At 46.7% G+C, this 114,697-nt stretch carries 118 protein-coding genes and 2 pseudogenes (1 of these 120 cut by a window edge); 50 read left to right on the forward strand and 70 right to left on the reverse strand.

The genetic code is table 11. The annotated features are described in order from the left end of the window. The first annotated feature begins 702 nt into the window (after window positions 1-702). Window positions 703-1,125: an RNA recognition motif domain-containing protein gene (locus tag WH43_RS03540; RefSeq protein WP_286049442.1), complete on the forward strand. Its 423-nt coding sequence runs from the start codon at window positions 703-705 to the stop codon at window positions 1,123-1,125. Between the two features lies 1 nt (window position 1,126). On the opposite strand, the gene murI is transcribed toward WH43_RS03540, so the two are convergent. Next, window positions 1,127-1,915 (reverse strand): glutamate racemase, encoded by a 789-nt coding sequence (gene murI / locus WH43_RS03545; RefSeq protein WP_053423280.1) that lies wholly within the window; start codon window positions 1,913-1,915, stop codon window positions 1,127-1,129. A 167-nt stretch (window positions 1,916-2,082) separates the two neighbouring features. Between murI and trmA the strand changes: the two genes are divergently transcribed. Beyond that, entirely contained in the window at window positions 2,083-3,177 is a 1,095-nt protein-coding gene (gene trmA, locus WH43_RS03550; protein WP_053423281.1) for a tRNA (uridine(54)-C5)-methyltransferase TrmA, read from the forward strand. Here trmA and fabR read toward each other — a convergent pair. Further along, window positions 3,167-3,775 (reverse strand): HTH-type transcriptional repressor FabR, encoded by a 609-nt coding sequence (gene fabR / locus WH43_RS03555; RefSeq protein WP_053423282.1) that lies wholly within the window; start codon window positions 3,773-3,775, stop codon window positions 3,167-3,169. The genes trmA and fabR overlap by 11 nt on opposite strands. 96 nt (window positions 3,776-3,871) lie before the next feature. Here fabR and WH43_RS03560 point away from each other — a divergent pair, with 96 nt between their 5' ends. Together WH43_RS03560 and sthA are read left to right on the forward strand one after the other, a co-directional pair. Continuing rightward, window positions 3,872-4,990 carry an acyl-CoA desaturase gene (locus WH43_RS03560; RefSeq protein WP_053423283.1) on the forward strand — a complete coding sequence of 373 codons (1,119 nt, stop codon included), beginning with the start codon at window positions 3,872-3,874 and terminating at the stop codon, window positions 4,988-4,990. Between the two features lie 108 nt (window positions 4,991-5,098). Continuing rightward, the gene (sthA, locus tag WH43_RS03565; protein ID WP_053423284.1) at window positions 5,099-6,514 is read left to right on the forward strand and encodes a Si-specific NAD(P)(+) transhydrogenase; all 1,416 of its coding nucleotides are present in this window, start codon (window positions 5,099-5,101) and stop codon (window positions 6,512-6,514) included. A gap of 62 nt (window positions 6,515-6,576) precedes the next feature. On the opposite strand, the gene hemE is transcribed toward sthA, so the two are convergent. Beyond that, the gene (hemE, locus tag WH43_RS03570; RefSeq protein ID WP_053423285.1) at window positions 6,577-7,665 is read right to left on the reverse strand and encodes a uroporphyrinogen decarboxylase; all 1,089 of its coding nucleotides are present in this window, start codon (window positions 7,663-7,665) and stop codon (window positions 6,577-6,579) included. 281 nt (window positions 7,666-7,946) lie between these two features. Next, a complete protein-coding gene (gene nudC / locus WH43_RS03575) occupies window positions 7,947-8,747 on the reverse strand; it encodes an NAD(+) diphosphatase (RefSeq protein ID WP_053423286.1) in 801 nt (266 codons plus the stop codon). A 149-nt stretch (window positions 8,748-8,896) separates the two neighbouring features. On the opposite strand from nudC, the gene WH43_RS03580 reads away from it, so the two are divergent. Next, window positions 8,897-9,382, forward strand: a complete 486-nt coding sequence (locus WH43_RS03580) for an Rsd/AlgQ family anti-sigma factor (RefSeq protein ID WP_053423287.1) — start codon at window positions 8,897-8,899, stop codon at window positions 9,380-9,382. A 59-nt stretch (window positions 9,383-9,441) separates the two neighbouring features. Here the strand turns inward: WH43_RS03580 and fkpA are convergent, their stop codons facing one another. Further along, window positions 9,442-10,203, reverse strand: a complete 762-nt coding sequence (gene fkpA, locus WH43_RS03585) for an FKBP-type peptidyl-prolyl cis-trans isomerase (RefSeq protein WP_053423288.1) — start codon at window positions 10,201-10,203, stop codon at window positions 9,442-9,444. A gap of 96 nt (window positions 10,204-10,299) precedes the next feature. Between fkpA and WH43_RS03590 the strand changes: the two genes are divergently transcribed. Both WH43_RS03590 and WH43_RS03595 read left to right on the forward strand, forming a co-directional pair. Next, window positions 10,300-11,283, forward strand: coding sequence for a WD40 repeat domain-containing protein (locus tag WH43_RS03590; protein ID WP_053423289.1), 984 nt, complete (start codon window positions 10,300-10,302; stop codon window positions 11,281-11,283). Next, on the forward strand, window positions 11,280-11,504 hold the full coding sequence (locus tag WH43_RS03595; protein WP_046519834.1) for a SlyX family protein: 225 nt from the start codon (window positions 11,280-11,282) through the stop codon (window positions 11,502-11,504). Before WH43_RS03590 ends, WH43_RS03595 begins: the two co-directional genes overlap by 4 nt. A gap of 20 nt (window positions 11,505-11,524) precedes the next feature. Here WH43_RS03595 and WH43_RS03600 read toward each other — a convergent pair whose 3' ends face one another. Continuing rightward, entirely contained in the window at window positions 11,525-11,731 is a 207-nt protein-coding gene (locus WH43_RS03600; protein WP_053423290.1) for a YheV family putative zinc ribbon protein, read from the reverse strand. Window positions 11,732-11,968: 237 nt separating this feature from the next. Here WH43_RS03600 and WH43_RS03605 point away from each other — a divergent pair, with 237 nt between their 5' ends. The 3 genes from WH43_RS03605 (at window position 11,969) to WH43_RS19760 (ending at window position 14,574) form a co-directional block, all read left to right on the forward strand. Beyond that, a complete protein-coding gene (locus WH43_RS03605) occupies window positions 11,969-13,882 on the forward strand; it encodes an ABC transporter ATP-binding protein (RefSeq protein WP_053423291.1) in 1,914 nt (637 codons plus the stop codon). Beyond that, window positions 13,854-14,363, forward strand: a complete 510-nt coding sequence (locus WH43_RS03610) for a TIGR02444 family protein (protein WP_053423292.1) — start codon at window positions 13,854-13,856, stop codon at window positions 14,361-14,363. The genes WH43_RS03605 and WH43_RS03610 overlap by 29 nt, the downstream gene beginning before the upstream one ends. An 82-nt stretch (window positions 14,364-14,445) precedes the next feature. Continuing rightward, complete coding sequence (locus WH43_RS19760; protein WP_082101828.1) at window positions 14,446-14,574, forward strand: DUF3149 domain-containing protein; 129 nt, start codon at window positions 14,446-14,448, stop codon at window positions 14,572-14,574. Between the two features lie 150 nt (window positions 14,575-14,724). Here the strand turns inward: WH43_RS19760 and WH43_RS03615 are convergent, their stop codons facing one another. The 4 genes from WH43_RS03615 to WH43_RS03630 form a co-directional block, all read right to left on the reverse strand. Continuing rightward, complete coding sequence (locus WH43_RS03615; protein ID WP_053423293.1) at window positions 14,725-14,997, reverse strand: hypothetical protein; 273 nt, start codon at window positions 14,995-14,997, stop codon at window positions 14,725-14,727. Between the two features lie 78 nt (window positions 14,998-15,075). Continuing rightward, entirely contained in the window at window positions 15,076-15,288 is a 213-nt protein-coding gene (locus WH43_RS03620) for a hypothetical protein (protein WP_053423294.1), read from the reverse strand. Window positions 15,289-15,569: 281 nt separating this feature from the next. Beyond that, window positions 15,570-17,201, reverse strand: coding sequence for a GMC family oxidoreductase (locus tag WH43_RS03625; RefSeq protein ID WP_082335671.1), 1,632 nt, complete (start codon window positions 17,199-17,201; stop codon window positions 15,570-15,572). Further along, window positions 17,143-17,640, reverse strand: a complete 498-nt coding sequence (locus tag WH43_RS03630) for a hypothetical protein (RefSeq protein ID WP_053423295.1) — start codon at window positions 17,638-17,640, stop codon at window positions 17,143-17,145. The genes WH43_RS03625 and WH43_RS03630 overlap by 59 nt, the downstream gene beginning before the upstream one ends. A gap of 72 nt (window positions 17,641-17,712) precedes the next feature. On the opposite strand from WH43_RS03630, the gene WH43_RS03635 reads away from it, so the two are divergent. Both WH43_RS03635 and WH43_RS03640 read left to right on the forward strand, forming a co-directional pair. Next, entirely contained in the window at window positions 17,713-18,705 is a 993-nt protein-coding gene (locus WH43_RS03635; RefSeq protein ID WP_053423412.1) for a hydrolase, read from the forward strand. Further along, window positions 18,705-18,962: a YheU family protein gene (locus WH43_RS03640; RefSeq protein WP_053423296.1), complete on the forward strand. Its 258-nt coding sequence runs from the start codon at window positions 18,705-18,707 to the stop codon at window positions 18,960-18,962. The genes WH43_RS03635 and WH43_RS03640 overlap by 1 nt, the downstream gene beginning before the upstream one ends. A 2-nt stretch (window positions 18,963-18,964) precedes the next feature. Here the strand turns inward: WH43_RS03640 and cysQ are convergent, their stop codons facing one another. After that, window positions 18,965-19,792: a 3'(2'),5'-bisphosphate nucleotidase CysQ gene (gene cysQ, locus WH43_RS03645; RefSeq protein ID WP_053423297.1), complete on the reverse strand. Its 828-nt coding sequence runs from the start codon at window positions 19,790-19,792 to the stop codon at window positions 18,965-18,967. Further along, window positions 19,779-20,357, reverse strand: coding sequence for an ADP compounds hydrolase NudE (nudE, locus tag WH43_RS03650; protein WP_053423298.1), 579 nt, complete (start codon window positions 20,355-20,357; stop codon window positions 19,779-19,781). Before nudE ends, cysQ begins: the two co-directional genes overlap by 14 nt. A 61-nt stretch (window positions 20,358-20,418) precedes the next feature. Here nudE and yrfG point away from each other — a divergent pair, with 61 nt between their 5' ends. Further along, window positions 20,419-21,093 carry a GMP/IMP nucleotidase gene (gene yrfG / locus WH43_RS03655; protein ID WP_053423299.1) on the forward strand — a complete coding sequence of 225 codons (675 nt, stop codon included), beginning with the start codon at window positions 20,419-20,421 and terminating at the stop codon, window positions 21,091-21,093. Window positions 21,094-21,206: 113 nt separating this feature from the next. Here yrfG and WH43_RS03660 read toward each other — a convergent pair whose 3' ends face one another. From WH43_RS03660 to gspC, 12 genes are read right to left on the reverse strand one after another with little or no spacing between them, the layout of a single operon-like run. Further along, window positions 21,207-21,965: a type II secretion system protein N gene (locus WH43_RS03660; RefSeq protein ID WP_053423300.1), complete on the reverse strand. Its 759-nt coding sequence runs from the start codon at window positions 21,963-21,965 to the stop codon at window positions 21,207-21,209. Then, window positions 21,966-22,430 (reverse strand): type II secretion system protein M, encoded by a 465-nt coding sequence (locus tag WH43_RS03665; protein ID WP_053423301.1) that lies wholly within the window; start codon window positions 22,428-22,430, stop codon window positions 21,966-21,968. Beyond that, window positions 22,427-23,617 (reverse strand): type II secretion system protein GspL, encoded by a 1,191-nt coding sequence (gene gspL / locus WH43_RS03670; RefSeq protein ID WP_053423302.1) that lies wholly within the window; start codon window positions 23,615-23,617, stop codon window positions 22,427-22,429. Before gspL ends, WH43_RS03665 begins: the two co-directional genes overlap by 4 nt. Beyond that, window positions 23,614-24,597: a type II secretion system minor pseudopilin GspK gene (gspK, locus tag WH43_RS03675; protein ID WP_286049446.1), complete on the reverse strand. Its 984-nt coding sequence runs from the start codon at window positions 24,595-24,597 to the stop codon at window positions 23,614-23,616. The genes gspL and gspK overlap by 4 nt, the downstream gene beginning before the upstream one ends. Then, the gene (gene gspJ, locus WH43_RS03680) at window positions 24,594-25,205 is read right to left on the reverse strand and encodes a type II secretion system minor pseudopilin GspJ (RefSeq protein ID WP_053423304.1); all 612 of its coding nucleotides are present in this window, start codon (window positions 25,203-25,205) and stop codon (window positions 24,594-24,596) included. The genes gspK and gspJ overlap by 4 nt, the downstream gene beginning before the upstream one ends. Next, the gene (gene gspI / locus WH43_RS03685; RefSeq protein ID WP_053423305.1) at window positions 25,192-25,563 is read right to left on the reverse strand and encodes a type II secretion system minor pseudopilin GspI; all 372 of its coding nucleotides are present in this window, start codon (window positions 25,561-25,563) and stop codon (window positions 25,192-25,194) included. Before gspI ends, gspJ begins: the two co-directional genes overlap by 14 nt. Beyond that, window positions 25,560-26,198, reverse strand: coding sequence for a type II secretion system minor pseudopilin GspH (gene gspH, locus WH43_RS03690; RefSeq protein WP_053423306.1), 639 nt, complete (start codon window positions 26,196-26,198; stop codon window positions 25,560-25,562). The genes gspI and gspH overlap by 4 nt, the downstream gene beginning before the upstream one ends. A 2-nt stretch (window positions 26,199-26,200) precedes the next feature. Then, a complete protein-coding gene (gspG, locus tag WH43_RS03695; RefSeq protein WP_053423307.1) occupies window positions 26,201-26,638 on the reverse strand; it encodes a type II secretion system major pseudopilin GspG in 438 nt (145 codons plus the stop codon). A gap of 3 nt (window positions 26,639-26,641) precedes the next feature. Next, window positions 26,642-27,862 carry a type II secretion system inner membrane protein GspF gene (gspF, locus tag WH43_RS03700; RefSeq protein ID WP_053423308.1) on the reverse strand — a complete coding sequence of 407 codons (1,221 nt, stop codon included), beginning with the start codon at window positions 27,860-27,862 and terminating at the stop codon, window positions 26,642-26,644. Next, window positions 27,862-29,370, reverse strand: a complete 1,509-nt coding sequence (gene gspE / locus WH43_RS03705) for a type II secretion system ATPase GspE (RefSeq protein ID WP_053423309.1) — start codon at window positions 29,368-29,370, stop codon at window positions 27,862-27,864. Before gspE ends, gspF begins: the two co-directional genes overlap by 1 nt. Then, on the reverse strand, window positions 29,370-31,451 hold the full coding sequence (gene gspD / locus WH43_RS03710) for a type II secretion system secretin GspD (RefSeq protein WP_053423310.1): 2,082 nt from the start codon (window positions 31,449-31,451) through the stop codon (window positions 29,370-29,372). Before gspD ends, gspE begins: the two co-directional genes overlap by 1 nt. A gap of 26 nt (window positions 31,452-31,477) precedes the next feature. Beyond that, complete coding sequence (gspC, locus tag WH43_RS03715; protein ID WP_053423311.1) at window positions 31,478-32,386, reverse strand: type II secretion system protein GspC; 909 nt, start codon at window positions 32,384-32,386, stop codon at window positions 31,478-31,480. Between the two features lie 144 nt (window positions 32,387-32,530). Here gspC and hslR point away from each other — a divergent pair, with 144 nt between their 5' ends. The 3 genes from hslR (at window position 32,531) to WH43_RS03730 (ending at window position 35,562) form a co-directional block, all read left to right on the forward strand. Then, on the forward strand, window positions 32,531-32,941 hold the full coding sequence (gene hslR / locus WH43_RS03720) for a ribosome-associated heat shock protein Hsp15 (RefSeq protein ID WP_053423312.1): 411 nt from the start codon (window positions 32,531-32,533) through the stop codon (window positions 32,939-32,941). Window positions 32,942-32,957: 16 nt separating this feature from the next. Further along, window positions 32,958-33,806, forward strand: coding sequence for an Hsp33 family molecular chaperone HslO (gene hslO / locus WH43_RS03725; RefSeq protein ID WP_053423313.1), 849 nt, complete (start codon window positions 32,958-32,960; stop codon window positions 33,804-33,806). A gap of 214 nt (window positions 33,807-34,020) precedes the next feature. Continuing rightward, a complete protein-coding gene (locus WH43_RS03730) occupies window positions 34,021-35,562 on the forward strand; it encodes a phosphoenolpyruvate carboxykinase (protein ID WP_053423314.1) in 1,542 nt (513 codons plus the stop codon). Window positions 35,563-35,616: 54 nt separating this feature from the next. On the opposite strand, the gene envZ is transcribed toward WH43_RS03730, so the two are convergent. From envZ to WH43_RS03745, 3 genes are all read right to left on the reverse strand, one after another. Continuing rightward, a complete protein-coding gene (gene envZ, locus WH43_RS03735) occupies window positions 35,617-36,927 on the reverse strand; it encodes a two-component system sensor histidine kinase EnvZ (RefSeq protein ID WP_053423315.1) in 1,311 nt (436 codons plus the stop codon). Next, the gene (gene ompR / locus WH43_RS03740) at window positions 36,928-37,653 is read right to left on the reverse strand and encodes an osmolarity response regulator transcription factor OmpR (RefSeq protein ID WP_053423316.1); all 726 of its coding nucleotides are present in this window, start codon (window positions 37,651-37,653) and stop codon (window positions 36,928-36,930) included. A 94-nt stretch (window positions 37,654-37,747) separates the two neighbouring features. Next, entirely contained in the window at window positions 37,748-37,960 is a 213-nt protein-coding gene (locus tag WH43_RS03745) for a hypothetical protein (RefSeq protein WP_053423317.1), read from the reverse strand. Between the two features lie 296 nt (window positions 37,961-38,256). Between WH43_RS03745 and greB the strand changes: the two genes are divergently transcribed. From greB to WH43_RS03760, 3 genes are all read left to right on the forward strand, one after another. Beyond that, window positions 38,257-38,742 carry a transcription elongation factor GreB gene (gene greB, locus WH43_RS03750; protein ID WP_053423318.1) on the forward strand — a complete coding sequence of 162 codons (486 nt, stop codon included), beginning with the start codon at window positions 38,257-38,259 and terminating at the stop codon, window positions 38,740-38,742. 8 nt (window positions 38,743-38,750) lie between these two features. Then, on the forward strand, window positions 38,751-40,115 hold the full coding sequence (locus WH43_RS03755) for an aldehyde dehydrogenase family protein (protein WP_053423319.1): 1,365 nt from the start codon (window positions 38,751-38,753) through the stop codon (window positions 40,113-40,115). Window positions 40,116-40,257: 142 nt separating this feature from the next. Beyond that, window positions 40,258-42,579 carry a Tex family protein gene (locus tag WH43_RS03760; protein ID WP_053423320.1) on the forward strand — a complete coding sequence of 774 codons (2,322 nt, stop codon included), beginning with the start codon at window positions 40,258-40,260 and terminating at the stop codon, window positions 42,577-42,579. 67 nt (window positions 42,580-42,646) lie between these two features. Here WH43_RS03760 and WH43_RS03765 read toward each other — a convergent pair whose 3' ends face one another. The 3 genes from WH43_RS03765 to bioH all read right to left on the reverse strand — a co-directional run bounded on the left by WH43_RS03765 (window position 42,647) and on the right by bioH (window position 44,687). Continuing rightward, window positions 42,647-43,525, reverse strand: coding sequence for a putative metalloprotease CJM1_0395 family protein (locus tag WH43_RS03765; protein WP_053423321.1), 879 nt, complete (start codon window positions 43,523-43,525; stop codon window positions 42,647-42,649). 9 nt (window positions 43,526-43,534) lie between these two features. Further along, window positions 43,535-43,807: an excinuclease ATPase subunit gene (locus WH43_RS03770; protein ID WP_286049447.1), complete on the reverse strand. Its 273-nt coding sequence runs from the start codon at window positions 43,805-43,807 to the stop codon at window positions 43,535-43,537. A 124-nt stretch (window positions 43,808-43,931) separates the two neighbouring features. After that, window positions 43,932-44,687: a pimeloyl-ACP methyl ester esterase BioH gene (gene bioH, locus WH43_RS03775; RefSeq protein WP_053423322.1), complete on the reverse strand. Its 756-nt coding sequence runs from the start codon at window positions 44,685-44,687 to the stop codon at window positions 43,932-43,934. A 54-nt stretch (window positions 44,688-44,741) separates the two neighbouring features. Here bioH and WH43_RS03780 point away from each other — a divergent pair, with 54 nt between their 5' ends. Continuing rightward, a complete protein-coding gene (locus tag WH43_RS03780; protein WP_152342777.1) occupies window positions 44,742-45,443 on the forward strand; it encodes a ComF family protein in 702 nt (233 codons plus the stop codon). Here the strand turns inward: WH43_RS03780 and WH43_RS03785 are convergent. Next, a complete protein-coding gene (locus WH43_RS03785; protein WP_053423324.1) occupies window positions 45,440-47,995 on the reverse strand; it encodes a M14 family zinc carboxypeptidase in 2,556 nt (851 codons plus the stop codon). The two genes, WH43_RS03780 and WH43_RS03785, sit on opposite strands and share 4 nt — an antisense overlap. A gap of 125 nt (window positions 47,996-48,120) precedes the next feature. On the opposite strand from WH43_RS03785, the gene nfuA reads away from it, so the two are divergent. From nfuA to WH43_RS03800, 3 genes are all read left to right on the forward strand, one after another. Next, the gene (gene nfuA, locus WH43_RS03790) at window positions 48,121-48,699 is read left to right on the forward strand and encodes a Fe-S biogenesis protein NfuA (RefSeq protein WP_053423325.1); all 579 of its coding nucleotides are present in this window, start codon (window positions 48,121-48,123) and stop codon (window positions 48,697-48,699) included. Between the two features lie 72 nt (window positions 48,700-48,771). Continuing rightward, entirely contained in the window at window positions 48,772-49,791 is a 1,020-nt protein-coding gene (locus WH43_RS03795; RefSeq protein WP_053423326.1) for a polysaccharide deacetylase family protein, read from the forward strand. Between the two features lie 261 nt (window positions 49,792-50,052). After that, window positions 50,053-50,577 (forward strand): REP-associated tyrosine transposase, encoded by a 525-nt coding sequence (locus WH43_RS03800; protein WP_053423327.1) that lies wholly within the window; start codon window positions 50,053-50,055, stop codon window positions 50,575-50,577. A 96-nt stretch (window positions 50,578-50,673) separates the two neighbouring features. Here WH43_RS03800 and WH43_RS03805 read toward each other — a convergent pair whose 3' ends face one another. The 6 genes from WH43_RS03805 to WH43_RS03830 form a co-directional block, all read right to left on the reverse strand. Next, complete coding sequence (locus WH43_RS03805; protein WP_053423328.1) at window positions 50,674-51,690, reverse strand: 5'-methylthioadenosine/S-adenosylhomocysteine nucleosidase family protein; 1,017 nt, start codon at window positions 51,688-51,690, stop codon at window positions 50,674-50,676. Between the two features lie 121 nt (window positions 51,691-51,811). Beyond that, window positions 51,812-52,450, reverse strand: a complete 639-nt coding sequence (locus WH43_RS03810) for an SCO family protein (RefSeq protein ID WP_053423329.1) — start codon at window positions 52,448-52,450, stop codon at window positions 51,812-51,814. 18 nt (window positions 52,451-52,468) lie between these two features. After that, complete coding sequence (cyoE, locus tag WH43_RS03815; RefSeq protein WP_053423330.1) at window positions 52,469-53,374, reverse strand: heme o synthase; 906 nt, start codon at window positions 53,372-53,374, stop codon at window positions 52,469-52,471. Further along, window positions 53,367-54,347 (reverse strand): COX15/CtaA family protein, encoded by a 981-nt coding sequence (locus WH43_RS03820; protein ID WP_053423331.1) that lies wholly within the window; start codon window positions 54,345-54,347, stop codon window positions 53,367-53,369. The genes cyoE and WH43_RS03820 overlap by 8 nt, the downstream gene beginning before the upstream one ends. Continuing rightward, the gene (locus tag WH43_RS03825) at window positions 54,347-54,844 is read right to left on the reverse strand and encodes a hypothetical protein (RefSeq protein ID WP_053423332.1); all 498 of its coding nucleotides are present in this window, start codon (window positions 54,842-54,844) and stop codon (window positions 54,347-54,349) included. The genes WH43_RS03820 and WH43_RS03825 overlap by 1 nt, the downstream gene beginning before the upstream one ends. Further along, entirely contained in the window at window positions 54,845-55,558 is a 714-nt protein-coding gene (locus tag WH43_RS03830) for an SURF1 family protein (protein ID WP_053423333.1), read from the reverse strand. Window positions 55,559-55,585: 27 nt separating this feature from the next. Between WH43_RS03830 and WH43_RS03835 the strand changes: the two genes are divergently transcribed. After that, window positions 55,586-55,795 carry a DUF2909 domain-containing protein gene (locus tag WH43_RS03835; protein ID WP_053423414.1) on the forward strand — a complete coding sequence of 70 codons (210 nt, stop codon included), beginning with the start codon at window positions 55,586-55,588 and terminating at the stop codon, window positions 55,793-55,795. A gap of 31 nt (window positions 55,796-55,826) precedes the next feature. Here WH43_RS03835 and WH43_RS03840 read toward each other — a convergent pair whose 3' ends face one another. From WH43_RS03840 to lexA, 5 genes and pseudogenes are all read right to left on the reverse strand, one after another. Further along, complete coding sequence (locus WH43_RS03840; protein WP_053423334.1) at window positions 55,827-56,708, reverse strand: cytochrome c oxidase subunit 3; 882 nt, start codon at window positions 56,706-56,708, stop codon at window positions 55,827-55,829. Beyond that, window positions 56,701-57,264 (reverse strand): cytochrome c oxidase assembly protein, encoded by a 564-nt coding sequence (locus WH43_RS03845; RefSeq protein WP_053423335.1) that lies wholly within the window; start codon window positions 57,262-57,264, stop codon window positions 56,701-56,703. Before WH43_RS03845 ends, WH43_RS03840 begins: the two co-directional genes overlap by 8 nt. Before the next feature lie 8 nt (window positions 57,265-57,272). Further along, window positions 57,273-58,870, reverse strand: a pseudogene (gene ctaD / locus WH43_RS03850) (cytochrome c oxidase subunit I). A gap of 9 nt (window positions 58,871-58,879) precedes the next feature. Next, the gene (gene coxB / locus WH43_RS03855) at window positions 58,880-60,013 is read right to left on the reverse strand and encodes a cytochrome c oxidase subunit II (protein ID WP_286049448.1); all 1,134 of its coding nucleotides are present in this window, start codon (window positions 60,011-60,013) and stop codon (window positions 58,880-58,882) included. A 275-nt stretch (window positions 60,014-60,288) separates the two neighbouring features. Then, window positions 60,289-60,918: a transcriptional repressor LexA gene (gene lexA, locus WH43_RS03860; protein WP_185148639.1), complete on the reverse strand. Its 630-nt coding sequence runs from the start codon at window positions 60,916-60,918 to the stop codon at window positions 60,289-60,291. Window positions 60,919-61,039: 121 nt separating this feature from the next. Here lexA and plsB point away from each other — a divergent pair, with 121 nt between their 5' ends. Then, window positions 61,040-63,475 (forward strand): glycerol-3-phosphate 1-O-acyltransferase PlsB, encoded by a 2,436-nt coding sequence (gene plsB, locus WH43_RS03865; RefSeq protein WP_053423416.1) that lies wholly within the window; start codon window positions 61,040-61,042, stop codon window positions 63,473-63,475. A gap of 63 nt (window positions 63,476-63,538) precedes the next feature. Here plsB and tesB read toward each other — a convergent pair whose 3' ends face one another. Next, a complete protein-coding gene (tesB, locus tag WH43_RS03870) occupies window positions 63,539-64,408 on the reverse strand; it encodes an acyl-CoA thioesterase II (protein ID WP_053423337.1) in 870 nt (289 codons plus the stop codon). 127 nt (window positions 64,409-64,535) lie between these two features. On the opposite strand from tesB, the gene WH43_RS03875 reads away from it, so the two are divergent. Both WH43_RS03875 and WH43_RS03880 read left to right on the forward strand, forming a co-directional pair. Then, on the forward strand, window positions 64,536-65,033 hold the full coding sequence (locus WH43_RS03875) for an EVE domain-containing protein (protein WP_053423417.1): 498 nt from the start codon (window positions 64,536-64,538) through the stop codon (window positions 65,031-65,033). Next, window positions 65,011-65,241, forward strand: coding sequence for a hypothetical protein (locus WH43_RS03880; RefSeq protein ID WP_053423338.1), 231 nt, complete (start codon window positions 65,011-65,013; stop codon window positions 65,239-65,241). Before WH43_RS03875 ends, WH43_RS03880 begins: the two co-directional genes overlap by 23 nt. A 19-nt stretch (window positions 65,242-65,260) precedes the next feature. Here WH43_RS03880 and WH43_RS03885 read toward each other — a convergent pair whose 3' ends face one another. Together WH43_RS03885 and WH43_RS03890 are read right to left on the reverse strand one after the other, a co-directional pair. Then, the gene (locus tag WH43_RS03885; RefSeq protein ID WP_053423339.1) at window positions 65,261-65,761 is read right to left on the reverse strand and encodes a hypothetical protein; all 501 of its coding nucleotides are present in this window, start codon (window positions 65,759-65,761) and stop codon (window positions 65,261-65,263) included. A 125-nt stretch (window positions 65,762-65,886) separates the two neighbouring features. Continuing rightward, window positions 65,887-67,605, reverse strand: a complete 1,719-nt coding sequence (locus WH43_RS03890; protein WP_053423340.1) for a DUF885 domain-containing protein — start codon at window positions 67,603-67,605, stop codon at window positions 65,887-65,889. 323 nt (window positions 67,606-67,928) lie between these two features. On the opposite strand from WH43_RS03890, the gene WH43_RS03895 reads away from it, so the two are divergent. The 12 genes from WH43_RS03895 (at window position 67,929) to hemB (ending at window position 77,687) form a co-directional block, all read left to right on the forward strand. Next, complete coding sequence (locus WH43_RS03895; RefSeq protein WP_053423341.1) at window positions 67,929-68,951, forward strand: GGDEF domain-containing protein; 1,023 nt, start codon at window positions 67,929-67,931, stop codon at window positions 68,949-68,951. A 3-nt stretch (window positions 68,952-68,954) separates the two neighbouring features. Beyond that, a complete protein-coding gene (locus WH43_RS03900; protein ID WP_053423342.1) occupies window positions 68,955-70,034 on the forward strand; it encodes a DNA alkylation repair protein in 1,080 nt (359 codons plus the stop codon). Between the two features lie 108 nt (window positions 70,035-70,142). After that, window positions 70,143-70,898: a bifunctional demethylmenaquinone methyltransferase/2-methoxy-6-polyprenyl-1,4-benzoquinol methylase UbiE gene (gene ubiE, locus WH43_RS03905; protein ID WP_053423343.1), complete on the forward strand. Its 756-nt coding sequence runs from the start codon at window positions 70,143-70,145 to the stop codon at window positions 70,896-70,898. Next, window positions 70,898-71,503: a ubiquinone biosynthesis accessory factor UbiJ gene (locus WH43_RS03910; protein ID WP_053423344.1), complete on the forward strand. Its 606-nt coding sequence runs from the start codon at window positions 70,898-70,900 to the stop codon at window positions 71,501-71,503. The genes ubiE and WH43_RS03910 overlap by 1 nt, the downstream gene beginning before the upstream one ends. 2 nt (window positions 71,504-71,505) lie before the next feature. Continuing rightward, window positions 71,506-73,125, forward strand: coding sequence for a ubiquinone biosynthesis regulatory protein kinase UbiB (gene ubiB / locus WH43_RS03915; protein ID WP_053423345.1), 1,620 nt, complete (start codon window positions 71,506-71,508; stop codon window positions 73,123-73,125). Between the two features lie 50 nt (window positions 73,126-73,175). Continuing rightward, on the forward strand, window positions 73,176-73,445 hold the full coding sequence (tatA, locus tag WH43_RS03920) for a twin-arginine translocase TatA/TatE family subunit (protein WP_053423346.1): 270 nt from the start codon (window positions 73,176-73,178) through the stop codon (window positions 73,443-73,445). Beyond that, complete coding sequence (gene tatB, locus WH43_RS03925; protein WP_053423347.1) at window positions 73,446-73,832, forward strand: Sec-independent protein translocase protein TatB; 387 nt, start codon at window positions 73,446-73,448, stop codon at window positions 73,830-73,832. It abuts the gene before it with no gap. After that, the gene (gene tatC, locus WH43_RS03930) at window positions 73,810-74,556 is read left to right on the forward strand and encodes a twin-arginine translocase subunit TatC (RefSeq protein ID WP_053423348.1); all 747 of its coding nucleotides are present in this window, start codon (window positions 73,810-73,812) and stop codon (window positions 74,554-74,556) included. Before tatB ends, tatC begins: the two co-directional genes overlap by 23 nt. Beyond that, window positions 74,553-75,137: a hypothetical protein gene (locus tag WH43_RS03935; RefSeq protein WP_053423349.1), complete on the forward strand. Its 585-nt coding sequence runs from the start codon at window positions 74,553-74,555 to the stop codon at window positions 75,135-75,137. The genes tatC and WH43_RS03935 overlap by 4 nt, the downstream gene beginning before the upstream one ends. Further along, window positions 75,138-75,938 (forward strand): TatD family hydrolase, encoded by an 801-nt coding sequence (locus tag WH43_RS03940; RefSeq protein WP_053423350.1) that lies wholly within the window; start codon window positions 75,138-75,140, stop codon window positions 75,936-75,938. It abuts the gene before it with no gap. After that, window positions 75,935-76,696, forward strand: coding sequence for a GGDEF domain-containing protein (locus tag WH43_RS03945; RefSeq protein WP_053423351.1), 762 nt, complete (start codon window positions 75,935-75,937; stop codon window positions 76,694-76,696). The genes WH43_RS03940 and WH43_RS03945 overlap by 4 nt, the downstream gene beginning before the upstream one ends. Next, window positions 76,683-77,687 carry a porphobilinogen synthase gene (gene hemB, locus WH43_RS03950; protein WP_053423352.1) on the forward strand — a complete coding sequence of 335 codons (1,005 nt, stop codon included), beginning with the start codon at window positions 76,683-76,685 and terminating at the stop codon, window positions 77,685-77,687. The genes WH43_RS03945 and hemB overlap by 14 nt, the downstream gene beginning before the upstream one ends. A gap of 32 nt (window positions 77,688-77,719) precedes the next feature. On the opposite strand, the gene gppA is transcribed toward hemB, so the two are convergent. Further along, the gene (gene gppA, locus WH43_RS03955; RefSeq protein WP_343898194.1) at window positions 77,720-79,264 is read right to left on the reverse strand and encodes a guanosine-5'-triphosphate,3'-diphosphate diphosphatase; all 1,545 of its coding nucleotides are present in this window, start codon (window positions 79,262-79,264) and stop codon (window positions 77,720-77,722) included. Next, the gene (gene rhlB, locus WH43_RS03960) at window positions 79,230-80,501 is read right to left on the reverse strand and encodes an ATP-dependent RNA helicase RhlB (protein ID WP_053423354.1); all 1,272 of its coding nucleotides are present in this window, start codon (window positions 80,499-80,501) and stop codon (window positions 79,230-79,232) included. The genes gppA and rhlB overlap by 35 nt, the downstream gene beginning before the upstream one ends. 104 nt (window positions 80,502-80,605) lie before the next feature. Between rhlB and trxA the strand changes: the two genes are divergently transcribed. The 3 genes from trxA (at window position 80,606) to WH43_RS03975 (ending at window position 83,740) form a co-directional block, all read left to right on the forward strand. Then, window positions 80,606-80,932 (forward strand): thioredoxin TrxA, encoded by a 327-nt coding sequence (trxA, locus tag WH43_RS03965; protein WP_046518974.1) that lies wholly within the window; start codon window positions 80,606-80,608, stop codon window positions 80,930-80,932. A 194-nt stretch (window positions 80,933-81,126) separates the two neighbouring features. Next, window positions 81,127-82,395 (forward strand): transcription termination factor Rho, encoded by a 1,269-nt coding sequence (gene rho, locus WH43_RS03970; protein WP_053423355.1) that lies wholly within the window; start codon window positions 81,127-81,129, stop codon window positions 82,393-82,395. A 49-nt stretch (window positions 82,396-82,444) separates the two neighbouring features. Further along, window positions 82,445-83,740 (forward strand): NAD(P)/FAD-dependent oxidoreductase, encoded by a 1,296-nt coding sequence (locus WH43_RS03975; protein ID WP_053423356.1) that lies wholly within the window; start codon window positions 82,445-82,447, stop codon window positions 83,738-83,740. Window positions 83,741-83,747: 7 nt separating this feature from the next. Here the strand turns inward: WH43_RS03975 and WH43_RS03980 are convergent, their stop codons facing one another. The 6 genes from WH43_RS03980 to WH43_RS04005 form a co-directional block, all read right to left on the reverse strand. After that, on the reverse strand, window positions 83,748-84,629 hold the full coding sequence (locus WH43_RS03980; protein ID WP_053423357.1) for a TIGR02285 family protein: 882 nt from the start codon (window positions 84,627-84,629) through the stop codon (window positions 83,748-83,750). A 113-nt stretch (window positions 84,630-84,742) separates the two neighbouring features. Further along, window positions 84,743-86,059, reverse strand: a complete 1,317-nt coding sequence (deoA, locus tag WH43_RS03985; protein ID WP_053423358.1) for a thymidine phosphorylase — start codon at window positions 86,057-86,059, stop codon at window positions 84,743-84,745. 14 nt (window positions 86,060-86,073) lie between these two features. Continuing rightward, on the reverse strand, window positions 86,074-86,496 hold the full coding sequence (locus WH43_RS03990; protein ID WP_053423359.1) for a cytidine deaminase: 423 nt from the start codon (window positions 86,494-86,496) through the stop codon (window positions 86,074-86,076). Window positions 86,497-86,597: 101 nt separating this feature from the next. Continuing rightward, window positions 86,598-87,779 (reverse strand): MFS transporter, encoded by a 1,182-nt coding sequence (locus tag WH43_RS03995; RefSeq protein WP_053423360.1) that lies wholly within the window; start codon window positions 87,777-87,779, stop codon window positions 86,598-86,600. A 9-nt stretch (window positions 87,780-87,788) separates the two neighbouring features. Beyond that, window positions 87,789-88,571 (reverse strand): amidohydrolase, encoded by a 783-nt coding sequence (locus WH43_RS04000; protein ID WP_053423361.1) that lies wholly within the window; start codon window positions 88,569-88,571, stop codon window positions 87,789-87,791. Beyond that, on the reverse strand, window positions 88,547-89,707 hold the full coding sequence (locus WH43_RS04005) for a methionine aminotransferase (RefSeq protein WP_053423362.1): 1,161 nt from the start codon (window positions 89,705-89,707) through the stop codon (window positions 88,547-88,549). The genes WH43_RS04000 and WH43_RS04005 overlap by 25 nt, the downstream gene beginning before the upstream one ends. A gap of 102 nt (window positions 89,708-89,809) precedes the next feature. On the opposite strand from WH43_RS04005, the gene WH43_RS04010 reads away from it, so the two are divergent. The 5 genes from WH43_RS04010 to WH43_RS04025 all read left to right on the forward strand — a co-directional run bounded on the left by WH43_RS04010 (window position 89,810) and on the right by WH43_RS04025 (window position 93,272). Beyond that, window positions 89,810-90,436 carry a class II aldolase/adducin family protein gene (locus tag WH43_RS04010; protein WP_053423363.1) on the forward strand — a complete coding sequence of 209 codons (627 nt, stop codon included), beginning with the start codon at window positions 89,810-89,812 and terminating at the stop codon, window positions 90,434-90,436. A gap of 185 nt (window positions 90,437-90,621) precedes the next feature. Beyond that, complete coding sequence (locus WH43_RS04015; protein WP_053423364.1) at window positions 90,622-91,506, forward strand: LysR family transcriptional regulator; 885 nt, start codon at window positions 90,622-90,624, stop codon at window positions 91,504-91,506. 253 nt (window positions 91,507-91,759) lie between these two features. Then, window positions 91,760-92,290, forward strand: a complete 531-nt coding sequence (locus WH43_RS04020) for a hypothetical protein (RefSeq protein ID WP_286049450.1) — start codon at window positions 91,760-91,762, stop codon at window positions 92,288-92,290. A 75-nt stretch (window positions 92,291-92,365) separates the two neighbouring features. After that, window positions 92,366-92,497, forward strand: a complete 132-nt coding sequence (locus WH43_RS20290) for a hypothetical protein (protein WP_260394386.1) — start codon at window positions 92,366-92,368, stop codon at window positions 92,495-92,497. Between the two features lie 352 nt (window positions 92,498-92,849). Beyond that, window positions 92,850-93,272 carry a DUF3010 family protein gene (locus tag WH43_RS04025; RefSeq protein ID WP_053423365.1) on the forward strand — a complete coding sequence of 141 codons (423 nt, stop codon included), beginning with the start codon at window positions 92,850-92,852 and terminating at the stop codon, window positions 93,270-93,272. 106 nt (window positions 93,273-93,378) lie between these two features. Here the strand turns inward: WH43_RS04025 and WH43_RS04030 are convergent. Continuing rightward, window positions 93,379-94,808 (reverse strand): annotated as a pseudogene (locus tag WH43_RS04030) (alanine/glycine:cation symporter family protein). Between the two features lie 171 nt (window positions 94,809-94,979). On the opposite strand from WH43_RS04030, the gene WH43_RS04035 reads away from it, so the two are divergent. Beyond that, entirely contained in the window at window positions 94,980-96,119 is a 1,140-nt protein-coding gene (locus WH43_RS04035; RefSeq protein WP_082335673.1) for an alkaline phosphatase family protein, read from the forward strand. Here WH43_RS04035 and gloA2 read toward each other — a convergent pair. From gloA2 to WH43_RS04050, 3 genes are all read right to left on the reverse strand, one after another. Continuing rightward, window positions 96,055-96,504, reverse strand: coding sequence for an SMU1112c/YaeR family gloxylase I-like metalloprotein (gloA2, locus tag WH43_RS04040; RefSeq protein WP_286049451.1), 450 nt, complete (start codon window positions 96,502-96,504; stop codon window positions 96,055-96,057). The genes WH43_RS04035 and gloA2 overlap by 65 nt on opposite strands. Window positions 96,505-96,588: 84 nt before the next feature. Continuing rightward, complete coding sequence (folE, locus tag WH43_RS04045; protein ID WP_053423366.1) at window positions 96,589-97,233, reverse strand: GTP cyclohydrolase I FolE; 645 nt, start codon at window positions 97,231-97,233, stop codon at window positions 96,589-96,591. A 330-nt stretch (window positions 97,234-97,563) separates the two neighbouring features. Continuing rightward, a complete protein-coding gene (locus tag WH43_RS04050) occupies window positions 97,564-98,451 on the reverse strand; it encodes a LysR family transcriptional regulator (RefSeq protein WP_053423367.1) in 888 nt (295 codons plus the stop codon). Between the two features lie 143 nt (window positions 98,452-98,594). On the opposite strand from WH43_RS04050, the gene WH43_RS04055 reads away from it, so the two are divergent. Further along, complete coding sequence (locus WH43_RS04055; protein WP_053423368.1) at window positions 98,595-99,200, forward strand: short chain dehydrogenase; 606 nt, start codon at window positions 98,595-98,597, stop codon at window positions 99,198-99,200. 591 nt (window positions 99,201-99,791) lie between these two features. On the opposite strand, the gene mazG is transcribed toward WH43_RS04055, so the two are convergent. The 3 genes from mazG to rlmD form a co-directional block, all read right to left on the reverse strand. Next, the gene (gene mazG / locus WH43_RS04060) at window positions 99,792-100,580 is read right to left on the reverse strand and encodes a nucleoside triphosphate pyrophosphohydrolase (RefSeq protein WP_082335674.1); all 789 of its coding nucleotides are present in this window, start codon (window positions 100,578-100,580) and stop codon (window positions 99,792-99,794) included. 71 nt (window positions 100,581-100,651) lie between these two features. Continuing rightward, window positions 100,652-102,844 (reverse strand): GTP diphosphokinase, encoded by a 2,193-nt coding sequence (relA, locus tag WH43_RS04065; protein WP_053423369.1) that lies wholly within the window; start codon window positions 102,842-102,844, stop codon window positions 100,652-100,654. Window positions 102,845-102,847: 3 nt separating this feature from the next. Next, complete coding sequence (rlmD, locus tag WH43_RS04070) at window positions 102,848-104,188, reverse strand: 23S rRNA (uracil(1939)-C(5))-methyltransferase RlmD (RefSeq protein ID WP_053423370.1); 1,341 nt, start codon at window positions 104,186-104,188, stop codon at window positions 102,848-102,850. Between the two features lie 86 nt (window positions 104,189-104,274). On the opposite strand from rlmD, the gene barA reads away from it, so the two are divergent. Beyond that, window positions 104,275-107,049, forward strand: coding sequence for a two-component sensor histidine kinase BarA (gene barA, locus WH43_RS04075; protein ID WP_053423371.1), 2,775 nt, complete (start codon window positions 104,275-104,277; stop codon window positions 107,047-107,049). On the opposite strand, the gene WH43_RS04080 is transcribed toward barA, so the two are convergent. The 10 genes from WH43_RS04080 to rnc form a co-directional block, all read right to left on the reverse strand. Beyond that, window positions 107,046-107,714, reverse strand: coding sequence for a hypothetical protein (locus WH43_RS04080; protein ID WP_053423372.1), 669 nt, complete (start codon window positions 107,712-107,714; stop codon window positions 107,046-107,048). The genes barA and WH43_RS04080 overlap by 4 nt on opposite strands. Window positions 107,715-107,808: 94 nt before the next feature. Further along, on the reverse strand, window positions 107,809-109,551 hold the full coding sequence (locus WH43_RS04085) for a GGDEF domain-containing protein (RefSeq protein ID WP_286049457.1): 1,743 nt from the start codon (window positions 109,549-109,551) through the stop codon (window positions 107,809-107,811). Window positions 109,552-109,559: 8 nt separating this feature from the next. Further along, complete coding sequence (locus tag WH43_RS04090) at window positions 109,560-109,835, reverse strand: hypothetical protein (RefSeq protein WP_053423374.1); 276 nt, start codon at window positions 109,833-109,835, stop codon at window positions 109,560-109,562. 128 nt (window positions 109,836-109,963) lie between these two features. Continuing rightward, window positions 109,964-110,500: a GNAT family N-acetyltransferase gene (locus tag WH43_RS04095; protein ID WP_053423375.1), complete on the reverse strand. Its 537-nt coding sequence runs from the start codon at window positions 110,498-110,500 to the stop codon at window positions 109,964-109,966. A gap of 1 nt (window position 110,501) precedes the next feature. Then, window positions 110,502-111,290 carry an SAM-dependent methyltransferase gene (locus WH43_RS04100; protein WP_053423376.1) on the reverse strand — a complete coding sequence of 263 codons (789 nt, stop codon included), beginning with the start codon at window positions 111,288-111,290 and terminating at the stop codon, window positions 110,502-110,504. An 88-nt stretch (window positions 111,291-111,378) separates the two neighbouring features. Beyond that, window positions 111,379-111,756 carry a holo-ACP synthase gene (acpS, locus tag WH43_RS04105; RefSeq protein WP_053423377.1) on the reverse strand — a complete coding sequence of 126 codons (378 nt, stop codon included), beginning with the start codon at window positions 111,754-111,756 and terminating at the stop codon, window positions 111,379-111,381. Continuing rightward, on the reverse strand, window positions 111,756-112,487 hold the full coding sequence (gene pdxJ / locus WH43_RS04110) for a pyridoxine 5'-phosphate synthase (RefSeq protein WP_053423378.1): 732 nt from the start codon (window positions 112,485-112,487) through the stop codon (window positions 111,756-111,758). The genes acpS and pdxJ overlap by 1 nt, the downstream gene beginning before the upstream one ends. A 2-nt stretch (window positions 112,488-112,489) precedes the next feature. Further along, window positions 112,490-113,170 carry a DNA repair protein RecO gene (recO, locus tag WH43_RS04115; protein WP_053423379.1) on the reverse strand — a complete coding sequence of 227 codons (681 nt, stop codon included), beginning with the start codon at window positions 113,168-113,170 and terminating at the stop codon, window positions 112,490-112,492. Then, window positions 113,171-114,067, reverse strand: coding sequence for a GTPase Era (gene era / locus WH43_RS04120; RefSeq protein ID WP_053423380.1), 897 nt, complete (start codon window positions 114,065-114,067; stop codon window positions 113,171-113,173). Further along, on the reverse strand, window positions 114,057-114,697 hold the 3' portion of the coding sequence (gene rnc, locus WH43_RS04125; protein ID WP_053423381.1) for a ribonuclease III. The gene runs 34 nt beyond the window's last position; only the last 641 of its 675 coding nucleotides appear in the window; its start codon lies beyond the right edge, outside the window; it ends in the stop codon at window positions 114,057-114,059. Before rnc ends, era begins: the two co-directional genes overlap by 11 nt.

The following is a 114,697-nucleotide window of genomic DNA, read 5'->3' on the forward strand; positions in this document are numbered from 1 at the left end:
GCTGCTCAGTATCACTGACTTAAAACATATTTCTATGTAAGTCACTTCACTGATAGTTATTCTTTGTGCGATTGCTCGCTGCAGAATCTAAACCGTGAGTGCCCACACAGATGATTGATTGCTTATTGTTAAAGAGCAGTGCTGAACCGGTTAAGACCTTGCTCAGCGGGAGGCGTATCTTACACTTCCCAGAATTTGTGTCAAGCCAGAGAATTTAATTTATTTATCAAACTCACCTGCTTAACTTGCTTCGCTTCACTTTTGAGCCTTTCGACTCCACCGCGTTGCGAGGCGGCCATTTTAGTGATTTTCAACTCCGTGTCAAGCGATGTTTTGCATCATTTTTCACTTCATTTCAAAACCACCCCAGAGCTGCTTTCGCATCACCCCGTTGGCATGGCGCGCATTATAGGGAGTTTTTAGCAGCGTGCAATACCAAATCTTAGTTTTTTGAGGCTTTGGCGATCGTTTGCTGGTTAAACCGTCAATATGGGCAAAATAGCTCCAAAAACAATATCAGTAACTATGCATTTAATAGTTGGCTGCTTAAGAACTAGTCGCTAATATGAAAGAGCTTTAAGTATTTATATGTATTTACTCTGACTCTTTCATCTTTATTACTTAGGAAATCTTTATGTTAGCTAATTTACAACGATCCTTACCTTTTACCCTGCGTTAGCCATCATCGTATATCTGGTTTTAATGTTAACCCCTGATATTGCTTTAAGCGCTTCTGTATTAGTGACAGTAGGTGTAGTGCTGGGTGGTGTATTGGTGCCTATTCTGGTTGAAGTAAAAGGTGCCACTCTTAGTAGCACTGGTGCCCCTGCAGCAACCAAAACAAACTACGACGGCGAAACTGCTACTTTATATGTAGGTAATTTACCTTACCGTGCCAATGAAGATGCTGTGCGTGAGTTGTTTCAAAAATTTGGTGTAGTCGTCAACGTACGTTTGATGAAAGATCGCCAGACAGGTCGTCGTCGTGGTTTTGGTTTTGTTGAAGTGGCAGCGAAAGATGCCAATAAGATGATCCAAAAGTTAAACGACTTTGCGTTTCAGGAGCGTACTTTAAAAGTGCGTGAAGCCAAAGAACGCCAAGACGGTGACGATAACGACGAATAAGTTAGTCCTGATATAAATCTGGCCAGCAGCTCTGCTGGCCAAATCCCATCTGTTTGACTCTTAACTTTTGCTGTTCTGTAAGTTCTTGTGTTGCAATAAAACAATCCTGCTTCTTCTCCTTATATGGAGAAATGATCACTGCGGCTAAATGTTGTACTCGTCTGGCTATCGCATCGGCTGTATCAAACAGCTTTGGTGCTTTCGTAAATGCCAAACGGATCTCTTGAGCTAAAAAAGGAAAATGGGTGCAGCCCAGGATAATAGCTTTAGGCGCAAACTCATTTAAGCCACTCTCTCTGATCACTTCAGCCACTTCGGCTTTCACATCAGCACCTTCCCAAACTTTTTGCTCCGCCAGCATCACCAATTCACTACTACCAACCAATTGCACCTGACTCTCGCCTGCATAATCAGCGACCAGCTGCTTTATATAGTGGCCTTTGACTGTAGCCGGAGTGGCCAGTAATGCCATTTTTTCGCCCGCGCAATATAAAGCAGCAGGTTTAATGGCCGGTACTACGCCGACAAAAGGCAAATCAAACTGCTGCCGTAACCAGTCCACCGCCTGAGTGGTAGCTGTGTTACAGGCAATCACAATCAGATCGACCTGATGAGTCAGCAAATATTCTGTCAGCTGCTTTAAGCGTTGGCGGATAAATAACTCCGACTTAGTGCCATAAGGCAGGTACCTGTTATCCATCATGTAGAAGTAATCCGCAGGCACTAAAACACGCACCGCCTCTAATATAGAAAGACCTCCCACGCCACTGTCGATAAAACCTATACGCATGCCATATCTTCTGAAAAACCGCCTTAAAAGCTCTGGCGCTATTTTGCCAGACATTCGCTCGTTAAGGCAGTTGCTCTGCTACTTTTATCTGCAGCTTGCTTTTGCTGATAGACATTCAGGCAAAAGCCCTTAGAATAGGCCGCTTTTTCGACAACAGGTGACAGGCAATGGCTTTAGGGCAAGTATTTCCGGATTTATATGAAACTCAACTGGCAGAAAAGCAAGCTGGTATAGAGCAGCTGTTTGCCTCTTATACTCTGCCAAAGTTAGAGTTGTTCCGCTCCGAACCCAGCCATTATCGTCAACGTGCTGAATTTCGGGTCTGGCATGAAGGGGACGATTTGTTCCATATTATGTTTGACTCTGAAACCAAACAAAAACAGCGTATTGATTACTTCCCTGTTGCCTGTAAACAAATAGCCGATTTTATGCCTGTACTGCTGGAAGAGCTGAAAAAGCGTCCGGCGCTGCGGAACAAGTTATACCAGATTGATTACCTGAGTGGCTTAAGTGGCGAACTGTTGGTTTCTCTTATTTATAAGAAGCCATTAAGTGACGATTGGGCCGAACAAGCTGCTTTATTAAAAGCCGACCTGGCGGAACAATGGCCGCTGGACTTTATTGGCCGTTCGCGCAAACAAAAAGTGTTGGTGCATCGCGACCATATTATTGAAATGTTGAAGGTAAAAGATCGTACTTTAAGTTACCAGCAAATTGAAAACAGCTTTACCCAGCCTAACGCCAAAGTGAATCAGCAGATGCTGGAGTGGGCTTGTGATATTTCAAGCCAACTCAAAGGTGACTTGCTGGAGCTTTATTGTGGTAACGGCAACTTCTCGCTGGCCCTGACGCCTTATTTCCGTCAGGTGGTTGCTACAGAGATTGCCCGCAGCTCGATTAAATCAGCCCAGCTGAATATTGAAATGAACCAGGTAACGAATCTGCAAGTGTTGCAGATGTCAGCTGAAGATGTCAGCGCAGCCATGGCCACAGGCAGGCAGTTAAAAACTTTGGATTTATCAAAGCTACAACTGGATACTATTTTGGTTGACCCACCAAGAGCAGGCTTAGATCCGGCCACTGAAGCTTTTGTCAGTCAGTTTAACGATATTATTTATATCTCCTGTAACCCTGTCACATTAGAGCAGAACTTACAGCAGCTGAGCAAAACTCACGAAATCAAAGCTTTTGCTTTATTCGATCAATTCCCCTATACCCACCATATTGAATCAGGTGTCTGGTTGCGCAAACTTAATCCTTAGGTTTGCGGCCATAGCTGGCAGCGCCATGAGCCATCCAGCGCAACTGCATAATAGTGCGCTGGGTGATTTGTTTACGTTGATCCGCTGTAGCATCCAGTGCATCGGCTCCGGCGTGAAAAACTAAAATCACCATGGCTTCGGCCTGCATCTGAGCAAACTCCGCAGGACAATCTGTTTCTTTACGCAGATAATCCGCCAGCTCAGCACCAAAATGATAAATCTCCCTGGCTACCGCACTACGAAAAGCCGCTGATGTGCCTGAGCGCTCGCGCAACAGCAAGCGAAATACATTGCTGTGACCAGTGACAAACTCCATAAAAGTCTCAATCGAAGTGCGGATCACACTGCCATTGGCTTCGATACGATGGCGAGCCTGACGCAATAACTGACGAAGCATCAATCCAGCCTCGTCCACCAGGGTTAAACCTAATTCATCCATATCAGTAAAATGGCGATAAAAGGACGTTGGAGCTATACCTGCTTCGCGCGTTACCTCACGTAAGCTTAAACTTGAATAACCTTTATCGGCACTCAGCTGCTGAAAAGCTGCGTCTATAATGGCGCGTCTGGTTTTTTCTTTTTGTTGGGCGCGGGTCACGGCTCACTCCTTTTTGCTTCTGACTCATTTTAACGCTTGACCCTGCCAGTTTGCACGGCTAAATTAGCTTACAGTTGTAAGCTTAAAGTTCCCAAAATGAATAAACCCCCTATTATCTGGACCAACGTCATCCTGTTTGCGTCCACTTTTCTTGTCGCTGCTATTCTGGTGCCCTGGTATGCCGTAGCAGTTGGTTTTACCTGGACAGAGATTATTGCCACTATTTTATGCTTGGGCTATTGCGGCATGTCGATCACGGCCGGTTACCATAGACTTTGGGCCCATAAAACTTATGACGCCCATCCTGCTTTGCAGTGGTTTTATGCCATAGGTGGTGCTTTTGCGCTGCAAAACAGCGCCTTACATTGGTCGTCCGATCATCGTGTTCACCATAAATTTGTCGATCAGAACGATAAAGACCCCTACTCGGCGCAGCGTGGTTTCTGGTTCAGCCATATAGGTTGGATGTTGCGTGAATACCAAAGCAATACCTATGCAGATTACAGCAATGCACGCGACTTGCAGAACAATAAAATAGTCATGTGGCAACACAAAAACTATCTGTTGCTGACTGTAGCGACCAACTTTGGTATTCCACTGTTTCTGGGTTGGTTAACTGATAGTTATATCGGTATGTTATTAAGCGTGGGAGTTTTGCGGTTAGTGCTGAGCCACCATTTTACGTTTTTTATTAACTCTTTAGCGCATATCTGGGGTAACCAACCTTATACCGATCAAAACAGTGCAAGGGATAACGGCATCTTAGCGTTTTTAACTTATGGCGAGGGTTACCACAACTTCCACCATATTTTTGAATACGATTACCGCAACGGCATCAAATGGTGGCAGTTTGATCCAACCAAATGGCTGATTAAAAGCTGTTCTTGGTTAGGACTAACCCGTAATTTAAAAGTCTGTCCTCCTGATCGTATTGAGAAAGCCAAAGTACAGATGCAACTCAAACGTGCACAAGCCAAGGTATCTCATCTGCCTGATGCTGAACTGGTGATGCAACGCCTTGAGCACGAATATGAGTTGCTGATGGAAAAAATGCATGCCTACTACGATGTGAAAAAAGCATTGTTACAACAGAAGAAACAACAGCTGATGCAACAGTACAATGAATTTGATTTGAAGCATCAACTGCTGGAAGTCAGACAAAATCTGCAACTACAGCAAAAACGCTGGCAGCAGTTAACGGCACAATTTGCCTAAGCATTTGATAAAAACTTACAAAAGGTGGCATTTGCCGCCTTTTTTATCGCCTTTCATTCAGGATTTCTGATTAAATATAATAAGTGCAGTCAGCGAAGGAATAACCCGGTGGGTAAAGCAACTCAAAGCAAAGCATACGATTTTGATGCAATTATTATAGGCACAGGACCTGGCGGCGAAGGTGCCGCGATGAATCTGGCGAAAAGTGGCAAAACTGTGGCAGTGATTGAGCGCCATCAGCAAGTTGGCGGCGGTTGCACACACTGGGGCACTATTCCTTCCAAAGCTTTACGTCATTCGGTCAGCCGTTATATTGAATACAAAGAAAACCCTTTGTTTCAAATGGATGATCAATCGTCCAACCTGACCTTCCCGCATATTTTAAAACACGCTGCAGGCGTGATTCGTAAACAGGTGCAACTGCGCAGCAGTTTTTATGAGCGAAACAGAGTCAAAGTCTTTCAGGGCAATGCCTCTTTTGTTGACGCGCACCAAATTCGCATTGAGCAGGATGGTTCCCCGGATCAAATCATCTCCGCCGAACATATCATTCTGGCCACAGGCTCTCGCCCTTATCGACCACAAAATGTCGACTTCACACACAGCCGTATTTTTGACAGCGACACTATTTTGTCTTTAAAAGACGATGTACGCCATATCATCATTTTTGGTGCTGGCGTAATTGGCTGCGAATATGCGTCGATTTTCCGCGGTTTAGGGGTACGGGTCGATTTAGTCAATACCAGGGATCGCCTGTTGTCTTTTATGGATACTGAAATCTCTGATGCTTTGAGTTATCACTTCTGGAATTCGGGTGTAACTATCCGCCATGGTGAAGAGTTTGATCGGATTGAAGGCTGCGTTGACGGCGTGATTTTACATCTGCAATCCGGCAAAAAAATGAAAGCCGACTGTATCCTGTTTGCTAATGGCCGCACCGGCAACATCGATAAGCTAAACCTGAATGCTATAGGCTTAAAGGCAGATAGCCGTGGCCAGCTCAAGGTCAATGACAACTACCAGACTGAAATCCCTAGTGTGTACGCTGTGGGCGATGTGATTGGTTACCCGAGTCTTGCCAGCGCCGCTTATGATCAGGGCCGTATCGCAGCCAACTCTATCATCCATGGCAACTGCAGCACCTATCTGATTGACGATATTCCGGTTGGTATTTACACCATACCAGAGATGAGTTCAGTCGGTAAAAACGAACAGGAGTTAACAGCAGCCCGCGTCCCTTACGAGGTAGGCCGGGCTCAGTTTAAACATCTGGCTCGCGCTCAAATCGCTAATACCAGTGTCGGTAGCCTGAAACTGCTGTTTCATCGTGACACCAAAGAGATTCTGGGCATTCACTGCTTTGGCGAAAGAGCTGCAGAAATTGTGCATATAGGACAAGCCATTATGATGCAAAAAAATGGCGGCAATACCATAGAGTATTTCGTTCACACCACCTTTAACTACCCCACTATGGCAGAAGCTTACCGGGTCGCAGCTTTAAATGGCTTAAATCGTTTGTTTTGAGCCTTGCCATAAAAAACGCCAGCTCCAGGCTGGCGTTTTTTATGGCAGATCAACGAACGAGTTTATTCTTCGTCTTCTGCGATTTCAGTATTCATATGATAAGTACGACTGAAAGACTGCACAGCATCAATAAAGACACCCGCTTTTTCCGGATCAACATCAGGAGTAATACCATGACCCAGGTTAAAGACATGACCTGATCCCATACCGTAACCATCCAGAATAGCCTGAACTTCCTGACGAATACGCTCTGGAGTACCCAACAAAATGGACGGGTCCATATTGCCCTGCAACGCAACTTTATCGCCGATACGAGCCCGAGCATGACGAATATCAATGGTCCAGTCTAAACCTACGCCGTCACATCCCGTTGCTGCGATTTCTTCCAACCATAAGCCACCATTTTTGGTGAATAAAGTCACAGGCACAGGACGTCCATCGGCAAAGCGGGTTAAACCAGAGACAATTTGCTGCATATAGCTTAATGAATATTCACGATAATCGTGTGGGGTTAATACGCCGCCCCAGGTATCGAAAATCATCACAGACTGAGCACCAGCTGCAATTTGCGCATTCAAGTACAAAATGACACTTTGCGTCAGTTTATCCAGCAGGATATGCACCACTTCAGGTTCTGTGTACATCAGCTTTTTGATTTTTGAGAAAGTTTTACTGCTACCGCCTTCAAACATATAAGTAGCAAGAGTCCAAGGGCTACCAGAAAAACCAATTAACGGTACTTCACCATTCAATTCACGGCGAATAGTGCGCACAGCGTCCATCACGTAACGCAACTCAACTTCAGGATCAGGCACAGGCAGCTGCATCACATCCATAAAGTCGGTCAGTTGTTTGGTAAAGCGTGGCCCTTCACCTTCACCGAAGTAAAGTCCCATCCCCATAGCGTCGGGGATAGTTAAAATATCGCTGAATAAGATAGCTGCATCTAAAGGATAACGTTTTAACGGCTGCAAAGTGACTTCACAGGCCAACTCAGGGTTTTTACACAACGACATAAAATCGCCGGCTATGGCTCGTGTTGCTCTGTACTCCGGAAGGTAACGACCCGCTTGACGCATCATCCAGATTGGAGTGCGATCAACAGGTTGTTTCATCAAAGCCCTTAAGTAACGATCATTTTTTAATTGCATCTATCATCTGCCATCTTTTGATTTATCACTAGTTTATCACTGATGTCTGATCAGTCACTATTTTTTACCAAAGGCAATTTTTTTACCAACTGAAAAAAGCTATTGCTCTGCAAAAATACATCTGTTATAAACTACCTGCGCTAGTAAAGAACAAGAATAAAGAAACTCGTTTTAACGAGTCTTGGTAACGTAAGTTACACCTCATTTAAGCCACGTTAGTGGCTTTTTATTTGCCTGTAATTCATTAGTGCCTTGCTTTAAATTCATCCTGCTAGCTGCCACTACCGACCGCCTCGGGCAATATACTGAATCACCTGACCTGATAAGGTTGCCACCATTGGTACTTCCGGCAGCTGATCCAAATCAAACCAGTGCGCTTCTTCAATTTCATCCGGCTGACAGACCAGCTCGCCTGACTTATAGTCCGCGATAAAAGCGGTCATCAATGAATGGGGAAAAGGCCAGGGCTGGCTCCCCATATAACGTAAATTGCAGATATCAATACCCACCTCTTCTTTGACTTCCCTTACCGCAGCTTGCTCCAGAGTTTCTGCAGACTCGACAAAACCAGCAAGTATCGAAAAGAAACCTGTTTTATGTCGGGCCGAGCGCGCTAACAGCAGCTGATTTTTGTCATTAACAACGGCGATCAACACACAAGGGTTGATACGCGGGTAACAGCGATGGCCACATTTGTGACAAAGCGCTGCCAGCTCCCAGTTCACCAAATGCATAGAACTGCCACACTGGCCACAGTAGCGGTGCGTTTGCAAAAATAAAGCCACCTGACAGGCTCTGGCGGCATGCTCAAAAATAGCGGTAGATTGCTGTAATAAAGCCCGGGCAGAATGCCACTGCTCTTCAGCTTCAGGTCTGTCGGTATAATTCAGCAAATAGCAATCAACCCCCTCGATAGCACCAAGCAAACACAAAGGCTCGGAACCATCAAGAAATTGTGGTAATTGGTCATAACGACAAAGAGGTGGTGCAGCATCAACCGAATTCAGCCAGATTTTGCCCTGGCTGACAATAAACCAGTGACCAAACAGGTCGGCTGTTGCAGTCACATTGTGCTTAATCATTTTTGTTTTACTCCACCACTTATTTGTGCGAACAGGCGTATGATAGAGCCAAAGACTGAGCTGACCAATAAAAAAGTAGTTGATCTTTATCCGAGAATTCTTTTAATTAGAGGTTCGAAGCAGTAAGTCACTTGAGTAAGGGGAAGTATATGTACACCCGTTTAGAGTCAGCACAGCAGAAATGGGGTGGCAGCCTGACAGCTATCGATAATTGGCTGGATGAGAGGCAGCGCCTGATTGTTCGCTATTGTGAGCTGGCGTCATTGCCTCCTTTTGACAAAAAAAGTGGAAACTCTTTGCCTGATTTGGCTGATATCCAGCACTTTTGCCAACTGCTGATGGATTACTTATCCGCAGGTCATTTTGAAGTCTATGAACAAATTGTATCGCAATGTGCCGTGAATGGTCAGGATAGCCGTCAGCTGGCAGATTCTTTATACCCAAAAATAGCGCATTCAACAGATATGGCCTTGGAATTTAACGATAAATACGCAGAAGCAGAAAGCAGCACTTTATCGAAGAACTTTGACCGGGATTTGTCGATGCTAGGACAGGCTTTGGTTGAACGTTTTGATTTTGAGGACGAACTGATCCAAACCTTACATAACAAACATTCTAAAGCCGTCTCGGCCTGAGTTTGATCTCTGCAGTATAAAAAAGCGACCATCAGGTCGCTTTTTTATTGGGTGAAAAATTACTTCTTCTCAGCCGCAGCTTCTTCTGCAGCAGGAGCTTCTTCGCCAATACCTAACAGTTCAACATCGAATACTAAAACGCTGTTCGCAGGGATAGTACCCATATCACGCTCACCATAAGCTAATTCAGCTGGAATAGTGAATTTGAACTTAGAACCTACGTTCATCAATTGAACGCCCTCAGTCCAGCCTTTGATCACCTGGTTTAACGGGAACTGAGCTGGACCACGTTCTTTTGAACTGTCAAATTCAGTGCCATCCACTAAAGTACCAGTGTAGTGCACACGAACTACGTCAGTCGCAGCTGGTTTTGGACCATCAGCAGCCTGGATGACTTCGTACTGTAAGCCTGACTCAGTTACTTTAACGCCTTCTTTCTTTGCGTTAGTTTCTAAATAAGCTTTACCAGCAGCAATATTTTGTTCAGCCTGCGCTTTTGCCACTTCAACTTGTTTCTCACGCGCTGTTTGTTCCAGCGCCATCATCACTTTCTGAACTTCTTCTTCAGTCAGCTGAGATTTGCCAGCTAACTGGTCTTGAATACCACGTACTATAGTGTCTGAAGCTAAAGGTAAACCTAACTTCTCATGTTCTTTGATAGTGGTATCGATAAAACGACCAGCAGATACACCTAAACTATAGGATTGTTTTGCAGCATCAGTATCTAAAACTAAAGGTTTTGGCTGCTCAGCTTCTTTGTTACAAGCAGACAAAGTTAAAACGGTAGCCGCAATCAGCGACACCTTGGTTAATAAACGCATGTATTTCTCCAATAAATAAGCAGGTTTGGCTGCAAAATTGTGTTTTAATAAGTTTAAAGGTTTTATTCAACGTCCCTATACTAACGGTTTGTGCTAATGACGTTAACCCATAGCTGTAAATATCTGACGATTTTTCTGGCATTTGGTCTCTTTGCCTGCTCAGAAGTTCAACCAAAATCTGTGCGGCAAGTGCAACACAGTGAAACGCCTTCTTATGGCGCAGCCATAAATGACCAATCAACGCGGGTTGCAGTCTCAGCTTTGGATCAGGGTGTGACCGTCTGGGACCTGAAAAACGATACTGCTTTGTATTCGCTGGGTCATCAGGAAAAAAGTGATAATCAAATTTTATCTTTGTCTTTGAGCCCAAGCGGCAGTCATTTGTTAACAGGTGACAGCAAAGACTTTGCGTTGTGGCAAATGGAAGATGGTCGCAACATAGGTTTTTGGTCGGTTAAAGACGCGACTATCCGCGACTTAGCCGTCTCAGATTTTGGCCGCCATATGCTGGTGGGCCAAAGTGACGGTAAAGTGCAGCACATTACCTTAAGTTCTGGTCGTCGTATCGAATTTCTGGGCCATACCGAAAATGTGAACTCAGTCGACCTGTCCGCTAACGGCCGTTTTGCTTTGACAGGCTCTAATGACCATTTTGCCTATCTGTGGGATACCGAAACGGCACAAATCATTTATAGTTTTCCACACCCAAACCGCGTTACTAAAGTGGCACTGGATCAGCAAGGTCGTTATGCCTTTAGTGCAGGCAGTGAATTACAGGCTTTTATCTGGGACTTAAAAACAGGCAAGCAAATCAGTCAGTTGGAGTTATCCAGAGCACAAATTATTACAGCAGCCCGCTTTAGTCCGAATGGCAAATGGCTGGTGACAGGTTCTCCATCCAGAGCCTTAATTTTATGGGATGTGACGACAGGGAAGAAATTACAGCAATGGCAAGTCAGGGCTATTCTCAATAGCAGGCCAGCCAGCGCTGTGATCCATGCGGTGGCTTTTTTGAATGACAATCAGATTATTAGTGAAAGTTCCAGTGGTGTAGCCGAAGTATGGGAGATTAAACAATGACAGAACAAGTGGTTGAGCTACAACAGCAACTTATTGATTTAGAGAGCAAACTGGCATTTCAGGAAGATGTGGTGCAAAGCCTGAACGACGAGCTGCATGAACACCAGAAAAGTATTGAAAAGCTGCAGCGCCAGGTGATGCTGCTGGCGGAAAAAATTAGTCAGGGCAACGACAGTGGCATATTACGTCTCGACGAAGAGCCGCCGCCACCGCATTATTAATACTTATTCTGTGACCCGGTTTACTCGGGTTTAAACACACCTATCACCTGTTCAGCAGCACGCGAAGCTTTTGCTACCTGCTGTTCAGGTTGTGCCATATGATGGCCACATTGCACACACTCCACTTTTTCCACATTATTTTCAATAAACAACATCAGGGTGTCGACAGCCTTACACTGTGGGCAAGTTGCACCGGCAATAAAACGCTTTTTCTTTCTGTCTGTCATATTTTTACTCTCCAAATCTGGCTTTTATCGCATCAAGCCCCAGCGAACTTGACGCTGCAGCATTGTTGGCTGCGTTTACTCACCCCATTCACGTAGTGAGCTATGTGAATGGAGGTCTTCCGCCCTTGCCGTCGCACTGCAACCCCAATTACTTTGGGTAAAAAACCGCTTGCGCTCTTGGTTTGTCGCCACTTTGCGATTAGAGTAGCAGCCAATTTTCGTCTGGGCTAAAACACCATGATCCAACTGCAAAACGTCGAGCTGCGACGCGGTATCAATTGCTTATTGCAACATGCTGATCTTACCGTATTTCCGGGGCAAAAGGTCGGAATTATTGGCGCCAACGGCTGCGGCAAATCCAGCCTTTTTGCGTTACTGCAACAAAAGCTGCAACCTGACGCTGGTTCAGTATCCATTCCATCCAGCTGGACTATTTCGACCGTAGCGCAGGAAACTCCAGCCCTTGAGATTTCGGCCATGGACTATGTGTTGCAAGGTGACGAAAAACTCTACCCATTACTACAACAGTTAAAAATTACCGATGGCAGTGTCGATTTAGCCGCTGTGCATCACCAGATTGATGCTTTAGACGGCTACAGAGCAGAAGCCAAAGCTGGTGTTTTGCTGGATGGTCTTGGCTTCAGCGGTGCGGCGCAACAACAGAGTGTGAAGTCCTTTTCCGGTGGCTGGCGTATGCGTTTAAACCTGGCCAAAGCGTTAATGCAACCTGCTGAATTGTTGTTGTTGGACGAACCAACCAACCACTTAGACTTAGATGCCGTATTGTGGCTGGAGAAATACCTGGCTTCATTTAGCGGCACTTTACTGTTGATAAGTCACGACCGTGATTTCCTCGACGCTGTGATAGACAATACGGCGCATATAGATAATCAGACTTTAACTTTATACAAAGGCAATTACAGCCAGTTCGAACGTCAGCGCGCCGAACATTTGGCACAACATCAGTCGATGTTTGAAAAACAACAACGTCAGGTGGCACATCTGCAAAAGTATATTGACCGTTTCCGTGCTCAGGCGACGAAAGCCAAACAAGCGCAAAGCAGGATCAAAGCACTGGAACGTATGACGTTGCTGGCACCGGCGCACGCGGATTCACCTTTTCAGTTTGAGTTTTTAGATCCACGCTCTTTACCTAACCCATTGTTAAAAATGGAAAACGTCAAAGCAGGTTATGGCGACACCGCTATTTTACAGCAGATTAATTTTCAGCTACTGCCAGGCAGCCGCATTGGCTTATTAGGTCGTAACGGCGCAGGTAAATCGACGCTGATTAAACTGTTATCTGGCTCTTTAACCCCACAAGCCGGTGAAATCTGGTACGCCAATGGCGTCAGTATTGGTTATTTCGCTCAGCACCAGCTGGAAACGTTAAGGCCACAGGATTCACCTTTACAGCATTTAGTCCGCCTCGCTCCGGATGCAACAGAACAGCAGCTGCGCGATTATATTGGCGGCTTCGGTTTTCATGGCGATAAAGCCTTATCTCCCTGTGCACCTTTTTCCGGTGGTGAAAAAGCCCGTTTGGTATTAGCTTTATTGGTCTATCAACGACCTAACCTATTATTATTAGACGAGCCCACCAACCACTTAGATCTGGACATGCGGGAAGCCATCGTCATGGCCTTACAAAGCTTCGAAGGTGCTATTGTAGTGGTGTCACACGACAGACATTTGCTCAGTAGCACTACAGATGAGTTTTATCTGGTGGCTCACGGCAAAGTCGCACCTTTTGATGGTGATTTGGCCGACTATTATCAGTGGTTGCAGCAAGACCAACGCGCCAGTAACCAAGCCTCAATCTCTGACGAAATAGTGACTGCACATAGTGCACAAAATCGTAAAGACCAAAAACGCTTAGAAGCAGAATTACGTACTTTACAACGACCGTTAAAGCAGAAAATTGAAAAGCTGGAACAGCAGCAAGAAAAACTACACCAGCAACAACAACAAATTGAAAGCGCTTTAGCTGATGTCGGGATTTATGATGCCGTTCGTAAAGCCGAATTAACCAAAACATTGGCAGAGCAACAAAAAGTCCAAAAGGAACTAGCTGAAGTGGAAGAACAATGGTTCGAAGCTCAGGAAGCATGGGAGCAACAAAGTGCAGAATTCTGGCAAAAAAACGCTTAACCCTGAATCATTCTGGCAGTACAGCCTGAGTCTGTACCCTGCTGTAAAGGAGCTATGTCTGCAATGGCAGGACAACTTTGGCGTCAATATTAATTTGCTGCTGTTTTTGTTGTATCTGGATAAACAGCAGCAAAGCCTCGATGAAACCCAACTGAAGCAGTTAGAAGATTTGTTAAAACATTTCAGCACTGAAGTGACCCAATCTATCCGCTCTTTGCGCCGTACTTTGCCATCGCCTTGGTTAGAATCAGAGATGCAACAAGCTCTGCGCCAGCAATTGCTGAGTACTGAACTGGCCGCTGAGAAATTGGAACAGCAGTTATTAGTGCAGCAGTTTAATCAATTAAGCCACAGTGACGATTTACTGCCTCATAGTCAGCTACTTGACCACTATTTAGTGCTAATAAAAGCACCGGCTGAACAACTTGACGCTGAAATTCTTGATCTGTATCAACAAAGCCAACAGCTAGAAGGACTCTAAAGTCCAACTTTGATCTACATCAGGCTTTGCTAAAACTAATGCTTCTACACTCAAAGCATCAGTCAATAGCGAGGATACGATCATGAATATATGGCAAGAATTTTTGAAAGATCCAGTGATCTTTATCTCTTTTACAGGCTTGGCTTTAGTGATTGGGTTGTGTTTGTTTTATGCTGGTTATTTCTTATATAAAACTTCACATGCAGAGTGATGTCACTTGGAAACACATGCTCTGTCATCAAATCACTGATACAGAGCATGTTTATAATTTGCCAACTCGATTTAGAAAATAAAACTACTTGTAGCAAAAAATATCAATCCTATATTTGTCGTAGTTACTTATTGAAGTTTGAGAAATAGCTTACATCGAGTGTCTCTCTGATAAACGTTTCCTCAATGAATGGACAAATTCCTTAGCTTCCTCAGCATCGCAACCTGTTGCGGTTTTATAAGTATTAACAGCCTTATCAACATCATCACTGCAAATCGACACCAAAAAGTCAGCGAGCGACTGCTCTCCACCCATCGTTTTAGTCTTTTGACCTAAAAGAAGTCTTTCTCGAATATCGTAAACGAGATGGAGCATATAAAGGAGATATATAACTAGAAATGTATATCCAACATTACTTTCCATACCGAGCTCCTACCCCTTAGTTAAGGGCCGTTTTAAAGGAAGAAGAGAACCTCTCAAAGGTCCTCTTCTTTCTCAGTGCTAGTGATGAAACATCCTGTAACCCGCATAAAACGCCATGCCAGACATCGCAAGAACAACAATAGGCGCCGCAGCAAAAGCAGCACCTACACTCATAGTTGCCCATCCTAAGCCAAACTTGGCAACACCCATACCACCTATAATTCCAACTGCGCCCGCACTATCTAACCCACCACTAACTTGCTCAACTTGTTCTGAAGTTAATTCACGCATGGTATCTCTCCTGGAGACTGACTAAGTTTAGCAATCTGATATCAGATTGCGACCAGCTGATACAGCCAGACATATCACTCCATGTCGCTCAGCAACTAGGTATTTTATTTGCACCGCCTAAGGAACTCACAAATAAAACACATTTTTAACAAAATAATTACAATAATGAATTAAACCAAAAATTTTGGATTTTTCTAGTTCAGAGAGGAAAAACTTAGGATAGCTGACTTTAAAATAGTACAGATTTGTGGACAGCCTGAGCACTGTCCACACTGTATGGCTTAAGTAGATAATAAGGTTCGTAATCGATCAGTAAATGCAGACACCAAGGCATAAATAGTTAACTGCGGATTCGCACCTAAACTTGTCGGCAGTATCGACCCATCAAATACCGACAAATTCTCTAATTGATGATGACGACCAGACAAATTGACAACTCCTTTCGCCGGGTCAGCACTCATATTGCAGCCCCCCATCACATGGGCAGATGCCAAAGTAGCACGATACCTTTGCAAGGGCAGAGCCTGGATCGCCTGCCGGGCGTGCTGCCAGCTGCGATATAACTCTGCATCCTGATGAATGGGTAAAACCGACTTTGCACCTGCTGCAAATTGTAGCTCAGCCATAGCCAGGTAAGCAGTTTGCACGCCCTGCCATAGATAATCGGATATAGGGTAATCCACCACGGGTTCGCCATTGTCGGATAACAATACAGTGCCCCCCTGACTGTCCGGATGAAAGCCATCCCGCAGCAATGCAATCACCACCTGTAACTGATTAAACTGCTGCATCAGCGCTGCATGAGATTGTGCCAGACCCGTCAGTTTAGTCGCCATCAACACAGGATGCAGCGGCGGCACTTCTAATTTAAACCCAGCCTTTCCATTCGAAGGCCAAACAAACTGATCAGAATAAATAGATTGAGGTGCACCACTGTGGCCAGCTATCGTCTCCTCAAATAAGGCCCCGGAAATCACACTGGGGTGCAAGTAGGTATGCTTGCCCAAACGCCCGGAAGGATTCGGTACTTTAGAACGCAGCAGTAAAGCTGGTGAGCCTATAGCACCTGCAGCCACAATGTAATGTTTGGCTTTGAAGCTGAGCTTTATTTTGAAATCAGCATGAAAATACGAGTCTACAGGCACAGCCACCAGAGACTGTACTTGTCCATCCTGCCATTTTAGTTCTCGCGCCGATACCCGGCTGATTAACATAGCGCCAGCTTGCATAGCGGCTGGAATAGTGCTGACCAGCATCGACTGCTTCGCATTGATGGGACAGCCCATACCACAATATCCAAGGTTCGCACAGCCGCTGACATTACGGTTGATCACCGTGTATTGCCAGCCTAACGCCTCGCAGCCTTGTCGCAATTTATCATTATTGCTATTTGGTGGTACCGGCCAGGGATGAATATTCAAGCGCTGCTCTGCTTGCTGAAAATAAGGGGCCAAATTCTCTGAGGTAAAATCGGAGCCAAATTCAGCACGCCAGTAATCCAGAGTTTTTTCAGGAGTACGGATAGAGGTAGTCCAATTCACTGTCGTCGAACCACCCACAGTGCGTCCCTGTAGTATGCCTATACTCTGATCAAGAGTTTTCCGGCCAGCTCCATCCTGATACAACGCAGGGTACGCCCAGCGCTCCTGCTGTTTAAAATCTTTGCCTTCGTACAAAGCACCCATTTCCAGCAATATTACTTTGAATCCGGCAAGACTTAATTGTTCAGCGGCCATTGCTCCGCCAGCACCAGAACCTACTATCACCACATCAGCTTCAAAGTGTTTGTCGGCCGTTAAAGTGGACGCATCCAGATAAGACCAGCCCGCTGAGACGCGTCGGCAATCAGATTTTTCATAGGTTAAACTCCGGGGCGCTGTACTGCAGAGACAACCAATGCTGCGGCTGGCCATAAAAAGCAGTGTAGATCAATTCACGCAAACCACTAAAGGCTTGTTGTAATAAAGAAAAATAACTGTCACGCCAGCTAAATAACAAATCCAGACGAGCTGGCAACGGCAGATCTGCCAGTTGCAACCATTGTCCCGTCAACGCCAGACGGGCCAAATCTTGCTGCAGTAGCTCAAACAGTTGCTGAAGTTGTTGCTGCTGACTGTGCGGCAAATAAGCAAGAAATTGCAGCACGTCATCCCTTGTCTGCACTAAGGATAACTGTTGTGCCGCCATATCAGCAGGTAACGCTCCCATTAAGACAGCAGGCAATAACGCATCCAATACCAGAACAGCCGCATTGTCGCTGCCTTGCAGACTTTGATGCTGGTATACTGCATAGCCTGTGCTGGCGGCTAAGGTCAGCGCAAGAGAGCGGAAAATAAACTGGCGTCTGTTCATTCTTGTAGTGGTCCGGCCAGAAAAAGTGACCTTGATTGTTAAGTAGGATTGTTGATTTTGCAAGCCCCTGAAATGGTAAAACTTCCCTCAGCTTTTAAACCGGCATGGTGGCTGCGTAACTGCCATCTGCAAACTATAGCGGCTAAGTATCTGGCTCCACGTCGTGCTTTAGCGACAGAAACAGAAATGCTGGCCTTGCCGGATGGCGATCATATCCAGCTGAACTGGACAGAAAATCCGGAGCTGGCCTCAGCTAAACCTATAGTAGTGGTGTTGCATGGTCTGGAAGGAAATATCCACAGCCACTATGCAGCTGGCATGTTGCAGGCTTTGCAACACCAGGGTTTTATAGCAGTACTGATGCATTTTCGCGGCTGTAACGGTGTCGCTAACAGGTTACCTCGAGCTTACCATTCAGGTGATACCGCCGATTTGGCTTTTTTGATAGCACAAATTCAGTTGCGTTATCCAGGTCGCTCACTGGCCGCTATTGGCTTTTCCTTGGGCGGCAATGTACTGGTGAAGTATTGTGGCGAACAAGGTGCACACTGCGTATTAAAGGCAGCTGTGGCTGTATCAGCACCTCTGGCCTTAGCTCCAAGCGCAGAGCGTATTAATCAGGGTGGCAGCAAAGTGTATCAGCAGTATCTTTTGGGGCGGCTCAAAGCCACTATGATGCGCAAGCTGGACAGACACAAAGACTTCCCTCTACCGGTCAGCAAAGCGCAAATTCTGGCGTTAAAAACGATTCGTGAATTTGATGACTTACTGACGGCGCCACTGCATGGCTTTCACAATGCTGACGATTATTATCAAAAATCCAGCGGTAAAGCTTTTTTAAAACAAGTGCGTATTCCGCTGTTATTGGTGCATGCCAAAGATGATCCATTTTTATCTCCGGCAGTGTTACCCAAAGCCGATGAAATACCGCCTTTTGTGCAGTTGATACTATCCAGTCATGGCGGTCATGTCGGTTTTGTCACAGGCAACACACCTTTTAAAGCGGAATATTGGTTAGAGCAACAGTTACCACCTTACCTTGCACAGTTTTTAGGACAAATCTGATGTTATTGATCCCCCACGAACAATTATCCTCCGACACGCTGGACGCTCTGATTGAAGCTTTTGTACTACGTGAAGGCACTGAATATGGCGAGCAGGACATTAGTCTGGGCGTGAAAGTAGCTCAGGTGAAAAGTCAGCTGGAAGCTAACCAACTGGTGATTTTATATTCTGAGTTACATGAAAGTGTCGACATCATCACCAAACAACAATGGCGACAACTGGTGAAACAAGGTGAGATTGAGAGCGACCAGTTTTGAAGTTAGTCTAAGTTTCTTGTGGCGCTGTGGGCGCGGATCAGTTCAGTCCATGGCACTTCAGAGCGGCCTATCACCATAAAATCGGGGTTCGACAAAGTTTCACGTTGGTTATAGCTTAAAGGTGCAAACTGACTATCAAGAATTTTACCACCCGCTTCTTCGACTATTACATGCACAGCAGCCGTATCCCACTCGCCGGTAGGACCCAAACGCAGGTAACAGTCGGCACCGCCTTCCGCCACCAAACAGCTTTTTAATGAGCAACTGCCAAGTGCTATAAATTCTGAGCAGGCAGGTTTGTTTAACAACTGATGAATATGCTCTATCGGCTGGCGTCGACTGACCGCAATTTTAAGTAACTCACCGGATTGGTGCTGATTCACCTGAATACGGTTGATCAAATGTTGCTGCTGCTTAAAAGCCCCGTGCCCCCGGGTGGCGTAATACCAGATTTGTTCTTTGGGCCAATAAATGACCCCAAGTACAGGCCAGCCATGCTCTACCAGAGCGATGCTGACGGCAAAATCACCACTACGGGCAATAAACTCTTGCGTGCCGTCCATAGGATCAATCAGCCAGTAACGTGGCCAGTCCTGGCGCTGGCGCAGCGGCAGCAAATGCATTTCTTCGGAAACGATAGGAATATCAGGAGCCAGCTCAGTTAACGCATGCAAAATCAGCGCATTCGCAGCCAAATCAGCACTGGTGACAGGGCTTTCATCTGCTTTGTGTTTGGCTTCATAGTCGCCACTCTGGTAGATAGACCATAAGGTATCTCCAGCGGCTCGAGCTGCTTCTTTAACAGGTTCTAATAACCTACTTAAAAACATCCTGATGCTTATCCAGATAATCTCGGGCTAAGAATAAGGCCGCTACACTGCGCGCCTCAGTGAAATCGCTTTGGTCTAACAGTTCAAATTGCTGTTGCCACTGCCATGGCACCAGTTCTAAAGGTTCAGGTTCATCCCCTGGCAAACTGGAAGCCGTTAAATCCAACGCTAATACGATATGCATTGTAGCACTAAAGTATCCCGGAGCTAAGGCCACGGTTTTTAAAGGAATTAACCGTCCTGCCTTAAAACCTATTTCTTCCTGTAATTCCCGATTTGCCGCTTCTACGACTGTTTCACCCGGATCGATTAAACCCTTGGGGAAACCCAGCTGATAATCATGAGTACCAGCGCAGTATTCTCGTATTAAGTAAAAACTACCAGGTTCAGGGCAGGCCACCACCATCACAGCTCCGCGGCTTCCCCCTTTCATTCGCTCGTAGGTGCGTTGTTCACCGTTGCTGAATTGCAAATCCAGCTGTTCAATTTTAAACAGCCGGCTTTCAGCCACTAGTTTTTGATCTAAAATTTGCGGTTTTTCTTTGTCGCGGTCGCGCTGCGCCATAAAACTGCCTCTGCTACAATGGGCCATCGCCTTACTATAAATGGATTAGCCGGAAAAACCTATGCTGGACTGGAGACAAATTGATACCGTGTTGTTGGATATGGACGGTACTTTGCTGGATTTACACTTCGACAACTATTTCTGGCTTGAGCACTTACCCAAACGTTGGGCTGAACTTAGCGGTATTAGTGTGAGTGATGCCAAACAGCAACTCGAAGCAGAATACCATGAACTGAACGGCAAAATAGAGTGGTATTGTCTGGATTACTGGACGAAAAGACTGTCATTGCCCATCACAGAACTAAAGCGTGAAGTGATGGATAAAATTCAGATGCGCGCCGATACACCGGCTTTTTTAATGGCATTAAAACAGTCTGGCCGCAAAGTTATTTTGGTCACCAATGCTCATCCGGATTCTTTGTCGTTAAAAATTGAGCGCACTACTCTGGCCAGTTACATAGATACTTTGGTATCGACTCATGAATTTGGTGTAACTAAAGAACAACAAGAGTTATGGCAAAGACTGCAACAACGTTTTGGTTTCGACCCAAAGCGTACTTTATTTGTCGACGACAGTCTGCCAATACTGCAATCAGCGCAACGTTTTGGCATAGGTCATTTATTGGCAGTCGCCAACCCGGATAGCCAAAAACCCAGCAGAGCTATCACTGAGTTTCCGGCTATAGAGGATTATTCGGTGTTACTGGCGGATATTCAGGCAACATCCTCTAATTGATTGAAGTTGCAACGAGGCGACCAGTGAATGAGTCCCCATGAACATAGGCCACTATGTGATTGGGACGAGAGAACACAGTCAACAAAGTTGCGCCTTCAAGTAAGACCGGGAGACTAGCGGCTCTGTAATTTCAGAGTAAACCGCCCCTCTGCATCAGGCTGCCCGACAAATTGCATCGCCTGATGCACTTCTTTTGGCATGCTGGCGTCTGGTTTGAGCGTGCCATTGAGCTGATAGTTACCCTGTTCGCCAATCAGCGCCGTTACATTCAACGCCAGTGGATTGCCAGGTTCAGTCACCATTTGCAGCTGGCCCTGCTCACAGCTTAAAGTCGCATCTATAGCTTTTAAATCAATCCATCCTGATGGCGCCTGAAACTTGGCGTCCAGCCAGCTGGCTTTACCTGCCAATTGCTCGCACCAGGGTTGTCCCATACTGAACTGCTGAATATTCACTAGCATAGTACCGCTGGCAGCGACCTGAAACGGCAAACGCAATTTCAGTAAAGGGATGATAGGCTCAACCGGCAAACGTAACTGGCTGCTTTCAATCGTTAATCCTGAGAAACCATAAGAAAGCTGAGCTTTGGCATAAGGCAGAGTGGTTTGGCGAATTTGGCCAATATCGAGTGACAACGCCAGTTTCCCAGTCAATAAAGCCCATGGCTTTAATTGCCAATTGACCTGCTGCAGTACATAACCATTCAGTGATACTGCTTGGATCTGACCTTGCCACAAAGTACCACTGACTGGCCCTAACTGAATTTGTGAAGGCAAAGGCACCAGCTTTAACCACCAGGCAGCAGGTGCCAGGATCACTAAAAACACCAGATACAAACCAAGAGCGACCGGGATTATTTTTTTATAGTTCATTTACGACTCGACCAATAAACGACGAACACGCACCATACCAGGCGCATCGGCTACAGCTAAATCCAGCTGCACTATGCTGACATTGTGCTGATACTGTAATTCATGCAACCAGGCCAGTAGTTGGTCAAAACTAATATCATTCAGCATCACCTGCATCTGATCATTTTGTGGCTGCATCCGGCTGACCTGAATTTTATGGGTGCGGGCACTGGAACTAATCAAATCAGTGAGACTGCCCTGAACCTTAGTCTGTGCTGAGACCGCAGGGTAACTGCGGACCTGTAATAACTGCTGACTGATCTGTTGCAACTGTTGCTGCTGGGTCTGATAACTCTGATGCAAAGGAGCCCACACCAACCAATAAAAAGCAGCTATCACTAAAGTCACACCCGCACCAAGCAGCAACTGTTGTTCACGTTTTTGCAGCGACAGCCACCAGCTGTGTAGTTGTTGTATTTGACTCATGTTTTCACCTTCATCGCTACTGTGCCCTGGACTTTGCCACCTTCGTTACTTAAAGCCCCTTGTTTCACTTCAAAGCCTTTTTGTTCCAGTCGGGTTTTTAAGTTGTCAAAGCGCTGGAAGCTGTCTGCTTCAGCCTGAAACCGCAGTTCGCTGTTTTTTTGGTCGTACTTTAAATTATCTAAACGCACATTCGTTGTTGCCGCCAGTTCCTGCTGTAAATCATTCAGCAGACTAAATAAACTGCTGTCCTGAACAGCGCCCCCGCCTTGTAATTTACGTGCCAGTTGACGGGAAATATCACGGGTCGACTCGGCTGGAAAGCGGCTTTTATACAAAGTCACTAATTCTGCCCTTTGTTGCTGCAGCATTTGCCCTTGCTGCCAGACCCCAAAGGCTAAAGTGAGCAGATACAACGCCAGACAAGATGTACCCAGCACAATAGAACTTTGCCACAATGACCAGACTTTATTCCCGGCTTTTTTGGGCGCGTACTGCCCTTGTAACAGGCTAAATTTTTGTTCCGGCAATTGTTGCGCCAGTAAAGCTAAAGGCAATTCAGGCTCTGCCGCCTGCACATTTTGCAGTAGCTCTGCTGGCCAGGGGCTGTAGCTGTGAATTAACTCAATATTCGCCAGACTTAAAAAGTCTGGCCACCAACCAGGTTCAATACTGGACGCTTGCCAAGGGCCCTGACGTAACAACCATTGCCCCGCCAGCTCTATAGCGGAAGCGCCATCCTGATGCAAAGGCAATAACAACGCATCAGGCAACAGCTGCATAGGCTGAAAACCTGCAACCACTAAAGAACCGACCCACTGTTCCAGTTGCACTTTTTTACACAGAGCCACTTGCTGCCAATATTCTTTACCACGCTGCTGGCATTGACCTAAGGCCAGATACAGCTGCTCTATATCCTCAGCATGCTCTTCTTCGAGCATGTATGGTAAGGCCTGAATAATTTGCCGGTTAGGTTTTGCAGGCAGTAAAACCTCACTTAACACCACATCAGCGGCTGGCACTAAAGCCACCACGGGACGACGGCCTAGACGCTCGGACAAAGCAGACAGCTCATCAGCGCAAGCCAGTTGCCCCGATGCGATAATCTCTTTATTGACGGCGGACCAAACCAACCAACTGATTGGCTGCTGTGGCTGACTGCCCAGTCTTATTATTAATTGTTCGTTCACCACTGGCCTCCAAACCGCCGCGCTATCACTTTTACCTTTTGTTGCTCATCAATCACCAGTACAGATGCCAGATTAAACACGGTATCCATGTAAGTCACTGTAGTTTCGAGCAAAAAATAATTCGAATTTATTGCCATCATGGCTTTGACCTCGTCCGTGACACTGATACTGGCCAACTGCGGACTGGCCCAAACTTCGTCCAAACTGGCAAATCCTTCTTCCGGTCTGCTGCCGATCAAATCCGAGGCAGCACTTTCATCCAGTTCAGGAATATAAGCCGATAACAAAGCAGCATTTTCCGCTGTCAGCGTGTTGAGATTCAGCTTGCTGCTACTGACTTTAGGGATCACACAAACCCAGGGCCGCACCAGCTCGTAATCTGCCGGCGTTAAATCCAGCATCACCCGTAATTCAGAAACCGACCCCATTAAACTATTGGCGGTATAAAACGGCATCTGCAAACCTGCATAGTCGTCCTGCTCAGCACCGCCTGCAATTTGCAATAAACTGTCTGCATCCAGCCAGTCACTGATGCGAGCTGTTAAATATTCAGCTGGCATCGACAAATCCGTCGCCTTTAATTCAAGCAATCGCTGAAAGGCTTTTTGGCTAGCCGTTTGACCCGCACCCACCTGCTGCTGATCGGCGGGTCGCTGTAAATTATTTAAGTTAAAGCAGCTTTGTAAATCAATCAGCTTGCCAGTGATAGTGCCGTTATCGACTGGAAAGGTCGCGCCAAGTTGAGCCCAGTCCTGCGATAAGTTTACTGTCTCTTTACCCGCTACCGTGCTTTTCAGCAAGCGGATACTGGCCTGCTCTGCCGCTATACCATACCAATAAGCCTGTTGCTGTTGCTGTAAATTCAGTTGTCGCTGCAACTGCAACTGCAAACGGCCACTCATGCCCACAGCGATGACGACAACTAAAGCGACAATCATCATCACCACCACTAATGCCACACCAGACTGACGGCGCATCATGTTAATCCGTTCATCAGGGTATAAAAACGCTGCATTTCGCCCAGTTGCTCATGGGTAATAGTCAAGCGCATTGCTTTGGGCAATTTCTCCTCATTCCAGGTTTCCAGCCATTCTTCGTCTTTTAAGAATTCCACTTTAAAACCTGTGACTCTGTCCAGCAAAGGCTGTACTTTGGGCTCAGTGCCTGTGACTGCATCCGGAAATAAACTAAACAGTCGTTCAATTTTGCCTTCACGAAAACGATACCCAACGGCCTGAATTTCGCTGCGCGGCAGCACCATGCCGGGGTTACGCCAGCCATTGTGCACAAAAGCAAAACCACCCTCTTCGCTTTCCAGCATCAGTTTGTCACCCAGCAAAGGAGATTTGACGGGTTCTTCGCCTTCTACCCTGATCTGCCTTGCGCTGATTTGCGCTAAATCGCGCTCTAAAATCAGGAAAAAGCGCTGTATCTGTGCCAAGCGCTCTGCCGCTTTTTGCGATGCGGCATCAGACTCTGTCACACTCGACAACACGCTGGCTGAAGCCAACCCCACCAAAGCGAAAATAGCCATTGCCAGCAACATTTCAATAAAGGTAAAACCACGCGCAGTATTAACGTTCAGCATCGGCTTTACCTACGAAGGTTTGCGACTGATACACCACTTTTTCGGGGTTATCAGCCAGACTGACCTTCACTATCACAGCACTGAAATTAGCATCTGCAGTTTTTTGAATCTCCTGTTGCCATAACCAGCTGCGGTTAGCAAATTCCACAGTTTTTTGTGTGTTCTTCAGCGGCCAGGTTTTCTCCAGAAATACTGCATTTAATTGATTTTCGGCGACATAAGCAGCAAAAGTCATATTCTCCAGATGAGAAATAGAATTCATATGCTCAGAGGCGGCTTTCATCACCGCAGCCCCCGCTGTGGCAAACACGGCCATAGCGATCAGCAACTCTATCAGGGTAAAGCCTTTGCTTTTCATGGTCTGTCATTTTCCACTGCAGATTTAACCAGCGGAATACTGTATTCACCTTTGAGCGCCTGATACCAAAAAGGGCGCTCAGTTTCATCCGCCAATACCAACTGAAAAGGACTGATGTCGCCGGAAGATAAAATATAGATGTTGGGTAACAAAGGTTTCTCACGGGCTTTTAACGGACCTTTGGCCTTGTCGTCCTGGTCAGTTTTTTTATCGTTCTCTTCAGCTGCTTCTTCTTGCTGCTCGAGCAATTCCTCCTGCAGTTTACGGAACTCTTCCTGCCCTAAAATACTGTCTTCAGCCCAGCTTAAGCCGTCCAGCTCCAGCTCTGCCCTTATGGTTTCAGGCCAGGGGTGGAATTGCATAAATTTAGGCTCAGCCACTTCCAGCCACTTTTGACCGTTGTGGACCAAAAACTGATAGCCTTTGTCGTTCAGCATCAGGCCAAAATCCTGCTGCTTTAAAATAGCGGTCTCAGACAGTACCTGCACCAATTGCTGTAACCTGTCCGTTTCTTTTTGAATACGTGAAGGTCTGGATTCACTAACAAAATTCACCACCACGTAGGATGCCATTAAGCCAAGCAACAGCATCACTAACATGATTTCCAGCAATGTAAAACCGCGGTGGTGTTTCATTTCTAGTTTTGCTGCTCTTCCGGCGCATCCAGATTCCAGTTACCTATATCGTCATCTGTGCCGGCAACACGATCTGGCCCCATTGAATACACGTCAATACGGCCCATCTCACCCGGACTGACTAACAGATAATCGTTGTCCCACGGATCTTTTTGCAGACGTTTAATAAAACCACCTTCAGGGAAAGAGCGAGGCACTGGTTCTGAAGTCGCTTGGGTGACTAAGGCCTGTAATCCTTGTTCTGTGGTTGGATAAAAACCATTGTCCAGCTTGTACAAATCCAGAGCATTCTCCAGCTGTTGAATGTCCACCACCACTTTTTGTCTGGCTGCTTTTTCCTGATTACCCATTAAGTTAGGTACGACCATACTGGCGATCACACCCAAAATAACAATAACCACCATCACTTCCAGCAGGGTAAAACCCTTTTGTTGTTGCATTTTCTAACCTCCGACTAAATTGTTTAACGCCAAAATAGGCTGCAGAATCGCCATTACAATAAATAAAACTATGCCAGCCATCACGGCAACTAAAACAGGTTCAAATACTTTCAATGAAACAGTCACCAGAGTTTCAAATTCCCTGTCCTGCGTATTAGCAGCACGCTCCAACATGCCATCGAGCTGACCACTTTTTTCGCCAGAGGCAATCATATGCAGCATCATAGGTGGGAATAATTTGGTTTGCTCCAGCGCATTTTTCAGCGAAGAGCCTTCACGTACTTTTAAGGTCGCTTCAGCTATAGACTGGCGCATGTAACTGTTATCCAGCACATCCGCACTAATACGCATAGCTTCGAGTAAAGGCACGGCACTGGCGTTCAGAATACTTAAAGTCCGGGCAAAACGGGCAGTGTTTAAACCCCGGCTGACTTTACCAATCAAGCCCAACTTTAACTGCCTTGTGTCCATCTTCAATTTAAAGGCAGGCTTTTGCATTGCCCTTTTAAAGGCCGCCACGGCCAGAAAAACGGCCAATACCACCAAAAGGCCGTAGGAACGTAAAAAGTCACTGGCTGCTATTAAAAACAAAGTAGAACCGGGCAAACTTTGTCCCATATGCTCAAACTGACCGACAATCTGCGGCACCACAGCAGCCAGCAAAATACTGATCACTGCGATGGCAAAAAAAGTCAAAATAGCCGGATACAACAAGGCCTGCATAATTTGACTGCGCATGTGCTGACGCTGTTCAGTGTAATCCGCTAGCCGGTTTAATACTGCATCCAGATGGCCTGACTTTTCGCCTGCCGCCACCATAGATGTGAACAAGTGATCAAACACATAAGGAAATTCCGCCAGACCTTCAGCCAGGCTGTAGCCTTCGACTACTTTAGAACGAACAGACATCATCATGCTGCGCAAACGGGCTTTGTCACATTGCTCAGACACCGCAAGCAGCGCGTTTTCTATGGGTAAACCAGCTTCAATCAAGGTCGACATTTGGCGGGTGATCAACGCCAGTTCACTGGCCTTGATGCCGGATTGGAACCACTTCTTACCAGACGCCAGCAGCTTTTCCTGTCGGGAAGCCAAGTCTAAACTCAGTGGCGTTAGTTTTTGCTCACGCAATAACTGACGGGCCTGACGGGCATTATCGGCCTCCAATACCCCTTTACTGCGACGCCCTTTGGCGTCCATGGCCTGGTATTCAAAAGCTGGCACTACAGATCCTCTCGGGTCACACGCAACACTTCTTCTAGTGTGGTTTCACCCGTTAACACTTTGCTGAAACCGTCCTGACGGATACTAGGGCTTTGAGTGCGAATATATTTTTCAATAGCCTGCTCACCTTTACCGTTATGGATAAGCTCACGGGTATGTTCATCCACCACCAACAGCTCATGAATACCAGTACGGCCGCGATAGCCGGTTTGATTACAATGTTCACAACCTACAGCACGGTAAATCAGGGTGCCGTCTTTTTTTGTCACACCAAGCAGAGCTCGTTCTTCTTTATCCGGTTCATGGGCTTGTTTACAGTGCGGACATAAAGTACGCACCAGACGCTGAGCCAATACACCCAATAAACTGGAAGAGAGTAAAAAAGGTTCAACCCCCATGTCTTCCAGACGAGTGATAGCACCAGCTGCGGTATTGGTGTGCAGTGTGCTCAATACCAGGTGGCCTGTTAAACTGGCCTGTACTGCAATTTGGGCAGTTTCTAAATCGCGGATTTCGCCGACCATCACCACATCAGGGTCTTGACGTAAAATAGCACGCAAACCACGGGCAAAAGTCATGTTGACCTTGGTGTTGACCTGCGTCTGGCCTATGCCTTCTAACTCATATTCAATAGGGTCTTCCACGGTCAGAATATTGCGGTCTTTGGTGTTGATTTCGGTCAGCCCCGCATACAAGGTGGTACTTTTACCTGAACCTGTAGGGCCTGTAACCAGAATAATGCCGTGTGGCTTTAAAATTTGCTGCGAAAAACTTTGCTGCACCGCAGCTGTCATGCCGAGCTTATTCAGATCCAGATGGGAGTTATTTTTATCCAGTAAACGTAATACCACCCGCTCACCGTGACTGGAGGGCATAGTAGATACACGCACGTCTACGGCACGACCGGCTATACGTAAACTGATACGGCCATCTTGCGGCACACGCTTTTCAGCAATGTCCAGCTTGGCCATCACTTTGATACGGGAGACCAGCAAGCTGGATAACTTACGGTTAGGTTTCAACACTTCCTGTAACACCCCATCGACCCGGAAACGAACCACCAGATTTTTCTCAAAAGTTTCGACGTGAATATCTGAGGCGCCTAACTTGATCGCTTCGCCAAGCATGGCGTTGATCAATTTAATAATAGGCGCATCATCTTCGTTTTCTAATAAGTCTTCGGTTTCCGGGATTTCATCGGCCAGCGAGGCTAAATCTACCTCGTTGCCGATATCCTGCATGATTTGTTGAGCTTCGGATGAGTCTCTTTGATAAGACGCTTCCAGCAAAGCGTCAAATTCAGTTTGCTGTAGCTTTTGTACTTTAAAAGGAGCAGACAATAAACGTCGTACTTCAAGTAAAGCGGTTGGAGGGGTTTGAGGATTAACAACCAACAACCAGCCGTCCGCCTGAGCCTGCAACAACACACCAAAACGTTTAGCAAAACCAAAAGGCAAACGCACCTTGGCTGCAGCAGGTTGCATCTCATTCAGATCAACAGCAGACATTAGTTATTCCCCTGCTCTACAGGTTCAACTACGGCTTTGTCCTGGGCCTGTTTTTTCTGTAAATACTCATCAAAAGTCGGCGGAATAATTAAGGTCTCATCAAATTCCGGCATAGCTGGTGTTTCAGCACCAGGCATCAGGTTAATACCTTTTTCGCCCTGAGCCAGCTGTTGCGCCCGCACATAGTTGTACTTACGCTGACTGACTTCACTGAGCAAGCCGTCATCCCGCATGATGGTTGGTTTGATAAAAATCATCAGGTTACGCTTACGTTTGCTGGATGAGGTGGAGCGAAATAAAGCACCCAGCACTGGGATATCACCTAACAGTGGTACTTTGGATTCACTTTGTTGCACATCTTCATCAATCAAACCACCCAGCACTACAGTGGCACCATTATCGGCCAGGACTGTGGTTTTTATTTCTCTTTTGGCGATGATAGGGTTGCCTTCAATATCACCATTACGGCCCGATACTTCCTGCTCTATGGTCAGTTTCACCGCATTACCTTCGTTAATCTGCGGTGTCACTTTGAGCTTAATACCAACTTCAATCCGATCTAAAGTAGTAAAAGGATTGGTGCCGCCTGAACCTGGGCTGGTGGTGGTCTTAATAGGTACCTCTTCACCAACAATAAAAGAAGACTCCTGATTATCTAATGTGGTCAAAGACGGAGTCGCCAGGATATTAGAATTACTGTCCGTGGTGACGGCCTGCAAAATAGCGCCCCAGTCGTTTTTTACGACGCCCAGCATCATACCGGTTACACCACCTAAGGCCTCTCCCAATTGGGTGTAGTCACCATTCTGATCCGGGTTTACCGTAGTGACGCCGGTCTCTTCGTTAACCACTGTAGTGCCTTTGACTTCACGCGCTGCCGCAGCACCTGCGGCAACCTGGCTGATAGGCACAACACCGTTATTAAACTGAGTTAAGCCGCCTTGAGCACTGATCCACTGCACGCCTAAATTGGCACCTGAGTTATCCGCAACTTCTACGATGATGGCTTCAACCAGTACCTGAGCACGACGAATATCTACTTGCCGGATCACATCTTCCAGTGAACGCAAAACATCTGGCTGAGCGGTAATCACTAAAGAGTTGCTTTCAGCATGAGCTTCGATACTGACATCACGGCCCTTACCGGATGTTCTGGCACTTTGCGCCTGCGTTGCCGCCCCCTGAGTTTCGGCTGCTATAGTGGCACTGACGCCTTGTAATACTTTGACCAGGTCTTCCGCTTTGGCGTACTTCAGGTAATAGACACGAGTATTGCCCTGATTTTCAAGCTCAGCATCTAAACGCTGCACTAAGGCAACCACACGCTCACGGGCCTGACGCTCACCACTGACAATCACACTGTTGGTGCGCTCATCGGCCACAATTTTCGGGATTAAAAACTCAGGTTGCTCAGACTTGCCCTGATTTTTATAGATATTCTCCAGAATACGCACCACTTCAGCCGAAGAGGCGTAACTGAGTTTGATGATTTCTAAATCCTGATCACCGGCTTTGTCGACCCGGGAAATAATATCAACCAGTCGATTTACCGTCTCGGCCTGACCCGTCATCATAATGACATTTGACGGGTCGTAGTTCACCACGCTGCCGCCGCCACTCTGATCGACAAACTGGCGCAATAAAGGAGCCAGTTCACGCACTGATACGTTTTTCACCTGAACCACGCGGGTGACCATTTCATCGCCCAAAGCGCCGGCATTATCACTGACTACGGGAATGTTAGAGGTTTTTGCATCTTTTTGCCGCACCACTTTCAGCACACCACTTTTCATTTCAACCACTGAAAAGTCATAGACTTCCAGTACGTTTAAAAAAAACTGGTAATACTGTTTTTCGTTCAGCATTTCATAGCTGCGCACGTTAATGCGCCCCCGCACTTGCGGATCAACAATGATAGTTTTGTTCAGATTTTTACCAACAATGTTGATAAATTCATTGATATCTGTGCCCTTAAAGTTCGGCTGATATTCAGTTGCAGTCGCAAAAAAACTCAGTAGCGCAATAGCACTCAAACCTAACCAACGGGAAATGTGCAGACGAGAAGATGTCACTGACTTCATTAGAGTTTAACCATCTTAATTAATTATTATTGTGACAGACTAAAGACGATGTCTCTGGTCTGGCCGTCACGTTCAACTTTAATTGAAGCCTGAGTTGCTTCACGTAATTCATTCATCACCATCATGGCTTGCTGCATATCATTCAGCGCAGTGCCGTTAATTTCAACAGCCACATCATTGGCTTTTAAGCCCATACGTTCAAATAATTCAGGATCTTTTCCAGGCATCACCCGATAACCATAGAGTTGACCATTGCGGTATTGAGGCGAAGCACGAATATAGTCAAAAAACTTCATTGGCTCCGACATCATTTCTTTACGCACATCTGCCAGTTCTTCAAGTGCTGGCTGAGGCCCTTCCATCATAGGTTCGGGTAGAGGCTGATAATCTACTTCCTGCAAGCCGCCATTTTGCGCAGCCATTTGCTGATACTCTATGCCGTCGAGCATCAAAGTTTCAAAGCGGGACGACACTCTGAGCAATACTCTGTCTTCAAACACCTGACTTAAGATGGCACTGGTGCCTTCTATTTTATCGTCCACACCATAAGTTTGTTCACTGCCCTGACTTTCTATAACGGCAGAACCTTGCTCTGGTTTACCTGACACAGACACCACACCGGTCAGTTTGACATTCAACGTTGTTTTAGGGGCTGAAGATGGCACAGCAACAGGGGGAGCATCGGCTTTTTCTGCAGCTTTACCAAATAAACTGGCTGCTAACAAGAGCTTTAAATCCGGCGCGCCCGCTGCTTGGGCGGTCACAGCTGCACTGATAGGTTCAGCTTTCGGCGCAGGCAGAAGTTGCCAACTTAATTTAGCCAATAGCCAACAAAACAGCAGCACAAGAACTCCGGTCAGCCAGAGATTCAGGCGCTGTTGTGGCAGACGGGTAAGCCATTCAACTGCAGGTCGGGTGGAAGCAAGCCAATTCATTCTTTAATAATTCTTTTACAAAACTCATTGCATCTTACCCAGTTGTTTTGTCCTCAACAAGCCTACATATCACAATTCCGATACCTCTGACTTTCGACAGAGTCAGGGACTATACTTTATGTTCACTTGCAGCGGAGAACAGGCGTGGATAAATCAGTAAACCAGCCTACCACAGTTATATTACGTTTAGATAAATGGCTGTGGGCTTGTCGCTTTTATAAAACAAGAGCGCTGGCAAAAGACATGATCGAAGGTGGAAAAGTTCATTATAATGGCCAACGTTGTAAAGCCAGCAAAACGGTCGAGCTTGGTGCCACCATTAAACTGACACAAGGCACGGACGAACGAACTGTGATAGTTCTGGCTTTGTCTGAAAAAAGACTTGCGGCCCCTCTAGCTCAGGCTCTGTATCAGGAAACGGAAGATAGCGTAAAATTGAAGCAGGAAAGAGCTGAATTACGCAAAATGAATTTGCTATTTGCACCACATCCTGAAACCAAACCGGATAAAAAAATGCGTCGCCAGTTGCTGCTGATTAAAGCTCAGCAATCTTAAGTCTTAAGGTACTGTTATGAATCAAGATCTGTTAGTTCGTTTTTTATTTAGTCAACGCGATGTACGAGGCGAAATCGCTTACGCTTCCGATAGTTTGCAACAAATGCTGCAAAACCATGACTACCCTTACCCGGTGAAGCAATTACTGGCCGAGCTGGTGGTGGCCACAAGCTTGCTGACGGCCACCTTAAAATTGGATGGCGATATTGCGGTGCAGTTACAAGGCGATGGGCCTGTGCGTTTTGCTGCAGTGAACGGCACAGCAGAACAGGAGTTTCGTGGTGTAGCCCGTCTGCAGGCGGAAATTGGCGCCACAGGTTTTCGTGATCTGATTGGTGAAGGTTATATGCTGGTCACTATTACGCCAAAACAAGGCGAACGTTATCAGGGCATTATCCCACTGACGGGCGACAGCTTGACGGAAACCTTAGAAGCATATTTTGCTCAGTCGGAACAATTGCCGACCCGTTTATATCTCTTTACCGATCTGACCGAAAATAATAGCCGCGCTGCGGGTTTATTGTTACAGGTATTGCCGGTTGACCCTGACAAAGCCAAACAGGATTTCAATGATTTAGTGATAGTGACAGATACCATTACAAGTCACGAACTGCTGAATTTACCAACTGAACAGATGCTGCACCGCTTGTATCACGACGAAGAAGTGGAGCTGTTTGCACCACAGCAAATCCGCTTTGTTTGTGGCTGCTCACGCGAAAAATGCGAAGCCGCTATTATCAGTTTGGGCAAAGCAGTGATCGAAGAACATATAGCAGAAGGTAAACTGGACATCAGTTGTGACTACTGCAACAGTACTTACCACTTTGACAGTGCTGAATTGTCCTTATTATTGAATAAGTTCTAGTCTGAACAGCTAATCGGAGCTGGGCTAGCCCTAGCTCCGAAGCCAACAAATCAAAACTGTAACCCACCTTGTAAGTTTTCATTTTTTATCTAAATTTCCAACAAAACCCGCTCTTGCAGGGTGTTTTGCACCACCTAAATGAAGTACAATCCGTCCGAACCCTATTAAAAACCATAAATTTACCGACCTACGTACCTCAAGGAGTCACCCTACAATGACCTCTACAATCACTCGCCATGTCGATTTAACAGTGGCTGATTTAGTTGAACACGCTATTCGTCGTAATGAAGGTGTATTAGCGGACAACGGCGCTTTGGTGGTTAAAACCGGTCATAGAACTGGTCGCTCACCTACCGATCGTTTTATCGTCAAAGAAGCCAGTACAGAGCAGCATATTCAATGGGGCAACGTCAACCGTCCTTTTGATCCGGTCAAATTTTCTGCACTTTGGGCTCGTGTCAGCGACTTTATAGCGACTAAAGAACATTTTGTTTCTCACCTTGAAGTAGGTGCGGACCCGGAACACTATATTCCGATGACGGTGACTACGGAAACCGCCTGGCAACATATTTTTGCCAAAAATCTTTTTATCACTCCATCACAGTGGAACAAGTCAGGCAAAGAAACCTGGCAAATTCTGAACGTGCCTTCGTTTGAATGCGATCCAGAGCGTGACGGTACCAACAGTGACGGTACTGTGATGATCAACTTTGCAGAACGCAAAGTGTTATTAGCGGGCATGCGTTATGCCGGCGAAATGAAAAAAGCCATGTTCTCAGTACAAAACTTCCTGTTGCCAGCCAAAGGTGTACTCCCTATGCACTGCTCGGCCAACGTGGGTGAAGCAGGCGACACCACCTTATTCTTTGGTTTGTCAGGCACTGGTAAAACCACTTTGTCTGCGGACCCTAAGCGTTTCCTGATTGGTGATGACGAACACGGTTGGGCGCCTAACTCAGTGTTTAACATTGAGGGTGGTTGCTACGCTAAATGTATCGACCTGTCGAAGAAAAACGAGCCTGTGATTTGGGATGCGATCCGCTTCGGTACTATTTTGGAAAACGTGGTGTTAGATGCGAACCGTACGCCAGATTACAAAGACGCCAGCCTGACGCAAAACAGCCGCGCCGCTTATCCATTAGCTCACGTCGAAAAACGTGTGCTGGAAAACCGTGCTGGTGAACCTAAAGCTGTAGTGTTCCTGACTTGTGATGTCAGTGGTGTGTTACCACCTGTTTCTATCCTGTCAGAAGAAGCAGCTGCTTATCACTTCTTAAGTGGTTATACGGCCAAAGTAGGTTCAACCGAAATTGGTTCAACTTCTGCTATTGAATCCACGTTTTCTACCTGTTTTGGTGCGCCATTTTTCCCACGCCCAGCTGGTGTGTACGCAGAATTGCTGATCAAACGTGTGCGTGAATTCGGCAGCAAAGTGTATTTAGTCAACACGGGCTGGACCGGCGGTCCACATGGTGTAGGTAAGCGTTTTGATATCCCGACGACTCGTGGCATTATCGACGCTATCGTCTCAGGTGAATTGGCGGCAGCTGAAACTGTGCACTTACCAGAGTTAAATCTGAATGTACCGTTAAAAGTGACAGGTGTGGATAGTAATCTGCTGAACCCAAGAGATACCTGGGCAGACAAAGCAGCTTATGATCAATACGCCCACAAACTGGCCGCTGAGTTTGCCAACAACTTTAAGAAATACGATGTATCTGATGCAATCCGCAACGCAGGTCCAAAAGTAGCTTAATGTTTTTTTGACCTTGATTTGATTAAAAAAGGCTCCGCATTGCGGAGCCTTTTTTTATGCCGTTTTGGTCAAAGGCAAATACACAGTCACCACTAATCCGCCATAAGCATGGTTATGCATACTGATTTGACCATGGTGCATATCGACAATCTTCTTGATAATAGCCAAACCTAAACCTGACCCCCCACTACCACGGGCTGTATCGCCCTGCGCAAAAGGTTCAAACATACGCTGCATTTCATGCTCAGGAATACCAGGGCCGTGATCACGCACTTGTACATAGACTTTACGGCTGGCGCGCTCTACACCAGTGCTGACTTCAATAGCACCATCTGAGTACTTCAGCGCATTTTCAATCAGGTTGTTCAGCACTCGTTTAATCGCAATACGGCGCAGCGGTACCAGAGGTAAAGGTTCGTACAAGCTGGCATTAATTTCGCGTTTTTGCAGTCGATCTGCGCTGATTTGCTCCTGCACCAGCAGGTTTAAATCATCTTCGTGCAGTGCTTCCTCCTTGTGGTGGCGAATGTAGTCAATAAACTGATCGATAATGGCATTCATATCTTCAATATCACTGACAATACCCTCTTTAATCCAACTGTCCTGCTCACTCACCATTTCACTGGCCAGGCGAATACGGGTTAAAGGGGTACGCAAATCATGCGACACACCGGCCATTAACAAGGCCCGGTCTTTTTCTAATTGACTGATGCCCTTAGCCATACGGTTAAAAGCCTGAGTCACCGCTACTATCTCGGTAGAACCATGCTCAGGTAAAGGCTCTGGCATTTCACCCCGCCCTACTTTAAGTGCAGCTTGCTGTAATCCCTGTAATGGCCTGTTCAGTTGACGGGCAAACAACCAGCCCCCAGCCACACTTAAAAAACCAATCACAAAGACATAAATTTTTAGCGGTGAAAAATCGGTCTCATCCAGACCCGTTAAAGGTACTTTGACCCAATACTGTGGCGCCTGAGGCGGCTTCACCCAAAAGGCATAACTACTGTTTTGCGCTATGCGCACTTCGGCCGGCCCTCCCAGCTCAATGGACATTTCGTCAGAGAAGTAAGGGTAATAGCTGGCGTCATTTAAACCATTTAGAGGCGCAGTGGCATCGGTGTAGACTTCAATGCCCGTCGCCTGCTGGAATCTTTTGGTCAGCTCTTCCGACAGCAGCACGTCGTTATGCTCTACGTCGATAAAAACGACTTTAATTTGTTTGGCAATCAGATGGTTAATTTGCTGATAGCTGGGTTTAATCACGTAATACACTACGGACAGATACGACACCAGCTGATTAATCAGCAACAAAATACCAATCAGAAAGACGGTCTGACCAAAAGCACTGCGCGGAAACAAACGCATTTAGCTGACTGCGCCGTCAGGTACAAACACATAACCCAAACCCCAGACGGTTTGAATATAACGTGGGTTAGTTGGGTCGTCCTCCAACATACGGCGCAAGCGGGACACCTGCACATCTATACTGCGCTCCATAGCCGAATAATCACGGCCACGGGCCATATTCATTAACTTATCCCGTGACAAAGGCTCACGGGCATGTGTGACCAGCACTTTAAGTACCGCAAATTCACCGCTGGTTAAAGGCATCAGCTCTTCGCCTTTACGCATTTCGCGGGTAGCAAGATTAAACACAAAAGGACCAAATTTCACCTGACTCTCTTCCACTGCAGGCGCACCAGGTAATTCTTTTGATTTACGGCGTAATACAGCACGAATGCGGGCTAATAATTCACGCGGATTAAAAGGTTTAGGCAGGTAATCGTCAGCGCCCATTTCCAGACCAATAATACGGTCCACTTCGTCGCCTTTGGCAGTCAGCATAATGATAGGAATTTCATTTTCCTGTTGGCGCAACTTGCGGCAAATGGATAAACCATCTTCGCCCGGTAACATCAGATCCAGCACCACCAAATGGAAGTTTTCACGTTCCATTAAACGCTGCATCTGCTCAAAGTTCGCAGAGGTACGGACAATATAACCTTGTTCTACCAGATAACGTTCTAATAAAGAACGTAATCTCATATCGTCATCAACGACTAAAATTTTTGTTGTTTCTTGTCCGAGCATACCAATCCCTCCACAAATGATGCCCACTATAAACGAAAAACCCGGAGCATGGAGGCATGCGCCGGGTTCAGTTGTTACAAAGTTTGTCAGTTTTTTATTCAGGTTGTTCAGGTTGCACCTTCTCTACTTTACGCAGTGGTGGGTTCATCCACACCACATGACCGGTATGAGCACTCAGTCGGGTGGAGTTTTCCTGTTTTTCTAAGGTCTTCTGATCAATCACATAAGCGTAATCTGCTGTAGAGCTGCAGCCTGTCATCACTAAAGCCATCGCAAGGACTATCAGACCTGTTAATTTTGCTTTCATTGTTGGCCTCCTTTGTTAAGCACATTTTCACTATAGTTGGCCCGAACAAAATCGCATAGCATATTTTTGTTACATCTAAATGACAGTAATGAAATAATTTAAAAATTTTTCAAAAACAGATATAACTAAATGATTAATATAAGCTTATATCTTTATCTTCCTATATCTGAAGGAACGGTGTTTGATTGATGTTTTGTATTAACTGTTGAAATTAATCCGCGTCTCTTTCCACTTGGCTGTGAAATAGTTATAAAGTCAGCCCAAAGTAGCGTCTTTTTTATCAATCACCGGACAGCATGAGTAAAACAGAGTTAGTCACTCGCGAGGGTTATGAAGCCTTGCAACAGGAATTAAACAATTTATGGCGGGAAAAACGCCCCGATACCACAGCTAAAGTAGCATGGGCGGCCAGTTTGGGCGATCGCAGCGAAAATGCTGACTATCAATACAACAAGAAGCTTTTACGTGAAATAGATAGAAGGATCAGGTACTTACGCAAGCGTTTGGAAGTCATAAAAGTTGTGGATTACTCCCCGGAGCAAAATGGTCGGGTGTTTTTTGGTGCCTGGGTTGAGATTGAAAATGACGAGGGTGAACAACTGACCTTTCGTATCGTAGGGCCTGATGAAATTTATGGTCGCAACGACTATATCTCTATTGATTCTCCTATGGCCCGGGCTTTAATCAAAAAACAGGCAGATGAGGAAGTGCAAGTGCCAACTCCCACCGGCATCAAAGAATGGTGGATCAACAAAATCTGGTATCCCCAACAACAAGGTTAAGGAGCGTCATGTATCAGCAAGTCTTGAGTCAACAACAGCAGTATTTTTCCAGCGGCATCACTAAAAATCTGAGCTGGCGTAAACAGCAATTGAAGCAACTACAACTGCTGCTGACCACACACGAAGCTGAGCTGTTACAGGCTTTACAACAAGATCTGGCAAAACCTGCTTTTGAGGCTTTACTGAGTGAAATCAATTATCTGCATACAGATATAAAGCATTGCCTGAAAAAGCTAAAGAGTTGGGCCAGACCTCGAAGAGTCAGTACCGGGCTTCGCACTTTCCCTTCTATGGCCTTTATTCAACCAGAACCATACGGTTCAGTCCTTATTATTAGCGCCTGGAACTACCCGCTGCAGTTGGCATTAGCGCCTTTAGTGGCTGTGTTATCCGCTGGTAATTGTGCAGTGGTGAAGCCCTCAGAGCTTGCACCCGCTACTTCGGCCATCATAGCCCGCTTGCTGCCTATGTATCTGGATAAAGAGGCTGTAGTGATTGTGGAAGGCGGTGTAACAGAGACCACAGAACTTTTGAAGTTGCCTTTTGATCATATTATGTACACGGGCAATGGTCAGGTTGGCAAAATTGTATTACGTGCCGCCGCAGAGCATTTAACCCCTGTCACTTTAGAGCTGGGTGGCAAAAGCCCAGTTTATGTCGACAGTAGCGCAGACTTAAAACTAACAGCCCAGCGTATTGCCTGGGGTAAGTGGCTGAATGCCGGACAAACCTGTATAGCACCAGATTATATTCTGGCGCATAAAGACATCACAGAACCTCTGTTACAGGAAATTCATGCTCAGTTGCTGCAGATGTATGGCAGCGATCCAAAACTCAGCCCTGACTATGGCCGAATCATTAACCAACGCCACCTGCAGCGTGTACAAAGTTATCTGGATGGCATTGAAGTTTATTGTGGTGGCGCGGTGGATATAGACCAGCTGTATTTCAGTCCGACCTTAGTGTTGGATCCGCCGCTTAATAGCAGTCTGATGACAGAGGAAATTTTTGGCCCTGTTTTGCCTGTACTGACAGTCAGCGGCTTTGATGCGGCGGTGCGTTTTGTGCAACAACGTGATAAGCCGCTGTCGGCCTATTTATTTAGTAATAACAGCTCACAGCAACAACAATGGGTGGAGCGGATCAGCAGTGGCAGTCAGTGTATCAACGATGTGCTGATGTTTATGGCGGTATCTGAACTTCCCTTTGGTGGTGTAGGACCCAGCGGCATGGGTCAGTATTCAGGCAAAGCAGGCTTTGAACAATTTAGCCATTTGAAGTCTGTATTAAAACGTCCGCTTTGGCCTGAACTTCCGGTGCGTTTTGCTCCCTACGCTAGTTGGAAAGCTAAAGTACTGAGCTGGCTCAGTTAGCCATTCAGTGCAGACAAAATACGCTTCGACGTTTTGCTATTGGATTTTTTAGCCTTAACAGTGGACAATTGCCGCAGTTGAAAAGAACCAGCCTGGCTCTGAATAGAATTACAGCAGCCAGCCGCTAAGGAAGCTTTAAGTTATGTCTATGATCATTAAACAAATTGCTCTGGAAATTTCAGCACGCCCAGAGCAGGTTGCAGCAGCTATACAGTTGATGGACGAAGGCGCTACTGTGCCTTTTATCGCCCGTTACCGGAAAGAAGTAACAGGTGGCCTGGACGATACCCAGTTGCGTAATTTAGATTTGCGCTTAACTTATTTGCGGGAACTGGAAGACAGACGTCAGGTCATTATCAAAACCATAGATGAGCAAGGCAAACTGACACCAGAGTTAAAGCAGGAATTATTAGCTGCTGACAATAAAACCCGTTTAGAAGATTTATATTTACCTTACAAGGCCAAACGCCGTACCAAAGGCCAGATTGCGATTGAAGCAGGTTTAGAACCCTTAGCAGACGCGTTATTTAACGACCCAACTTTAGTGCCTGAACAACAAGCTACCAGCTACTTCAATGCAGAAGCGGGTTTTGCTGACAGCAAAGCTGTACTGGATGGCGTGAAATATATTCTGATGGAGCGTTTTGCAGAAGATGCAGCTTTGCTGGCGAAATTACGTCGTCATTTAAGCCAGAACGCTGTGCTGAAAAGCTCTATGGTCACAGGCAAAGAGCAGGAAGGCGCTAAGTTCCGCGATTACTTTGAACACAAAGAAGCCTTTAAAACTGTACCGTCACACCGGGCTTTGGCGATGTTTCGTGGCCGTAACGAAGGTATTTTAAACCTGCAATTACAACCTGACGCCGACGATGCTTCAGCTCACGCCGTCTGTGAGCAGATGATCGCTAATCACTTTGACATTCGCCAACAAGGCCGCGCTGCCGACGATTTCCTCCGTACTGTGGTGCAGTGGACCTGGAAGGTGAAATTACACCTGCATTTAGAAAACGATTTATTAGGCGAACTCCGCGAACAGGCCGAAGAAGAAGCCATCAAGGTATTTGCCCGTAACTTAAAAGACTTATTAATGGCAGCGCCTGCTGGTATGCGTGCCACATTAGCGCTGGACCCTGGCCTGCGCACTGGGGTGAAAGTCACGGCTATTGATGAAACCGGCAAACTGGTGGATCAAACCACTATATTCCCGCATGCGCCACAAAATCACTGGGACAAATCCGTCCGCACTTTAGCTGCTTTAGCTAAACAACATAAAATCGAGTTGATAGCTATTGGGAACGGTACCGCATCACGCGAAACCGATAAGTTAGCCGCCGATGTGATTAAACTGCTGCCAGAGCAAAACATCAGCAAAATTATGGTGTCTGAAGCTGGAGCTTCAGTGTATTCAGCCTCTGAGCTGGCCTCACAGGAATTCCCGGATCTGGATGTATCCTTACGTGGCGCTGTATCCATAGGCCGCCGTTTACAGGACCCTCTGGCAGAGTTAGTAAAAGTGGAGCCTAAAGCTATAGGTGTGGGCCAGTACCAACATGACGTTAACCAAAGTTTGCTGGCCAAGTCACTGGACGCTGTAGTCGAAGACTGCGTAAACGCTGTAGGTGTGGATTTAAATATGGCGTCCGTGCCTTTATTGGCTCGTGTTGCGGGTTTAAACAAAACGCTGGCACAAAACATTGTGGTGTACCGTGATACTCATGGTCGTTTCCAACAGCGTAAAGACTTGCTCAAAGTCGCGCGTTTGGGCCCTAAAGCTTACGAACAGGCTGCTGGTTTCCTGCGGATTAACAAAGGCCTGGATCCGCTGGATTCGTCTTCAGTTCACCCTGAAGCCTATCCTTTAGTGGAAAAAATTCTGGCGAAATTTGGCCAACCGATAGAACAATTACTAGGCAATAGCGCCTTCTTAAAAAGCCTGAATCCAGCTGACTTTGTTGATGAGCATTTTGGTTTGCCTACGGTAGAAGACGTAATTAAAGAACTGGATAAACCGGGCCGTGACCCGCGTCCTGAGTTTAAAACAGCGGCCTTTAAAGAAGGCGTCGAAACCATGGCCGACTTAAAGCCGGGCATGTTGTTGGAAGGCGTCGTCACTAACGTCACCAACTTTGGCGCTTTTGTCGATATAGGTGTGCATCAGGACGGTTTAGTGCATATCTCGTCGCTAACCGACAAATTTGTGTCTGATCCACATCAGGTGGTCAAAGCTGGCGATATAGTCAAAGTGAAGGTACTGGAAGTAGAGCTGGATCGTAAACGTATAGCACTGACCATGCGGATGGACGAACAACCTGCGGCCAAAGGCGCTGGTAGTGCTGGAAAAGAGGCTTCGCGTTCTTCGGCTGCGGGTTCAGCGAAAGCCGCTAAACCAGTCAAAACAGCTGAAGTCCCTAATGCCGCTATGGGCAATGCCTTTGCTCAGGCTTTTGCCAAGTTTAAAAAGTAACTCTGATTTACCTAAAAACAAGGCCGGATTATTCCGGCCTTTTTTATCTGTGTCAGCGGTTTGGTTTTCAGGCCATTTGCAGCAGAGGCCGCTCTGCCGGTTGAGTTGCTTTGGCGTAAAAACCAGAAATCACCTCAGAGCGCATCGACATTAAAGGGTCGCGCTGCAACGATTGAAAATCCGCTGGAATAAAATCATTGGCTTCATTATTTACCGACGTTTCAAAAGGCTCCCATTCAGTTGCGGAGCCTCCGGCTAGCTGTTCAGAGCCTGCTCTGGCCATTTGTCCAATTTCTGCAGCTAATTCAGCCTGAGCTTCCATTAAAGTGCGACTAGCCTGAGCAGCTACGGCACGATCTGCACTGGAAGGTTCAGCAGGCGCCAAAGCAGCGGCTTTGACCTGTTGCATCTTCTGAATGGTAGCGCGTGGGTCATTTGGCACTTCAGATACATCAATCTGAACTTCCCCTCCTACAGCATACTGCTGACCATCAGGGCCTGTTTCGTATTCATAGCTTGGAGCACCAGCATACTGACCGCCAATAGCAGAGTGAGCTTGTTCGTGGACTTTGACTTCCTGATCTCGGGCCTTTAATTCAGCGATACGTTTTTGTTCAGCTTGCTCTTCTTTTTGTTGCTGAGGATCATCTTTTTCTTCGCCGGAAGAGCTTTGTTTTTCTTGCTCAGAGCCAGATTGTGGATCTTTTTCAACCACAGCCTGACGATATTCCAAACCTTTGCTTTTGACGTCTTCATAAGTGGAGGGGGTAGAGCTACTGCCGTTACGGCTTTTTTCGTCAGCCATCAGGCCTTTTTCAGCAGCCGCTCTTTCCATGGCTGCAACAGGCTCAATAACTTCACGGCGCAAGTTATCGCGCCGGGCCATATCCAGGGCCGGATTACCAGTGTGCAAAGGCACATTTGGGTAATTCGAAGTTAATAACATAAAGCGTATTTACACCCTTAAATCAATAATAGAACCTAACATCTCATCTGCAGTTTTTACTGACTTCAGATTAGCTTCTGCGTTTATTTGTTCATTGGATAACGTTACCAGACTTTGCTCTATGGATGGGCTAGTACTTGGCTCAACCGGAGTTTCCAGTGCACGTTGATTACTGCTGCGAGCAGTTTGCTGATTTATATTTACGGTCGCTTCAGTCACAGCGTCAGATGCACGCTGAAAGCCCTGAAAACCGCTCGTAAAGGCTGAACTGATTTCCATCATGACCTCGTTGACTCAGTGAACACATTTGTTGAACTGCATAATTATTAGCCATTTCTCAGCAAAACGAAAGCCTGACGGCAATTATTTGCCGTCAAAATGCAGAATTATCTAATTTAGTGAAGATTTAAGCGGATAAGTGGGGCTGTAATAGGGAAATAAACTCCTGTTGATGCGAAATAAAAGGCGCATGCGAAGACTTTTGCAGTATTTCGATCTGGATCCCAGGCTGTAACTTTTGCAATAAAGGGGCAATAGCAACAGGAACTAAAGAGTCTAAACGCCCTAAGATACTAAAAACAGGCTGAGGCAAAGCGGCAAATTCTTGCCGCAAATCAAGAGTCGCCAATAACTCCAACCCACCTTGTAACGCCAAAGCGCAAGGCAAAGGCAAACTTAACACCGCTTGCTTTAATAACTTAATATCCTGGCGGGCGGTGCTGCTGCCCATCGCTTGGATCGCCAGAAACCGCTCCACTGTTAACGCCAAATCCTGCTGCAATTGACCCGCAAATTGCAGCATCACTCTGCTTTCCATACCAGGCCAATTCTCTTTCGCCATAAAACAGGGCGAACTGGCAATTAAGCCCAGTTTTTTCACTTTGTCGGGATAACGGCTGGCTAAGGCTATCGCCAATAAACCGCCTAAAGACCACCCCACCACTGTACTTTGAGCCGGGATTTGCTCAGCCAATTGGGCCAAAACGCTATCGATATCATAAGAAGCAGGGCAAGGAGACAAACCAAAACCTGGTAAATCGGGGGTATGGATCTCCAGCTCTGTTGGTAATGCCAGCATCAGTTGTGACCAAACCTGATGATTTAATCCCCAGCCATGCAGGAACACTAGTGGGTTTTGGCTAAATTTTAGTTGTTCATTCATTCGTTCGACCATACTTGTTGTTATGTCTGGCCTTTTATCAAAGCAGGGATGCTGATGCAAGCGACTTTATGGCAGCAACTGGTGCATAGACTGGCACCCAATTGTTGTTTGTGGTGTCAGATGCAGGTGCAGCAGCCGCAAACCCAGCTTTGTGATTTTTGCCATGCGCATTTACCCAGTCTGGATTTAAGCTGGGTTGACCAGAATGCGTTGCTATTACCACAAGTCGCACAAGGTTTAAAACGCCCTAAATTTGACAGTCTTTATAGCTTAAGTTGGTACAGGCAACCTTATCGGCACTGGATCAGTCAGTGGAAGTTTCAACAGCATCATGCTGCAGGTGAGTTGTTATGCCAGTTGCTGTATCAGCGCGCTGTACTTTATCAACAGCAAGGCGGGCCATTGCCGGACTGCATCAGCTATACGCCGGTATCCAACCAAAGATTACAGGAAAGAGGCTTTAATCAGGCCAAACTACTGGCGCAGCAGCTTGCCAGGGCCTGGCACAGGCCTTGTGTCAGCTTATTTCAGAGCCCGGATTTAGTGCCTCATCAGATTGGACTCAAGCGCAAAGAGCGATTGGCGAATTTAAAAGGAAAAATTCAGCTGCAGGAACGCCCTCTGCCTGCTCATATCACATTAGTAGATGATGTGATCACCACAGGAGCCACGCTGGATTATCTGAGCGCTTTGCTCAAAGCCAAAGGAGTCCAGACCGTCAGCGTCTGGACTCTGGCCATCACCCAGGTTTTCTAATGAGCTTCGTCTTCGTTGGCGTCTTCACCTTCACCATCTGAGGATTCGGCGCTGAACATTTTGCCAAAGTACAAAGCGTTAATCAGCAAACGGCTGGAGCCCACAAAGTAACCACGAAACACCGGGTTATCTGTCATGCCAATAACACGGCCTTCGCCATGATTATGCGCAACGACTGCCGCACCTTCAGCGATACGGCTGACGTATTCAGGTGCTGTATAACCCGCCAATTGAGGTTTATCAGTGTACAAAGCCACATTGATAAAAGGCTCTTCACTGGGCGCTAATAAAAAAGTGCCGTTTTTAAACACAGGCAGGTTTTTATTCGACAGACCAAAAGTTAAAGGATGACTTAAATCCAGTTGGGTTTGATAAATAGCACCGGCAATGCGACGCTGACCAGCCAGACTTTCTTTATCGGCATAACTTAAACCTTGATCAGCAATCAGCATACTCATATCGGCTGAGTTCCAGGCTTTAGCTTTTAGCAAACCAGAGCGCACCAGAAATGCTGCGCCGCCCTTATGGCCCCATAACACGCCACCTTGTTTCGCCCATTGATTCAGCAATTGCTGCTCTTTTTGCTGCAAGCTGTTGTAACTGCCATCCGGCAAAATGATATGAGTGTAGCGGGATAAATCGACCCGACCTAAACGCTGTGGTTCGATTAAACTTGGCGATACCCCCGCCAGTTTTTCCAGATTAAACCAAACTTCGCCTGCCTCAGTGGAATTGACATCAGGGCCAGCTACCAGCAGCACATTTGGCTTAGTCACAGGCACAAAACCATTACTGCCTAAATCCTGGCCCTTGGCGGTTAAACCCGAAGTAAGGGCAGTGATAGCTAACCCTGCTTTTTGCTGAGCTTTACCTAAAAGCTCAAACCAGTTGTTGTGCTGCTGTAAACCCGCGGCAATGATGATAGCTCCGGCACTAAAAGCTTGTTCTCCATCCGCAGTCTTAGCAAAAAAAGGCTTGCTGGCCGCTCGTAATACTACCCCTTGCTCCAACAGCGCCTGCGTGAGCAAAGGCGCCTTTTGATCGGCCCAGTCAAAGGCATAAGCGTAAGCACCGGCCGATGGCATTAACACGGATTCTGGCTGCGGCAACCATTGCTCTTCTGCCACACCTGAGGGTTTACGGCCCACAGCGCTGAATTCAATATTAAAGGCATAAGGTAAAGTCCAGGCTGACACATCGTAAAAAGTATTGTCCTGAAAGTTGGTCTGAGTACTGAACGCAGCTTTTAACAGCAGATACTGGCTCTGCTGCAGCGGAATATAATAAGCCTGGCCTTTTTGATAAGTCTGGCCTTTGTGCTGCCATCGTTCATTGATGGGGTAAGCTTTGATCTGATGTTGTTTCAATAACGTCAGCAGAGCCTCTAAACGGGTTTTATCCGCAGCTTCAGCGATGACATAACCCTGAGTCGCATCATCAGCGGCGAGGCGCTCTGACTCCAACACAAAAGCTTTCTGATAACTTTGTAGCGCATTTTTTTGTGCTACTGAGCCGCGCAGAGTTGATAACGATGTAATGTACTGATTTTCCACAGTTTTACTAAAAGGTAAAGGCCCGTTAATGCTGTCTTGCAGATGACCACGGCTGCTGGCTTGCTCGAATAGAATACCCACACTGGCGTTGACATCTGGATAGGTTGAGCCTTTACCTACATAAAAATCGTCAAAACTTTCCTCGGTGTAATACAAACGGCCTTTTTTATCCAAAGCTGCGGCATGGTAATCCGCTATTTTTGCCGTTAGTTGCTGATTAGCGCTTGGTGTTAAAGGGTAAGTGCGGGTTGGAATACCAGGCTGAAAAAAGAAGGTACTGTTCGGGCCCATTTCATGAAAATCGCCCACTACAGCCGGACGCCATTTGTAAAACTGCGCGATACGGGCACGGCTTTCCGGATGCTCTAACGGCAGCCAATCGCGGTTTAAATCAAACCAATAATGGTTAGGTCGACCGTTTGGCCAGGGCTCAATATGCTCGCGACTTTGAGGATCAGCCACTGGTGATTTGCCTTTATGCATATTGGCCCAGGTGGCAAAACGCTCTAAACCATCAGGGTTTAAACTTGGTTGGATCAAAATAACAGCGTTTTTCAGCCAGTCTTGTACTTCAGCATCTGTACTGGTCAGTAAATGATGTGCAACCTGCACTGAGGCATTAGGGCCACTGGATTCATTGCCATGCACACCATATCCCAGCCAGACGATCAGTGGCAAATCATCGGCCAGTTCAGTACCAGTCGACAACTGAGTCAGATGCTGTAAGCGAATTTGTTCCAGCTTTTTTAAGTTTTCCGGAGATGAAATAATCAGCTGTAACAAAGGTTTTTGTTCATGGGTGTGGCCAATAATTTCCAGTTGGGCTTTGTCTGAACCAGCGGCCAGTTGTTGGAAATACATCTGAATTTGATCATGACGTAAATGCCATTCGCCGACCGGATAACCAAAAAATTGTTGCGGGCTTTGTGGTTCTGCCATTGAGAACTGGCTGCTAAACCCCAATACTAAGACACTGATGATAGTTGTTATTTTGTACATTGTTCTTCTCCCTTTCTGGCCGCTACCTTAGCAATAAAAAGTCCGGCCCGACAAGCGGGGCTGGCAAGGCACAGCAAGTCAGAGTATCATAGCCATTAACCTAGTAATTTAGTCAGGTACTACCGATGATCACCATTTCTGAACAGGCGCAGAGCCATTTTCGTAAGCTGCTGGAAAAACAGGCCGCCGGCACTCATATTCGTGTCTTTGTGGTCAACCCGGGCACTGTTTCTGCGGAATGTGGCGTGTCCTACTGCCCTGCCGACGCGGTAGAAAGCACAGACTTACAGCTGCCATTTGAAGGCTTTATGGCGATAGTGGACGCGGAAAGTAAACCCTTTTTAGTCGATGCTGAAATCGATTTTGTTACCGATCAGATGGGTTCTCAGCTGACGTTAAAAGCGCCAAACGCCAAAGTACGCAAGGTGAACGACGACGCGCCGCTGAAAGAAAAAGTGCAATACGTGATTGATGCCGAAATCAACCCACAGTTAGCCAACCACGGTGGTCGAGTTTCAGTGGTAGAGCTGACAGACGACGGCGTCGCTGTACTGCAATTTGGTGGTGGTTGTAATGGCTGTTCACAAGTCGATTTAACCTTAAAAGAAGGGATCGAAAAAGAACTGCTGCAACGTTTTGCCGGTGAATTAACTGCAGTGCGTGATGTGACTGATCACCAACGTGGTGAGCATTCTTATTATTGATTCAGGTTATGTACCAGATACAGAGGCCACTTGATGTGGCCTTTATTGTATTGATTTCAAAGGAGTTATGAAATGAAACTATGGTGCTGTTTATTTGCTTTGCTGAGCTTTCACATCAGCTTTCAAAGCCATGCCGCTATTATTCTGCAGTACCATCATGTCAGCACTCAAACGCCTCGCTCCACCAGCGTGACGCCGGAAGAATTCCGCACTCATTTGCAGTATTTAAAAGACAATCAGTATCAGGTCATAGGGCTGGATACTTTGCTTGATCAGCTGCAACAAGGCAAAGAACCAGCCGATAATGCAGTGGTCATCACTTTTGACGATGGTTTTGACAACATCTACCATCAGGCCCATCCGATTTTACAGCAGTTTGGCTTTCCTTATACAGTGTTTTTAAGCCCGGCTTTAATAGACCGTAAAGAAGGCCCGGTGATGAGCTGGCAACAAATCAAACTGCTGCAAAAAGACGGCGTTATTATTGCCAACCACAGCTCCTACCATGATCATCTGGCGGTGCCGAATAAAGGCGAAAGCAAAGCGGCTTGGCTGAAACGAGTGAAAACCGATATTTTGCTGGCACAAACTCAGCTGGAACAGCAATTAGGCATTAAGCATAAATGGCTGGCTTACCCTTATGGCGAATTTAGTGTCGAGTTGGAGCAGATGGTGAAAGAACTGGGTTTTATTGGCATAGGCCAACAATCCGGTGCTGTTGGCCTGAACAGCCTGATGACCCGCCTGCCACGTTATCCTTCATCCAGCCAGTATGCGGCGTTAAAACACTTCACACCTAAACTGAAAACATTAGCCTTACCGGTGAAAAACTATATAGCAGCAGACCCGGTGAAAGGCCCAAATCCACCGACTTTAACTTTGCAAATCGATAACTCAGATTTTAAAACCAGTCAGTTGAATTGTTTTAGCAATGGCGAGCCGATTAAAGTGACCTGGCTAAAACCCGATACCTTTAGCGCTCAGGCAGGCCAAAAGCTAAAAACCAGCCATAAACGCTACAACTGCACAGCGCCATCATTAACGAAAAAGGGCTATTTCTACTGGTATTCCCAGCCTTGGGTGATGGAGTAACATAAGTTGTAATGCCTTCGATTACACAACGTTGTAATGCCTTTCGATTACACAACGCTGTAATGCCTTTCGATTACACAACGTTGTAATGCCTTCGATTACACAACGTTGTAATGCCTTCGATTACACAACGTTGTAATGCCTTCGGCGATTACAACCTACAAAACGTAGGATGCATTCGCCCAACGGGCAATGCATCTTGCATCTCCTATTGTTCCAATCTAAACCTATAACTTCATCCCCCTACTTTGCTTTTGCTTTATGGACTATCGGCGTTTGTGGTGCAAAGGTGGCACGTACTTTTTCACTGTCAACCTGCAGCAAAGACAAAATAACAATCTGCTGACGGAGCATATAGATCTGTTACGTCATGCAGTGCGAAAGGTTAAGCATGCTCATCCTTTTATCATTCACGCTTGGGTAATTTTGCCGGAACATATGCATTGCATTATTGAGTTACCAGAGGGTGATACGAATTTCGCTCTGCGCTGGCGACTAATCAAGTTGATATTTTCCAGAGCTTTACCTGATATAGAGTCTCGTTGCTCCAGTAGACAAAAACGCGGAGAACGAGGTATCTGGCAACGCAGATACTGGGAACACCTGATCCGCGATCGAGCCGACTTCAACGCTCATATGGACTATGTACATTTTAATCCGGTGAAGCATGGCTGGGTAGAGCAAGTATCAGATTGGCCTTACTCAACCTTCCATTTGCTGGTTAAGCAAGGCGTATATTCTGCAGATTGGGCTGGTGGGGGAAATGATAAGTTATATCCGGATTAAAAACTCAGCATATAAAACCATAAGTAATGCATCGCGATTGCACAACGTTGTAGTGCTCCGATTGCACAACGTTGCAATGCCTTCGGCGATTGCAACCTACGGCTTCACCAACACAATTTGATCCAATAATCCCAACAGCAATTTAGTGCCTGTGCCTGAGGCTATGGCGTCAAATACATTTTCGGCATTTTTGCCCTGCTGGCCGCCGGCTAAATCACTGACGGAGCGGATCACTATCCAGTCGACTTCGTTAACAAAACAGACCTGAGCTACAGCGGCCGATTCCATTTCTGTCACCTCTGCCTGAAATACTTTTTGCAGCCATTGGCGGTACTCTGCATTGTCTAAAAATACCGAACCTGTGACGCCATTCCCACCTACTTTGATCTGGATTGGGTGGCCGGATGGCATTTTGATTGGATCTATAGTGGCAACCGCTTTTTTAGTCAGCTCAATAAGTTGTGGCGTTGCGGTGAAATAAGGCATTTGCTGCGGGCTGTCCCAGCCTTGTTTAATTACAGCCATTTCTTCAGGAAAGATATAGCCAAAGTTTTCATAAGCTGGCGAATGCGGATCCTGCTTTTTACGCTGTTGGTAGCTGGCTAATGCCTGTTCATAATAATCGGGCAGAATATACTGGCCTGGTTTTGCAGGATCAGGATTGGCATACACAGATTCATCGTGAAAGTACCAGCGCTCAGGAATGGCAATATCGCCTGGCTGGAATTGTGGATTAACAGCGCCAGCTATCCCCATCATCACGACCCGTTCAATAGGGAAATAATCCAGCGCCATTTGCATTGTCATAGCGGCGTTGGGTACGCTGACACCCGTAGTGAAAATAACGATGGATTCACCTTTATAGTGACCCAGTTGATACTTTACGCCACGGATGGTCAGTGTTTTTTCAATTTTTGCGTCTTTAAGCCCTGCAAACGCCTCGTCAATCGCCTTAATTTCCGGCTCATAGGCGGCGACTATAGCCGTCCATTTATTGGTGGTGGTAAATTGTTTTGGACCATACTGACTAAAATCTTCGGCGCTTAAATTAAAGCTAAATGCCGCAGCTAAAATCAGCAGTGGGGCCAAGGCGCTGGATAGGAGTTTTTTCATAAGGCTCTGCTTCTGTGGTGGAGTCTGTCTGATAACTGCTTGTTATGCATAGATCTCCACCATAGGGCCTTTGGCAAGAGCTTGTAAAGCCTGTAGTTATTTTTGTTTTATAGATAGCCGATTATCGGGTTGTCGCCGCTATCACCAAAGGATAATCGGCCAAGAACTGCTGGTTGTTAATCAGCGGCACAGCGCCTGGTTTCATTTCGGGTTTAAACATCGCCACTACTTCGCCCTGAGGGTTTAGCAGCGCTATGCTGGCGCTATGATCGACAGTGTAACGTTCTTCGCCGCCATCATTAATGGCATACATCAGGCCGAGTTGGCGGATAAAAGGAAACAGGTCTTTATGATCGGCAGTTCTGGCTTTGATAGGGGCTTGTTTAAAGTAGGTGATGTACTGGGCTAGTTGTTCTGGGGTATCCCGTTTTGGGTCGACCGAGACAAACCAAATCTCCAGTGGATCAGGTGTCAGTTTGACTAAGTCCTGATACATACCCGCTAATTTGGCCATCGTCATAGGGCAAATATCAGGGCAATGAGTATAACCAACAAAAACCAGGGTCCAGTGTCCTTGTAAATCCTTCAGGCCTATTTGCTGTTTTTGTTCATCCAACAAATTAAATTCGGTTAATGCCCTTGGGCTTGGATAGACCAGAGCGGCCACAGGCTCGGCGGGAGCAGATTTAAAACTGGCTGACAACCATAGACCCGCAGCCAAAGCAACTACAGCAACGACCACCCATAACCACTTCTGCATACCTTCCCCTGATTTTTATTAAAGCGCTGATATCAACCAATAATGGTCCAGCAACAACAGCAGGAATAATACCATCAGATGCCAAATCGAAAACTTAAAAGTTGCCATGGCGGTTTCAGGTTTGGCATTAAATTTTAATTGCCAGGCATACCAGATAAAACCTAAGTTCAACACCGTGCTACCGACCAGGTAAACAGCTCCTGTCATACCGACCAGATAAGGCAACAAGCAGACTAAAAACAGCACCAGGGTATAAAGGAATATGGCACTTTTGGTAAATTCAATGCCATGAGTGACGGGCAACATCGGCATATTCACTTTGGCATAATCATCACGGCGATGAATAGCCAAGGCCCAGAAATGCGGCGGTGTCCAGGTGAAGATAATCATCACCAGCAGCAGCGCATGGGCATGTACTTCGGCCGTCATCGCAGTCCAGCCAAGCAGCGGCGGCATGGCACCAGCTAAACCCCCTATCACAATATTCTGCGGCGTCGCACGCTTTAAAAACATGGTGTAGACCACGGCATAACCAAACAAACTTGCTAAGGTCAGCCAGGCGGTCAGTGGATTGACGGCCATAAATAACAGCAGAAAACCAGTCCCTGCCAACAGCAGTGAAAACTTCACCGCTTGTTGTGTGGATAAACGGCCACGGGCTACAGGCCTGTTATAAGTACGAGCCATTTGCGCATCAATACGCTGATCCACTATATGGTTCATCGCTGCCGCAGCGGCGGACAATAAGCCAATGCCTAAAGTGGCGGCTAGCATCAGGCCAAATTTAGGTAAACCGGGTTGCGCCAGCATCATACCAACCCAGGCTGTCAGCACCAGAAGCGCGACGACTTTAGGTTTGGTCAGTTGGTAATAATCACGCCACTGCTGACTATAGTGTTGGGGTAAAGCCAGAACTTTAAGCATAAGCAGACTCCTTGTTTCTGTGCAGCTGATAACCAATGACCACCAGACACATGACTAAATTGGCTGCCACAAAGTTATGCGCCACCGCATTGGCCAAAGGCAAATGCAGCACCACATTGGCAAGCCCCAAACTAAATTGCAGCACTAACAGCACCAGCACAGCGACAGCCAGGTTCCTCATCAGACCCGCACTAGTGCGCCATAGGGCTATGGCGTAAGCAGCGACCACCAGCAAGGTAATCACAGCGCCGATGCGGTGCATCACATGCACTGTAGCGCGGGCGCTTTGGCTCATCACACCGTATTCGTAATTGTCGTAGCCCATATGCAACGAAAAGGCTTCGTCAAAATTAAGCTGATTGCTCCAACCGGCCTCACAGACAGGCAACTGAATGCAGGCTAAAGCCGCATAGTTAGCCGCTGTCCAGCCACCTAAAGCGACTTGTGCAACCAACACCAACAACACAGGCCAAAACAACAGCTTCAGGCTTTGTTTTACTGCAATCAAAGGTGCAGGTTGCAATTGCCACCAATACAACGCCAATAATGACAGCAGGCTAAAGCCCCCCAGCAAATGCCCCATCACAACTACAGGATGCAGAGCTAAAGTCACAGTCCACATGCCCAAAGCGGCTTGAAAAACCACTAACCCCAACAGCAGCGAAGGTAACAGCAGTCGCTTTTGTTTCAGACTAAACAGGAAAATGGCCAGAATAAGCAAACCTAAAGTGCCAGCAAAGTAACGATGGATCATCTCATTCCAGGCTTTATGGCTTTCGAGCGGTCGCTCTGGATACAAAGCTTCTGCTTGCTCAATATGATGGGCCTGCTCTGGCACTTTTAAAAAGCCATAACAGCCAGGCCAGTCCGGGCAACCTAAACCGGCATCGGTCAAACGGGTGTAGGCACCCAATAAAATCACCAACATCGCCAATACAACAGCAGAGCTAACCAGAACTTTCAGGGCTTTCATTACAACCCCCTGTCGTATTTCAATAATTTATTTAAGTCCGTCAGAATAGCTTTGCCGGTTTGTACTATTTGAGTTTTGTCTGCGCTGACCGGATAGGTCATCAATGCCAACCCATTCAGATCCACCAGCACCAGCTTTTGCTGTAACGCATCAACACCCACAGGATTTGCCTGCCAAAGCAATTTATGCGATTGAGTACCACCGGATTGCCATAACTCTAAATGTTGTTGTTTGCGACCCAGGGCCGTATACACCTGTTGCATACCATAATGGGCATTTTGACAAAGAGTGTCACAATCGGCTTTATCGCTGACATAGACCAGCCGCCAATGCACATCACCAGCGGCTTTGGGTAATAACAAAATTTCTTCGCTCAGCCACTGACCTTTATTCGTAGTGGCGCCACCAAACCAGCCCAAAGATAAAAATGCCTGAGCAAAAGCCAGCGGTAATAGAGAACACAACAAAAACAGCAGCAAAAATTTCTTCTTCGCCATTTAAAGCTCCTTCTTTGACATAAACCAGCCGATCACTACTACAGCCACAGCCAACAATAACCATTGCAACGCATAAGCCCGGTGTTTTTCCGGCGGCATCACCACAGCTTTATAGTGGTACAGATAAGGGGATTGTTGTTGATACAGCAGAACCGGAGCCAATTCCTGCCCTAGTACCTTTGCCAATTCAGCAGGTTCGACTTGCTGCATTCGTTGTGGCCACAGTCCTGTGTCTTCTAAATTCTGGCCAAGCCGAAAGCCTTTCAGTTCAGTCCGTAGCAATGCCTTTAATTCAAATGATTCAGGAATACTAAGTTCGGGCAGTTGATCACGGCTTTGCGGTGCGGCAACCCAACCTAAATTGACTAAGACTGCAGGACCTTGATTCGACACCAGCACAGGGATCACCACGTCGTAGCCTGCTTTGCCTTGAATAAGCTGATTATCCAGCAACCAGACCGCAGGCTTTAGCCAGACGGCTTTACCTTGCAGCATCAGGCCATCTTGTTGCTCAGCCGGCACTGAGGCTAAATCTAGCCAATGCACAGGCCCTTGTTGCTCTGCAGTATGCAACTGATCCAATTGAGTTTGCTTTTGTTCGGCGCGTTGCCATTGCCAGTAACTTAACTTGATCAAAAGCACAAAAGCGACCAGAGTGAATACAGCCAACAGCCAGTTGCGACTTAAATGAGTAACAAAGGGCCTGGCAGTCATACGGTGACCAGCCCTAAGCGAGGTTTTATGTGGATTAAACTTTTACTCATTGCACTACTGCTCTTTATTGTTTTTAACTTATTTCGTGCTTTGTTTCTGATGCTGAAAAACGATGAAAATCAGCCCAGCATGTCGAAGTTTTTAGGCCGCCGTGTCTGGTGGTCGGCCATAGTCTTATTGTTTGTGATCCTAGCCTTACAATTTGGTTTGATCACACCGCACCACAGGCCCTACTAAATAAGGCGGGTCGGTCAGACCCGCCGCTGCTTTACAGCACGTAAACAAAAATAAATAAACATAACCAAACCACATCAACGAAATGCCAATACCAGGCCGCAGCCTGAAAAGCAAAATGCTTATGAGCGGTAAAATGGTTTTTCAGTACAATACGTAAAAACATCACCAGTAAAAATATGGCCCCTAAGGTCACATGTAAACCATGAAATCCTGTCAGTAAAAAGAAGGTATTGCCGTAAATACCGGAGTCTAGTTTTAAACCTAAATCCTGATAAGCATGCACATATTCAACACCTTGCAAATAGAGAAATGAAGCCCCCAATAAGATAGTAAGTCCTAACATCAGCTTCAGTTGGCCTCTTTTATTTTGCTCCAGCCCCATATGGGCAAAATGTAAAGTCACAGAAGAAACCAATAAGATGACAGTGTTATATAAAGGTAAACCTTGCCATGGCATAGCCTGAGTTTCAGTGCCTCCCGGAGTTTTCAACAAAGGCCAGGCTGCCTCAAAGGCCGGCCACAATACGGCTGCTGTACTGGCATTATTACTGGCACCATCCAGCCACGGAATTGCGATCATCCGGGCGTAGAATAAAGCGCCAAAAAAGGCAGCAAAAAACATCACTTCAGAGAAAATAAACCAGCTCATACCCTGACGAAATGATCGGTCGAGTTGCCTGCTGTACAAGCCGTTCATAGACTCATCTATGACATTACGAAACCAACCCACCAGCATAAAAATTAAAGTGGCAACACCAGCCAGGAGTAAGTAGCCGCCATAACCCGGCTGATCTTTGGTGACTTCATTCACATAATTGCCAGCGCCAAAAGCAATCATAAACAAGGCGACTGCGCCCACTATGGGCCACGGGCTTTGCTCTGGTACGTAATAATGTTCGTATTTTTCACTCATTGTTATCCCCTGTTGCTGTCTGTGCAGTGACCGGGGTGACAGCGTCTACCTCATACAAGGTGTAAGACAAAGTGATAGTGCTGAACTGTTCCGGTAGTGCGGGATCGACATAAAATTGCAACGGCATGAGTAACTGCTGACCTGCCGTCAGATGTTGTTGGGTAAAACAGAAACATTCCATTTTATTAAAATATAAAGCGGCTTGCCCCGGCGATACCGAAGGTACAGCCTGAGCTGTCATAGCCCGGCCTGTGACATTGTGCGCCAGATAATCAATACGGTGTATTTCGCCCGGATGCACCCGAAGTTTGTGTACCACAGGCTCAAATACCCAGGGCATGTTGTTATTCGGACGGGCAATAAACTCCACCAGCACTTCGCGTTTTTTATCCGGTATAGCAGCTTCTGCCGTCGCTGCCATAGTCGAGGTTTTACCATTCAGGCCTGTTAAATCACAAAACACGTCGTACAAAGGCACTAAAGCATAACCAAAACCAAACATGGCTGCGGTCAGCAAACACAATTTAACCACTATAGGTTGATGCTTCAGTGCCATAACGCCCCCTACTTAATTTCGGGTGGTGTAGTAAAGCTGTGATAAGGCGCAGGAGATGCGATAGTCCACTCCAGTCCTTCAGCGCCCTCCCACACCTGAGCTGTGGCTTTTTTGCCGCCTTTAATACACTTCACCACCAGAGCGACAAACAGCAACTGGGATAAACCAAAGGCAAAACCACCAATACTAATAAGTGCATTAAAGTCAGCAAATTGCAGTGCGTAATCCGGGATCCGTCGTGGCATACCGGCTAAGCCAACAAAATGCATAGGGAAAAACAGTACATTGACGGAAATCAACGAACACCAGAAATGCCACTGCCCCAAGGTTTCGTCGTACATATGGCCTGTCCATTTCGGCAGCCAGTAATAGGCAGCCGCCATAATGGAGAAGATAGCGCCTGTAACTAACACATAATGGAAATGCGCTACCACAAAATAGGTATCGTGATACTGAAAGTCAGCAGGCGTAATGGCCAGCATCAGGCCAGAGAAGCCTCCTATGGTAAAAAGTACAATAAAGGCCAGGGCAAACATCATAGGCACTTCAAAGGTCATGGCGCCCCGCCACATAGTGGCCACCCAATTAAAGACTTTCACCCCAGTCGGCACTGCAATCAGCATGGTGCAGTACATAAAAAACAGCTCAGCAAACACCGGCATGCCGGTGGTGAACATATGATGCGCCCAAACTAAGAAGGACAATAAGGCGATACTGGCAGTGGCGTACACCATAGAGGCGTAACCAAACAAAGGCTTACGGGCAAAGGTTGGCACTATGGCTGAAATGATGCCAAAAGCAGGTAATATCATGATATACACTTCGGGGTGACCGAAGAACCAGAAAATATGCTGGAACAATACAGGATCGCCCCCCCCTGGCCCGCGTCAAAGAAGCTGGTGCCAAAATACTTATCAGTCAGCACCATAGTCACGGCGCCAGCCAGTACAGGCATCACAGCAATCAGCAGATAAGCCGTAATAAACCAGGTCCAGACAAACAATGGCATTTTCATATAAGTCATGCCTGGAGCGCGCAGATTCATAATGGTCACTATCACGTTGATAGCGCCCATAATGGATGAAATACCCATGATATGAACTGAGAACACAAAAAGTGCAGTGCTGTCATTGCTATAGGTGGTGGATAGCGGTGCATAAAAAGTCCAGCCAAAACTGGGGCCGCCACCTTCCATAAATAAAGACAACAGCAGGATGCTAAATGCAAAAGGTAAAATCCAGAAGCTCCAGTTATTCATCCGCGGCAACGCCATATCAGGCGCACCTATCATCATAGGAATGAGCCAGTTGGCAAGGCCAGTAAAGGCAGGCATCACAGCACCAAACACCATAATCAGACCATGCACTGTGGTCATCTGATTAAAAAAGTTCGGCTCAACAATTTGCAGTCCTGGCTGAAATAATTCGGCCCGGATCACCATAGCCATAGCTCCGCCGATAAAAAACATCGTCAGTGCAAACAGCAGGTACAAAGTGCCTATATCTTTATGGTTGGTGGTATAAAGCCAGCGTTTTAAGCCTTTGGCTGGTCCGTGATGATGTTCATGCTCAGCATGAGCATGTGGATCTGTAGTAACAGTACTCATCTGCGCCCCCTATGGTTTTTGTGCTTTGGCGATGTCGGCAGCTTGCACCAGATCGCCTGTATTGTTGTCCCAGGCATTGCGCTCATAGGTAACCACTGCTGCAATTTCACTTAAACTCAGCTGTTTACCAAACGCCTGCATGGCCGTGCCAGTTTTACCATTCAATACTATATCGATATGGGCAGGTAAATCTTCCAGCGCCATTTTGCTGCCTTTAAGCGCAGGGAACACACCGGGGATCCCCATGCCTGTAGGCTGATGACAGGCAGCGCAGTAGCCCATATAGGTTTTTTCACCCAGAGCCATTAATTCTTCTTTGCTCATATTCATCGACAGCAATTTTTGTTCTTCTTCTTTAGCCGCAGCCTGAGTGGCGGCTTCCTGAGCTATCCATTGATCAAAATCGGCTTGCTCTTTGGCAATGACCACTACAGGCATAAAGCCGTGATCTTTACCGCAAAGTTCAGCACACTGGCCGCGATAAATGCCTGGATAATCAACTTTGGTCCAGGCTTCATTAATAAAACCAGGGTTGGCATCTTTTTTCACAGCAAAAGCAGGTACCCACCAGGAATGGATCACATCATCTGATGTGACTAAAAAGCGCACTTTTTTGCCTGTGGGGATCACCAAAGGCCTGTCAACTTCCAACAGGTAGTTTTCACCCTTTTTGAGTTTATTTTCGATTTGTTTACGGGGTGTGGCCAGCAACGAGTAATACTCTACTTTGTGGTCCATGTATTTGTAGTGCCACTTCCACTGTGAGCCGGTGATTAAAATAGTGACATCAGCTTCAGAAGTGTCTTCCATTGCAATCAGGGTTTGGGTGGCGGGTATCGCCATTAAAATCAGAATAACCACAGGTAAAGCGGTCCAAAGCAGCTCAACTTTGGTGCTCTCGTGAAATTGGGCAGGCGCGACGCCCTTCGACTTACGATGATGGATGATGGACCAAAACATCACCCCAAAAACCGCTACCCCTATTGCACAGCAAATGTAAAAAATCTTCATATGCAGGCCGTAAACCTGCTGACTGATTTCTGTAACCCCTTGAGTCATGTTCAAAGGCATTTCTGCAGACTGCGTCGAAAACGCAAGCAAAAAGGTTAGCAGCGACCAACACAGATAACTGGTTTTCGCCACGTGACTTCTCCTCTGTCTTTGCACAAAGCAAATTGCAGATTCAAAGACACTTCACATCCAACTTCGTCTTTAGTCCGCAATTGCCATTTTTATTATTATCCCGATTTAGAAAACTAAAACCGGTGCACTGATTTGTATATTTTGCTATCAGTTGCATCTAACAATTAGTCAAGGAACAGACAGAAGTAAACCCGAAAAATGAAAAAGCACCGATAAAACCGAATGGTCGTACCAGTGCTTGATGTATTAGCAAACTATTGAGTCAGGTAGATTTTTTACCAACTGCTGGTGCGGATCACACCAACGGCGAGGCCTTCAATGGCAAAATGCTGTTGGCTTAAGTCAACTTTTATCACATCAAAATCGCTGTTTTCCGGGTGCAGATAAACCATCTGTCCTTCACGGCGAAAACGCTTTACTGTGACTTCATCTTCAACTCTGGCGACCACAATCTGCCCCTGACGGGCTTCAGTGGTTTTGTGCACGGCTAATAAGTCACCATCTAAAATACCAATGTCTTTCATACTCATGCCCTGCACTTTTAATAAAAAGTCGGCATTAGGTTTAAACAAGCTGGCATCAAGCTGATAACGCTGCTGGATATGTTCTGCCGCCAGAATAGGTTGACCGGCCGCAACTTTGCCAATCAATGGCAAACCCGGCTCTTCTTCTTCCACATCATTGGCAGCGTCATCTTCAACCAAACGGATACCACGGGAGGTGCCCGGCATCATTTCGATAAAACCTTTTTTCGCCAGGGCTTTTAAATGCTCCTCCGCGGCATTGGCAGACTTAAACCCAAGCTGAGTCGCAATTTCAGCTCGTGTTGGCGGCATACCTGAGGCGGCCTGATAATCTTTAAGCAATTGCAAAATTTCGGCTTGTCGTGGTGTTAATGGACGCATAATGCTGAATACCTATACAGTGGATACTGTGAGTATATACAGCCTTTTGCAGTCTGCCAAGCATTTTGCTGGTAAGACCTTCCATGCTATTCTAGCGGCTGTTTATAAGTACGGATTTGATATGTTAAAACCAATGACATGGTTAGCAAAGCTGCTGTATTGGCCACTGAAGCCTTTGGTCAGATGCAAAATAGTGCCAGAACCTGTAGCAGAAAATCTGGCGCTGGACCCCAAACAGCCTGTGTTTTATATCAGCAGAACCGCCTCCTCCAGCGATTTGGCCACTTTAGCCCGTATCTGTCATAAGTTAGGCTTGCCTGATCCTATGGCACCAGTGCAATTGGGCAACACCACCTTACCCCGTACTATTTTCCTCGAACAACCTCGTGTGCTTTGGGGCAGTCGCGCTTCCACCGATGCTTTGCAACAAGGTTTAGCTTTATTACAGGCGCATCAGCGGGACCCAAATTTTTCAGCGCAACTTATTCCAGTTTCAGTGCTCTGGGGCCGCGCTCCGGGTAAAGAAGACAGTGTGAAGTCTATGCTGGGTGAATCTGAATCGCCAAGCTGGCTCGCCAAGCTGTTTATTGTGTTGATTTCCGGTCGTCATACCCTGGTGCGTTTCAGTAAAGCCGTCTCAGTACGGCAGATTATTGAAAATGCCACAGTCAACGAAGACACGGCCCATAAGTTATTGCGAGTAGCGCGTTTCCACTTTTATCGCCAGCGTTTGGCTGCAACTGGCCCGAAATTACCAGACAGAGCCGCATTATTTAACTCCTTACTCGCTTCCGATGCATTAAGAAAAGCTATTGAAGAAGAAGCTCAAAGTAAAAAAATCAGTATCAGGGAAGCTCGGACTGAAGCTTTGAAGCTGCTGGAAGAGATAGCGGCGGATTACCGCGAATCCACCTTAAGAGTAGGCGATCGGTTCCTTGGCTGGTTATGGAAAAAACTGTACTCAGGTTTAAAAGTGCACAATGGTCAGGTACTGACAGATTTAGTGCAAAAAGGCCACGAAATTGTCTATGTGCCTTGCCATCGCAGTCATATGGATTATTTGCTGCTTAGTTACGTCATTTACCACCAGGGTTTAGCTCCACCTCATATAGCCGCTGGTATTAACCTGAATTTTTGGCCTGTCGGCACCTTATTCCGCCGCGGTGGCGCCTTTTTTATCCGCCGTAGTTTTAGTGGTGAAAAGCTGTACTCAGCGGTGTTTCGCGAATACTTAAGCCAACTGTTCAGCAAAGGTTACCCGGTAAAGTATTATTCGGAAGGCGGTCGTAGCCGGACGGGGCGTTTATTGCAGCCTAAGACCGGTATGCTGGCAATGACAGTGCAAGCAGCGCTGCGTGGTATAGACAGACCTATCAGCTTAGTGCCTGTCTACCTTGGTTATGAGCATGTGATGGAGGTCAATACCTATCTGACCGAACTCAAAGGCTCCAGCAAGAAAAAAGAGTCCATTAGCGGCGTATTTAGTGCAGCCCGTAAACTGCGGGATTATGGCTATGGCTATGTCAATTTCGGCCAGCCGATATCACTGAATGCATTTTTAAACCAGCAGGCACCTGACTGGCGCGCGTCGATGGAGACGGCCGATACGCAAAAACCAGCCTGGTTAAATCCTGCGGTAGCGACACTGGCCACCGAAATGATGCAGCGGATTAATCAGGCAGCAGCGCTGAATAGTATTAACCTGATCGCCACCTGTTTACTGGCGACACGCCAGCATTCACTGACGCGGCAGGAGCTGACCCGTCAGTTGGAGTTTTACCGTAACTTACAACACTATGCGCCTTACCATGCCGGCGTCACTCTGCCTGAAGGCTCGGTCAGTCAATGGATTGATCATGCCATTAGCCTGAAGAAAGTTGAGGTGTCACAAGACAGCTTCGGTCAGATTATTCAACTGACACCCGAAAACGCGATTTTATTAAGTTACTACCGCAATAATGTCTGTCATTTATTTATGCTGCCGGCAATTTTGGCTACAGCTTTATTGCAGCATCCACAGTTAAGCAAAGTACAATTGATCAATATTTGTCAGTTGTTACAACCCTTGCTGCAACATGAGCTGTTTTTAAAGCCAGAGCACTTTAATGCATATATAGAACAGCTACTGGAACAGCTGCAAAAACACCAGCTCATCGAAGCTGTGGGTCCATCTTTACAAGCAGTTCCGGTGCAGCAGGCCGGGCATTTTATGCTGGAACTATTGGCACACAATGCGCAAGATGTGCTGCAGCGTTATGCGGTGGTGCTGAATTTACTGCAACTACATAGCCCGCTGACACGTGCCGATTTAGAGCAGCAAAGCCATCAACTGGCACAGCGTTTAAGCACTTTGCATGGCATCAGCTCTCCTGAATACCTTGATAAGCAGCTGTTTGCGACTTTAATCACGGCACTTCGCGAAGCAGGTTATTGTCATACTAACGAGCAAAACGAATTGGAAGCTACGGCTATTTTGTTACCATTGCAACAAACAGTAAACGGCCTGCTAAGAGCAGATATACTGCAGACTGTGCTGAGCATAGTGAAAAAAACATAACTCTCTGTGCCATAAAAAAACCACCTCATCAGCAGGTGGTTTTTTTGTCCCAGCGCAAAGCGATCAACGGGATTTATCGTAACTGCGGATCACTCCTTCCTGCATAGTGGACGCGACTAACACACCATCCCTATTAAAAAACTGGCCTCTCACCAGACCACGGGCGCCGGACGCACTTGGGCTATCCACTGCATAAAGCAACCAGTCATCAAAACGGAAATCATGATGGAACCACATCGCATGATCGATGGTAGCAACCTGCATATTAGGCGCCATAAAGGACTTACCATGTGGCTGTAAAGCGGTAGGCAGGAAGTTGAAATCCGACGCATAAGCCAGCAAATATTTATGCACCCGCAAATCATCCGGCATTAGTCCATTGGCTTTAAACCAGACATAACGTTTGGCCTGACTGATTTGTGGGTTAAATGGGTTATGGAAAGCTACAGGGCGCATTTCTATTGGTTTTTCGCAGATAAATTTACTGCGTAAAGACTCAGGGATCAGATGAGCATGCTCACGGTAAAACTCTAAATCAGAAACCAGCTCATCAGGGCCAGGCACTTGAGGCATCAGTTCCTGATGTTCAAAACCTTGTTCTTCCGCCTGAAAAGATGCCGTCATATAAAAGATTGGTTTACCAAATTGGATAGCGCTGACCCGCCGTGTACTGAAGCTTTTACCATCACGAATATTTTCTACTTCGTAGACTATAGGTTTACTGGCATCACCCGGGCGCAAAAAGTACGAGTGGAACGAATGCACTTTACGGTCTGCTTCCACTGTTTCTTTGGCGGCTGACAAGGCTTGCCCCATCACCTGACCACCAAACACAGCTTTAAAGCCCAGATCCTGACTTTGACCGCGGTATAAACCTTGTTCTATGGTTTCCAGTTTTAAAAGGGATAATAAGTCGGACAACACCTGACTCATAAGCAGCTCCTGAACAATAGTAATGGGTCTATTGTGCAGCAAGCCAGTGCAGAGTGCAAAATTGACTGGTGAAGCCCAAGCTGTTCAGGCTAAAGTACCTTTTTATCCTTGCTCCAGAGGAGCGCCGATGAACTACTGGCTTTTTAAAACTGAACCTGAAGAATGCAGCATTGATGATTTTGCCAAAGCACCGGATCAAGCCATAGTCTGGGAAGGAGTGCGGAATTATCAGGCGCGGAACTTCTTACGGGATCAGGTGAGAATCGGTGATCTGGTGTTTATTTACCATTCCAGTTGCAAGGACATTGGTATAGCGGGTGTGGCGAAAGTGGTACAAAACAGCTATCCGGATCCCAGTCAGTTTAACTCTTCAAGTCCGTATTTTGATGCAAAATCAACTGGCACCAAAGCGCCTTGGGTTGCAGTAGACCTGCAATTTGTAGAGAAATTCCCCCGGCTGTTGTCACTCGACAAACTCAAACAGTCAACTAAGCTAGAGCAGTTACCACTGGTGAAAAAAGGCAACAGATTGTCTGTCATGCCCGTTAGTTCAGCAGAATGGCAACATATAATAAAAATGAGTCAAGACAAGGGGAACTGCGATGAAGCAAGAGAGACGACGTGAACCCAGAGACCTGAGCTACTTCTGGGAAATGCTCAGCATGGCGCAGAAATTCTCGGTGTCTGAGTTACAACGTTTTGGCTACGAGCTGTCTTTTGTGCGGCAACAGGAACAACAACGACTCGCTGTACTCAAATCCGGTCAAAAAATGGCCAGCATTACTGAAGATGGTCAAATCAATACGGCACCCAAAGTGTTCCTGCGCGATTAACAGCTTTCTTCACTACACTTCAACCCGCCAAACGATCGGCATTGACAGGCTGGTAGTCCTGTACCATTTCAACCGCACGCTGGCATAACTTGAGATAGGACGTCAGCGTATTACTTTGCCAGAGTTCGGTCAGCGCAGAATGATGACGAATAAAGTTTTCCATCTCATTAAAGGTTAACTGATTCTGTTGTTTCAGAAATTTGGCTACAGCCTGCCGCGGTAACATGTTGTGATTGGCTTGCTCTTTACATAACACCGGAATAGCTTTACATAAAAGCTCGGTGTGCAGATACCAGACCGGAGCTTTCGTCTGAGTACGTCCGGCCTGATGGACTTTAGCCAGTAATTGCTGGCTTTGTTCTTCAGCGAGCCAAAACGCCAGATGCTCTAATTGCACAGACTGTTGTTCAGCGAAATGTAACTGCACTTTTAATCTGTTTTGCATTTTGCCTAGTTGATCCAACCTCAAAGCCAAAAACACTATAGGTGCCACGGCTAACAGCAATAACAACATCCACATGAAAACATAACTCCCTTTTACAGCAACCAGCTCACTTAAAGCAGCGGCACTTTAACAGAGCCAGGGGCAGAATCCTATGACAGAATCACAGCGAAAAACTATCCCCGGTTCAGAACCTTTTATGACTACTTTTTCCGCTGAATATAGCTGGCCACTTGCTGCTCTAAAATTGACAAGGGCACACTGCCATTGCGCAGTACTACATCATGGAATTCTCGCAGATCAAAATCCTGCCCCAACTGCTGTTGTGCTGCTTTACGCAATTTTTTGATCGTCAGTTCACCCAACTTATAAGAGAGTGCCTGAGCTGGCCAACTGATGTAACGGTCGATTTCAGTAGTTACGTTGTGCATGGATAAAGCTGTATTGCTTGCAAGAAAATCAATAGCTTGCTGACGGCTCCACCCCATAGTATGCATACCTGTATCCACCACCAAACGTGCAGCTCGCCACATTTCATAAGTCAAACGGCCAAAATCACTGTAGGGATCCTGATAAAACCCCATTTCGATACCCAGATATTCCGCATAGAGACCCCAGCCTTCTCCAAAAGCTGAAGTGTAAAAATTACGCCGATATTCGGGCAGTGACGATTGTTCACGCGCTAACGAAATTTGTAAGTGATGACCAGGCACGGCTTCATGCAAAGTTAAAGCTTCCATTTCATATAAAGGACGACGATCCAGCGCGTAGGTGTTGACCCAATAAAAACCCGCTCTGTCATCTCTGTTGGTGCCGGCGTATCTCCCTGTAGTGTATTTAGGCGCAATTTCCGCCGGAACAGGTGCTACGCCATAAGGAGTGCGGGGCAAGGTTCTGAAGTATTTAGGCAGTTCAGCATCAATCTTCTTAGCGATAAAAGAGGCCTCTTTTAGCAAATCAGTTGGGGTTTTGGCATAGAACTGCGGATCAGTGCGTAGAAACTGGATGAACTCAGCAAAACTGCCTTTAAATCCAACCTTGGTAATGATGGCCTGCATTTCTGTACGAATACGAGCTACTTCATCCAGTCCGATCTGATGCACCTGCTCTGGTGTCAGCTTTAACGTGGTGTAATGCTCCAGTCGGTTCTGATAATACTCACGACCTTTAGGCCAGTCACTGGCTGCAATACTGTCACGAGCCCCCGGCAAATACTGCTCAACCATAAACTGATAAAACTGCTGATAAGCAGGATTCAATTGCAGCGTCACCACTTGCTGAGCTTCTGACTGCAACGCCTGCCAACTTTCAATATCGATAAATTCCGGCTTTTGATGAAAAGGTCGGTAGAACACATTTTGTTCCGGAGTTTTGCTGATAAAAGCCAGGATACTTTGCTCAAAACCTGCCAGCACAGCCTTAGGTTGAGTCATGCCTGTGGCAAGTCCCTGTTTCATCCACTCCGTTTGCTGCTGCATATAAGCCGGGACTGTTTTTAATTTAGCAAGATAGTCCAGATAATCTTGTTTTGTTTTAAATTCAGTGCCGGAAACCATAAATGCCAAGGCGCTGTGAAAGCCTGATTCAGACGTCAAAGGCATCATATGCGCGCCATACTGATATTCCGACAGGGCGTCTTCGAGGCTATAGCTTAAAATCGCATAGTTAATTTGTTGCTGTTCAGTCAAAGCAGAACTATCTATTTGCTGCAGTTTATCCAGCCACTGTTGTCTTTGTTTGGCCTGAGCCGCCAAAGTCGCTGCTGACATATCAGGTAAGCTGGTCTTGCTGCGGTTATCCAACTTCTTTTCGGCTTGCCATAGCTGCTCGGCAAACTGATCGAAATCTATAGGTTGAGCGGATTGACTGCTGCAGCCGGTCATTAAAAAGGCCATGCAGAAAAACATAATCCTCTGACGCATTCTCTTTCTCCCTGGTGTTTTTCCTGATTCTACTCCATTCAGTTCTGACGACCAGCGCTTCGGGCTGCGCTTTTTGGATACTGGCCGCAATAATTGACTCAGAACAGCTAAAAATGTCGTTTTTTAACCGACAATCTGCGCTTTTTTGCGCGATCAGAAAAAAAACTTAAAAAATAAGTCATTAATAAGGCTGGATATGCAGACTTTTTCTAACAGATATGTCAGCTTAACAACATCAGTCAGCTTGCCTCTGTGTAAGTTTCGCGTAACATTGCGTTTTGAAGGCTAAATTAGCAGTAGTATTTAGTGGAGTTGTATTTGGCATGAAATATCAGGACTCAATCGAGCAGGCAAGTGAAAAAGCAGCGTTGACTGCCGCTTTTTTGCAGCGGCATCGTTTGGCAGCCCATCCGGTCAATTACACAGTGATCTATGAGTATATCAACGGTCAAAATGACGGACTGTGCCAGGCCATAGAACAAAAACTGGCAGTTCAGAGTAACTTTGACGATTTTGTGCTGGCGGAATTGTATAGCCAATGGCTGAGCCCACAACACCAGCGTCAGGAAGAACTCACCCGCCAGGTCACGACTATGCTGGGCAAGTTATCTGGCACCACAGATATTGCCAGCGAAGCAGTGCAACAATACATTGATGTTTTGGATCAGGCGCTGCTGGGTTTAGACCCAAATAACGCCAATCGCAGCCGCGACAGTGTCAATAAAGTGATTAGCGCGACTTATGCGATCAAAGCCAGTCAGCAAAAACTCAAAGACCAACTCGACTTTTCGAACGAGCAGTGCCACACGCTGCGCTCTGAACTGGACCATCTGAAAAAAGAACGTCAACTGGACCCGCTAACTGGCTTGTACAATAGGCTGGCGATGCAGGAACATCTGGATTTATGGCTGACTGAAAATCCAGGTCGCCGTATTGCCGCCATAGCGGTGAATTTAGATCATTTCTCCCAGTTTAATCAGGACTATGGCTTTGGCGTCGGTGATGTGATTTTAAGTAAAGTTGCCCGCAAAATTGCCAGTTATGTGCAGGAAAGTGGCTTACCTGTGCGTTCTGGCGGTGAAGAATTCCTGATTTTGTTACCTGATGTTGATTTACGTACTGCAGGTGAAATCGCCGAACAAGTGCGTAAAGGAGTAGAAAAACTAAGGTTTGTCTCAGCAAAAAGTAAAAAGACCTTACCTAAAATCACTATATCGCTCGGGGTCAGCATCTATAACACAGCGGAAAACTGGCATCAGTTTTTATCCCGCAGTAGTAAAGTATTGCTGGAAGCCAAAGTGCGTGGTCGTAATCAGGTCGCGACAGAGCTAATGCTGGCCAATTAAATTATGGCCAGCTTGCTAAAAGAGGTTTTTAACAGGGCATTTTTACAGCAACTCTCCGCCTTATGCCAACACCAGTCTCCTGCTTTTGATAGCGAAACATTTTTGCAGCGCACCCAAGGCGCAGACTGGGAGCAACTGGAACTCAAAGCCAGAGTTCGCTCCATCAGTCAGGCCTTGCACCAGAGTCTGAATTTGGCTTATCCAGATGCTATCGCCGTGTTAATTCCTGTCAGCAGTCATTTTTCCGGTTTGCAGGGTTTTGTGTTTGCCGACTATGTGGAAGTCTATGGCCTGGACGACCCGCATACTTCTTTTCAGGCTTTGGCTCATTTCACTTGTTTTTCTACAGGCGAGTTTGCCATCCGGCCTTTTTTCCAGCGCTACCCCGAACTTACCTTAGATCAAATGAAAGCCTGGGCGGGCTCTGACAATCTGCATCTGCGCCGATTAGCCAGTGAAGGGGCACGACCTCGTTTACCCTGGGGTATGGCGCTGAAAAGTTTCAAAAATGACCCAAGCCCTTTAGTACCACTACTGGAGCAGTTGAAGACCGATGCACAACCTTATGTGCAGCGCAGTGTGGCCAACCACTTAAATGACATCAGTAAAGATCATCCGGAACTGGTGTTGGATATAGCGTGTAGCTGGTTTGGGCAGCATCAAGTCACTGACTGGATCATCAAACATGCGTTACGGGGCCTGCTTAAACAGGGGCATCCAAGGGCTCTGACTTTGTTTGGCTTGCAGCAATTACCTTTGCAGGTACAGCTGAATATGCTCAATGCACAAGTCTCGACTGAACAGCCTTTGCATTTTGCGATAGAGCTGTCTGGTCCAGAACAGTTGCAGGCAGCGTTAAGACTGGAATACAAAATTGGTTACCGGAAAAAATCCGGTCAGTTAAATTACAAGGTATTTCAGTTAAGTAACAAAGCCTGGACAGGTCAGAACCTGAAGTTTGAACGTCGTCACGCTTTTATCGACCTGACCACCCGCAAACATTATCCCGGCCAGCATCATCTGCAAATTATGCTCAACGGCCATTGTTATGCAGAATGTTTTTTTCAGTTTGGCAGAGATTGATCTGAAACAGACAGAGCTGCATAAAGATACGGGATAAGTTGGCGTAAGCCGCCGAATCTTTTACACTAGCGCCACTTTAGTTCACAACGAACAGCCAAAGGCTTTTTTATGACTGACCAGCAACCTGATAGCACTCATTTTGGCTTTAAAACTGTAAAGCAGACTGAAAAAGTCTCGCTTGTGGCCAATGTATTCCATTCTGTTGCGGCCAAATACGATCTGATGAACGATGTGATGTCGATGGGCATCCACCGACTGTGGAAAAGATTCACCATTGACTGCAGCGGTGTGCGGCCTGGTCATCAGGTATTGGATTTGGCCGGTGGCACAGGTGACATCACAGCGCTGTTTTCTAAAAGAGTAGGCCCAACCGGCAAAGTGATTCTGGCCGATATTAACGAGTCGATGCTGAATGTGGGTCGCGATAAATTACGCGATTTAGGTCTGGTCAATAATATCGATTATGTGCAGGCCAATGCGGAAGCTCTGCCTTTTGCTGACAATAGCTTTGATATCATCAGTATCGGCTTTGGTCTGCGTAATGTGACAGACAAAGACGCGGCTTTACGCTCCATGTTCAGGGTATTGAAACCTGGTGGCCGTTTACTGGTACTGGAGTTTTCTAAGCCAGAATATGAGTGGCTCAGCAAAGTGTACGACCTGTATTCCTTCAAACTATTGCCCGCTATAGGTGGATTAGTCGCAAACGATAAAGAAAGTTATCAGTATCTGGCGGAGTCTATCCGGATGCATCCGGATCAGGACACCTTAAAACAGATGATGGAAACTGCAGGTTTTGAGCATGTTAGCTACCACAACCTGACAGGCGGCATAGTAGCTCTGCATAAAGGTTATAAATTCTGATGTTAAGTTTAGTGCCACAACTGATTTGCGCTACTTTGGAAAAAGTGCTGCACAAAGTAGTGGCCATGGATCCAGCTTCTCCGGTTTTATTACAAAAAGTACAAGATAAACAACTGGCTTTGCAGTTGCAGGAGTTACCCTGGCGTTTTGTTTTATCTGCAACGGCAAACAGCTTATTACTGAATCAGCACAACGAAAAAGTCGATTGTGTCATAACCACAGACCTTGCAACCTTGCAAAAGCTGAATGATCCCAGCCAGCTCACCCGTCTTATTAAACAAGATAAGCTACAGATTGAAGGCGATCTGCAGGTCGCTCAGCAATTTAGCGCTTTGCTACAACAACTCAATCCGGACTGGGAACAGCAACTCTCGCAGTGGTTGGGCGATGCTCTGGCGCATAAAGTAGCGTTAGCGATAAAGCAGTTACAACTTTATATTCAAACCCAGTTACAACAACTGGAACAAGCCGCTGTAGAACTGGCTCAGGATGAACTGGCTTTGAGCCCGACTCAGGCCGAGCTGAACCAGTTCAGCCGTGATGTCAGTCAGCTGCAAGCACGATTAGATGTATTAAGTCGTCATAACGCCTTCAGGCAGGAGTAATTTTGGGTCTGCGCCGCTTTTACCACATCTTAAAAACTTTGCTGCAGTACGGATTGGAGCAATTGATCCCATCGCAGTGGCAACCCTGGTATTTCCGAGCAGTACGCAGCGCTGCATTTTGGTTACGCAACAAACACCCGGATAAAACTGAAGGCGAGCGCTTACGCTTAGCCTTACAGCAACTGGGGCCGGTTTGGGTGAAGTTTGGTCAGATGTTATCCACCCGTCGTGATTTATTTCCTGCGCAGTGGGTGGATGAACTTGCCAAATTACAGGATAAAGTAGAAGCCTTTCCAGGCGAACAAGCCAGACAGTTGATCATTCAGCAACTGGGTTTACAACAGATTGACGACTTATTTGAACGGTTTGATGAAACTCCACTGGCTTCAGCTTCTATTGCACAGGTTCACACAGCTCAGCTAAAACAAGCAGACGGCACTTTGGCTGATGTAGTGATTAAAGTGATTCGGCCTGATATCAAACCACAAATTCTGGCTGATTTAGAGCTGATGGACGCTTTAGCTGATTTAGTGGCCCGTTATCTGCCGGATGGCAAAAGATTACGCCCTAAAGAAGTGATGGCGGAGTATCGCAAAACCATTCTGGATGAGCTGGACTTACAACGCGAAGCCGCCAATGCCATTCAATTGAAACGAAACTTTGAGGGTTCAGACTCACTCTATGTCCCTTATGTTTACGCCGATCACAGCAGACCCGGCGTGATGGTGATGGAACGGATTTATGGTATTCCGGTCTCAGATTTAGCAGCTCTGCGCTCTCAGGGGACCAATCTGGAACTGCTGGCTAAACGTGGCGTAGAGGTGTTCTTTACTCAGGTATTTCGCGACAGTTTTTTCCATGCCGATATGCATCCGGGTAATATTTTTGTCTCTTTTGAAACACCGCATAACCCAAAATATATCGGCATAGACTGCGGTATAGTCGGTACGTTAAATAAAGAAGACAAACGCTATCTGGCAGAAAATTTTGTGGCCTTTTTCAACCGCGATTACTTAAAAGTGGCGCAGTTGCACGTGGATTCAGGCTGGGTTCCCCCTGACACTAGTGTCGAAGAATTTGAAAGTGCTATACGCACCGTCTGTGAGCCTATTTTCCAGAAACCGCTACAAGATATATCTTTTGGCCAGGTGCTGTTTAATCTGTTTAACACAGCCCGTCGTTTTAATATGCAGGTTCAACCGCAACTGGTATTGTTACAAAAGACCCTGCTGTATATTGAAGGTTTAGGGCGTCAGTTATACCCACAATTGGATTTATGGCAAACAGCCAAACCATTTCTGGAAAACTGGGTCAAACAGCAGATGGGGCCTGCCGCCTTGTGGCGCGAAGTGAAAGCGAATTTACCATTTTGGGCAGAAAAAATGCCGGAAATGCCGGGATTGTTGCATCAGTATTTGCAACAAGGCCCCAAACAACAAGCTCAATTGTTAGCGAAATTGCAGCAAGTACAGGCACAACAGCAACACCAGACTAAAAAACTGGCCAACGCAGTGCTGGCAGGTTGCAGTTTATTAGCAGCTGTCTTATTACTGACATCTGGCTGGTCTATAACAGCGGCGGGACTGGCGCTGATTGCGCTGGTTTTTTGTTTTAAAAATTAACAGACGGGCCATCAGGTTCGTTTTGAGTTTGCACATGAAAGGAGAATAACATGGGTTTTGGTGGCATTAGTATTTGGCAGTTATTGATCATCCTGGTGATTATTGTCCTGCTGTTTGGCACAAAGCGTCTGCGTGGTATAGGTGCAGATTTAGGTTCTGCCATTAAAGGTTTCCGTAATTCGGTCAAAGATCCAGAAGATACTGCAGATCAGGCAGCACCGGTTGTTCAGGCTCAACAACCACAGCCGCAATTAAAGGCGGGAGCGAAAGACGCAGCTCCTGCCAGCACTGAACAACCTAAAACTCCTGAACAACGCTAAATGAGCTTTTGGGAATTAGTGGTCATAGCCGTAGTTGCTCTGTTGGTGTTAGGCCCGGAGCGACTGCCAGGCGCTATCCGCAGTGTCAGTGGCTTTATTCGTAATGTAAAACAATTTGGTCAGCAAATGCAGGCGGAATTAAATGACGAATTACGGGTACAGGAACTACACGACAAGTTAAAGCAGGCCGAAGAAAAAGGCCTGTTAAACCTGACCACTGAAGAGATGCAGGCCATCACTGAACTACGACAAGCGGCAGCTGATGTCACCAATCCCTATCCGGCTACGGTTCACTCTGCGCAAACTCAGCCAGCACAGCCTGCAGCCGCACCTTCTTCGATTGTATCGGACCCAGTAGTAACAGATGACAAAAACCACAAACCCTAACAGCCTGTTAGGCCACCTGATTGAATTACGCCGCCGTCTGCTAAATACAGTTATGGCGGTGTTGCTGGTGTTTATTTCTTTGGCTTATTTTGCCGCTGATATCTACCACCTGATGGCGTCACCTTTGATGGCTGTGCTACCGGCAGGCGCATCTATGATAGCCACGGATGTGGCTGCGCCATTTTTTGCCCCTTTTAAGCTGACCTTTATTGTCGCTTTATGCCTGACTGTGCCTTATATGCTGTGGCAAATCTGGTTATTTGTAGCCCCTGCTCTTTATCAAAAAGAAAAGCATCTGGTGGCACCTCTGATCATCTCCAGCACTCTGCTGTTTTACTGTGGTATCGCCTTTGCGTACTACGTGGTTTTCCCCCTGGTCTTTGGTTTTTTCACCAGTGTCGCGCCTGAAGGAGTTACGATAGCGACGGATATCAGCAGCTACCTCGATTTCGTTTTAAAACTTTTTTTCGCTTTTGGTTTATCTTTTGAAATTCCGGTCGCTGTATTGTTATTAGTATGGACAGGTGCAGTAACAAGGCAACAGTTGGTTGAAAAACGTCCTTATTTTGTTGTATTTGCCTTTATTATCGGTATGTTGCTGACACCACCTGATGTATTATCCCAGACATTGCTGGCAGTCCCAATGTGTTTACTCTACGAATTGGGTCTGTGGCTGAGCCGGTTTTATGTTACTTCTACAGAGACAGATGAGACTAATTCATGAACAAATACCTGACTTTATTGGTAATGGGTTTTATCGCACCACTGCATGCATCCCAAGTGCTAGAGAATCAAATCATTAACTGTCAAAGCATCACGTCAAACGAACAACGTCTGGCCTGTTTTGACCGTATTGAGTTAGTCGTAGCAAAAAGTGCAGCTCCAGTAGCAACGCCTGTGGCCACTGCGGTAGCAGAATCAGCTTTATCTGCAGTGGCGACTGCACCCGTAGCAGCAGCTGTAGCAGCACCCGTAGCAGCTGTGCCAGTGGCAACAACAGCAACGGTAGCCGAAGCCGCTCCTGCACCTTCTCAGGCGATTGAGGAGTTTGGTCTTGAACACAAAAGGGTGCAGCAGGAAGCCCCGCAAGAAAGTTTGACGTTAACCTTAGCTAAGGTCGGCAAAACTCCTTACGGAGAACTGATTTTCACCTTTGAAAACGGTCAGGTCTGGCGCCAGGTGATCAAAGAAGCATTCACCGCTTCGATTGGAGAATCTTATCAACTACAGCGTGGCGCATTTAACTCGTTTTTTATCAATAAAGAAGGTCAGTTTAAAAAAACCAGAGTCCGTCGGGACAAATAAATGAAAGCTTGGTTTGATGCCGGGATTAATTTATTTAACCCGCGCTTTTCGCTAGATAGGGAGCAGGTACTGGCCAATGCCTGGCACCATGGTTTATCTGGTATGTTGTTGATTAGCAGTGACATTGAAGAGTCTGAGCTGCAACAAGCTTATGCTTTATCCGATCCAAGATTGTATTGCACTGCTGGTGTACACCCGCATCAGGCCGACCAGGTACAAGCTGACTGGATCTGCCGATTAAGCAGTTTACTGCAACACCCTTCAGTGGTTGCCGTGGGTGAATGTGGACTGGATTTCAATCGGAATTTTTCTACACCACAAAACCAAATACAGGTGTTTGAAGCACAACTGCAACTGGCCTCTGAACATAACAAAGCGATTTATCTACACGAGCGTGATGCCTTTACGACTCAATATCAGATGCTACAGCGTTATCCTGGTCTGGCAGGTGTAGCTCATTGTTTTACAGGCGATAAAGCTCAACTAAAAGCTTATCTGGATTTGGGCCTGTATATTGGTATTACCGGTTGGTTATGTGACGAAAAACGTGGTCAGAGTTTGAGAGAAGCTGTCCGCTATTTGCCACTGGACAGATTGATACTGGAAACAGACGCACCTTTTTTATTACCAAAAACACTGGTTCCTAAACCAAAATCAAGCCGGAATGAACCCGCTTATCTACCAGAAATAGCAACACAATTTGCCAATCTAACTGGCTACAGCCTCGATGATATCGCTGCATACAGCAGAAAGAACAGCCAGGTTCTGTTTCAAATTACAGCAGATGAGTACCCTCTATGATGCAATGGCTACAGCTGAACTGGCAGCAGTTACTGATCGGATTCAGCAGTGGCGTAGTTTTAACTGCTTTAGCGTCCTGGCTACTGTTTTACCTGCAGCAAAAAAAATGGCAAATGACGGTTGCGGATCAACTCGAGGATAGTATTCAGCAACGTACACTCGAATTACAGATCACGCTGATTGAACTGGCAGAAAAAAACAAGCTGCTGGAGCAACAAAGTACTATAGATGCCTTAACCGGAGTGCGAAATAGGGCTTTTTTTGATCAGAAACTCAGTGCGGAAATTAAACGTAGTCGTCGTGAACGCAGCACTTTGGCTCTGTTAATGATCGATATAGATCACTTCAAATCCTTTAATGACAATCATGGCCATCTGGTAGGTGATTTAGTCATTAAGGAAGTTGCTCAAAGCCTCCAGCAAGAGCTCAAACGCAGCACCGATTATTTATGCAGATACGGTGGCGAAGAGTTTGCCATCATTTTACCGAACACGGATGCCGAAGGTGCCATGCTGTTAGCAGAGCAGCTACGGCTTTGTTTGGAAAACCAGCGTATTCGGCATGAAAAGCTGGAGCTGTCTATCAGTGTCAGTATTGGTTGTTATGCTGGCGTAGCTGAAATCAACAGTGTCAGCATTGATTATATTCAAGCCGCAGATATAGCTCTGTATCGGGCGAAAAATGAAGGTCGAAACAGGGTTGTTTGTAACCCTGAGGTTGTGATCCCAGTACAGGAGACTCCAGATGAGTCAGTTTAACGAGTATTTCCCTGCCAGCCGCTTACGCCGTATGCGTCAGTCTGATTTCAGTCGTCGCTTAATGGCCGAAAATCGTCTGACGGTCGATGACTTAATTTATCCCATGTTTATTGTCGAAGGTGAAAACCAGCGCCAATCCATTCCCTCTATGCCGGGTATTGAGCGTCTGTCGTTGGATTTGCTACTGGAAGAAGCAAAAGAATTGGCCACTTTGGGCATTCCAGCTATTGCGATATTCCCTGTGACCGCTGCAGAGAAAAAATCTCTGTTAGCTGAGGAAGCTTACAACCCTGACGCCTTAGCGCAACGTGCAGTACGGATGTTAAAACAACATGTGCCTGAATTAGGCGTGATCACTGATGTTGCACTCGACCCTTTCACTACTCACGGTCAGGACGGCATTATTGATGACGACGGTTATGTGCTGAACGACATTACCACAGACATTTTAGTGAAGCAGGCCTTGTCTCATGCTGAAGCGGGCGCTGACATAGTAGCCCCTTCTGACATGATGGATGGCCGTATCGGTGCTATCCGATCTGCTTTGGAAGCAGAGGGTTATGTAAATACCAAAATTATGGCGTATTCAGCTAAGTATGCTTCTGCTTATTACGGGCCTTTCCGCGATGCAGTTGGCTCAGCAGGTAATCTAAAAGGCGGCAATAAAAAGTCCTATCAGATGGACCCAGCCAACAGCAACGAGGCTTTACGTGAAGTAGCTTTGGATTTGGAGGAAGGCGCGGACATGGTAATGGTCAAACCCGGTATGCCTTATCTGGATATAGTGCGCCGGGTCAAAGACGAATTCGGAGTGCCTACTTTTGCTTATCAGGTCAGCGGTGAATACGCCATGCATATGGCCGCCATCCAAAACGGCTGGCTGGCGGAAGAAGCTATAGTCATGGAATCTTTGCTGGCCTTTAAACGCGCTGGAGCCGATGGCATCCTGACCTACTTTGCGAAAAAAGCCGCGATCTGGCTACAAAGATAAAACACCAGGGTCAGAGCCAAAGCTCTGACCCTTTATTCAATGCTCAGTTGCCAACCGGCCTGCTGCTGATACTCCACTTCCTGTTCCAGCTCAGCCCGCATCAGCGGATGATGCTCCAACCAGCCTTGCGGCAAAGTTAAAGTCAGAGCTTCAGCTTGCGCTGTGATCTGCACTTCAGGTAGTACTTCGTAGCGACGACGCATTGACAGTATCACCGACAAGCGCAGTAAGCGGGTTAAACGCACAGCAAGTAACACTGAAGTCATGGTTTGTTTCGACAGAATTTCTTTATGAATATCGGCCCTGTGGTTATACACCAAAGCCATCAGCAGCTGTTGCTGCGCCCGGGTAAAACCCGGCAGTTCGGCATGGCTGATAATATAAGCGCCATGGTGGTGATGATTTTTGTATTCAATCAACAAGCCCAGCTCATGCAATAAAGCGCCTGAGCGCAACATGGCCAGACCTTCAAAACTGGATAAATTCCATTGCTGATGCAGCTGGGAGGCCAAAGTAGCGGCCATATCCGCCACCCGCTCTGCATGCTGCTGGTCGATGTAATAACGCACCATCATGCTTTGCATAGTGCGGGCACGAACATCCTGATGCTGCAACTGCGGTAACATGCTGTAAAGCACGCCCTCGCGCAAAGCCCCACCGGATAACGTCATGCCGCTGATATTCAGCACCCGAAACAGGGCGATTAAAATCGCTAAGCCAGAAGGGAATACCTGCTTACGCTCCTGAGCTAAACCAGGCAGATTCAGCTGATCCATATGACCACAGGCCAAAGCCTGCTGCATAATAGCTTCCAGTCGTGGCAAGGTAATGACTTCATCTTTACCCTGACCTACTAAGATTTCCTGCATCGCCTGTACAGTACCGGACGCGCCTACGGCATTTTGCCAGCCCTGAGTCAGATACTGCTCGCTGATAGTGCGGATTTCATGTTCTGCGGCGGCAATAGCGGCATTAAAGTTGGCTTCGCTTAACTCATTATTTTCAAAATAACGCTCAAGAAAAGTCACACAGCCCATATTCAGACTGGACAATAAAATTGGCTGAAAACCTTGTCCTACTATGATTTCGGTGGAAGCGCCGCCTATATCGATCACCAGACGATTCGAATCACAATTAGAGGTATGAGCGACGCCCAGATAAATAATACGAGCTTCTTCTTCGCCAGAAATCACCTGAATGGGCTGACCTAAAATAGCCTCAGCTTCCACCAAAAAAGTTTTGACGTTACGGGCTAATCGAAGTGTGGCAGTACCCACAATACGGATATTTGCAGAAGGAATATCTTGCAGACGTTCAGCAAACAAGGCCAGGCATTCCCAACCCCGGGTCATGGCTTGTTTACTGAGCACTAAACTGTCGTTTAAACCTGCGGCCAAACGCACTTTACGTTTGACCCGGCCTATCACCTGAACGCTGCCACCAACCACTTTCACCATCAACATATGAAAGCTATTGGAGCCGAGATCGATCACAGCATAAATATCATTATGCTGTGTCGGTTTTCCTGCGCCGTCCATCGACTTAGCGCGGGCGGCTACGTGGGTTTCTTGGCCCATTAGGGTTAGGTCGTCCACCACTGCGCGCTTGTCCAGGACGACGTCTGACCCGTGGTTTTGGCACGGTCAAATCTTCCAGTAACGCTGTAGTGTCGTATTGAGTGACAGGAATAGCATGACGGATATAGTCTTCAATAGCCGTCAGGTTCAGTGCATAACGCTCGCAGGCAAAACTGATAGCTTTACCACTTTCACCGGCACGGCCAGTACGGCCAATGCGGTGCACATAGTCTTCACAATCGTCTGGTAAGTCGTAGTTAAAGACGTGACTAACCATAGGAATATGTAAACCACGGGCGGCAACGTCAGTCGCGACCAGAATGTCCAGTTTACCGCTGGTGAAATCCTCCAGAATACGTAAACGTTTTTTCTGGATCACATCCCCTGTCAGCAAACCAACACGGTGACCATCGGCTTCCAGCCAGGCGTGAATATCTTCACAGCAATGTTTGGTATTAGCAAAAACTATGGCTTTATCCGGCCATTCCTCTTCCATCAGCGTCAGCAACAATTTCATTTTGTGTTCGTCTGACGGATAAAATAATTCTTCAGAAATACGTGAGCCGGTCATTTGTTCAGGCGCCACGTGAATATGCACGGGCTGGTTCATCTGCTCAAATGCCAGTTCCTGCACCTTGTAAGACAAAGTGGCAGAGAACAATAAACTCAAACGTTCAGTCACTGGAGGCATACGACGGAACATAAAACGGATGTCTTTGATAAAACCTAAATCGAACATACGATCGGCTTCATCCAGCACCACCACCTGGATTTGTGACAGGTCATACAGGCCTTGTTTCAGGTAATCAATTAAGCGGCCTGTAGTGCCAATTAAAATATCTGCGCCCTGCTCCAACAATTGGCGTTGAGAATCGTAACCCTCGCCCCCATAAATCAAAGCAAGCTTTAAGCCCGATGTTTTGGCCAATGCCAGAGCATCATGATGGATCTGAACGGCCAGTTCGCGCGTAGGAGCCATAATGATGGCACGAGGTTGCCCTTTAGCCTTTGGCTCATGGGTTAACAAATGATGGAAAGTTGCCGTCAGAAAGGCGAGAGTTTTACCAGTACCTGTTTGTGCCTGGCCCGCAATATCTTTGCCAGCTAACGCAAGAGGCAAACATTGAGCCTGGATTGGGGTACAATGGTCATAACCTTGCGCGGCCAAAGCGGCAAGAACCTGTGGAGCCAATGCGAAATCGGCAAATTTATGCTGAGTTAAGTGTGTTTTATTCATACACGCTAAGCATAACCGTTACGCTTGCAATAAGAAACAGTCCGGATAAAATTGACAATACTTTTTTGCAGTTACACTACTGCCCAGCAATAACGGAGAATACAATGAGTGAACATATTCTGCAGGTGTCAGACGACAGCTTCGAAGCCGACGTGTTAAAAGCTGCTGCCCCTGTCCTGGTCGATTTTTGGGCTGAGTGGTGTGGTCCGTGCAAAATGATTGCACCTATCCTCAACGAAGTGGCGCAAGAATACGCAGGTAAAGTCACAGTGGCTAAGGTCAATATTGACCATAACCCTGGCACCCCACCAAAATTTGGTATTCGTGGTATCCCAACCTTACTGTTATTCAAAAACGGCCAGGTTGCAGCGACTAAAGTTGGCGCTTTATCTAAAACTCAATTAAAAGAGTTTTTAGACAGCAATATCTAAGTCCCCGATAAAAAGGCGTATTTTTTATACGCCTTTTTGTTTTTTACGGCTGGACGACTGAAAATTATCCTGCTAATGTGTAACACAGCAACAAATCCCTGTAACCACGCTTTTCCGTTGACTAAACCTAAGCCTACTTCCTTTTAATCAGCGGCAAGCAATTTAATTCTGTTTGACCAACAAGAACCCATCATATGCATTTAACCGAACTAAAACTGAAGCCGATTAACGAGCTGGTTGATTTAGCCGAGTCTATGGGCCTAGAAAACATGGCCCGCTTACGTAAGCAAGACATTATTTTCGCTATCTTAAAATCCCACGCCAAAAATGGCGAAGAGATTTTTGGTGACGGCGTTGTTGAAATCCTGACCGATGGCTTCGGTTTCCTACGTTCTTCTGACAGCTCCTATTTGGCTGGCCCGGACGACATTTACGTCTCACCAAGCCAAATCAGACGCTTTAACCTGCGTACTGGTGACACCATTTCTGGCTTAATTCGCCCGCCAAAAGAAGGCGAACGTTATTTTGCCTTGCTAAAAGTGAACGAAGTCAACTTCGGTCGTCCTGAGCAAGCCCGTAACAAAATTCTGTTTGAAAACTTAACACCGCTGCACGCTAACTCCCGCTTACGGATGGAACGTGGTAACGGCAGTAAAGAAGACATCACAGCCCGCGTGTTGGATCTGGCCTCTCCTATAGGTCGTGGTCAACGTGGTTTGATTGTGGCACCACCAAAAGCCGGTAAAACTATACTGCTGCAAAACATTGCTCAGTCTATTGCGGCCAACCACCCTGAATGTGTGTTGATGGTGTTGCTGATTGACGAACGTCCGGAAGAAGTGACCGAGATGCAACGTCTGGTAAAAGGCGAAGTCGTCGCTTCTACCTTCGACGAACCAGCCAGCCGTCACGTTCAGGTGGCTGAAATGGTGATCGAAAAAGCCAAGCGTTTAGTTGAACACAAAAAAGACGTTATTATTTTACTCGACTCTATTACTCGCTTGGCCCGGGCTTACAACACTGTAATTCCAAGCTCAGGTAAGGTATTAACAGGTGGTGTGGACGCCAACGCTTTACACAAACCAAAACGCTTTTTTGGTGCAGCTCGTAATGTTGAAGAAGGCGGTAGCTTAACTATTATCGCTACAGCATTGGTAGACACAGGCTCGAAGATGGACGAAGTGATTTACGAAGAGTTTAAAGGTACAGGTAATATGGAATTACACCTGTCGCGTAAAATTGCTGAGCGCCGTGTATTCCCTGCTATTGATTTCAACCGCTCAGGCACCCGTCGTGAAGAGCTGTTGGCCTCTCCGGAAGAACTGCAAAAAATGTGGATCCTGCGTAAAATTCTGCATCCAATGGATGAAACAGATTGCATGGAATTCCTGATCGATAAACTGTCGATGACCAAAACCAACGACGAGTTTTTCGAAGCCATGAAACGGCAAAAAAATAGTTAACCCCCCAAAACCGGCCTTGTTGCCGGTTTTTTTATGTGAGAAAAAGCAGATGACAACCCCGCAGATCGTAGTCATTGGTGGTGGCGCTGGTGGACTGGAACTGGCAACCCGCCTTGGTAATAAATTTGGCCGTAAAGGCAAAGCGGCTATTACCCTGATTGACAGAAACCCGACTCATATCTGGAAACCATTGTTGCATGAAGTCGCTACCGGCACTCTGGATGTGGATATTGACCAGGTGACCTATCGCGCTCACGCCAGAGCTCATGGTTTTGATTTTCAACTTGGCACTTTTACCGGTCTGAACCGGGCACAACGTCAGGTGACTTTAGCACCAGTACTGGACGAAACAGGTGAAGTGGTACTGGAAGAACGCCGTATTCCTTATGATTATCTGGTACTGGCTATTGGTAGCGTGTCGAATCACTTTAATACACCAGGCGTGCAGGAACATTGTATTTTCCTCGATAGTCCAGCTCAGGCAAATCGCTTCCATCGTCGCTTGCTGGAAGCCTATTTAAAGTTGAATTCGCCTTTACACCCAAAAGAGAACCTGAATATCGCCATAGTAGGCGCAGGTGCGACTGGTGTTGAACTGGCAGCTGAGCTGCATCATGCCGCAGCAGAACTGAATTTGTACGGCTTTAACGACATGAAACGTGATCGCTTAAAAATCTCTGTGATTGAGGCCGGTCCACGTATTTTGCCTGCCTTACCAGAGCGCATAGCCGCTGCAGCCCACAAAGAGCTGTTAAATTTAGGCGTAGATGTGCGGGTGAACACCAAAGTCACAGCGGCCGATGAACATGGTTTGCAGTTAGGTGACGAACATTTACAGGCAGAACTGATGGTCTGGGCTGCAGGTATTAAAGCACCGGATTTCTTAAAAGACTTAGATGGTTTAGAAACGAATCGCATTAATCAACTGATGGTGTTACCTACGCTGCAAAGCAGTATCGACAGTCAGATTTATGTGATTGGTGACTGTGCCGGCTGCCCGCTACCTGATAATAAGTGGGTGCCACCCCGAGCTCAGTCAGCACATCAGATGGCCAGTCATGTGGCAAAAAATCTGACCGCGGCTTTGGCCGGTAAACCACAATCAGCTTATCAGTATAAAGATCATGGTTCGCTGATTTCGTTGAGCCGCTTTGGTACTGTCGGCAGTCTGATGGGCAATCTGGTCGGCGGCGCTATGATGATTGAGGGGCGTATTGCTCGTCTTGCTTATATATCACTCTATCGTATGCATCAGGTGGCGTTACACGGCTGGTTCCGTACCGTGGTGATTTCAGTGATAGGTAAAATCAATAAAATCATCAGACCACGCTTAAAACTGCATTAACAGCCCGCTACAAATCACTAAAACGGGTTTCAGCCTGCTCTGGTACAAAAAGCCGGGTCTGCTGAAATCCGTTGTAATGAGGTTCCAGTTGTTGTTGCTCCTGCTCTGAAAACCAGCGATACATAGCGTTTTTGTAGTCTGAATTTTGCTTGAGTTGACTCAGAGCAGCATCAATATCTTTTATCCAGTTCTTTCCCGTCTCTGTTTTTGAACAACTGACATAGGTATAAGAGAAGTGCGGAATTTCAGCTATAGGCTTGAACACCAGTTGCACCTCTTGCCGTGCTTCCAGACCGAAATAACGTAAACGATTCGGATAATCCACCACATAATCGACCCGTTTTGCTGCCAGTAGTTGCACCGGATTCATAGTCGTCATAGAGCTACTACCCAAATTACTACCTGCTTTGTTAATCTGAGCAGCAATCACTGCAGGATAAGCTCTGTCATTCTCAATCAAGCCAAGTAAATCCGGATCCTTGACCAGCTCTTTCATCTGTACAGCCTCAACTGAGTTCAGCGCATTAAGTTTGTTATGATTGGGTAGAATATTGATCGCCAGATTAGGCAACATGCCTGCAGGTTGAGAGAAATAGGTGCGCTTATCGCGCTCTGGTGTATAACGTAAACCAAAAGTGCAGTGGTTCTCACTGGTTGTTGCAGACACTTTGACAATACGTGCCAGATGAATTTGATTGATCTGATGTTTATACTGAGGTAAAGCTTTGATCAACTGCTCCAGCATCAAGTCAAAGGAACCTTGCCCAGCATAAGGTCCTTCACTGATCCGATAAGGCGGCCAATGGCTGGTATACCATTGCATCACAGGTTGAGCTGACGCACTAAAGGCCCATAACATCAATGGGATACAACAACTTAACCTTTTCATCCCGCCTCCATCCATAGAAGCCAGTACAGTAACAAATACCTTTCACAGCAACAAGGTCGTTCGTCGCAAGCAAAAGCCAGACTCAGTAGCTTTTACTTGCGCGTTTTTCAATGTTAATCAATGACTAAATGAATAATAGGATCGATGGTTACAGCTGTAGCTTCTATGCTCAAAGCGGCCAGGTACTCTGCTTTCGCATGTTCTGCCGCTTCTACGGTATCAGCGTGAACCCGTGCCAGCAGATCACCTGCAGCCACTTTGGCACCCAAAGCTTTCACATCGCTGAAACCCACCGCCATATTGATCACCTGATCCGGGTGCGCACGACCACCACCTAAACGCACCACAGCCATACCAATAGCAGTGGTATCGGCTTTATTCAGATAACCAGCGACCGGAGCTTTGATATCCAACACCACTTTGGCTTTGGCCAGATAGAGTTCAGGTTTTTCCAGCAAGTCCGCAGGTCCACCTTGAGCGGCCACCATTTTACTGAAAATTTCCGCCGCTTTACCTGATGTTAAGCTCTGCTCTAAAGCCGCAATAGCGCTGGCTTTGTCGTTAAATAAGCCACCTAACTGTAACATGCTGGCGCCTAGCTCCAGGGTCACCTGATGCAAACGGGATTCACGGTATTTACCCGTTAAATAATCCAGAGTCTCCAGTATTTCCAGTGCATTCCCCGCTGTGGCACCCAAGGTCTGGTTCATATCTGTTAACAAGGCCTGAGTAGGCACGCCTGCACCTTTGGCCGTGTTCACGATACTTTTAGCCAAAGCTGAAGCGTCTGCGACATTTTTCATAATGGCGCCTGAGCCAATCTTTACATCCATAGTCAGAGCCTGCAGGCCAGCCGCCAGCTTTTTCGACAAAATAGAAGCCGTAATAAGCGGGATAGATTCAACTGTGGCAGTGACATCACGGATTAAATACAAACGTCGGTCAGCCGGCGCCAGCTCACCACTTTGCGAGACTATGACACAACCTTGTTGTTTGACTAACTGCTGGATTTTATCCAAAGGCTGCTGACACTGATAACCCGGAATAGCTTCCAGCTTGTCAATGGTGCCACCGGTATGACCTAAACCACGGCCTGCAATCATCGGCACATAAGCACCACAGGCCGCTATCATAGGGGCCAGCATTAAACTGACTTTATCCCCGACTCCGCCTGTACTGTGTTTATCCACCACTGGACCATCGAGCATATCAGTCCAATTCATCACAGCACCTGAATGCTGCATAGCGCGGGTCAAAGCCACAGTTTCTGCTGTGCTCATACCATTTAAGTAAATAGCCATCGCCAGAGCCGCTGTCTGGCCTTCGCTGAAACTTTGGTCCGTTAAACCACGGACAAACTGCTGGATAGCGGCTTCGGTTAATGATCCGCCATTACGTTTTTGTTTAATGATTTCCTGAGGTAATAACACTGTGAACTCCAGATTCAGAATTTTTTGCTGTTAGCCAGAAACAACGGCGTGAAGGCGCTGGGTAATAACTGCTCCAGTGTCCATTCCTGTTGCTGTTCTAAATGATTGCAGCTACGCACCGGGCTGTCTGGTGTAAAAAACTCGGCAATCACCTGACGGCAGATACCGCAAGGTGGAGTCAGCTGATCTTGAGGGGTGTATACCATCAAGCCAACAAACTCGCGCTCACCAGCGACAACAGCAGCAGCTATTGCGTTACGCTCGGCACAAATGGTGCCGCCATAAGAGGCGTTTTCGACATTGCAGCCAGTATAAATTTTGCCACTTTGGGCCTGAACAGCGACACCTACCGGGAATTTACTGTAAGGGGCATAGGCCTGTTCGGATGCTGCCTTTGCAGCTCGGGCTAATTCTGCCCATTGGATACTTGTTGTCATACTCTGATTTCTTGCAGGTCATACGGCCTTAGGTTATGCGCCTAAAGCCGTTCAGAATCAAGAGCAAGCTGGCGATAAAACCAACAAATGCAGCAAAAAAGTTAAATCCCTACTGGTTTTGAGTGTTTTTTATGCAACAAATAACTGAAATAACTCACGGTACCGAATAGCCAGACCGCCAGTATCGGGATCAGCCAATAGGCCGTGGCAATACCTACTTGTTGCGCCGCTAAACCAGTGCCTAAAGCTGCCGCCTGATAGCCTATAGAGCCACCGATATTGGCAAGGCCGGACAACACAGGGCCATTCGCACTATCCAGATCCATAGCCGCCGTTAACATCAGCGGGAATATGGCGCCTAAGCCTAAACCCAAAGCAAAATTACCCAGTTGCAATAACGCTGGCACAGCAGTGATTTTTACCAACACTGCACCAAAAAAAGCACAGGTGACCAGGATCATCAGTAGCTGCGCGCTGGTAAACCAGCGTAAAAACAATGAAAAACTTAACCGGCTTAACACCATACCACCAGTGAAAAAAGCGAAAATAAGCCGCGACTGTTCAGTGCTTAAGGCTAAACCCTGACTGGCATAAGTCACAAACCAGTTACCATGGCCCCACTCTACAGCACCATAACCAAACATCATCAACGCCAGCGCAAAAAACACCGGCTTTTTCATGACCTGCCGGTAGGACAAGCTGCCTTTAGCATGCACCATATGAGCAGGGCTTTGATGAGTGCGGCCCAGATACCAGGCAAAAGCTGCGGTTCCTGCCAAAAATATCGCCAGAATACGTAGCGGCCAGCGCCAATCTTCAACACCCCAATACAACACAACCACATACAAAGGTGCTGCTAAGGTGCCTAAGCTGAACATAAAGTCCATAAATCCCATCATGCGGGCGCGTTTTTCGACATAAAGTCGGGCGATCAGCGTGTGGCCTATGGTGAATAAACCTGAACAGGTTAAACCCAAAGCAAACACAAAAAACAATAACAAAGGCCAAAACTGTACAAAAGACGCACCAATAATCAGTACGACCAAGGTCAGCAGTAACACTGCAAACAAGGGCACAAATTCAAATTTCTGCACATATTTTCCACCTAAAAAAGCGCCGGTAATAGATCCCAGCGATAAACAGGCAAAAAACAGACCGCTGGCAGCAGGTGACATCTGTAGTTGCGCCATAATATCCGGCAGCAAAATACCCCATAAAATACTGAGTAAACCCAATAACATAAAACTTAAATATACCAGTATCGTCACTTGCCGCTGATACATGGATTCTCCTTAAAATGAAGGCGTTAACACAAAAGTATCGGCATCCAGATAAGCCGGAAACTTTTGTTTAAATTGTTGTAAAGCGTCCAGATCCAGCTCAGCCACTAACACCCCGGCCTGCCCAACAGGCAGTTCGGAGCATATTTGTCCCAGATAATCTACCACCAGACTGTCTCCACTATAGTTCAGGCTATTCGCATCAGAGCCAATTCTATTACAGCCCAACACATAAGCCTGATTCTCAATAGCACGGGCCTGTAATAAAGTGCGCCATACCAAACGCCGGGGCTGTGGCCAGTTGGCAACATAAATCAGTGCGTCATAATCCTGCTGGTTGCGGGCAAACACCGGGAAGCGTAAGTCGTAACACACCTGCAGACAAAATCGGAAACCAAGATAAGTCACTATGACCCGCTCAGACCCTGCCTGATAATGCTGCTGTTCGCCGCCCATTCGAAACAAATGACGTTTATCGTAAAACTGCACCACTCCATCCGGAGTTACAAAGAGTAACCTGTTAAAAATTTGCCCTTGATCCGCAATGGCGACAGAACCACAAAGCGCAGCACCTGTAAGCTTAGCTTGCTGTTGCATCCATTGTACTGTAAGCCCTTCCATAGTTTCAGCAATACGCGTCGAATCCATGCTAAAACCCGAGTTAAACATCTCTGGCAAGACAAAAAGCTGCACTCCCGGATGCTGGCGGAACTGCTGTTCGAAATAACGCTGATTAGCCAGGCTATCCTGCCAGACCAATTCGGACTGAATTAACGCAACACGGATAACTGACATAAAATCTCCGTCGCTCTGGCCAGAGTCTCTGGCTCTTTGGCAAAACAAAAACGAATGATACGTTGGCTGGGTGCCTGACGGTAAAACACCGACAGCGGGATAGCCGCCACTTTGTGTTCACGGGTTAACCACTGACAAAAGGCCACATCATCCAAATCACTGAATGCACTATAGTCAGCCAGCTGGAAATAACTGCCCCGACAAGGTAATAAAGACCAGGCCGACCCGGCTAAACCCAAACGAAATTGATCACGTTTTAGCTGATAAAAAGCGGCCAGACGTTTCACTTCCTCCGGCTGCTCAGCCAACAACTGAGTAATAGCATGCTGAGCCGGAGTAAAGCTGGAGAAAGTGACATACTGATGTATTTTTCGAAATTCCGCAGTCAGCTCAGCACTGGCTACGGCATAACCCAACTTCCAGCCCGTGACATGAAAGGTCTTGCCAAACGAGGAGACAATATAGCTGCGCTCGGCCAGCTCAGGGTATTGGTTCGCACTTAACTGCGGTTGTCCATCAAACACCAGGTGCTCGTAGACCTCGTCGCTGATGCAATACAAACGATGTTTTAATACCAACGCCTGCAACGACAACCAGTCCTGATGACTAAATACAGCTCCTGTTGGATTATGTGGGCTGTTGACAATAATCAGCCGTGTTTTTTTACTGATTTGTTTTTCAAGCTGAGCCCAGTCCACTTGATACAAAGGGGGTAACAAAGGCACATGCACAGTAAAACCGCCAGCCAGCTCCACAGCGGGCTGATAGCTGTCATAAGCCGGATCAAAGACTATCACTTCATCACCTGGCCGAACCAGAGCCTGTATCGCTACAAAAAGCGCTTCGGTTGCACCACTGCTGACTGTGATCTGTTGTTCAGCGCACAACTGCCGCTGGTAACAACTCTGCACTAAAGCTGCAATCTGTTGACGTAGCGCCAGTACACCGGGCATAGGCGCATACTGATTCAAGCCACTGCGAGCTGCTTCGCTTAATAATTCAACCAATCTTGGATTGGATGGAAAGTCAGGAAACCCCTGAGAGAGGTTAATGGCCTGGTGTTCTGCTGCCAATTGTGACATCTGACTAAAAATAGTGGTGCCTAAGGCAGGCAATTTGCTTTGTAACTTCATCATGGGATCTCACAGCAGTACAAAAACAGTAGAAACGGACTGGCTTGGCAAAACAACGAATGCTATCATCCAGACAGTTTTATGTGTAGACGTCTAAACATCAAGATGAATCAAGCTATCCAAACGAATCAATTAAATCCTTATGCTATCCAGCTTTGCGCTTTAGGTCGCTGGATAGTACAGCGCCAATGGCTACCCTTTGGCAGTGGCCTTTTTTCTGTCCGCACCGCTGAGCATAGCGCGCTTTTTACCAGCACAGACAAAGATAAGGGCGAATTAAGTCCTGCCGATCTGGTGCCATACCACTGGACAAGCCACGATCAGACTGACACAGCTACGGCTGTTCATCAGTTTTTATATCAAATCAACCCGCACCATAAAGTAGTGCTGCAAACTCACAGTATGCAAGCTACTGTATTTTCATGTTTAATCAAAGCCGACCAACATTTATTTGTCGGTTATCAGTTACAAAATCTGGTAGCTATTTCTGAGTCACAACGTAATTGTTGCCCTCTGGCAATTTTAGATCCGCAAAATGCTGAACTGACATTGCAGGAATTACACCAACGCTTTGAGCGGGAAACTTTACCCCATGCATTTTTAATTCGCGGCCATGGCCTTTACGTCTGGGGCGACAGTATCGACAGCGCCAAACGACATCTGGAGACCTGGCAATTTTTGATTGGCTGTGAGCTGGAGCGGATCAAAGCAAGTTGTCATTTTAATTCATAATTCAGGGGTTATACTCAGGCTGCTTGCTTTCATTTGGCACCATTGCCCTATAATGGGGCAACACTGACCGGACTCGGTTCAACGCCGCTATCGAACAATAATAAATTTCTTTATATTCAATAGCATGAACATGTGGTTCTATTTTTGCTTAAGTGATATGTCTTTGGTAACTACTGTGAATTCATATGGCCATACATAGTTCGATGCGCGGCCTACGCTGTTTTTGTGTCGCCGCCGACTGTTTAAGTTTTAAAGAAACCGCGCGTCAGTTGTATCTGACTCCTTCGGCTGTCAGTCACCAAATTAAACAATTGGAATCTGAGCTCGGGCTGGACTTATTTCTGCGTCAAACCCGCTCTGTTGAACTGACAGCACAAGGCAAAGCCTTTTATCAGGCGTTGTTGCCGCTAATGCGTGAGCTGGAGCAAACCTTACGGACCTTCAGCCAGCAAAAAAATCCAACTGAAATCAGTATTTCAATGCCAGAGTTTTTTGCCAGTGAACTATTTGTGCCTAAACTGGTCGGTTGGTCGGAACAACATCCGGATATCAACTTAAAAGTTGAAACTATTAAGTCCCGTCAGGACCCAGCCAAACACACCGATCTGCAAATATTATTGGCCAGCAGTAAACCTACGGACAGAGTGGCTTATGAGCTTTTTCCGATCAGCTATGTACCAGCCTGCAATCCAGCCTTGTACCAGCAACTGGATGGCTTAGGCTTTGACGCTTTAACCAAAGTCCCTTGCCTGGTGCATCAAGCCAGACCCTGGTCCTGGCATCAGTGGGCAGAACAACTGGAACTGGAAGTATTCACCCCCAAACAAGTGATCCAGCTCGACAGCATGTTTAGCGTCGCCCGGGCTGCTCAGCAAGGTTTAGGTATAGCCTTGGTGCCATGGCCTATCAGTCATTCCTGGTTTGCCAGCGGCAGCTTAAAACGTCTGTTCAGTGAAGAACTGGAAAGCCGTGATAAATATTATCTGGTACAACACGAAACGGACCCGAATAAACCACAAATTCAGTTGCTGGTAAATTGGATCTTACAAAGCTTTCAACGCGCATTTTAACCACTCTCTTTACCTACAAGGACGTAGGTGAACTCTCTTCTCTGCAGCCAGACTTTTAGTTCCACCTCCACAGCTCAAACCTCAGCTATCAATTGAATATGACATTTTTACCGCGCCATAGATGAATTTCCTTCATCTATCAGTTGGATTTATATCCTTTGTCAGTTCTTCAGGAACTTCCTAAAGTAAGCACAGTGCAGTAACGAAGCTGCACTTTGAAATGAAATGACTGAAGAGTACTGGAGAGTAAATTATGAAAGCGACATCCCTTAGCTTTGGCAAAAAAGTAGCAGTGATGCTGTTGGCCTCAAGTTCTTTTGTCGCCAGCGCAGCCACCAGCGGATTTAAAATGGTGTTGATTGAAGACACCCCAGGTGTGAGCAAAATTAAAGCCGGTCTGTATCAGGATGGTGTTGCTGAAGCAACAGCAGCGACAGACAAACAAGCAGACTCATTCAGCAAACATATGAGCTTATGTGTGGCATACACCCATATGGCAGAGTTTAAACAGGCAGAGCAAGCATGCAGTGCAGCCATTTATGCCGCCCGTCGCGCCGAAAGCAGCGACAGCAGCTATAAACGTGAAATGCGCTCTTTTGCTCATACCAACCGCGGTGTAGCTCGTTTGCTGGGGCAAGATCCTGTTGCAGCTTTAGCTGATTTTCAACAGGCCACCACGCTGGAGCAAAGCGAGATCAACCAGCACAACCTGGCGCTTTTAAATGAAAAGATGAAAGCACTCAGCCCTGTGTACACAGCTTCAACCTTAAATGTGACGAACTGAAAAGGTATTGTCATCTAAGCAGACTAGACTGAGCGCCGCGTTAGTCGAAGCGCTCAGGTTTAGCAGGAGATTGATATGTCATTCCATATTCCGCAGGATCACGACGTACACCACCATTGGTTAAATTGGTTGTTACAGCACTGGTCTTTTTACCGACAGATTTCGGTCAGCCAGTGGGATATCGAAAACGAAGATTTTCAGCAGTAATAAGATCTTGTTGTAGTGATGCCTGGCTTCCCCGGCCACAGCATGCAATTAAGATCTGACCTCACTGTGAGCAGACAAGCTACCTCCCCCCCTGTCAGGTTTGTCTGCTTTTTTCTTTTTCCCCTTTACCCCCGTCGTACTTGCCGCCATAGCTTTGTTGACTGCGCGCTTTCGGCCAGGTCGCATAGTGGACTATGCTCCCAGGCTCTCAACCCCTTGTCGCCTCGCTCTGACCGCAATTACTTAGGGGCTTTCCCCGCCGGGCATAGGATGGGGCTGCGGCATATTTGGCTATCGTTTTTCCCTGCTAAGCTGTCATAATATGCCCAACTTGAGTTAGCGAGAGAATCCTATGCGCGTTTGTGGTGTTGAAATGAAAGGCAGTGAAGCCATTTTGTGTTTATTGGCAATTGATAGCGGCCTGTTTGATATTCCGGATTGCCGTACTGTGCGTTTGCCGCTGCTCAAAGATCAGGACAGCGAGCAGATGAAGAAATTTCAGTTTGTATTTGCCAAGCTGGCAGAAGATTACAAAATTGATGCTTTTGTCATTCGTGAACGGCCACAAAAAGGCAAGTTTGCCGGAGGTGCTGTTGGTTTTAAGATGGAGGCTGCACTGCAATTGTTGCCTAATGTCAAAACCGAAATTCTGACCAGCGCTTTTATTAAAGAGCAGCTGTCACGTCATCCTGTGCCAATCGTGTTTAAAGAAACAGGCCTAAAAGGTTTTCAGGAAACAGCCTTTATTACTGCCTACGCTTACCTGGCTAAATAACACCCGTCATCCTTGACGCTGCAGCTTGATTGACTGCAACTCCACAGGTTTAGGCTATGGCATGGTCAACGCTAAGGCAGCAATTTCTTGCTGCCTTTTTTATTGCTTACCCCTTATGCTTCAATAAATAGGCTTTTAAATCCTGCTTTACTTCCGGCAATAACAAATACAAGGCAAGAATATTCGGCACTGCCATTAAGAAAATCATCGAGTCGATAAAATCAAATACTGCCAGCATATTGGGCACAGCCCCTATCGCCACTACGGTACAAAACAGCACTTTGAAACTACGCTGAGTAAAATCGCTGTGACCAAATAGATAAGTCCAGGACTTTAAGCCATAAAAAGACCAGCTCACCACTGTGGAATAACCAAAGAGTAACAATGCCACCATCAGCACCAGCGGGAACCAGTCAAACACTGAGCCAAAAGCGGCTGAGGTCATTTGCACACCATCTAAACCCGGCTGCAGGTAAACGCCACTGACCACGATCACTAAGGCAGAGATAGTACAAATGACGACAGTGTCGATAAAAGGCTCCAGCAAACCAACAAAACCTTCAGACACAGGATCTTTAGTCCGGGCCGCCGAATGGGCTATAGGCGATGACCCAATACCAGCCTCGTTAGAATAAGCAGCGCGGCGAAAGCCTGAATAATCACACCTATCACACCACCATAAGCGGCTTCCGGCGCAAAAGCGCTGTGCAAAATGGTCCAGATGGCTGCAGGAATAGCGTCGAAGTGCATCGCCAGAAATACAAAAGCGGCCGACAAATAAATGGCACACATCAAAGGCACTAATTTGCTGGTGACACGGGCAATACTTTGAATACCACCGACGATCACCAGGCCGACTAAAAACGAATAGACCAGGCCAAAGACCCAGGCATTATCAAAACCTGTCACCAGTTTGACTTGCGAAAAGCCCTGATTTACATGCACAAAACCCGCAGAACCAAACACGCAGGCAATAGCAAAAAAGGCGGCTAAAAAGCTACCTAACCGTGGCAAACCATATTTATCTAAAGCGGCTTTGATGTAATACATAGGGCCACCCGAAGTACTGCCATCGGCGTTGTACACCCGGTATTTCACCGCCAGCGTACATTCAACAAACTTAGTGGTCATGCCTAAAAAGCCAGCCACTATCATCCAGAAGGTTGCACCTGGCCCACCCAAAGCAATAGCGACAGCCACACCAGCAATATTGCCTGTGCCCACAGTGCCGGATAAAGCTGCCGACAAGGCCTGAAACTGCGTGATATCGCCTTTGTCGGTTTTATCGGCGTAATCGCCACGCACCACCCGTATCGCATGGCGAAAACCGCGAATATTGATAAAACCTAAATAACAGGTAAACACAATAGCGCCCAGCACCAGCCAAAGCACTGTCACAGGCAAAGCAGCGCCATCAATAGGAATGGCATAAAACACTAGTGAGGCAATGGCGGAACTTAACCACTCAAAAGCCTGCTGAAAACTAAAATCGGACATACACGCACCTTGGGATCTGGATTTATTACCGCCTGACATACTTCCAGACGGCTATTTTTATAGAAGGCTATCTTCGACTCTGGGCTTCGGCAACGCAAGCTTTTTTAGCCTGAATACTATTGATGTCACCGAATTGCCATCAGTTTTCAGCTTTGTTGTCATGTTCCACTGGCAGGATCTGCCTCAATCCACTGCTGTTGGGGCTTTCTGATGAAGTTGAACTGGCTTGTATTACTCGTATTACTGTTACCTCTGAGCGTAAAAGCTGAACCTAAAGTCGTATTGGTGAGCATAGACGGAGTGCGCTGGCAGGAAGTTTTTGCCGGAGCCGACCCTACCCTTTACCAACAATCACAATGGGTAAAAACGCCGGAACTGATCCGGGCTTTTAAACCAGGCCAGCCTGAACTTTTAATGCCCTTTTTGCATAAAACAGTGAAGCAGCAAGGCATTACGGTCGGCGACCGTAGTCAGGGCTCAGCTATTAATGTCAGCAATCCTTATCAAATTTCTTATCCCGGTTATCAGGAATTGCTGGCTGGTTTTTCCGATCCCGTCATCAACAGTAATAACAAAATAGCCAACCCCAATGTCACAGTATTGGAATGGCTCAACCAACAGCCACAACTGCAACATAAAGTGGCAGCCTTTGGCTCCTGGGATTTGTTTCCTTATATCTTAAATACAGAGCGTTCAGGCCTGACGGTGAATGCTGGTTTTATGCCGGAGCAAGGTAAACTCAGCGAAAAACAAAAGTATTTGAACCAGTTGCAGGCCAAAACCCCCAGCCCTTTTGCCAGCGTAAGACTGGATGTGTTTACACAGGAATTTGCGCTGGAGCATATGCGCTTACACAAACCTAAATTGCTCTATATAGCCTTGGGTGAAGCCGACGATTTTGCCCATATGGGTCAATACGATCAGTATCTGGCGGCTATTCATCGCAGTGATCAGTTTATTGCCGACTTATGGCAGGAATTACAAAACGACCCTTATTACCGCAACCAAACCACTTTACTGATAAGCACTGATCATGGCCGTGGCGAAGCGACGCAGTGGCGCTCGCATGGCAAAAGTGCAGCTGTGCCTGGTTATAAAGGACCTGTGCCACAAATTGCTGGCTCGGAACAAATTTGGCTAGCAGCTATGGGACCAGAGATCCCGGCGGCTGGTTTAATTCGTACCACTGGAAGCTGGCAACAAGGCCAGATGGCCGCAACATTAGCTGCAGCTCTGGGTTTTGATTATCAGGCGGTTCAACCCAAAGCTGCACAAGCTTTTGATTTTAGCGCCTCAGCTCAGCTGGCAGTATCTGATACAACTCCAACGGTAAATCGTCTGGGTCTTTAAAAAAGGTGTAAGCGCGCTCTGTATAAGGGTCAATCCGCACTGGCTCCACAGCTATACCATGCGCTTCCAAATGCGCCACCATTTGCGCCACATCCAGCACCTGAAAAGCCAGATGGCGTAAGCCCTGCGCTTCAGGTGCACTAGGGCGAGGCGGTGGATTGGGAAAAGAGAACAGCTCGAGCTGACTGCCATCAGGCAACTGCAAGTCCAATTTATAAGACAAACGTTCAGCTCTGTAATGTTCAGCCAGAACTTTCAGGCCAAGGATTTCAGTGTAGAAGTGTTTCGAGCGCTGATAATCACTGCAAATCAGCGCCACATGATGAATACCGGCTAACATAGCTTTACTCGCTCTGGCTAAGACTGCTTGCCAGTGTGCCAGCATCAACCAAACTCAGCCAGTGAAAACCCAAAGTGATTGGGGCGAGAGAACGCAGCCAACAAAGCTGCGGCTCCAAGGACGAAGGGTTTAAAACTTTGATAAAAACTCGGAGCGAGTTGCAGGGTCGGTTTTAAAAGCACCGCCCAAAGCCATAGTCTTAGTGCTGGAACTGGTATCCATCACACCACGGGACTTCACGCAATAATGCACAGCGTCGATACTGACAGCCACGTCTTTTACGCCCAATAAGGCTTGCAAAGACACCTGAATTTGCTGAGTTAAACGCTCCTGCACCTGCGGACGCTGGGCAAAAAACTTCACAATACGATTCAGTTTCGACAAACCAATAATCTTTTTGCCCGGTATATAAGCCACAGTGGCAGTGCCGTCTATAGTGACAAAATGGTGCTCGCAGGTGCTGGTAAAGCTGATGTTTTGCACCTTGACCATTTCTTCAGCACGCATTTTATTGTCGATCATCGAAATCTTTGGAAAAGTGCTGTAATCCAAGCCGGAAAACACTTCATCGACATACATTTTGGCAATACGGGCCGGAGTTTCCGCCAGACTGTCATCTGTTAAATCCAGACCAAGGGTATGTACGACCTGAGTCATTAATTCGGTTAAACGCTGTTTCTTCTGATCATTGGACAAACCGTTGTCCAGCATAGGAGTTTCCAGCCCGGCCGCTTCCAGAGCGCCGCGTACCACTAAAGCAGATTCAGTTAACATAAAAGCTCTCGCCGCTTGTTATCAATAGTGCATGTTATACGCAGACCACAGAGCATTGGTTTAGTTTGGTGAATAGGTTGTTATAGCGGGCTGGCTTTGGTGCAATTGCGTTCACCGCCTGAAAGTAAAAGTGGCCCACTGAGCTTCGGCTCAAACGGCGCGGTCAACTACAACGCAGACACGCCGTAAATACATCCATGTAGGCTCCTGTCCAGCGTCCATGCTGGACAGGGTCTGCTAACGCAGTTGCCCGGCCGTTTTGTGAGATCGACTGTATCGTCACTATGTGCCAGAAGCTGACATTCATAAAAAACATGGACGTGATTAGCCTCATATAAACTGCACTAACTTAGAGATAACCCACTTTTGGAGTGGGTCATCGTTTGTCCTTGGATGCCACGCGACAATAACATCAAAAGGTTCAGGCATTTCATCCAGCTTGATTTCTACCAAGCTACTTTCATTCACAGCTCTTGAAGGTAAGAATGCCAGCGAATCTGTCACGTTTAGATATAAGGGGACAACTGAGAAACAAGGTGCTGTAATCACAACATTTCTCGTTAAATCATGTTTTTCAAACCAATCATCAATAGAACCTTTAAAATTTGGGCGCGAAGGCGATGCTGAAATATTAGGATGCTCAGCGACTTGCTTTAATGTTGCACTTATTTTTGGAATGCTAGAAAAATTTGATGTTACACATACATGCTGTTCTTCAAAAAGTTTCATCGTCAGATATGACGAAGGAACACAGTCAGGAAATGAGATCGCAAGATTTACTTTTCCACTTTCCATATAGTCATGTATTGAATTCACCTCAAAATCTCTGATAATTATTTTCAATTGAGGCGATTGAGTTCTTAACGTTTGAATTAAATGCGGTAGCACTATTTGTTGCGCGTAATCTGTAGCGGCAATAACGAATGTTCCTTGGGCTCTTGCTGGGTCAAATACGCGGGGCGCTAACAAAGTTTGAAACTCTCTAAGTAATCTATCTATATCAACAGATAAATTCTCAGCCAGTGGTGTAGGGATAAATCCATTTGTTTTTCTGATAAATAATCTATCTTCGAATACATCTCTAAGCTTTTTCAGTTGTTCACTGACAGCTTGTTGCGTCAAACCTAATTGATTTGCAGCCTTAGAAGCGCTTTTTTCACGAATGAGTGCTTGAAACACCCGTAGTTGCTTAATGTCTAACCGATCCAACTTACTCATACATCATCCGATATCACCAGAAATTGGCTGTTAACTCAGTATAACCATTTTAATTGGTATCAATCACCTGAAATCATTGTTTTCAATTGTTGAGTTCGGGCAGTAGCATAACTCTAACGAAAACAACATTGGTGGTGAGGCTTATGAAAACTGTTATTCTGATTGGTGCTTTAGGAAAGATGGGAAAGGCAGCTTTAACTGGCTTAGCAAAACATAAAGTGATCACAGCTGGTCGCTCTGGTGATGTTGATCATATCGTCGATATAACCAACGTCGATTCGATCAGAGCCTTGTATGAAAAAGTCGGACACTTCGACGCAGTTGTAAACACAGTCGGGTACTGTGAGTATGCCCCATTTACTGAAATGTCAGAAGCTCAGTGGATGACGACAGTGATGAGCAAAATGATGGGCCAAATCAATCTTGTGCGCATAGGACAGGATTACATCGCTGATAATGGATCATTCACATTGATCAGCGGAATATTAAATGTCAAACCAATTCCTTATGCAATTGCAGATGCAACAACCAGTGGTGCAATTGATACCTTTGTAAAATGCGTTGCGTATGAGATGCCAAGAAATATCCGCATAAATGTCGTGAACCCAACGGTGTTGACAGAGGCATGGGATGTTTACGGTGATATGATGCCGGGTTTTGAACCTGTACCCAGCAGGCTTGTAGGGAAAGCATTCGAGCGATCAGTTGATGGTTTTATCACAGGCCAAGTACTATTTGTTGATGCTTGACCAGTAAGTCATAGAAATGAGCTTAACGAACTGCTCGTTAAGCTCTTGTTAACTACATTTTCAATTCAGTATGTCTGCTTTTCGCTCTTTGCTGCCCTCCAGAAAAGAGGCATTTCCAACTACTGGTACCAATCCCCCATTAGGGCGCGGTTCCGGTACTTCGCTGAGCTCAGTACGTTTATTCGGCGGCAAGCCAAACTATTGGCTTACCGAAATCCCGAATAAACCCAGAAAAAACTGGGTGGCCAAGGTTTTAAGGCTGGGAGTGTTTGAGTGAGGAGTCGGTAGCGACGAGCGAGTTGCCCAGCCGCCTTGGACGCACGATTTTGGGCCGGGCTTTATACTCACTTCGTTCGTACCCCTGCGGGACCAGCTAAAGCTGTTCAACGCAAGCGTTGTCGCTGCGACCTGGGGTCGCCTTTTATGAATTACATCCATGTAATTCACCCTGCGGGCCAGCCTTCGGCTGTTAGAAAGTGCTTCCTGCACTTTCTTGCTTTGGATACTTTCTTTTGGCGAAGCAAAAGCAAAGTATCTCGCCTGCGGCGAAATGCTTTTAGAAGCAAGTCTAAAAGTCTGAAACCCCAACCATCAAACTTTCCCCAGCTTCTCCTGCCTCTTCACCATCTCCCACAACCCATCCATCTCAGCCAAATCACTTTGTGCCGGACTAGAGCCTTGCTCCACCAGTGCCTGTTCCACCTGCCGGAAACGTCGTTCAAACTTTTGATTGGCCTGACGCATGACTTTTTCCGGGTCAAAACCTTGTTTACGCACTACATTGACCAGCGCAAACATCAAATCGCCCAGCTCCTCTTCCAGTTCAGCCGCGCCAGTTGGTAGTTCGGCCACTTCCTGAATTTCTTCCTGCACTTTATCCCAGGCACCTTGTACATCAGGCCAGTCAAAACCCACCTGCGCACAACGCTTTTGCAGTTTGTAAGCGCGACTTAAGGCTGGCATAGCCAGCGGAATATTATCCAGCACTGAGGTTTTGCCGGAAGCAGTACGTTCTGTGGTTTTAATCGCTTCCCAGTTTTGCAGTACCGCTTTGCTGCTCTCTAAATTCATATCGGCAAAGACGTGAGGGTGGCGGCGAATGAGTTTGTCGTTAATAGCGGCAGCGCAGTCGTCAAACTCAAAACGGCCTTCTTCTTTGGCGATCTGGGCGTAAAACACCACCTGAAACAACAAGTCGCCCAGTTCGTCTTTTAGCTCGGCATAGTCTTCGCGCGCTATGGCATCCGCCACTTCATAAGCTTCTTCCAGCGTATAAGGCACTATGGTCTGGTAGGTTTGTTCTTTGTCCCAGGGACAGCCGTTTTGTGGGTCCCGCAGTCTGGCCATAATGGCCAATAGTTGCTGAAGTGGTTGTGACACAATCTCTCCTACAGAAAGGGCACCGGAGTTTTAACTCCAGTGCAGATAGGTATCAAAATAGAGGTGAAAAACTAGTGAAACCGTTTCGCTTCAATCACATCATCAATCTGGCTGACTTTGGTCAGCAGCTTGTTCAGTGAGTCCAGGTTATACAGCTCCATCGTCATAATGATGGTGGCGGTTTGCTGCGAGATGTCCGAATTACTGCTCATCCGCAACACGTTAGCTTTTTCATTCGCCAGAATGCTGGTGATATCGCGTAACAAGCCATTGCGGTCATGCGCCACAATACGAATAGTCACTTCATAACCTGAAGCGTATTTATCGCCCCAGGTTGCTTCCACCACCCGTTCACGATGCGCTTCCTGCAGCACTTTAAATTGCTCACAGTCGTCGCGGTGCACAGCAATGCCGCGGCCTTGGGTGATATAGCCAACAATAGCGTCACCCGGCAGCGGCTGGCAGCAACCGGCCATATGAGTTAATAAGTTACCTACGCCCTGCACTACCACATGGCTTTTTGGCTGATTCGAAATAGGTTTGCTGATCAGGCGCGGGTCGATCTCAGGCTGCTGCAATTTGCCCGACTGGCTTTGTATGTAATGCACCACTTGGGTGACTTTAATTTCACCGCCGCCAATACCAGCCAAAATCTCTTCCATGCTGTTGACGTTAAAACGCGCCAGCACCTTAGGAATATTGTCGATACTCAGGTTCAGGCGGTTTAATTCGGTATCCAGCAGCTCTTTACCAGCCGCTATGTTTTTATCTCTGTCCTGCAGGCGGAACCAGTACTGCACCTTCGACCGGGCGCGGCTGGATTTTAAATAGCCCGAGTTCGGGTTAAGCCAGTCGCGGCTTGGGTTAGGCTCGCGGCCTGTTAAAATTTCAATTTGATCGCCGGTTTTCAACTGATAGGTAAAAGGCACAATACGGCCGGAAATCTTCGCGCCTATGCAGCGGTGACCCACATTAGAATGCACATAATAAGCAAAATCCAACGGTGTGGAACCCACAGGCAAATCGACGATATCGCCTTTCGGCGTAAAGACATACACCCTGTCTTCTGTGACCTGATTTTTAAGCTCTTCAGCTAAATCCGAGCCGTCGACCAGCTCTTCCTGCCAGGCCAAGAGTTTGCGTAACCAGCCAATTTTTTCATCGAGCTGGCCTTCTTTACCCGCATGGCCTGCGCCTTCTTTGTAACGCCAGTGTGCCGCTACACCTAACTCAGCGTCGTCATGCATCTGATGAGTACGAATTTGAATTTCGACAGGGCGACCGGCAGGACCAAGTACGACTGTATGAATTGACTGATAGCCGTTTTGTTTTGGCGTGGCTATATAGTCGTCGAATTCTTTGGGCAGATGGCGCCAGGAGGTATGCACTATGCCCAAAGCGGCGTAACAGTCCTGCACCTTGGTGGTGACAATACGCACGGCACGAATATCGTACAGCTGATCAAAAGCCAGCTGCTTTTTCTGCATCTTTTTCCAGATACTGAAAATATGTTTAGGCCGGCCGTACACTTCGACCGAAATGGCGGCGTCCTGCATTTTTTGCCGCACTGAGGCGACAAAATCCTGCATATACTGCTCACGGTCTAAGCGCTTTTCTTCCAGCAAACTGGCAATTTGTTTATAGGTTTGTGGGTGCAGGTAACGAAAAGCTAAGTCTTCCAGCTCCCATTTGATTTGGCCTATCCCCAAACGGTTCGCCAGTGGGCCAAAAATCGCATTGGTTTCTTTGGCGGCCAGTACGCGGGTTTCTTCGTCGGCGTTTTTTACCGAGCGCAGGTAACAAATTTGTGCCGCCAGCTTTAACACCACAGCGCGCACATCTTCCACCATGGCCAATAACATACGGCGCAGGTTGTCGGCTTGTTGTGGATTGCTGCTTTGATTGGGCCCAACAGGAATAGAACGAATAGCTTCCATCTGGCGCACGGCGTTCAGCATCGCCAATACGGCTGAGCAAAACTGAGTTTCCACCTGCTCCAGTTCAATCAGTTTGGCGTCCACTAATGGAAATAACAGGGCTGCAGTTAAGGCATCTTTGTCCATACGCAAATCAGCCAGAATTTCGACCATTTCCCAGCCCGTTTGTACTTCGGGTTCCTGATCGGTCAGATTCTGCTGATGTAACCAGAGTTCAGCATCCAGCAGCGCACTGATTTTAGCTTCAGGTAAACCTAAAGCGCTTAACCAGCTCTGAGTGCCGCCTGGGTGGTATTCGGCGCTATGTGATTGCCTTACCGTCACCATTCGTTACTTTCTCCTGTAAAACAAGGCCATCAACTCCAGATGGCTGGTTTGTGGAAACATGTCCATTGCACTGATTTTATCCAGCTGATAGCCACAAGCCAGTAATACTTTTGCATCCCGGGCAAAAGTAAGCGGATTACAGGACACGTACAATATCCGTGCCGGACTTAAGCCCGCTATTTGTTCTATGGCTCCAACAGCACCAGCACGTGCCGGGTCGAGCAGCACTTTTTGGTACTTCGGCTGATTCCAGTCGGCTTTTGGCCATGGCAGATGCAAGTCAGCCTGGCTAAAACTCAGGTTGTTCAGGCCATTGAGCTCTGCATTGGATTCTGCTCGTTGCACCATAGTGGTGACACCCTCCAGTCCATGCACCCATTTAACGCGCTGCGCTAAAGCCAGACTGAAATTCCCTATACCACAATACAGCTCCAGCACCTGATCGTCAGGCTGCAGACTGAGCCAATCCAGTGCCTGCTGCACCATTTGTTGATTAATACTCTGATTTACCTGAATAAAATCAGCGGCAGAAAACTTAAGCTTTAAAGCCAAATCAGGCAAAGCGTAGCAGGGTTCTGCAGTTCCGACTTGCCAATGCTGATAAAGTTCAGGCTCTGCTTCACCTATCCACACAGCTTCTGGCCAAGCCTGGATCAAAGCCTGTTGATCGGACGCTGGCAAAGGCCGGATATGCCGCACTATTAAATACACCTGACCGTCCGCATCCAGCGCTTCGACATGCGTAATGGCTGCGCCTTGTTGCAGTGTTGGCAATTGCTGTTGCAACACATTAAATACTGGCGCTAAAGCCGGGCTTAGCACCAGACAGTGCTCAACAGAGGTAATAACTTTGTCATTGGCTTTCCGAAAGCCCACAGTAAATTGCTGCGTTTTTTTATCAAACCAAACGCCAATACGGGCTTTACGTCTATAACCCTGCCCCTCGCTTTTCAGCGGTGCCTGCCAGGGTAAGCTGGTTAAGCCAGTTTGATGGCGGATCAGTTGGTCCACCCCTTGCTGCTTTAATTCCAGCTGGTGTTCTGCCGACAAATACTGCAGCTGACAACCGCCACAGTCAGCAAAATGCTTGCATGCTGCTGTCTGGCGCAAAGACGAAGCCTGCAGCACTTTCACTACTTTGCCTTTGGCTGATTTGTCTTTTTGCTCGGTCAACTGCACTTTAACCCGCTCGCCGGGCAAAGCGCCACTGACGAAGACAATACGCTTTTGCTCAAAACCTATGCCCTGAGCTTCGTGATCCAGACGTTCAATCTGTACTTCGATTTGTTTTAACTGTTGAGGTTTATCTTTGGCGCCTTTGGCTGCCTGATAAATTTTGACCATCTGGACTTAGTACCTGTGGTGGGCTTTTTGTAAGCCTTGTGTCATTATCAATTCGCTCCGGACTATTCTATCAAGCAGCGCTACAGATGACGAAAATTGGTTTAAGAGATTGGGTCTTGTTGACCACCCTGGTGCCGACCTTACTGGTCAGTTTATGCCTTGGGGGTTATTTTAGCTATGCCCGCTATCATGATTTGGCCCAGTATCTGGAAGAACAGGCTGAAAACATTGCAGTACCCTTAGCTATCGCCAGCGAACATGCCTTATTACATAACAGCAGACAGGACGTCAAACGTTTGCTGGATGTCAGTCACAGAAAAAACTCAGCGCTGGTGAAAAGTATCGCCATTTTTAATGCCGACCATGAGCTTTTTGTCACGACCAACTATCACAAAGACTTCGCCATGCTGAAGTACGAGTCCAGCAGCGCTATTCCACAGCAAAGCACTATCACGGATCTGGGCAACTGGCTGGTGATCCGTACCCCTATTCTGCCGGAACAGGCCGATTTCAGCACAGCGCCAGCCGATCAACCTTTGGGTTATATCTCAGTTCAGGTGGCTAAAGATAAAGTTATGCTGGCCCAGCAAACTTCTTTGCTCAGCAGTTTGCTGATGATTTTATTAGGCCTTGCTGCCTGTGTGTATTTCAGTTTGCGGCTGATAAAGAAAGTCAGTCAGCCTCTGCAACAAATGGGAGATGTCATAGCGCAACTGCGTGAGGGCAACTATCAAAGCCAATTGCAACAGCCATTTTTAGGTGAACTAGAGCAGTTACGTACCGGTATTAATGCACTGGCTACTGCGCTGAAAACGCACGATGAAGAAATGCAGCAAAGCATTGAACAGGCCACCAGCGACTTACAACAAAGTATGGAACAGCTGGAAATGCAGAACATTGAGCTGGACCTGTCACGCAAAAAAGCGATGGAAGATAACCGCAGCAAATCTGACTTCCTCGCTAAAATGTCTCACGAATTACGTACACCGCTGAATGCGGTTATCGGTTTTGCCCGGCAGCTCCTCAAAACTAACCTGACCCATAACCAGCAGGACTATCTGGCCACTATTCAAAAGTCTGCCAACAGCTTACTCAGTCTGGTGAATGATGTATTGGATTACGCCAGGCTGGAAGAAGGCCGGATGCCGATTAATCCTGAGCCTTTTTCATTACGTGATTTGCTGCACGATGCGGTGGAGTTATTGGCTTCGAATGCCTTTGATAAGCAGCTTGAATTGGTGCTGTTGATCGACAACAGCTGTCCTGACGATTTAATTGCCGACCCGATGCGGATTAATCAGATCCTGACCAATATTGCCGGTAATGCGATTAAATTCACAGAACAAGGCAGCGTGGTGATCCGCGTTAGCGGTCGGCCTATGCCTGATGAGCAATGGCAACTGCGTTTTTCGGTGCAGGATACCGGCATAGGTATTTCTGAAGAACAACAAAAAAGTTTGTTTGGTGGCTTTACCCAGGCCGATAACAGTATTGGCCGACGTTATGGTGGCACAGGTTTGGGTTTAGTGATTTCTCAGCGCCTGGTGACAGCCATGGGCGGCAAAATTGGTTTTGAAAGTAAAGCCGGTGAAGGTTCAACCTTCTGGTTTACCTTGCTGTGCAAACGCCATCACTTATCCATAGCCGAGCCTTTACCCCTGGCGGAATTGAAGCAGAAAACTATTTTGTATTTTGAACCCCAACAGTATTCGCGAGAGGCCATGTTGGCCCAGTTGGATCAGTGGGGGATGAATATCATCAGTTGCAGCAATATGAGTCAGTTAAGTCAAACTCTGGCTTTGCAGCCACAAATAGATGTGGCACTCATTGGTCGTTCTATATCCCTGAATCAGGTGAATCAGGTGATTGAGCTACTGCAGCAGTTACAACTGCATAGTGACCAGCTGTATTTGCTGGTCAATACCTTATCGCCTAACTTACGTGAAGTACTGCAGGCCTCTGGCGCCAAAGCTGTGTTATCCAAACCTGCGCATTACCGCAAACTGGCCATGACTCTGGCGCAGCCTTATTTAGATTTTCCTGAGCAAAACCCCTTGCAGGACAAACCCAAAGCTCGTTTACGGGTGTTGTCAGTGGACGATAATGAAGCCAACTTAAAGCTGATTAATACCCTGCTGTCTGAAATGGTAGAGCAAGTGGATTCAGCCCGTAATGGCGCCGAAGCCTGGCAAAAAGCCAACCAGCAGCATTATGATCTGATTTTTATGGATATTAATATGCCTGTGATGGACGGCATTCAAGCCTGTCAGCGCATTCAACAAAGCTCGCTGAACGAAGCGACACCTATTATAGCTGTAACGGCACATGCCTTAGAGGGCGAACGTGAGCGGCTTCTCTCTTTAGGCTTTTGTGAGTTTTTAACTAAACCTCTGGATGAAAAACTGCTGCATTACACCTTGCGTGAATGTTGCCCTGATTTTCAGCAAGCATTAGCCGCCTCAACCAGTGAAAATCAACTACCGCAAAGCAAACAACTGGATTGGACTCTGGCTTTGCAAAGAGCGGGCGGAAAACTGGATTTAGCCAAAGAAATGTTATGGATGCTGGTGCAGTCTTTACCCGACAGCTTGCTACTGATCCAGCAGGCGATGCAGCAACAGGACGCTGAACAACTACTGCAGCATATCCACAAACTGCATGGTGCCAGTTGTTATACGGGCTTGCCCGTATTGAAGCAACTGACAGAACTGATTGAAACTGAACTTAAAAAAGGCAAACAAACCGAACAACTGGAACCGGAGTTGTTTGAATTGCAGGACAGGATCCAGTCTTTATTACAGGACGCGAAAAACTGGCCGCCATTGGTGACAGAGCCCACACCGACAAAAGTGTCAGGCTAATCCTTAGCGTATGTACGGCGTTTCAGCAAAATGTCGTTGATTTGCTCTACAGTGGTATCGGTTTCACAGGGCGTGCTGGTCATTAACCAGATTGCGCCCTTACGTGACTCCGCTGGCGGAATTTTCCAGCAGCCATGCTCACCTTTCATCAACTCAGAGCCATCGGCATAAGTTTTTACTGTTTTTAGCATGGCCGGAGCAAGCTCACCTTCTGCTGCACTGCCGGACCTGCTCACAACCTCAGGTTGTTGTTGTCTTGGCACTGCTGGCTCCAGAGTTTTCGCGGCAACAGCAGCGAAAGCGCGATCAGCCAGCGACATGGCAGCTGTAGGTTGAGATGGTTTTGTTACTTCTGGTCGCGTATTTGTGGCAGGCTCAGCACTGACGATGCCTTCAGATCCGCTTATCACCTTGGATTGGGTCGTTTTACTGCGGACAGCAGATGGTTTTGCAGGCGGAGCAATGACAGGCTCAGGCCCGCTGTGTTGGCCAGCGGGCAGCGTTTCATGCTGGGAAACAACTTTTGGTTTTTCGCGGACCTGTGTATAGCTGTATGTCTGGATCACCGCAGAAGAAGCTGGCTTTTCAGGTACAGGAAGAATGATAAGAGTCAGAGCCCACAGCAATAACGCATGCGCTACAACAGAAAATATCCATATTTTCAAAGCAAAACTCCGATGTCAGACTGAAACCTCTGACATCGGAGTCACTCGAAAATTCAATGGTACGGCACAACGCATCATCTAAAACTCTGATAGATCAGCCCTGAAAAAACTGGACCTTATTGCGCCCTTGTTGTTTGGCCTGATACATAGCGGTATCCGCATCTTCAATCAACTTGGTTAAGTGGTAACCGGAGATTTCAGCTGAAGTCACACCAAAACTGGCACTTAACTTAAACTCATACCCCGACGCTGCAGTATCAATATTGCTGATAGCGTCACGACAAATATCCGCCAATAAATGCGCTTTATCACTCTGGCAACCAGGTAATAAGATGGCAAACTCTTCGCCACCAATACGGCCAAACACATCGTTATTGCGCATAAAATTACGGCAGGTATCCACGGTCTGGCGCAACGCCCAATCGCCTGCAGCATGGCCATGCTGATCGTTAATCTGTTTAAAATGGTCCAGATCAAACACAATAAGCGCAGCAGGTAACTGACCTTTTTCACACAAAGCCAAAGCCCCTTTGGCTGAAGTGGAAAAGTGGTATCTGTTGCTGATAGCGGTTAAATCATCATACTCAGCTAAAGCTTTAAAACGCTGGCGGGCAATAAAACTTCGATAAGCCATCACAGCAAAACCTAACACCAACACAGCTAAAGCAATAATCAATAGTTTATTCAAGGTCGCCTGATGTCTCAGTGTGGTTTGCTCGTACTGCAACAGTTGATTGTCTTTGTCCAGTAAGGCAATTTTTTGACTCTGCGCCAAAATCTCTGAGTGAGCCGTATGGTAGGCCATCTGTTGGGCCGACTTATCATCCATAAAAGCTGTGAACGCAGCAGTATACTGTTCATGATAACCAAGTGCCTGCTGGTAGTCTTTTTCTTGTTTAGCGGCACGATACAAAACCTGATAAGAGTGGACTAGTGGAAAGTAGTTTTTAAAAGACGCTGCCTCAGCGACCACCAGGTTGGCGTATGCTTTGGCCTGGTCCAACTCACCCAGCATTAAGAAGCTCTCAGCCAACAAATAATTGAATTCTGTGATTAAGCGCAGATATTTAGTATCCGCAGCTTTTTTATGTTCTTTAAGCAAAAGCTGCTTACTCTGCTCATAAAGTCCCTCTTTGAATAATAATTTTGCCTTGGTCACCATAATAAGTTGCCTCCACAGCGGCTCATTATGGTCTTCACAGTAGCGGATACCTGAGTCTATCTCACGCTTCAACAACTCTGTCTGATCACTGGAATACCAGGCTTCAAGACGCAGTTGATAAGCAGCACATACTGAATTTTCACTGGGGTTCTCTGCGATAAGCTGGTCTAGATAAGAAACAGATAAGTCATAACGTTCAATCATGGTATACATCATAGCTATGACTCTTAAACCATGCTCTCTGGCTATAGGCTGGTGTACTTGAGGCAATTGATTGATCAACTGTTCAAAATACAAAAATGCGTCGAGATACCTTCTGACAATGATAAGACTATTGATTGATAAAGCTTTGGCGCGAAAAGAGATGGCCAGATCTGAGTTTGCAGTCAATGGCTGTAATATCAATAGCGCTTGATCTATATCGCCAAGGTAACTGAGCTTATATGCCTTGAGTAACTGCAGATAATCAGTTTCGAAAGGTGATAATTGCGTTCCACTCTTCGCTAAAACATCAATACCTTCGCTGAATTCTGCAAATTTTGAACTCTTGATTTTATCGAGATAAGTTAACTGCTCTACTGACGCCTGCAGAGCAGTTGGCAGGATAAACGCAAATAAAAGTAGAGGCAGCCAGAATATCTGCCGCCTGTATCTTCTTGTATCGCCAAAAATCACTGGCAAAACTAACCAACCTTCAAGACGGAACTAATCTCTTTTTCAGGCTGATCTTCAGGCTCATCCTGTGGTTCTTCTTCCGGCTCTTCTGCAGGGTGAAGTCCACACACCACATTAGTCCTGGCTCCTAACAAATGCTCAAGCCGGACTTGATCGCCCGCGATGACTGCATCAATTAACGCAGGATCCGTGTCCGTCATTAAGGTTGCCAACTGTTCAGCATCTGCATGACGAAACTCCGCGTTTTGGCCCAACTTCTCTAACAAATTGATAATATTTGACATCATAACTCCACAACAATAAAACTAAGCATCAATCCAAGCTTGATACCAGAAGGGCTCACGCAAGCCCACTTTAAAGCGATAAAATTAAAAGCACAAGCGCACAAAAAAGCTCTTGATTTAAATTTTTATCAGAATGGTACTAAAGCATCATTATGTTTCACCCAGTAGGTTCTGGGGCAGATTAAATCAGGTTGAAAACCGGTTTTTACGACCAGTTGCACTGCGGCTTTATTTTTAGGATCTAAATCACCTTTGATCACTGCACCCTGAAATTGGAGCTGTACCCGTTGAATGAGTGCGGCCAAAGCTTCCCTTGCATAGCCCTTACCATGCCAGGGGCGCAATAACATAATACCGACTTCAACTTCTGTAGTTTGACTATTCCATTGATTGATAGCGCACAAGCCTGCGCTTTGCCCGTGCGCCACAATGGTCAGAAATAATCGTTTAAAAGGAGTTTTGGCATTAAGACCTAAGGCTATCTGAAAGCTATGTTTGGCTTTTTCAGGCAGCAAAGGCTTACCAACAAAAGCCATAGACGCAGTATTGGTATACAAATCCAGATACAACTGCAGGTCCTGTTCAGCTAAAGGCCGGATCAGCAAACGTGAGCTGCTGATCACAAAATGTTCTGCTGTTGCAGCGTACAACCACTCTGTTGCCATGTTAATTTTCTTGAGCAGCCAGAATGTTCAATTGATCCAGAATCACCCTATTGGCTTTAGCAACAGTAGCAGGCGGTATTACTAAGGTCGTTTTTAAGTCCATCTGTGCTTTAGGTAAATCAGATAAAGCAATAGGTTCAATCCGGGGCTGCTGAATAGGTAAAGTAACGGCTTCGTATAAGATGACCTGATGATCCAGTGGATACCATTGACTCAAGAGTTCAACCAAAACCTCACGATATGCACTGCCTGTGCTGAATTTCGCCAGCGACTTATCCCCAGCCACACCGGGTTGCCATAAAATTAAGTAGGCTGCTGTATCTATAGTGCGCTGATAAAACATCAGATTACTGGCTTCATAATGCTGGCAGCCATAAGTGCCCGGGTCCAGACCCAAGTCGGCATACAAACAATCTTCGGCTGAAATACCGGGCTCCATATGAGCCCTGTAACCTGCCGCAACAGCTTCTTTTATCGCCTGATGCGGTACCCAGGCAAACACGCCGGGATGGCCGTAAAAAGCACCACAGACTTTTTTACCTGCATGCACTTCAGCCAGTATAGCTGCCACCATTTGCTGATAGGTGATCATGCGGGATTGGCCCTCACAGTAATACGGCTGCAGGCTACGCACATCGGCATTCATACTCTGGATCCAGAGTTCGGTAGTACCATCTGCGACCAGTACAAACACCACATCAGCCTGTTCAATATAACTACGGGATAAAGGACTGATATGAGAACCCAAGGTCATACCTGTGCCTACACAAACCAAACTACCTTTTTGCATTTACTTCACTCCTGCCGTAAGTGAAGTACTTATACCCTAATTAGTTAGAAAATTGGTAGGGCCGTGGGTTTATCCCCGCCCGCAAAGATTAGGATTCAAGGATCACGGTAGCACAGGCGTAGGCTTGTTCGTCACTGATAGACAGCCAGACTGAACGCACTTGCATGGAATCAGCCAGTTCTTTAGCCGGACCTGTCAGCTCAAGTTGCGGGCGACCTGAAGGGTCGTTGCTGACAATAAAATGTTGAAAGGAAATACCCCGGCCTATGCCGGTACCCAAGGCTTTCGCTGCCGCTTCTTTCGCAGCAAAACGTTTGGCGAAATATCGGGCTGGCTGACCATGAGCAGCCAGAATCTGCTGCTCAGATTCAGTCAATACCCGTTGCACTAAACGGGGTGAGCGCGCCAGACTGTGCTCGATACGCGCTATTTCAATAATGTCGGTACCTAAACCAACAATGGCCATTAACGGCGCGCCTCGACCATCAGGCGCTTCATTTCAGCCACTGCCGGGCCTAAACCAGAGAAGATAGCGCGGGCCACTATCGCATGACCAATATTCAGCTCGTACATTTGTTCAATTGCAGCTATAGGCTGCACGTTATGGTAATGCAGACCATGCCCGGCGTTGACTGTTAAGCCCAACGAAGCGGCATAAGCGGCAGCTTCAGTGATCCGCTGCAGTTCTGCTTTTTGCTTTTTCGGATCCGTCGCTTCAGCGTACTGGCCTGTATGAATTTCAATATAAGGTGCACCCGCTTTAGCAGCTGCAGCTATTTGTTTTTCATCGGCGTCGATAAACAAGGACACTAAAATATTGTCTTGTTGCAGGCGAAGCACAGCATCCTGAATTTTATCGAACTGACCTGCCACTTCCAAACCACCTTCTGTGGTCAGTTCCTGGCGTTTTTCCGGTACTAAACAGCAGAATTCAGGTTTCAGTTGTGCGGCTATGCCTAACATTTCATCAGTCACAGCCATTTCGAAATTTAAACGGGTGGCTATGGTTTGACGCAACACAAATAAATCGCGGTCCTGAATATGACGGCGATCTTCACGTAAATGCACCGTAATACCGTCAGCACCAAACTGCTCCGCCAATAAAGCCGCATGCACAGGTTCAGGGTAATAAGTGCCACGAGCCTGACGTAAAGTGGCAACGTGATCGATATTGATACCTAAATAAATGGGGCTCATAACTAATTCCTGATCGATTGAAATAATGCTCTGCTGCTCAAAGGTTTGCTGCCAAGCAAAGGCGCTAACCATAAACGGCTCAACTGCTTGGCGGTTTTTAATACGTTGTCCTGCTGCCAGTGCTGCTGACCTATGGCTTTCAGAGTTTCACCTTTCCAGCCTTTGCCTGCAATTTGCCAGCCTTGCTCGGGCCACCACTGATACAAAGCGCCGTCCTGTAAAGCCTCACCTGCAGAATCGTAATCCCAATCTACCGGCTGGCCTAACTCAGTCAGTAAGGAAAATTCAAACTGACGTAAACAGGGTTCCAAATCATCAGTGAGCAATTGCTGCAAAGTCTGCAGATACAACTCAAATAACGCATCTGAACCGACGCTTTGTGGCCATAACCGGCAAATCAGCTCGTTTAAATACATGGCGCCAAACAGCTTTTCGCCTTGTAGCAGAAAAGCTGGACCTGCTTCTTCCGCTTTACTTACGGTTTTTAAATCAGAACGGCCCACCAGTTCCAGCTGTAATAGCTGAAAAGGTTGCAAGGATAGACGTTGTTGTTTTTTACTGGCAGATTTGCGTATGACGGCGCTGACCCGACCCAGTTCAGGCAGCAGCAGTTGCACTAACAACTGCTGTTCCTTAAAAGCGCGGCTGTGCAGAATAAAAGCTGGCCAGCTGCGATTGTCCATCTAGTCTTCGCCGTAACCTAAGCTACGTAAAGCACGCTCATCATCAGCCCAGCCAGATTTCACTTTGACCCAGACCTGCAAAAATACCGGCTGTTCAAATAAGGTTTCCATATCTTTACGGGCTTCAGTGGCAATAGTTTTAATACGTTCGCCTTTTTTCCCTATCACCATCTGCTTTTGAGTATCGCGTTCAACCAAAACTAAAGCGGCGATGTGGTAATGTTTTTCTTCCCATTTAAAGCGCTCAATTTCAACTGTCACCGCATAAGGCAATTCGTCACCGAGAAAACGCATCAGCTTTTCCCGCACTATTTCAGACGCCATAAAACGGCTGCTGCGGTCCGTGACATATTCTTCCGGGAAGAAAAACTCACAAGGAGGTAACTGCTTTTGCACTAAGGCCCGCAGCTCCTGCACATTAGTACCTTTTTCTGCAGATAAAGGCACTATTTGCATAAAGTCAAGCTGACTGCTCAGCCACTGTAAATGCGGCAATAACTCTTCTTTGTCTTTGTATAAATCGACTTTATTCACCACCAGCAACACTGGTTTTTTCGCTGCGATCAAACGATTTAATACCATTTGATCGTCGTCTGTCCAACGGGTACCTTCGACGACAAAAATAATCAGCTCTACATCCAGTATGGTGCTGGCTGCAGCTTTGTTCATCAGGCGGTTAATGGCACGTTTTTCTTCGATATGCAGGCCAGGAGTATCAACATACACCGTCTGGTAATTATCCTGAGTGTCTATGCCAACGATACGGTGACGGGTAGTCTGGGGTTTACGCGAAGTAATACTGACCTTCTGACCAACCAGCTGATTTAATAAAGTGGATTTACCCACATTTGGACGGCCAACTATGGCAACCAGTCCGGCAAAAGTCTCAGTGGTCATTTTTTATCTGTTCCAACAACATTCGTGCTGAATCCTGTTCAGCTTTACGTCTGGAATTGCCAGACGCGATCACAGGGGCTCTGCCCTGCACAGTACAACGCACGGTAAACACCTGATCATGGTCTTCACCCTGGGTATCAATGACTTCGTACAAAGGCAAAGCTAAACGCCGACCTTGCAGGTATTCCTGCAGCTGGGTTTTACTGTCTTTTTGCACACCGGGTTGAATGCCAGTTAGACGGCTGCCAAACCAGCTTAAAATCCGCTCTTTGCAAGCATCAATACCAGAATCTAAAAAGATAGCACCTAAAATAGCCTCTACGGCGTCAGCCTGAATAGATTCACGGCGCAGGCCACCACTTTTCATCTCACCAGGGCCAAGCCGCAGGTATTCAGCCAGCTCCAGCTCTTTGGCTATTTCTGCCAGAGTAATGCCTTTGACCAAAGAAGAACGCATGCGGGTTAAATCGCCTTCGCGGGCTTTCGGGAAATGCTTGTATAGTGCTTCGGCAATCACCATGCTGAGCAGGGCGTCACCTAAAAATTCCAGCCGCTCATTGTGCTCACCTTTGCAACTGCGGTGAGTCAGGGCTTGTTCGAGTAAAGCGACCTGCTGAAACTGGTAACCCA

The sequence above is a fragment of the Rheinheimera sp. KL1 genome (assembly GCF_001275035.1).
In the GTDB taxonomy this organism is placed as follows: Bacteria; Pseudomonadota; Gammaproteobacteria; order Enterobacterales; family Alteromonadaceae; genus Pararheinheimera; species Pararheinheimera tangshanensis.

Coding starts and splice junctions, on each gene's coding strand:
- WH43_RS03540 (WP_286049442.1), top strand. CDS start 703: ATGTTAACCCCTGATATTGCTTTAAGCGCTTCTGTATTAGTGACAGTA.
- murI (WP_053423280.1), bottom strand. CDS start 1,915: ATGCGTATAGGTTTTATCGACAGTGGCGTGGGAGGTCTTTCTATATTA.
- trmA (WP_053423281.1), top strand. CDS start 2,083: ATGGCTTTAGGGCAAGTATTTCCGGATTTATATGAAACTCAACTGGCA.
- WH43_RS03560 (WP_053423283.1), top strand. CDS start 3,872: ATGAATAAACCCCCTATTATCTGGACCAACGTCATCCTGTTTGCGTCC.
- hemE (WP_053423285.1), bottom strand. CDS start 7,665: ATGCAATTAAAAAATGATCGTTACTTAAGGGCTTTGATGAAACAACCT.
- nudC (WP_053423286.1), bottom strand. CDS start 8,747: ATGATTAAGCACAATGTGACTGCAACAGCCGACCTGTTTGGTCACTGG.
- WH43_RS03580 (WP_053423287.1), top strand. CDS start 8,897: ATGTACACCCGTTTAGAGTCAGCACAGCAGAAATGGGGTGGCAGCCTG.
- fkpA (WP_053423288.1), bottom strand. CDS start 10,203: ATGCGTTTATTAACCAAGGTGTCGCTGATTGCGGCTACCGTTTTAACT.
- WH43_RS03590 (WP_053423289.1), top strand. CDS start 10,300: ATGACGTTAACCCATAGCTGTAAATATCTGACGATTTTTCTGGCATTT.
- WH43_RS03595 (WP_046519834.1), top strand. CDS start 11,280: ATGACAGAACAAGTGGTTGAGCTACAACAGCAACTTATTGATTTAGAG.
- WH43_RS03600 (WP_053423290.1), bottom strand. CDS start 11,731: ATGACAGACAGAAAGAAAAAGCGTTTTATTGCCGGTGCAACTTGCCCA.
- WH43_RS03605 (WP_053423291.1), top strand. CDS start 11,969: ATGATCCAACTGCAAAACGTCGAGCTGCGACGCGGTATCAATTGCTTA.
- WH43_RS19760 (WP_082101828.1), top strand. CDS start 14,446: ATGAATATATGGCAAGAATTTTTGAAAGATCCAGTGATCTTTATCTCT.
- WH43_RS03615 (WP_053423293.1), bottom strand. CDS start 14,997: ATGGAAAGTAATGTTGGATATACATTTCTAGTTATATATCTCCTTTAT.
- WH43_RS03620 (WP_053423294.1), bottom strand. CDS start 15,288: ATGCGTGAATTAACTTCAGAACAAGTTGAGCAAGTTAGTGGTGGGTTA.
- WH43_RS03625 (WP_082335671.1), bottom strand. CDS start 17,201: ATGGCCAGCCGCAGCATTGGTTGTCTCTGCAGTACAGCGCCCCGGAGT.
- WH43_RS03630 (WP_053423295.1), bottom strand. CDS start 17,640: ATGAACAGACGCCAGTTTATTTTCCGCTCTCTTGCGCTGACCTTAGCC.
- WH43_RS03635 (WP_053423412.1), top strand. CDS start 17,713: ATGGTAAAACTTCCCTCAGCTTTTAAACCGGCATGGTGGCTGCGTAAC.
- WH43_RS03640 (WP_053423296.1), top strand. CDS start 18,705: ATGTTATTGATCCCCCACGAACAATTATCCTCCGACACGCTGGACGCT.
- cysQ (WP_053423297.1), bottom strand. CDS start 19,792: ATGTTTTTAAGTAGGTTATTAGAACCTGTTAAAGAAGCAGCTCGAGCC.
- nudE (WP_053423298.1), bottom strand. CDS start 20,357: ATGGCGCAGCGCGACCGCGACAAAGAAAAACCGCAAATTTTAGATCAA.
- yrfG (WP_053423299.1), top strand. CDS start 20,419: ATGCTGGACTGGAGACAAATTGATACCGTGTTGTTGGATATGGACGGT.
- WH43_RS03660 (WP_053423300.1), bottom strand. CDS start 21,965: ATGAACTATAAAAAAATAATCCCGGTCGCTCTTGGTTTGTATCTGGTG.
- WH43_RS03665 (WP_053423301.1), bottom strand. CDS start 22,430: ATGAGTCAAATACAACAACTACACAGCTGGTGGCTGTCGCTGCAAAAA.
- gspK (WP_286049446.1), bottom strand. CDS start 24,597: ATGATGCGCCGTCAGTCTGGTGTGGCATTAGTGGTGGTGATGATGATT.
- gspJ (WP_053423304.1), bottom strand. CDS start 25,205: ATGCTGAACGTTAATACTGCGCGTGGTTTTACCTTTATTGAAATGTTG.
- gspI (WP_053423305.1), bottom strand. CDS start 25,563: ATGAAAAGCAAAGGCTTTACCCTGATAGAGTTGCTGATCGCTATGGCC.
- gspH (WP_053423306.1), bottom strand. CDS start 26,198: ATGAAACACCACCGCGGTTTTACATTGCTGGAAATCATGTTAGTGATG.
- gspG (WP_053423307.1), bottom strand. CDS start 26,638: ATGCAACAACAAAAGGGTTTTACCCTGCTGGAAGTGATGGTGGTTATT.
- gspE (WP_053423309.1), bottom strand. CDS start 29,370: ATGTCTGCTGTTGATCTGAATGAGATGCAACCTGCTGCAGCCAAGGTG.
- gspD (WP_053423310.1), bottom strand. CDS start 31,451: ATGAAGTCAGTGACATCTTCTCGTCTGCACATTTCCCGTTGGTTAGGT.
- gspC (WP_053423311.1), bottom strand. CDS start 32,386: ATGAATTGGCTTGCTTCCACCCGACCTGCAGTTGAATGGCTTACCCGT.
- hslO (WP_053423313.1), top strand. CDS start 32,958: ATGAATCAAGATCTGTTAGTTCGTTTTTTATTTAGTCAACGCGATGTA.
- WH43_RS03730 (WP_053423314.1), top strand. CDS start 34,021: ATGACCTCTACAATCACTCGCCATGTCGATTTAACAGTGGCTGATTTA.
- envZ (WP_053423315.1), bottom strand. CDS start 36,927: ATGCGTTTGTTTCCGCGCAGTGCTTTTGGTCAGACCGTCTTTCTGATT.
- ompR (WP_053423316.1), bottom strand. CDS start 37,653: ATGCTCGGACAAGAAACAACAAAAATTTTAGTCGTTGATGACGATATG.
- WH43_RS03745 (WP_053423317.1), bottom strand. CDS start 37,960: ATGAAAGCAAAATTAACAGGTCTGATAGTCCTTGCGATGGCTTTAGTG.
- greB (WP_053423318.1), top strand. CDS start 38,257: ATGAGTAAAACAGAGTTAGTCACTCGCGAGGGTTATGAAGCCTTGCAA.
- WH43_RS03755 (WP_053423319.1), top strand. CDS start 38,751: ATGTATCAGCAAGTCTTGAGTCAACAACAGCAGTATTTTTCCAGCGGC.
- WH43_RS03760 (WP_053423320.1), top strand. CDS start 40,258: ATGTCTATGATCATTAAACAAATTGCTCTGGAAATTTCAGCACGCCCA.
- WH43_RS03765 (WP_053423321.1), bottom strand. CDS start 43,525: ATGTTATTAACTTCGAATTACCCAAATGTGCCTTTGCACACTGGTAAT.
- WH43_RS03770 (WP_286049447.1), bottom strand. CDS start 43,807: ATGATGGAAATCAGTTCAGCCTTTACGAGCGGTTTTCAGGGCTTTCAG.
- bioH (WP_053423322.1), bottom strand. CDS start 44,687: ATGAATGAACAACTAAAATTTAGCCAAAACCCACTAGTGTTCCTGCAT.
- WH43_RS03780 (WP_152342777.1), top strand. CDS start 44,742: ATGCAAGCGACTTTATGGCAGCAACTGGTGCATAGACTGGCACCCAAT.
- WH43_RS03785 (WP_053423324.1), bottom strand. CDS start 47,995: ATGTACAAAATAACAACTATCATCAGTGTCTTAGTATTGGGGTTTAGC.
- nfuA (WP_053423325.1), top strand. CDS start 48,121: ATGATCACCATTTCTGAACAGGCGCAGAGCCATTTTCGTAAGCTGCTG.
- WH43_RS03795 (WP_053423326.1), top strand. CDS start 48,772: ATGAAACTATGGTGCTGTTTATTTGCTTTGCTGAGCTTTCACATCAGC.
- WH43_RS03800 (WP_053423327.1), top strand. CDS start 50,053: ATGGACTATCGGCGTTTGTGGTGCAAAGGTGGCACGTACTTTTTCACT.
- WH43_RS03805 (WP_053423328.1), bottom strand. CDS start 51,690: ATGAAAAAACTCCTATCCAGCGCCTTGGCCCCACTGCTGATTTTAGCT.
- WH43_RS03810 (WP_053423329.1), bottom strand. CDS start 52,450: ATGCAGAAGTGGTTATGGGTGGTCGTTGCTGTAGTTGCTTTGGCTGCG.
- cyoE (WP_053423330.1), bottom strand. CDS start 53,374: ATGCTTAAAGTTCTGGCTTTACCCCAACACTATAGTCAGCAGTGGCGT.
- WH43_RS03820 (WP_053423331.1), bottom strand. CDS start 54,347: ATGAAAGCCCTGAAAGTTCTGGTTAGCTCTGCTGTTGTATTGGCGATG.
- WH43_RS03825 (WP_053423332.1), bottom strand. CDS start 54,844: ATGGCGAAGAAGAAATTTTTGCTGCTGTTTTTGTTGTGTTCTCTATTA.
- WH43_RS03830 (WP_053423333.1), bottom strand. CDS start 55,558: ATGACTGCCAGGCCCTTTGTTACTCATTTAAGTCGCAACTGGCTGTTG.
- WH43_RS03835 (WP_053423414.1), top strand. CDS start 55,586: ATGTGGATTAAACTTTTACTCATTGCACTACTGCTCTTTATTGTTTTT.
- WH43_RS03840 (WP_053423334.1), bottom strand. CDS start 56,708: ATGAGTGAAAAATACGAACATTATTACGTACCAGAGCAAAGCCCGTGG.
- WH43_RS03845 (WP_053423335.1), bottom strand. CDS start 57,264: ATGGCACTGAAGCATCAACCTATAGTGGTTAAATTGTGTTTGCTGACC.
- lexA (WP_185148639.1), bottom strand. CDS start 60,918: ATGCGTCCATTAACACCACGACAAGCCGAAATTTTGCAATTGCTTAAA.
- plsB (WP_053423416.1), top strand. CDS start 61,040: ATGTTAAAACCAATGACATGGTTAGCAAAGCTGCTGTATTGGCCACTG.
- tesB (WP_053423337.1), bottom strand. CDS start 64,408: ATGAGTCAGGTGTTGTCCGACTTATTATCCCTTTTAAAACTGGAAACC.
- WH43_RS03875 (WP_053423417.1), top strand. CDS start 64,536: ATGAACTACTGGCTTTTTAAAACTGAACCTGAAGAATGCAGCATTGAT.
- WH43_RS03880 (WP_053423338.1), top strand. CDS start 65,011: ATGAAGCAAGAGAGACGACGTGAACCCAGAGACCTGAGCTACTTCTGG.
- WH43_RS03885 (WP_053423339.1), bottom strand. CDS start 65,761: ATGTGGATGTTGTTATTGCTGTTAGCCGTGGCACCTATAGTGTTTTTG.
- WH43_RS03890 (WP_053423340.1), bottom strand. CDS start 67,605: ATGCGTCAGAGGATTATGTTTTTCTGCATGGCCTTTTTAATGACCGGC.
- WH43_RS03895 (WP_053423341.1), top strand. CDS start 67,929: ATGAAATATCAGGACTCAATCGAGCAGGCAAGTGAAAAAGCAGCGTTG.
- WH43_RS03900 (WP_053423342.1), top strand. CDS start 68,955: ATGGCCAGCTTGCTAAAAGAGGTTTTTAACAGGGCATTTTTACAGCAA.
- ubiE (WP_053423343.1), top strand. CDS start 70,143: ATGACTGACCAGCAACCTGATAGCACTCATTTTGGCTTTAAAACTGTA.
- WH43_RS03910 (WP_053423344.1), top strand. CDS start 70,898: ATGTTAAGTTTAGTGCCACAACTGATTTGCGCTACTTTGGAAAAAGTG.
- tatA (WP_053423346.1), top strand. CDS start 73,176: ATGGGTTTTGGTGGCATTAGTATTTGGCAGTTATTGATCATCCTGGTG.
- tatB (WP_053423347.1), top strand. CDS start 73,446: ATGAGCTTTTGGGAATTAGTGGTCATAGCCGTAGTTGCTCTGTTGGTG.
- tatC (WP_053423348.1), top strand. CDS start 73,810: ATGACAAAAACCACAAACCCTAACAGCCTGTTAGGCCACCTGATTGAA.
- WH43_RS03935 (WP_053423349.1), top strand. CDS start 74,553: ATGAACAAATACCTGACTTTATTGGTAATGGGTTTTATCGCACCACTG.
- WH43_RS03940 (WP_053423350.1), top strand. CDS start 75,138: ATGAAAGCTTGGTTTGATGCCGGGATTAATTTATTTAACCCGCGCTTT.
- WH43_RS03945 (WP_053423351.1), top strand. CDS start 75,935: ATGATGCAATGGCTACAGCTGAACTGGCAGCAGTTACTGATCGGATTC.
- hemB (WP_053423352.1), top strand. CDS start 76,683: ATGAGTCAGTTTAACGAGTATTTCCCTGCCAGCCGCTTACGCCGTATG.
- gppA (WP_343898194.1), bottom strand. CDS start 79,264: ATGGGCCAAGAAACCCACGTAGCCGCCCGCGCTAAGTCGATGGACGGC.
- rhlB (WP_053423354.1), bottom strand. CDS start 80,501: ATGAATAAAACACACTTAACTCAGCATAAATTTGCCGATTTCGCATTG.
- trxA (WP_046518974.1), top strand. CDS start 80,606: ATGAGTGAACATATTCTGCAGGTGTCAGACGACAGCTTCGAAGCCGAC.
- rho (WP_053423355.1), top strand. CDS start 81,127: ATGCATTTAACCGAACTAAAACTGAAGCCGATTAACGAGCTGGTTGAT.
- WH43_RS03975 (WP_053423356.1), top strand. CDS start 82,445: ATGACAACCCCGCAGATCGTAGTCATTGGTGGTGGCGCTGGTGGACTG.
- WH43_RS03980 (WP_053423357.1), bottom strand. CDS start 84,629: ATGAAAAGGTTAAGTTGTTGTATCCCATTGATGTTATGGGCCTTTAGT.
- WH43_RS03990 (WP_053423359.1), bottom strand. CDS start 86,496: ATGACAACAAGTATCCAATGGGCAGAATTAGCCCGAGCTGCAAAGGCA.
- WH43_RS03995 (WP_053423360.1), bottom strand. CDS start 87,779: ATGTATCAGCGGCAAGTGACGATACTGGTATATTTAAGTTTTATGTTA.
- WH43_RS04000 (WP_053423361.1), bottom strand. CDS start 88,571: ATGTCAGTTATCCGTGTTGCGTTAATTCAGTCCGAATTGGTCTGGCAG.
- WH43_RS04005 (WP_053423362.1), bottom strand. CDS start 89,707: ATGATGAAGTTACAAAGCAAATTGCCTGCCTTAGGCACCACTATTTTT.
- WH43_RS04010 (WP_053423363.1), top strand. CDS start 89,810: ATGAATCAAGCTATCCAAACGAATCAATTAAATCCTTATGCTATCCAG.
- WH43_RS04015 (WP_053423364.1), top strand. CDS start 90,622: ATGGCCATACATAGTTCGATGCGCGGCCTACGCTGTTTTTGTGTCGCC.
- WH43_RS04020 (WP_286049450.1), top strand. CDS start 91,760: ATGAAAGCGACATCCCTTAGCTTTGGCAAAAAAGTAGCAGTGATGCTG.
- WH43_RS20290 (WP_260394386.1), top strand. CDS start 92,366: ATGTCATTCCATATTCCGCAGGATCACGACGTACACCACCATTGGTTA.
- WH43_RS04025 (WP_053423365.1), top strand. CDS start 92,850: ATGCGCGTTTGTGGTGTTGAAATGAAAGGCAGTGAAGCCATTTTGTGT.
- WH43_RS04035 (WP_082335673.1), top strand. CDS start 94,980: ATGAAGTTGAACTGGCTTGTATTACTCGTATTACTGTTACCTCTGAGC.
- gloA2 (WP_286049451.1), bottom strand. CDS start 96,504: ATGCTGGCACACTGGCAAGCAGTCTTAGCCAGAGCGAGTAAAGCTATG.
- folE (WP_053423366.1), bottom strand. CDS start 97,233: ATGTTAACTGAATCTGCTTTAGTGGTACGCGGCGCTCTGGAAGCGGCC.
- WH43_RS04050 (WP_053423367.1), bottom strand. CDS start 98,451: ATGAGTAAGTTGGATCGGTTAGACATTAAGCAACTACGGGTGTTTCAA.
- WH43_RS04055 (WP_053423368.1), top strand. CDS start 98,595: ATGAAAACTGTTATTCTGATTGGTGCTTTAGGAAAGATGGGAAAGGCA.
- relA (WP_053423369.1), bottom strand. CDS start 102,844: ATGGTGACGGTAAGGCAATCACATAGCGCCGAATACCACCCAGGCGGC.
- rlmD (WP_053423370.1), bottom strand. CDS start 104,188: ATGGTCAAAATTTATCAGGCAGCCAAAGGCGCCAAAGATAAACCTCAA.
- barA (WP_053423371.1), top strand. CDS start 104,275: ATGACGAAAATTGGTTTAAGAGATTGGGTCTTGTTGACCACCCTGGTG.
- WH43_RS04090 (WP_053423374.1), bottom strand. CDS start 109,835: ATGTCAAATATTATCAATTTGTTAGAGAAGTTGGGCCAAAACGCGGAG.
- WH43_RS04095 (WP_053423375.1), bottom strand. CDS start 110,500: ATGGCAACAGAGTGGTTGTACGCTGCAACAGCAGAACATTTTGTGATC.
- WH43_RS04100 (WP_053423376.1), bottom strand. CDS start 111,290: ATGCAAAAAGGTAGTTTGGTTTGTGTAGGCACAGGTATGACCTTGGGT.
- acpS (WP_053423377.1), bottom strand. CDS start 111,756: ATGGCCATTGTTGGTTTAGGTACCGACATTATTGAAATAGCGCGTATC.
- pdxJ (WP_053423378.1), bottom strand. CDS start 112,487: ATGAGCCCCATTTATTTAGGTATCAATATCGATCACGTTGCCACTTTA.
- recO (WP_053423379.1), bottom strand. CDS start 113,170: ATGGACAATCGCAGCTGGCCAGCTTTTATTCTGCACAGCCGCGCTTTT.
- era (WP_053423380.1), bottom strand. CDS start 114,067: ATGACCACTGAGACTTTTGCCGGACTGGTTGCCATAGTTGGCCGTCCA.